This is a genomic window from Photobacterium kishitanii (assembly GCF_003026355.1).
In the GTDB taxonomy this organism is placed as follows: Bacteria; Pseudomonadota; Gammaproteobacteria; order Enterobacterales; family Vibrionaceae; genus Photobacterium; species Photobacterium kishitanii.
The window spans coordinates 346,030-461,372 of sequence record NZ_PYON01000001.1; the positions used below are offsets into that span (position 1 = coordinate 346,030).

Genomic DNA, 115,343 nt, shown 5'->3' on the forward strand with positions numbered 1-115,343 from the left:
GATGAATGCCACCGTGTTCCTGATGATGAAAATAGTGCTTATCGTAAAGTCATCAAACATGTACAAACGGTAAACCCCAACATCAAGGTGCTTGGACTTACAGCAACGCCTTATCGATTAGGTATGGGCTGGATTTACAAATACCACACCCGTGGCCAAGTCAAAACCGAGACAGAACGTTTCTTTCGTGATTGTATTTTTGAATTACCGATCCGTTATTTACTTGATGAAGGCTTTTTAACTGAGCCTAAGGTCATGGATATGGCAGTATTAGGCTATGATTTCTCATCACTGACACCATCAAATACTGGCCATTATAAAGAAGCAGATCTTGATAGCGTTATCGAACAATCAGGCCGCGCAACACCGATGATCATCGAACAAGTGATCGACTACGCTAAAGATCGTCGCGGCATCATGATCTTTGCTTCAACCGTTAATCATGCTCAAGAGATCATGGGCTATCTCGCACATGAAAATGCGGCCTTAGTCATCGGAGACACCCCTCTCGATGAACGCGATAGGATCATTAACGATTTCAAGCAACAAAAGATTAAATACTTAGTTAACGTTTCAGTATTAACGACCGGTTTTGATGCGCCCCACGTTGATCTTATTGCTGTATTACGACCCACAGAATCTATTAGCCTCTACCAACAAATTGTCGGCCGTGGCTTACGCTTATTTGAAGGTAAAAAAGACTGCCTTATTCTTGAATATGCTGGTAACTGTTACGATCTTTATCAACCTGAAGTCGGCGACCCTAAACCAAATAGTGACAGTGAAGTGGTTATGGTTCCCTGCCCTGCTTGTGGTTTCAATAATAGCTTTTGGGGCAAACTTGATCCTGCAGGTTTTCTCGTTGAGCATTATGGTCGTCGCTGCCAAGGCTACTTTGAAGATGATGATACCGGTGAGCGTGAAGAATGCGGCTACCGTTTCCGCGCTAAATATTGCGAAGAATGTGGTGCTGATAATGACATTGCTGCTCGTCGTTGCCATCAGTGTAATGCGGTAATGGTTGATCCTGATAAAAAGCTACGTGAAGCATTAAAACTCAAAGATGCAATGATCATGAAATGCCATGACATGCGTTTAGAACCTGGCAAAAATAAATTTGGTAAACCACAACTTAAAGTGGTTTATATTGGCGATGAAGATAATGAAATTAACGAAATTTGGCAGTTATCAACTAAGACCCAAAAAAATGACTTTCTCGCCAAGTTTATTAACCCGCACTTAGTGGATCGACATCGTCCTTTTACTGATACAGCACCGACAAAAGTGGCGAATAACGAACATCGATTACGGCCACCAGAGATCGTCATTGCTCGTAAAAATGGTCGCTTTTGGGCGATCCGCGATAAATTGTTCGATTTGGATCAGTATCAAAACAAATGATCGTCGCCAACATAAATGCCCTATTCTTGTAGGGCATTTATGCGCGTAATATGATTATAATTACGACTAATCATTACGCCATTTAATTTGAAACTCAATTTCTTCTTCCTTACCTTCCCGCTCATGTTCTACGCTGTATTCTGCACGAACAGGGACATAGATACGCTCCCCTGCAATTTGAATTTCAAACCGAGCACCACTTTCAACCGCATCAGCCAAGCGACGTAATTTAGCTGCAAACTCAGCATTGGAGTATTGCTTTTCAATGTCTCTTTGTTTTTTCTCTGTCATTTTCACTGCCTCCAAAAGGGATATAAAACTTATTTAAATGACACCACTACAACCTCACTCAATAAATCCATCTTATACAATAAATTGCCAAATCAATGATAAGTAAAAAACCACATGTAAACTGCGACTTATAATAGGTAAATCATAAAATAATGTCAGCCGACTATCGTTCAGTTGCTAATTTCTCACCTTAAATCCAGCTTATTTCACATAACGTTCAAATCATTGAAATATAATTACAATTTAACATTCTGCATTGAAAACTGTTCCCGAAAGTTTTAGGTTAATAAAGACTCTATTTCCATACCCCCCTGATGCGAATGCATACCTTACTTGCTCAATATTTTGAGCCACATCATCGGTCGTAAAAAGATTAAACCATCAACTAGGCCAAGATCATGAATACAAACAATACCTTAAACAATGCCCCTTTTGGTGCTTTGCTCGGCTATGCCCCTGGTGGCATCGCTATCTACTCTTCCGATTACAGCACTATAGATGAAAATAAATATGACGATGCCTGTGACATGCGTAGTTATGTTCATGGTGAATATATGGGCTATAAATGGCAATGCGTCGAGTTTGCGCGACGTTTTTTATATATCAACTATGGACTGGTATTTACCGATGTTGGTATGGCCTATGAGATATTCTCGTTACGTTTTTTACGCCAAGTAATTAACGATAAGATTTTACCTTTACATGCTTTTGAAAATGGATCGCGCCAAGCACCTGTTGCAGGCGCATTACTGATTTGGCAAAAAGGCGGCGAATTCCAAGATACTGGTCACGTTGCAATTATTACTCATATTGCAGACGATAAAGTGATGATTGCCGAGCAAAATGTTACCTTTGAGCCATTGCCATTAGGTCAACAATGGACCCGTGAACTAGCACTACATGTTAAAGATGGTCACTACATCATTGAAGATAGTTTTGATGATACCGAAATTTTAGGTTGGATGGCTTATAATACTGACTCGACCTATAGTTTGCCGCAGCCCTCACCTGACCCTAAATTACTTAATATTCAGTGCGCCCAACGTCTGAATAGTGGTCAATTTGCAGCTAACTGGTTAGATAATACAGATCAACTTGAGCAGACTTATTTACAGGCCAATGCCAATAAACTACTTAATGATGATATATATCGTTATTTTACTATTTCAGAAAGTGCCGAACACGAACTCGCGAAAGCAACCAATGAATTACATCTAATGTACTTACATGCCACGGATAAAGTACTGCAAGATGATAATTTATTAGCACTGTTTGATATTCCTAAAATTCTTTGGCCTCGTCTACGACTATCATGGCAAAAACACCGTCACAGTATGTTAACGGGTCGTCTTGATTTTTGTATGACTGATAATGGCTTAAAAGTTTACGAATATAATGCAGACTCAGCCTCTTGCCACACCGAAGCTTGTTTAATTATTCAAAAATGGGCAGAACAAGGCGGCGATATCACTGAAAATAGTCCTGCCGAAGACTTACTAAATGAACTCGCCAGTGTATGGAAATATAGCCAAGAATATTCATTTGTGCATATCATGCAAGATGATGATGCAGAAGAAGATTATCATGCTTTATTCATGCAAAAAGCGCTCTCTTTAGCCGGTATTGAAAGTAAAATACTCAAAGGTTTAGATTGTATTCACTGGAATCCAGCCGGCCAATTAATTGATGATAACGAGCGTTTGATTGAATGTGTGTGGAAAACATGGGCATGGGAAACCGCAATAGACCAAGTTCGTGAAGTCAGTAGTACCGAGTATGCCGCAGTACCTATTCATACCGGCTACCCTGATACTAAAGTACGCCTGATTGATGTGTTATTACGTCCAGAAATAAAAGTGTTTGAGCCGTTATGGACAGTGATCCCAAGCAATAAAGCTATTCTGCCAGTATTGTGGTCTTTATTCCCCAATCATCATTATTTATTAAATACTGATTTTAATATAACAGATGAATTACGCAGTACGGGTTATGCAATTAAACCCATTGCTGGCCGTTGTGGCAGTAATATTGATTTAGTAAGTCACAATGAATCAGTATTAGATAAAACTGACGGTAAATTTAACGATCAAAAGAATATTTATCAGCAATTATGGTGTTTACCTAAAGTTGCTAATAAGTATATTCAAGTGTGTACGTTTACGGTTGATGGTAATTACGGTGGTGTATGTTTACGCTCTGATAATTCACTCGTGATAAAAAAAGACAGTGATATAGAGCCATTAATTGTATTAGAAGATAATGCCTTTCTAAGAAATCTGTAATGATTAAAGCCGTGCCAATGATCGTTATAAAAGATCATGGCACGGCTTTGTTTTAACTCTTTTTTATCACGTTAATCGATTAAAAATCATAGTTAACATTTATGCCAAAGTTACGCCCAGGCTGACTACGACGCTCAATACCATTAGTGGTCTTGTTAGCGCCTGCCATATCTTGATACTGCCAATACTCTTTATCTAGCGCATTAAATAGGCCAGCTCGCACTGTCATGTCTTTTACTGGATGGTAATAAGTCGTTAAGTCAACAACCGTGTAGCCTGCTACGTTAAGGTTATTTTTATCTTGCCAATTATCTTTAGCCGCTACCATGGTCACATCTAATGCAGTACCCCATGTTTCATTCGGCGAATCATAACCAATACCAACCACAGACGTTAATGGTGCAATGGTATCAAGCGTTTTTCCTGTTTGCTTATCTTCACCATCTTGATAAGCAATTGTCGCTTTAGCATAGGTGCCCATTGGTGCATTGATGATTTCATCAAGCCATAAATTAGCTGATAACTCTGCACCATAAATACGTGCTTTTTCTACATTTTCATTGGTCGTTGTCTTAAAATTATTCACTTCAGTAGTAACTTCTTGAATAAAATTAGAATAATCATTATAGAAAACAGAACCTGTTACATTACCTACGTGGTTTTCAGCACGGAAACCTACTTCGTAAGAATTACTTTCTTCTGGTTTAAGGTTCGGATTAGAAACAATCTTATACCCATGTGCTTGATTATTTTTATTGTAATACATTTCATACAATGTCGGTGCTCTAAAGCCCTGACTGTATTGAGCGTAAGTGCTAAATTTATTGGTCCAATGATAAACAGCACCTAAACGACCGGTAAATGCATCACTGTCATGATCTTTTAAGCCAGAAGCCGCATCAGGCTTCGCTTTAAATTCGTCATAACGCGCGCCTGCCGTCACAACAACCTTATCATTCAACAAGAATATTTGATCTTGAATAAATACTCCGCGTTTTTCAGATTTTGCTGCTGGTACTTCCGTTGGACCGGGTTTTGACGTGCCTTTATCTAAGTTATAGTCGACATAGTTTAGATCAAACTTATCATTAACAACTGTCGCGCCATATGTCAGCTGGTGGCGTGACTGCGCCAACTCAACCGCTTTAGCAAACTGGATATCAAATTGCGTGCTGGTGTCTTTACCTTCACGATAACGGTTACGATTACCCAGCCTATCAGTATGATCATAGTTATCATGCTGACTACGCTGTTGCTGCCAATTCACTTGCCATTTTAGTGAATCAAACACCACATTTTCAGCTAACCATTCATGCTCAAAACCAAAGCGTTTACGAGTGTCTTGATCGTCACCACGGGTTTTAGTGTAAGTAAAGCCCGGCGCTATCGTATAACCATCACGCGATAAAATATCACCATTAGCATTACGCGTATAATACTCCCCCGTGAAACCAATACGGTTAGCATTGTTTATTTGATAGAAAGCTTTAGCTAACACGTTATGCGATTCAATATTTAATGGATCAGCCGACTTGCGCGTAACACCTTTGCTATCATCATGGGTATTATAAGCATCGGTTTCATGACCATTACGGTAGGTATAGATGAACATTGTTTCCAAGTCACCGATTTGTTTTGCTGCCTCTACACCTAACTTATATTGATCATCTGCACTGGCATAACCGCTTTTTAACCCTACATGTGATGTTTCACCTTGTAATAAATCTTCTGGGTTTTTGGTACGCATAATCACAGTGCCACCTAAAGCATCACTGCCATAAAGTGTCGATGTCGGCCCTTTGTTAACTTCAATCGCTGTTAGCGTATCAATTTCATAGTTATTACTATTTTTACGCATCGCATCTGCACCAGGATTATAAGATGCTGGTTGTTCAACCCCATCGACTAATACTTTAACGCGACTGCCTTTCATTCCTCGAATGGTAATATCTTCCATACCAAATCGGCCATGGCCATTAACAGACACACCTGGTTCGTATTTCAATGCTTGCTTAACGTCTGTAGCGAGGTTTTTATTCATTTGTTCAGACGTTATTTTAGCGACCGAAGCCGGTATGTTTTTTATCGCCTCCTCTGTTCGAGTACCTGAAACAACAATTTCATCAAATTGAGAAACGCTATCTTGCGCAAAAAGTGATGGTGAAGAAAATGCCATAACGAGTGAGCTGGCGATAAGTGTCAGTTGCTTATTCATAATTCCCTGCTTTAACAAAAATCCAACGATACGGTTCGATGATGATTATACATACCGAAATGATAATTACTATCATTATCATTCAATTTTTGTAAAGTAAGTTTACTTTAATAAGCAGCTGTTTAGCCACATAAAAACTAAGGAAAACGCCGATATATTCACCAATAATGTGCTGAGATAATAAAAATAACAATATCGCGTTTAATATGCTTGCATGTACTTATTGGGATTGTTAGTATGCGCGCTCGTTTTACGACGCTAAGTAAGGTCGCATTACTTAGTGAATTATTAAATTAAAGAGTATTATTATGAAATTTAATGCAATTGTACGTACAGACCTTGGTAAAGGTGCGAGCCGCCGCCTACGTCTTACTGAGCACTTCCCTGCAATCGTTTACGGTGGCGAAGCTGCACCAGTAGCTATCACTCTAAAGCACAGTGATATCATCAACCAAATGGATAAGCCTGAGTTCTACGAAGGTTTTGTTCTTGTAATCGATGGCCAGGAAGTTAAGGTTAAGCCTCAAGACATCCAACGTCACGTGTACAAGCCAAAGGTTGAGCACATGGACTTTAAACGCATCTAATTGCGTGTTCATAAAACTCTTCAAAAAAGCACTCTTCGGAGTGCTTTTTTTATGTCTTCGGTTTATCGATATCATCAAATATAAATTGCTGCTGCGGTGACTGAATACTACTTTCTTGATTATTCTTATGTTGTTTATGTCGCATCACTCGTAAATAACGTTGCCGACATAATTTTATGACCTTTATTTTTTGATCTGCTGTCATTTGTTGCCAATAAAATCGCTCATCACGGCTGCGATAACATCCCTTACAATAACCTCGATTGTTTACCTGACAACAGCCAACACAAGGGCTAGGCACATCAAAAAAATCAAGTTGCTCCATGTAGATTCACTCTTTAGTCATTCTAACTTAGCTGTATTAAAATCGTATAAATACGCACCAAATGTTATTAAAAATAATGACAATGTATTTATTGTAAATCTTATTTGTTATTTTGTCGTATTGATTTTTAGTCACTAATTCTGCTAAGGTTATTAGCATTATCACGGTAGATAATTAATTATTGATTATATACATCAATTATTCATAACATAATGAATGTATTAACTGGAGGGAACCATGGATTTTTTTGTACCATTGGCTAAAGATATTGATCAAGCTCAATCTGTTTATACATCGATTGCAGAGCATGTCTCAGCACCTACACCAACTAATGATAAACGTATTCAAAAATTAATTTGGACCCATGAAGGTGTTGAATGTATAGGCGAAGTAGGGAAATTACCGCCAGAGGTATTCCGTGCTGACGATGAAATTTTAGCTATTTTCGAATGCGATAATGTTTACAAAATTTGTACCCAAAACCGTGGTGTTATCAATTTTGATCCTATTTTAGCAACGACTGACACCGTAAAACGTGTGATTTACTTTGATTAAAATCATTCTTTCAAAAACGCGCTTATAACAGCGCGTTTTCTCTATTATTAAAATAGACCTAACTGCGACGCGGTTATATTATCAAAAGACTTTCCGATAAAAATAAGAATACCATCAGCGACAGGCTTTAATTGTTTTTCTAAATAATGATTATAATCGATAGCGCTTTGGCGATATTCTACAGGCTCAGCGCCTGAAGTCGTAAATACATATTCTATTGCACCTTTTTGTTGGTATTGTAATGGCCGTCCTAATTTAGCATTCATTTCATCAGCCAATCGCGCAGCACGTACCTGTGGTGGAATATTTTTCTGATAATCATCTAAATTACGCCGTAGACGCTTACGATAAACTAATTGATCATCAAACTCCCCAGCCAAAGTACGATTAGTATAGTTACGTACATAATCATCGACGTCCTGATCATGAAATACCATTGAATACAGCGTTTGCTGAAAATGTTGAGCTAACGGCGTCCAATCGGTACGTACCGTTTCTAAGCCTTTAAAAACCATTTTTTCAACATCACCACGCCATACTAATCCTGCATAGCGTTTTTTACTGCCTGTTTCTTGTCCACGAATCGTTGGCATTAAGAATTTGTGATAATGGGTTTCATATTCAATTTCAAGTGCTGATACTAACCCATATTGCTGCTGGAGATGCTGCCCCCACCATTGATTGATATGTTCAACTAACGCATCACCAATAGCATTTGCATCTTGTTGAGAATGGGATTTTTTAAGTGATACAAATGTTGAATCAGTATCACCGTAGATCACCTCATAACCTTGTGCTTCAATCAACTCTCGAGTTAACTTCATGATTTCATGACCACGCATAGTAATGGATGAAGCTAAACGATGATCAAAGAAACGGCATCCTGATGAACCTAAAACACCATAAAATGAGTTCATGATGATCTTAATCGCTTGTGAAAAGGCTTTATCGCCATCACGCTTGGCACGATCTCGGGCAGCCCATAGCGATTCAATCATTTCAGGTAAAAAATGACGTGTTCGATGAAACTGCCCGCCACGAAAACCTGCAATAGCTTGATGCTCTGCTTTACCCTCTTCTAACAATAACCCTTCAACCAGTCCCATCGGATCTATCCTGAAGGAGCGAATAATTGATGGATACAAAGATTTGAAATCCAACACCAAGACTGAATCATATAGACCCGGTTTAGAGTCCATGACGTAACCACCTGGACTTGCTATCCAATTTTCACTTTCAAGATTAGGAGCAATATAACCAGCTCGGTGCAACTGTGGCATATAAAGATTAGTAAATGCTGCCACTGAGCCACCAATACGATCAAGCTCAACGCCAGTAAGACGACTGCGCTCTATGGCAAATTCTAATAAATGCGTATGTTTAAAAATTCGAGTAACGAGTTTACAATCTTGAAGATTATATTTAGCTAATGATAATTTATCATGCTTAAACATATGGTTAATTTCCGCCATACGATCATGCACATTATGAATAGCTTTTCCTTCTCCTAACAATTCTTGCGCTACCGCTTCTAATGACCAAGAACGGAAATTATAAGTGGCTGTTTTTAGGGTATCGATACCATCCATCACCACCCTGCCAGGGATACTAATAAAGCCTTGATTAGCATTTTGTGTTGAACGGCGGTAATGAGGCGTTTGCTTACCACGACCAATACGAAGATTAATCTTGTTCCATTCTGCGCGATGTAATAATAATCGGAAGTCAAAATCAATCACGTTCCAGCCAATAATGATGTCAGGATCATAACGAATAAACCACGCTTCTAGCGCGAGTAATAATGCTTTCTCATCTGCAACCCACTCGATATTCAATTCAACATCATCGTTAGAATTAGCCGAAGGTTCACCGACCATGATGACTCGACTATCGAGATCACTGTGCATACCGACTGAATATAAAACCCCTTTTTCTGAACACTCAATATCTAACGATACTAAGGTTAAATCTGGAATATAATCAGCGGCTTTAGCTTTCGCAAATAGCACATCATGGTATCCATTACGCAGTTTAGTATCCCCAGTGAACACTAAACCACCACGAATAAAACGCTCCATCAAAAAACGGTCAGCAAGTCGAATATCGGCTTCAAACGGCTTAACGCCTTCAACCTGTAAACATTTACTAATGGTGAAGTTATCTCGAATCGTTTCGCTATAGCACCCAACAACATTCTGATGCTGAAATGTTTTAAGCGGCAAAGGTTTCCATTGCACTTGAATATTAGCAGCCTTAATAATTTTCATGGCTTGCTGCTGCTGGCTTGCGCAGATAAAGAGTACGGGTTTATCGCCTATAATAGACAAGCGACAAGGACCTGTGGCGGTTTTCACCCACAGAACAATTTCCGTTTGTCCTTTAATATCTCGACTTTGACGAGTTAATACAAACCCAGTTGAATTTGACTGCAAAGAAACCTCAATCTGATCTTGATACGACAATAACGGCGTTAACCAATTTTTCGTTCGATATTATTAAACTCATTTACAATCCAGTCACCAAATTGCGATAGCATAAACAACGATGCTTTCTTAGGTACTTGTGGACCATTAATTAGCACAAATAGTCGTTCAATCTCAGTGGCTTTATCTGGATAGAACGCTAGAAAGAAATCAGCACATTGTTGATCTGTATATGCCCAGCCATCAATACGGCACGCGACTAACATAAAACAACTTCTGAGCATTTTTTTACCAGCACTGCGACAATAACCTTGATACTCAATCATGCTTTTAGTGCGCTTAATTTGTTGCTGCATATCTATTAAAAAAGAGGCTATATCATCATTAAATAGTTTAGCAATTTCCCAACAGGGTTCAAAATCACCAAATTGTTCACCAAGATTAGTCCCGTACAGACACACACTACAATGTTTGAGCCAAAAGCCCCACTTAAAAATAGTGGCAATAGAAAGTACGTCATCAAGTAATAACCACGTAATATCAACACTTGAAATCACAGGATACCGACGTTTTAAATCTTGGCATATAACGGCCATTCGGTGCTGTTCTTCAACTGTCAACGGGGCTGTTATCACCACTGTAAGATTCAGATCAGAAATACCATTCGTTGCCTGTCTATAGGCAACACTGCCATTAAGATAAATACTATGTAATACCGTTAATTGGGATTGTAAATCCATAACAGTAGCCATAATCAATGGCATGAAATCTAATTGAAAAGATGTTTGATTATCCAAACGAGGTAAAAATTTAGCCACAAACCATACTCATTACATCAACCAACAAATATTAATGACACTTTATTGCTAACCATGGTCATTAATTTACCGAATAAATACTAATATCACCCAAACCATATCGACTTTAAGCGTCAATTCCATCAGCAAAGCTAACGATTATTGCTAAACATCGCATATTTGAAGTGTTTCGGTATAATAACACTACTAAACATAGATAGAGATCAATCAGTATCATGGAAACAGAAAACCTTATTTCATACGATGATGTTATTGACGTCGCATACGATATTTTTCTAGAAATGGCAGCAGATAACTTAGAACCTGCTGATGTACTTCTTTTCACCATGCAATTTGACGATCGCGGCGCAGCAGAAGTTGTTGAAACTCGCGATGATTGGGAAGAGCATCTAGCTTGTGAGATTGATAAAGATCTTTACGCGGAAGTGTGTGTTGGTCTTGTGAATGAAGAAAATGACGAACTTGATGATGTTTTCGCTCGTTTACTAATCAGCCGTGATCCTGAAAACAAAGGCTGCCATATCTTATGGAAGCGTGACTAAGTCCATACGCTACCTATAAAAAAGGCGCTAGATATAACTCTCAACGAAAAAAAGAGTCGTATCCTGCGCCTTTTATTTAATCTTATAATGAACAGTGACTACTATTAACGAGCAAGAATGGTTGTATCTTGCTTACTATAACGGATCCACCATAAACTCATCACCACGATAATTGCCATCACCGTCATAACGACGCCTAGGCTAAATTGGCTTTGTGCGCTCATAAATGATGCTGCTAATGTTGCACCTCCAGCACCGACATTTTGCAAACCGCCAAGTACAGCCCCTGCCGTTCCGGCATGATTAGGAAATGGTTGCACTGCTGCTGTCGTTGCAACTGGACACAGCATACCTGTACCAATAAAGTACAAAAATGCACCGCCAATCAAACTCTTAATTGTAACTAAGCCAGAAAAACCCGGTATAATAATCGTCACGGCACCAAGTACCAGTGCAATCATGCCGATAATCAGCACTCGATCAACACCTAAACGACGAACTAAACGCCCAGATAGCCATGCCCCACCTAAATAGCCCGGTAAGGGTAAAATAAACAGCCAACTAACCGTAATCGGATCGAGTTTAAGCACACTACCTAATAACACCCCTGCCGATGCTTCAAACACCGCAATACCAGCAAATGTTGCGATAAGGCAAATAACATAGCCTTGGAAACGGCGATTACCTAATACATAACGGTAACTCACGAATACACGTTCAGCATGGCGTTTTTCTGGTGGCAATGTTTCGCTAAAGTATTTCATCATCGCAACAGTTACCGCGGCACCAAACACTAATAGAAATCCGTAAACCGATTCCCAACCCAAATGTTTAGAAAGGTAACCACCCAAAACAGGTGCAATAAGTGGAGATAAAATCACACCCATACTAATTAAACTATTAGCTTGGTGTAAATCATCACCGTCATAACTATCACGAGGTACAGTACGACACATTGCGCCACTACAACCAGTACCACAACCTTGAATAAACGTCGCGAACAGGAACCAATGGAAATTTGATGAAATTAAGGTACCAACAGTACCAATAAGAAAGATCACCATCCCAGAAATAATCACTGGGCGACGCCCAATACGATCAGATAATGGACCATAAATAAACTGTGATAACCCATAAGGAATAAGGTATACAGCCATTACTGCTTGTAAATACGCGGATTTAACAGAGAAAAATGTTGCCATATCAGGAATCGCTGGCACATACATTGTCTGTGTCATCTGCCCAACAGCAACCAAAATAATGAGTAATAATAATAACTTACCCATGTTACTAGCCGAAGATTGCTTAATCACAACCATCACCCTCAAAAAAGATTAATATTGTCAGTTAATTATTAATAATCAACATATTAAAGAAGAAGAAAAAATAGAATAGAGTATCTCTGCTATCGAAGACGAAGCTTGTTCGTTTAAATAGTATCTATGCCTGTAAATCAGCGCGAATAGTAATATTCTGGTTAATAACTAACAAGTGAATCTTGTACATACAGCACGATAGTTTATTATGAATTACATTAGAAAAACTAATGCTAACAAAATGCGAGAATTTAGCCTCCTTTTTTGTATAAAAAAGCCCCGTAATACTTTCAATTTACAAGAAAATACTATGGGGCTGTTTGATTTTATAAAGATTAATCAAACTTTAGGCGATGTTTACCGTGTGAAGCCTTTATTTTCAAATAACTTTCATTGCCATCTTTAACATGTGCTTTAGTACCAACAACTTCAACAATATTGATGCCATGCTCTTCTAAATCACAAATCTTTTTAGGATTATTTGTTACTAAACGTATTTCATTAACCCCTAATGCATCTAACATTTGGGCTGCTTCAGAGAACTCGCGCAAATCATCACCAAAGCCAAGATGATTATTCGCTTCATAGGTATTCATACCTTGGCTCTGCAATTCATAGGCATCGATTTTGTTATACAAGCCAATGCCACGCCCTTCTTGGCGTAAATAAAGAATAATACCGCCGACATTGCCCATTTTTTCAATTGTTTCATCAAGCTGCTCACCGCAATCACAACGCGAAGAATGAAACACATCACCCGTTAAACATTCAGAATGCATACGGACTAAAGGTGCTAGCGTTTTGTCTGCACCTTGAAAAATAATAGCAACGTGCTCTTTACCTGATTCAAGACCATTGAATGAAAGCAATTCAGCTGGGATATTGCTGTTAAGACCTACTTTAAAAGGCACTCTTGCCCTAACATTTACCATATTCTTCCTAAGCACTTCTTCATGTCCCTGCCGTAGAGGGGCATTTGATTATGACTAAATAATACCGAAATTAGGGTACCAACAACAACTATATCAAAAATCAATCAGGATCATTGATCCACATCTATTTTGAATGCGTTACATTACCACTTAGTACCACAAATATAAATGTTATATTATAACATTTTGTAACGATAAACCGTATTATTGGTATAAATGATAAAATAAATACATCTTTATCTATTCGCTTTAAATCAATGTCTAGATATTATCGGCTAACGCAATAAGCTGCTCTAGAATATGTTCACCATCAACACGTAAACCATTATGTTCATATTGATTGGTTTGCCATGACTTAGCATTCGTCAATAAGGCCAGTGTTTCGCAACTATAACGATACTCAACATACATATCTTCAACATACACTGCCGCAGCAACGGGTACGGTATTATTGGCTAACTGTTGTGCACAATATAATTGCGGCCAATCATTTTTTTGCGCCAATAAATGTGCGGCTTCTCGTAATGGTTGTAGACATGTCATTTGATCAAACATCCACGGATAAACCATTTCACCCGTAAAACTCAAGTCTTTACCTGTTTGATATTGGTACTGAGGATATTGATGACGCACTCGTTCAGCTGACCAATCTGATGCCTGCTGCTGGCAATAAATAGCTTCATGCAAAATGGCATAAATAGGATTGGTCTGATAGCTTTGCTGATTCAGCATCGTGTTAAGAAAAGTATAGCCCCGAGTTTCCCATTTTATATGGTTATCAAAATATATCTAACTACATATTTTTAATATAAAAACTATATTAACAACATATTGACAACTATCAGCATGAGAACTAGATTTTATATATGGCTTGTTTTTGGACTTTGATATATGGAAATATCACCGCTTAAGCACTACCCAAAACTTAACTCGGTATTACCACCACGATATCGAAACCGCATTATTGATTTAATACATCGCGTCAATAATCTTGTAGATTTTGGATATATTATAAATGCCTATTCTTTGTATGTAGTGGTCACGCAGGACGCAAACAGACCTTTCAGTCCGATTAAAATACTAAATTGCGAAAAATCATTTCAAGGACACCTTGAGGGTTTTGTTGGCTTTGTCTATGTCGAATTTCAATCACAAAAACTTGCCTCTCAATATAGTCTGTCGAAAACTATTCTTAAAACACTAGCACAATTGGCTTCTGATTATGGGTTGACTATCCAATTACCAGCATTATCAACTTATTCAATCAGTGCGGATGTACAACGATGCATTGACCTATACAACTCTCTGCAAAAAAATGAATCAGAACGGACTTATTACAACGGGTGGTCATATCGACTTAGGGATACAGAGAATGGCGTAACCGAAACCATGCCTCTCCATCTTGCGACCATCCACGATACCTACGGGGAAAACTTCTGCAATCTGATAGCCAAACGGATGTCGGATTACCTTTTTACGTTACCAAACAGCTCGACACCAGCCACTACCACATATCTCATTTCAGTATTAAATGCCCTCACAAGGCTCTTCAAAACTGAGGCAGAGCTTAGAGAGGCACTCTCCCCCAAGTGCTCAATTCGAACCATGATGGATATTTTTGATCTACTGCTTGAACAACGGGTTGATGGATTAGATGAGCGCAATAAAAACAAAAAAAAGAAGCGAACAAAACCAGAAATTATAAAACGTCTCACGATAGACTGGGTTAAAATAGTGACAGCATTTACGGAGTGCTTCATTAAAACAGGTGAGTTCGAGAAACCAAATTTCCCATTTATTCTACCTAAATTTAAGGAGCCAACTAAACAAAAAACCATCTCTGTAGGTGGCGATTTACCCGTCGAAATTGAAGAAAGTATCTTTGGCGACATTCCTATGGAAATCAAAGATGAGCAGGCGATAAATATTATCCACGATAGAATTAATCGTGAAATATTGCATGTTCGCACAATAGCTGAGCAATGGCTGACAGATATTAATGCACGTTTAGATAGAGTTGACGAATACAGGAAGGTTGGTCAAGTGAAGCCCTACCTAGGAGCGAAAAGTGTATCACGCTTTAATATTGGTGAATCTTATCCAGAAAACGTAGTCGCAACTTTTCATCATTATGGATACAACCCACCATTTCATACATCTTCTTACCCTCCATTCCTCAAAATGAAGACAGATAATATAATTAATTTATGCGCTCTACCGACATTCGCTGATCTTTATACATTATGTGCGCTACTCGTTATAGAACACCCTAAAATTACCCCCGCTTGGCTGGACGATTGGCGGTTATACGACAAGTCAGACACGCTTGATGGAGTCAGGAAAACAGGTGACCTGTGGGTTGCTGTTAGTTTGAAAAACCGTAGAGGAGTACATCTGGCTCAACAGGAGGTTATTCTAAACGACTTCTCTAAAAAAGTTGTGGACACAATAATTCGCCTTACATCTTTTGCGCGAGAATCCCTCAATAAAAGTGGCAATAGCAGGTATCGCTCGATGTTACTAATCAGCTCGCTTGGATCCGTTCGTAAACCTACAAAAATAGGAAATTCCATCTGTGACTTAGTAGGTCGTGGAACGAACGCATTTAACAATGCTTTATATACCGATTCCACCGATGAAAACGGATCACCGATACTCACCAAAGAGCAATCTGAAAAGTTGGCAAAATCACTGCACCTTCGCCCACTGCGTAGTTTGCGAGGATTACAGGTATATCTAGAAACAAAGAGCGTTAAAGCTGTTGCTGATGCACTTGGTCACAAGAATCCTGATATGAGTTTGCTGGAGTCCTACCTACCAAAACAAATCATGAATTTCTTTAATGATCGATGGGTTCGAATTTTCCAGAATGCTCTTATATTTGAGGCGATGAAAGACAATTCGCTACTACCTAAAGCGTTAGATTTTGATGAAAAAAAATTAGAGGAATTTCTGGCAAATCATCGGTTAAAAGATTTGCCAGAACACCTAAAGGTCATCAACTCTGACGAGGCAGAAAAAGAAGAAAAAGAGCAATTGATGCAATCAGATAAGATTGTTTTCATGATTTCTACAGGTTTGTTGCAAATGCTAATTGCTATATCCGATATAGTAGAAAATGCGATGCCTGATGAATCCATTCCAGAGGTTGTTGAACGATGGTATAAGTCAGCAAAATTTATTCTGTCGTGGCTTGATGCTGATAGCGGTAAAGAAAAAAGTAAAAAAGGCTCACTAAACCCAGAGCTTTACGATTTATACGCGCAGGCAAAAGAAAACCCTCTGTGCATAACCTCACTCAAGGAGCAGTTATGTTAAAGCTTGCCCTTACCCCACGACAGGAACTCACAAACGAATATACAGGAATTTACAACTACAGTTCTGAATCTCCCTATTGGTTAATTTCCAACTTTGATGCACCAGAGTGGACTCTGGAATTCCCCCTTAGAGGGAAAGAGCCGTACCAAAAAGTTATCGATTGGGGTAACGTGATTTTACCCGATAGGGAAAGGCTAACCAGTGACAAACACGCTCCACTACTAAACGCATTCAAATACTGGATAACGGCAGTTGATGACCCATTCACGAATGGCGGCAAACAATTAAAGCCAAAAACAGTGCTAGTTGCTATTCGTAGCGTTATTTCGCTGATTAATGCTATTTTGCTACACGCTGACGAAATTGACTTAGCTAATAGGCACTTATCAGCAATTAATGACGACTTTGTTATGGCACTATTGGTGGATTATGCTGAGGATGGAGGTGTTGAAAATGGTTTTTACCACTACCATGATAAAGCAGAGTCGTTATTGCGAGATGCAATCACCAATATTAGCGATGATGAAGCTAAAAATTTCGCAGAAAAACACCCATTCTTACTAAGAGATCTCCCTCTTGAGTTAACACCACTAAATTTAAGTGTTGATGATCGTGTTAAAGCATGTTGTTGGTTGGAACAACAGGAGTTCTACCGTTCCACCTCCAATACTAATCGGGGAGTTACTCGTCCTCAAGGAAACTCTACGATATTAAAATATCTAGTTTATCGAGAAAAAATCCTTTGTTGTAACGATTTACAATTATCTATGATAGAGGAACTACCCCTTATAGACAGCGGCACAAAACGTGAATACGCACCTGTTCAGCAAATAACAGAAGGCACCACATTAACAGAATTCTCAATAGTCCCTTTTATCGCTGCATTCAAGTACTTACTTGTCGCAAATGACCATGATAAATGTAGCCATATAGCTGACGACAACGCCCTTAAAAACATTACCGTTAGTCGTATTCAAGGTCATGTAAAACTAAAGAAATCAGGCCGTACACAAACCCTGCCTTACCCCGTTGTATTTAAGTTATATTCGGATGCCTTTACTTTTTGTGATAGCCACACAGACGCAATACTGGATTCCGTATTAGCAGTCCTTAAAGCCGCAAAAGGTCTATCTCGTACAAAAGTAAATACGATAAAAAAGGCTACTAAAAGGTCGATATTCGGTCAGTGGAAAGTGAGTGATGATTGGCATCACTTAGTTAACAATCATCTTCTTACTCTTGGTGTTAATAACCTATTCATTGATCCAATGCGGGAAGATTGGTTTGATGCCCTACGAGCTAATAACGGACTTTTTAATCTGTTCTCTGTGCTCATCGGCTCAGCGCAACTTCATCTAGGGGCGATGTGTGCGAGAAGACAAGACGAATTAACTTCTTTAATGCCTTTTGGCAACCTATCTCCTAATCTCGATCCATCAAGCCCTATTGGTAAAAAATCCAATTACAACCTGATTTTTAGGGTTAAAAAAACAGGTAGTGGTGGGAAAAATGCGATTAATGATGAGATTCAGCGCCCTATCCCTCGGAGTGTTGCACTTCTTATTTGGAAAATTGAGCAATTTAACCAAGACCTCATTGATAACGGATTGGCGAAGAAAGGTAATTTGGCATTATTTAATAACATTAATAATAAAAGCCTGACTGTTTTCAAGTCTGCTAAAAAGCAATTTAATGCCAACTTCGATGTGATGTGTGATTACCTTGAATCTCAAACAGTGATAGATAAAAAAGGTATTACTCGCCGCTACTATATTCGACAACACCCGTTACGCCGCTTTTTTGCCATGATTTTCTTCTGGTCATCAGGTTATGACGGGCTTGAAACCATCCGCTGGATGCTAGGGCATTCGGATGTAGAACACCTATATAACTACATCACGGAATCACAAACAGGTGGAGCCATTAAGGGCGTTAAAGCCGCATACCTTGTAGAGGCACTGCAATCAGGGGTTAAGCTGGAGGGCATTGACAGCCTCAGAGAGGTAATTGCTAATCGCTATGGAGTCTCAGGTAGTGCTATAAGACTTTATCCTTCCTCTGTCGCTGTAGAGACCTTTGAGGACGAGGATGACTACAAGACCACTCCCCCAATTGATGATCTGGATACACAGGCAGAATTGGAAAGCCAAGTGTTGGAGTTGCTAGAGGAAGATATTATCACGCTAGAGCCTAACTTTTTCAAAGTTGAGGGCAGTGAGCAGCAGTTTTATAACCTTGTATTGCAGGTGAAAGAAATAGGCTAAGGAGGGCAAAATGAAGGTCTTAGAGCGAAACCACCAAAAAATTTTAGAAACAAAAAAACTGTTAGAGAGCATCATTAGCGACCCTGAGCCATTTAAAGAGGATGAGATTATTAAAAAATCTCTTATTTCTCAAGGTGCTATAGCAAAATATGAAAACCGTGAATTAGGTATTTTTAGCTGCTCCGTTAATACCTATAAAAGCGTTTCTAATGATTTATTGCTACGTGGATTTACGGAAATAGATAAGCTGCGCCTACACGCCCAAGACGCAATACTAGGTAAAAAAAATAAAGCTAAAAAGCCACCTAAAGGTCGAATTGCAGCACTCGAAGACGAACTTAAAGAATTAAAAAAATCGGCAGAGATCGACAAAAAAACAATCGAGTTATTGATTCTTAGCCATCAAGAAATTCTTGCTTCATCTAAGCAGATAGCCTTTAGCAATAAGAGCATCGAAGAACGCTGTAAGCTCTATAACGAAATGGTAGAGCGAGATGAAGCAAAGCGAAACTTTTTCTTGTATGGGGTGACGTCATGCCAATAACGTACCTAAAAGACTTTCAGATTTGGGATTTTTATCGTGCCGCAACTAAAAAATTACAGTTGGTTGATAAATCGAACATGCCCTATGTGACATATGATAACGGCTTCCCTTGCTATGAAGCTAATGCATACCTATTAGGGCAAGCCAAAAAAGGTAGGTCTTTACGTATTAATGGCGGAACCGTTAAAACCTATGCCAAAGATATCCACCATCTAGTTAGATGGTGCTACAACAACCGCTTGCCTCTAACAAAAATGACCGATGAAAAATTTCGGAATTTTATCGATTATTTGCAGGAAGGCAACGTTAGAAAAAATAATCATGTTCTAAAAATAGGCAAGCAATGTCTGCACTTTTTAGAGTTTATAGGGGAGTCCAAAAGTCACCTAACTAACTTTATAGGTGAAGGGAGCGAAAATGCCATTTGCATTGAGTACAAAACCAGCAAAATAGGACTCGGTGGAAAAAAATCTAAGGAAGTCAAATCGATACATCACCCAGCACTACCAAAAAAATCAGCAGAAAGGAGGCGCTTACCTGTATCCAATGACGTGTGTGTAAAGCTATGGGCTTATATATCAACACAAAAGGATATCCTTCGCAGATTCCGAGATGCTGCTGTTTATCAGTGTCTTGAGGAGCTTGGTGGCAGGGTAAGTGAGATCCACCTGATAACTGTCGATTCGGTAAAGGCTGCAAAAAAAATGGACAAAAACCCATACTTGCGACTTCCCGTACTAAAGCGACAGGACGACGTTGAGGATAGAGTCATCCCAGTTACACATGATTTTCTTAGCGTTTTGGACGACTATCTCATCCGCAGCCGTAAAAAAATTATTAAGAAGACGCTCGGTAAAGAAAATGATCACGGCTTTTTGTTAGTTTCCACAACCACAGGCAAACAGCTACAAAGCGGCTCCATTACAGACATGATGAATAAGTGGAAAAAGAAGCTTGGCATCACGGAGCCACTGCACCCTCACCTATTTCGCCATGCATTCATCACAAACAATTTAATAAATTTGATGCGCCAGCATGAAATTAATAACGCTGATGAATTTCGAAACACCTTGCTGCATACCGAAATGTTCAAGATGCAACTTCAGGAATGGACAGGACACAAAAACATAGCCTCGCTAGATCGCTACATACATCTAGCGGTAGCGCACATAAACGGCTATGACAAGGCATTTAACGTAGTGCAGTTAAATAATGCGGTCAAAACAATGAAGCGCACTTTAGCCTCTATTAAGCTGCAATCTACAAGAAAGGAAATTACGGCAACAGAAATGCTAATGCTGCTAGAAAATGCCACGGATGCTTTTGAAATGACAGTAGCAAAAGCACTAAGCGAAGAAACCAATGATGATACTTAATGGATGCTTTTTTTTGGGGGGTAACAGCTAAATTGTGTTGAGTTAAAATCACAATAACGTGGGTTAAACTGAAACAAACTTACAACGGCTACACCTCACCATTACTGTATATATATACAGTATTTTATTGCTTATTAATACTCTCACCACTAAAATTATTTAGGGTAGCCTCTCCTATAGTCGGTAGTAGGATGCGAAACACCCTAAACTGACGCTGCTTTAAGTAGCGTCAGTTTTCATTAATTTCAGACTTTTTGAGGATAAATAGATGGATGGTGAATTTTCTTATGTGACTAAGGCAAAAGCTGCATCTTTAGGGGTAGAGGTTGAAACAATATTTCAGGCGTTGGCTGCAAAACGAGTAAGTGGCGAGTTTTGTGATGATGATGATCCAACAGAGATTGTTCTGCAACTTACCGAAGCAGACATCGGCATCAAGTAGTACGAAGATAAAAAAGTTATCTATATAATCAAATAAAAGCATTTAAATGCACAGACTTTTATCCATTAGTATCTTATTATGCTTTGATTTTTAATATGTTATGGAAATTTTATGTCTATGGAAAATCTAGATCCCATTGAAAAAGTGGTTGATAAGGTGGCTGATGCATCAATAGATGGTATAAGTTCTTTTATCTCTGCTATTTGTATGCCTGCGGCTAAAGAATTTGGGCTTTTAATTAAAGATAAAATTACTGTTTATAGACTCGGTAACATTGAGAGCATAGCCTTAAAATCTCAAGAAATTATCAATAAAACAGGAATAAAAATATCAGGCAAAGCTAACTTAAGAGTATTAAAGGAAGTCTTTGAAGAAGCGTCTTGGGTTGAAGATCCTAAAATTCAGGATATGTGGGCTGGACTTTTAGCTACCGCATCATCACATACAAGTAAAACTGATGATAGTTTATTGTATATCGAAAAATTAAAAAGCTTAACAAGTTTCCAAGCTCGGTTATTGGAGTTTATATGTTCCTCACCAGATTGCTTTAAGGGTGAAATAATATATGAAAGTGAATTTAGACCCCATAAAAACTGGGGTGGAATTTTTGCATTTAATTACAAAGATATACTAAATTTATATCCAGAAGATTTATCAACTTTTGTTCCAATTTGTAATATTACCCATGAGGAAATTTTGAATGATTCTAAAAATCATGGAATTGCAATTGGAAGATTAATGCCCCAAATTAAATCAATGGTAGATTCTGGACTGTTTTTTGTGGCTGAAACTTTAAAGATAGAAGACGAATCCTATATTGAGATAATACCCACATATACAGGTATTGATTTATACATGCGTTGTTTAGGTTATCAACTCTACCCATTACAATCCTTCTTACTTACGATGAAGCACTGGGATAGTTTAAAGTTCTCAGAGAACAATAAAATTTGATTATTCAACTCCCCTACTATTTAGCAACCAATAAGCGCTGCCACCCCCTCAGATACAAAAAGACCGCCTCAATGGGCGGTCATTTAACATCACTGATTTTATGCGAAATTTATTACTTACAGTATCAATAGGTAACCTAGAGCGACAGGAACAACGCCGAAGGCCAGAAAGCCAACAACATAGATGCTCTGTTGCAATTGTTTTTGATACTCAGTCATATAATTAAAATCCCTTAATATTCGCAACCTACGTGAGCATGGCAGTACTCTAACGTATAGTCGTTGGCTTTTTTCGTAGATAATCCAATGAGATTGATATTATTACCGTGGGGATTTCTCTACCGCCACATAAACCATTGAGGTTGATATTATTAACGTGGGGATACCTCTACCGCCACATAAACCATTGAGGTTGATATTATTAACGTGGGGATACCTCTACCGCCACATAATCTACGTTATTAATCATACACCAGAGGCACACAGTTGTCTGTAAGGATATGTGATTAGTCCTCGCTCCGTGATCAATCTTTATAAGTTTATTTAAAATAGCGTAGGAAAATTGAAGAAGGTAAATGACGGTACATATCTCGATCTACATTGACAATATTGAACGGTAATTTAGTGCGAGGGAAATCAGTCGTTGCTGCCCTTCGACATCCACAAAAGCGCTCTCTAAGGCATAATACATCGCTAAATCACCGCCAGCGCCACCTAAGGTTATGCCCCATGTTTGAAATTGCTCAACCGTAAATAATTGTCCATTCGGCAAATAAGTTTGATTATTTGAAAGATACTCAGCAATGGCATTACATTGTTGTTGAGCGCCAGCAAAACGCTTAAAGAATGCCTTATTCTTATCTGCAACTCTTTTATAAGTTGCTTGATACACTTCATCTGCAGTTGCAGTTATTGATGGTATACCGCCAGTAATAAAGACACGAGATAAGCTTTGCGGATAAAAAGACAAGTAATGTAATGCGCAGAAACCACCAAAACTTTGTCCAAGTAACGCCCACTGCTTAATACCAAGATGTTGACGTAATTGCTCAGCATCCCGAACAATATTATCAGCGCGAAAATGGGTTAAATACTCAGCTTGCTGCTGGAGGGATTTAGTCGCTAAAGTTTGATGAGAAATAGCACTACTTGCTCCGGTACCACGTTGATCAAGTAATAACACACGATAATATTTTAATGCCGTTTTTAACCAGCCACTATTCGCTTCTGGTCGTGGTGCCGCAAAACCTGGACCTCCTTGTAAATAAACTAACCAAGGTAAATTTTTATCTATGTTTGATTTATGTACTACTTCTCGAGCATAAATTACTAATGAACCGTCGCTTATTTGTTCATAATTAACCGGGACATTAATATTTATATTTCGAAAACAAAGTTCATCACTATAAATAAAGTCTTGCAATGGTATTCTCCAATGACGTAATAAAAACAATTATCATTTAATGTTGGTTAAATAATAATACATTCAAACTAAATATTCTTATATGTATTTTAAAATATTTATCGTAAAAAATAAAAACATTAAATATCAACACTATAACTATTTTAACTTACACCTAAAATACATAAACACTAATAAGAATAATTATCAGTTAATGATTTCATATTTGAAATCTTTTTTCCAAAAATTAAATAACCTTGGATACAAAAAAAAGCGTATATTTATTCCATTAACAAAATAGACAATAAAATCAATTTTGTTGCTATAAATGATAGCTTTAATAATAAGCTTTATAGCGGGAGATGATGTTCCTCCTTTAACCGCCTTATCGAATTTCTTTAAGGATAATGACGTCTGACAACATTCGGCTTTTAATCGTCGAGGACCGTGTTAATTTCTATTGAATACCTAACGATATTCGTTTTCAAACACGTCACGTTGTTAACGTATAAAGTCCTCTTCTTATTATCTGCACGATAACGAATTATCAATTCTACACTGCTAACAGTAATACGCTAATGCATACATTTTGTATTATCTTATTGCTTATACTGCGGTGTCTATGAGGCAGAGCAATGCAATACTCAAGTGAAGTTCAAAACATGTGTCCTATCTCTCGTGGTCCACAACACGAGTCAGCGCCAATTCCAGTAGAAGGTCGCTGGGTTAGCCCTAAAGATGTTATTGCTATTTCTGGTGTAAGCCACGGTGTTGGTGCTTGTGCACCACAACAAGGCGCAGCAAAATTAACTCTTAACGTTAAAAACGGCATCATCGAAGAAGCACTAATCGAGACTATCGGTTGTTCTGGTATGACTCACTCTGCAGCAATGGCTTCAGAAATCATCACTGGTAAAACAATCCTTGAAGCACTAAACACTGACCTTGTGTGTGATGCTATCAACGTTGCAATGCGTGAAATCTTCCTTCAGTACGTTTACGGCCGTACTCAAACTGCATTCTCTTTAGACGGCTTACCAATCGGTGCTGGTCTTGAAGATCTAGGTAAAGGTTTACGTAGCCAAGTAGGTACACATTACGGTACACGTGAAAAAGGCCCTCGTTACATGGAGATGGCTGAAGGTTACGTAACTAAAATTGCACTAGATGACAACGAAGAAATCATCGGCTACCGTTTTGTAAACGTAGGTAAGATGATGGAATCTATCGGTAAAGGCGTTCCTGCTGCTGAAGCTATGGAACAAGCTACTGGTCAATACGGTCGCTTTGATGAAGCCGCTCGTACTATCGATCCTCGTCACGAGTAATCATAGACCTATATCACACAAGTAAATGACGCATTTGTTTTAACTTCTTTAGAGTTACAGCGTCACTGAAATTGATTTTACCGAATTAGAGGAAACTCCATCATGGCTGCATTATTTGAAAGTTTTGATCGTCGTATTGCAAAAATTACTCCAGTACTACAACAGTACGGTTTCGCTTCACTAGAAGAAGCACGTGATTTCTGTAACGAAAATGGTGTTGATGCATACAACATCGTTAAAGAAACACAACCTATCGCATTTGAAAACGCATCTTGGGCTTATGTTTTAGGTACAGCTATTGCACTTAAAGAAGGCGCAAAAACCGCTGCTGATGCTGCTGAATATCTAGGTCAAGGTCTACAAGCTTTCTGTATTCCTGGTTCTGTTGCTGATCAACGTCAAGTAGGTATTGGTCACGGTCGTCTAGGCGCTCGTCTACTAAGCAACGAAACACAATGTTTCGCATTCCTTGCTGGTCACGAATCATTTGCAGCAGCTGAAGGCGCAATCAAAATTGCCCTAAACGCTAACAAAGTACGTACTAACCCACTACGCGTTATTCTTAACGGTCTTGGTAAAGATGCTGCATACCTAATCGCTCGTATCAACGGCTTTAACTACGTTGAAACTAAATTCGATTACGTTACTGGTGAACTAAACGTTGTTTCTGAGCGTCGTTTCTCTAAAACACAACGTGGTGACATCAACTGTTACGGTTCTGATGATGTACGTGAAGGTGTTGCAATTATGCACCGTGAAAACGTAGATATCTCTATCACTGGTAACTCAACTAACCCAACACGTTTCCAACACCCTGTTGCTGGTACGTACAAGAAAGAACGTCTAGAAGCAGGCCAAGCTTACTTCTCAGTAGCATCAGGCGGCGGTACTGGTCGTACGCTTCACCCTGATAACGTTGCTGCAGGTCCAGCTTCTTACGGTCTTACTGATACTATGGGTCGTATGCACTCTGACGCTCAGTTTGCAGGTTCTTCATCTGTACCAGCTCACGTTGAAATGATGGGTCTTATTGGTATGGGTAACAACCCAATGGTTGGTGCAACTGTTGCTGTTGCTGTTGCTATTGAGCAAGCTGCTAAAGCTTAATAAGCTCAGTAGACTTAAAAAGTTTATCTTCAAATAACGAAAAAGGCGCGAGATTAGACACTCGCGCCTTTATTTTTTTGTCACAATTGTTATTTCTGCAAAATACTCTAGAATCATCCCCCATCCCAAGTTCTTGATCACGCTTATCCCTATAAAACACTCTGTCTTCAGGGTATAATCAATAAAGAATCAAGTTAGTCTTATATATGTTACACAGCACACGCTGTTACAGATAAAGTAAAGGAAATATCATGATCCAAGTTGTAGGGCACAAAAACCCAGATAGTGACAGCATTTGTTCTGCACTAGTGTGTACAGCTTTTCTTAAAGCTCGTGGTCTTGAAGCGACAGCAATTCGTCAAGGCGAAATGAACCGTGAAACTCTACACATCCTTGAGCTAGCAGGCGTTACAGCTCCAGAGCTACGCACAAGCGTTGCTGGTGAGAAAGTATGGTTAGTGGATTACTCAGATCTTGCTCAAGCACCTGATGATCTAGCTGAAGCAGAAGTTGTAGGTATTGTTGATCACCACCGTCTAGGTGATGTGATGACAATTAACCCAATGGAAGCTTGGATCTGGCCTGTAGGTTGTACTTGTACTGTGCTATTCAACTTATTTAAGATCGAAGGTCACGAAATCACACGTGAACTAGCGGTTCTTATGATGTCAGCGATCCTGTCTGATACAGTAGGTTTTGCATCTCCGACTTGTACACAAAAAGATAAAGACGCGGTACACGAGCTTGCTCAAATTGCTGATGTACAAGATCTAGAAGCATTCATCAAAGCACTACTCATCGCGAAGACTGATATCAAAGGTCTAACTGCAGCACAACTTGTTGAAAAAGACCTTAAAGGTTACCCTTTCAACAACCGTGATGTTGTTGTTGGTCAAATCGAACTTGCGACTCTTGAGCAAGTTGATAGCATGATTGAAGAGCTTCAAGCAGATCTTCAACGTCGTTGTGACGAAGATGGTCTAGGTATGGCAGCATTGATGCTAACAGATATTACAACAAGCACTACGCGCCTACTTTACACCGGTGATTGGAACCACATTCTTGATACACACGCTACTGACGGTGTATTAATGATGGAAAATACTCTAAGCCGTAAAAAGCAAGGCTGGCCTTGGCTACAAACAGTACTTGCTAAGTAAATAATCACCACGATTATTGATTATAAAAGGTCCTTTAAAGGGCCTTTTTTTTGAGCAAAATTTACGATCTATCTTAGCTAAAATACGGCTAACTCCGCCTAAAAAGTAAAATATCATGGCTTAAAATATCGATATTAGAGTAAATGCTTTAATTATTTTATCAATTAAAACCCATCTATTAAGCATCGATATGAACAAAGTTTAAGCAAACAAACTCTTTTATTGTGATATTTATCTATCTTTGCTTATTATTCTCTTGAGGTATAACTATACTCCCCTCTCTTAAAAATCCTGCCTTCTTTGAAGGGTGAAACAGCAAGAAGCTATTCGAAATTATAGAGAGACAGTATAATGTCCATTAATAAAAAATATATCGCCTTAGTTATTACAGCAGTACTTTCGAGCCAAGCTCAAGCTGCTGGATACCAAGTATCTGAACATTCTGCTGCTGGTCTTGGTCGAGCATATGCAGGTGATGCCGCTGTCGCAGATACGGCAGCAGTATTGGCTCGTAACCCCGCGGCAATGACGCGTTTTAAACATGCTGAAGTTTCAGGTGTTGCCAGTGTTATCAACCCATCAATTAATATTGATGATCATACTCATAATGAAACCGCAAAAGATATTTCACCAGTCAGCTTTGTACCAGCGGCTTACTATATCCAACCGCTTAATGATAAAACTGCGGTTGGTTTAGCGATTTTTAGTAATTATGGTGTGACAACTGATTACCCAAAAGCCATGCAAGCAGGCAGTTTAGCGGGTAAAACATCATTAGAAACGGTTAACTTCAACCCTAATATTGCTTATCGGTTATCACCGCAATTAAGCATTGGTGGTGGTGTTAGTCTTGTTTATGGTACCGCAGAGTTTAACCGCCGTTTAGGCTCTTTAGCTTACGCAGCACCAAGCCATAACCTTATCGATATGAAAGGCACAAGTTGGGGCTGGGGTTGGAATATTGGCGCGTTATATGAACTCGATAATAACAACCGTTTTGGATTAAGCTACCGCTCACAAGTAGACCTCAATTTTAATGGCCATTTTACTGACTACTTGGGCCAAGCGACATCCAAACCAAATGAAACTGTTGCAGCAAACCTTAAGCTACCACTGCCTGCTATTGCTGAATTTTCAGGTTTCCATCAGCTAAACCCACAATGGGCAATTAGCTATAGCCTGCAATGGACTCAATACAATAAATTCAAAGAAATTAGAGCAACTAGTTCTCAGTGTGCAACGGGGACTTGTTTTGTTAAAAAAGAAAACTTCAAAGATACTTATCGCTGGGCTGTAGGTACAACATATACTCTAAATCCGACGTGGACACTGCGCTATGGTTTCGCTATTGATCAAAATGCAGGACAGGCAACACTAAGCATTCCCGATACGAATCGTTATTGGTATTCAGCTGGTGCGACCTACCATTACAACTCAGCGCTATCCGTTGATGTGGGTGTATCTTATATTCATAGTAAGAAAACAGATTTTGTTGAGCAAACACCAGTGGGTGAAAATGATCACTTTACTTCATCAGGTAAAGCCTACCTTGCTGCCGCGCAAATTAATTACCGCTTTTAATGCGAAATAAACTATAAAATCATTAGGAAACACAATGAAAATACGTTCTATCGCATTATTAGTCACCTCTGCGCTAAGTTTAATTGCATGTAAAGGTAATAGCAGCTTAGACAATCAGTCGCCGATTGATCCCAATACAGCAGCAAGTTTAAAAGCAGAAACAAAAATTAACTTTGACCTACTATCAAAAAATAAAAAGCTAATATTACCGACATATTTAGCCATGGATCCACAAGATGGCACCCTTGCAACTGAAACAATGGCGCAAGATAAAACCAATACCTCAGATCCATTAGTTGCAATGGGACAAACTGATGGTTGGAGTACAACGCAGCCAATTACAATCAGCTTCACAGGTAAGAACCTCGATCCGGCTACGGCTGCAAATGGGTTTTACTTAATTAAATCAGGCGATCCAACTAATCCTGATGACACCACGCAACCAACACGCTTAACACAACAAGCGGGAGATTTTGTCGTAAAAGCCTCAGGTGATAGCTTAATTGTTATATTACTTAAGCCATTAGATCCTGCTAGTAACTATATGTTTGCGGTGACTGACGATCTAAAAGATGTCAATGGTCAAGCAGTAGGTATGAGTAACTCATACGCATTATTAAAGTCAGATAATCTGCCACCAGCACCGGCATTATTACCGGCACAAAAAATCACCCATGCGACTGAAGAAGCTTTCCACGGTATTGTGGAAAAACGCGATATCATCTTTTCATCATGGTTTACAACGTTATCGTCTGGTGATGTGCTATTTGCCGCCAAGATGGCAACCGAAGAAGCGATTAGTTTTGGGGCTAAAAACGTATGGCAAGGCTCTGCAATTGCAAACACAATTACTCAAGAGCAACTCGATAAACTATTTACCTTCTCTCAACCTATAGAAATTGAGGACACGAATAAAGTTAATGGTAAAAGTAATGTCCGTATCTACCACGGAACACTTTCTCTACCTTATTACTTAGATATTCGACCAAACAAGTTTATGAACACCCCTTGGCAAAGTGGTATGCCGAGCCTTGCAAAGATTAAATATGTGTTAAGTAATGGCAGTAATGCAGATAAAGCCACTATTTTAAATCAATTAGCAGCTGCTAATGTATCACTACAAGACATGGCGCAAGTGGCGACTAACCCACAAACACAAGTTGAAGTATTAACCAAGTTAATGGGTAAAACACTGTATTTAGCCAATGGTAACCAACTGGATCCTGAGCGTTTGATCACTCGTTACAGTGCTGTTCCTGAACTAAAATCAGTACAAACCATTGATTATACTTTAGTACTACCAAGTAATAAAAAATGCCAAACGCTAGGTGCTAACGATGTCACTATCTTCCAACACGGTATTACTTCGGATAAAAGCGTATTAACAGCACACAGTGATGGTTTACCGTCTTTAGCTGAAACGTTAATTGGTAATCAATGCCGTGCAATCTTTGCCATCAACCAACCATTACACGGTGAAGATCGTGGTATTCATACCATCGATAGTGAGGGTAATAGTCACTATAAAAATGCCGCAATCGATCCATCAATGTACTTAAATCTTGAAAACTTAACCGTTGCACGAGATAACTTACGCCAAAGTACTATTGATGTGGTTAACCTACGTGCTTCTATTGGCTCATTGTTTGCTCATATTCAACAACAACAAAATAACCAAGATCCACACACTGTTTCACCGTTAGAGATGTTAAATCCTAATAACGGCGTTAGTTTTGCAGGTCATTCCTTAGGTGCAATTGTTGGTACCAATGTCGGTAATATTGCTAACCGTCCGACAATGAACCCAGCATTTGATAAACAATACTTTGCAATTAACAAATTAGCATTAGCCAACCCAGGCGCAGAGATCCCTTACCTACTATTAAACTCAGGTAGTTTTGGTGGTCTTCTAAAAGCAGGGGTTTTACAAAGCACCGTATCTAATCCAACAGAAATTACACCTGAAGTAATTGAAACTGGTAAATTTTTACAAGCTTTGAATATTTGTTATATCGCTCAAGACGATAAACACAAAGATTTAAATAAATGCTACGTTGATAACATTCCAACGATTAAAGAAAATAATTCGAGTTTATTCGCTAAATGGACTGAGACTTACGTTAAATTTGCTTATGCCGCTCAAACAGTAATGGATCCAGTCGATCCAATTAACCTTGCTAAAGGCATTCCAGCATCAGTACCTGTATTGGTACAGATGGTTGAAGGTGACAGTACTATTCCAAATATTAGTGCTCCTAATAACTCACCTTATTCACCTTTCACTGGTACTGAGCCTCTAATTAAACAATTAGATTTAACCTCAAGTAATATAAATAAGGGTTGGAAGGTATATACACCAGGAAGCCATACATCATTATTAGATCCAACTATTTCACAAGCAACTACAACAAAAATGCAAAGTGATATGGCTGATTTTTTAAATAGATAATCTAATATTATAAATAGCCTTGATAATCTTATGAGTGTATCTATCATTCTGGTTATCAAGGCTTTTTTATTAAACACTGCTATCGCAAATGCTGCATTAAGCTGGTTTTTTGATTTAATATCTGAGAAAAAGACTGCACAAACTGTTCGCCAATCTGCTTTCCTTGACGATAATCAAGCTCTAAATCTTCATAACTACTTAATAAAGCACTACTGTTTAACGTTTTCTCTGGCGCAATTTGAATTACTTGTAACCCTAGCGGCGGATTAACTAAAAAATCATTTACGTCTCGATATGTACGATGATAACGCGCTAACATTTCTAATATTTCAGAATTCGTCCCCTGCCCTGTTAACTCTAATAGCCGTTCGACATTTAACTGCGAAAACCAACTCTTTCTAGTTAAGACTTTACTTTTAATAACAGCGTTTTCTTCATTACTGTCTTTATCTTCCCAATAGTGCTGTCGCCATTGATCAAATCGTTGGCTCAACTCTTGATGAATATTTTTAATTTTATCAACGGACTCATTCAGGCTTAACTTATCAATATAATAAGGCAATTGCGTTTCAACATTTTCGCGCCAATCATCAAAAATACCCCGTTCATCGCCGCGACTAGCCTCTAGTGGTTCAGTACGAATAACCACGACTAAATCAGCCCCTCGTCGCCATGCTTCTTTAACAGGGATTGCGGCGCTGACCCCACCATCAACCCATTGTAAATCATTCATATTCACCGGTTGATTATAAAGTAATGGGATAGCACAAGTTGCTAATAGCACCTCACGCCAATCTTGTTGGTACATCGGTAAATAATAGTCTTGTAAAGTATCTTTGCGGGTCGCACACGCGAGTGCAGTACGATGGATTAATGTTTTATGTGCAGTAATAACATCTAACGGATATAGCCCTGATGATGACACTTGTTGTAATGCCCACTCTAAGTTCATCGGCTGTTGTTTGCTAAGGTACTTATATAAATTGAAAAACTTATCGTCCATCGATACATCACGAATAAAATGATAACCAAATCGAGGTTGACGACTAATAAAAGAAGATAAATTAAGCGCCCCGGCAGAAGTGCCAATATACAATTCAAACGGATCAAACTGATGAGCGAGAAAACTATCAAGTACACCCGCAGAAAAAATGCCCCGCTGACCGCCACCTTGGACAATTAGCGCAATTTTTTTACGAGGTGCTGCGTGTATCAACGAGGAAAAATCAGCGACAGATTTATCCTTGATATCACGTAAACTAAATGGAAGATAATTCATTTCTCCTCCCTGTTAAATATGTAAACTGACATACATTAATATATCTAAGAGAGTCGAATATACATTTTGTAGATACTAATAGGAAATAATGTTAGAAAAATATAATTATCCAATATTACTTACTTTAATCGCTATGCATGTAGAGCAACCAATCCATAACTAGCTATAGTAAAAAGAGTCACCGTTACCACTACTAATGCAATTTTCAATTCGATATTCATAACAAACCCACCTTTAAATGTTATTATTATGTTACTTAAGTCTATGGTCAGATTGTTAAGAAAATCAATATCAATTACAATAATTACAAAGATGATCACACTGTTAGCTGTTTAAGTGCACTCTATATATCATCAATAAAAAACCGCATTACTCATATGATCTAAATACCTTATTTTATAGGAAAAATAATGAAACCATTACTCACTGTAGGGTTAATTGCTACCACTATGATTTCCACGACAGCAATAGCGAAACCTGTCGATTGGACACCTGGCATTGGTGGTGATATCTCTTTAATGGTTGGTTACAACAAATCAGACTCACAGTTTAATACTGACAATCACACCACACCTAACTTAAACAATAATGGTAATGAGCAAGATAAGATGTTCGTGGCTCCTATTGGTAGCCTCAGTTACACATTTAATAGTGGTAATAAACAACTCTACTTTGGTACTAGTCGTTCAGATATTGCACTCGGCCGCTTTCACATTGAAGCAGGCTATCGACAAAAGTTTGCTGATACATCAACGCTAACACTGAGTTATATTCCTGGCATTTTAAGCCAAAAAACATGGCAGGATCCTTACCTTCAGGGCGTAGAGCGCAGTAAAACAGAATCTAACATTAATGCCTTTAGTGTTAAGCTCGATAATATTCGTGGTTCCCGTTTTTCGGGTCAAATAGCTTACGGAAAATTCAGCGTCGATCATGAGCAAAGTGGCAACGATCCTTTACTTAAATTAACAGCCAATGAGCGCGCCTCTCTAAATCGTAATGCTAATGTCCTTTATACTGAAGGAACTTATGTCCAACCTTTTAGCCGTAGTTTAATGCTACGTACCGCCGTTAACTTCACAAATATTGATGCTAGTGGAAACGCCATGAATAATAATATTTATGGTGCCGCTGCGACTATTATTCAGTTATTACCACAATCTAGCCTCGCGTTTACATTAAGTTATAAAAAAGCACTGTTTGATTCAACCAACCCTGTGTTTAATAAAAAACAACAAGATAATAAGTTTGGCGCTTTCTTAGCGTATGAATATAGCCAACCATTTAATTGGAAAAACTGGGGCTTAGTTTCTCTTATTGGCTATAGCTCAACTCAATCAAATATAAACTTCTATGATAGTAACGATGTTTTAGTAAGTGCCGGCCTAAACTATAAATTCTAATACAATGTAATAAATATCTATTCGATTAGCTCATCATTAACAAATAGGTTGTATTTCGGGTGGTTAGATTTTAGCCACACCGAAATAATTCGAGACATCTACCAGAATATCGATTAGATTGACTACACTTTGCCAAAGTTATGGAAACGTTAAATAAATTATGGCGGCTAATAATCGTACTGCCGATGCATCTTTAGAATCCTTGCATCGCATTTTCACTGTACCAGAAGCACCGGATTCAACATTAGGTTTAATCGAAAAAGAACTTTCAGAAAACCTCAATGAATTTCTGCGAACCCATATTGCAGCAACAGAAAAGCCACTAGCTGAAATTGAAAAAGATTTCTCTGATGCAGGTATTCCTGAGGTTCCCTCTTTTGTTTCTGAGCACACTCAATTTTTACTCAATAAACTGGTTGCTCAGTCAGTGCATACCGCCGCACCGACATTTATTGGTCATATGACCTCAGCCCTACCTTATTTCATGATGCCTTTATCTAAAATCATGATTGCTTTGAACCAAAACCTGGTCAAGATAGAAACCTCAAAAGCTTTTACACCACTTGAGCGCCAAGTCTTAGGGATGCTGCATAAGTTAATCTTTAATCAAAATGAAAGTTTCTACCAACAATGGATGCACAGTGCGGACCATTCTTTAGGTGCTTTTTGTTCTGGCGGTACTATTGCTAACATCACCGCATTATGGGTTGCTCGTAACGCTGCATTACAACCTGATGGCGATTTTACTGGCGTAGGTCAACAAGGTTTACTGCGAGCGATGAAACACTATGGCTATGATGATCTAGCTATTTTAGTCTCAGAACGTGGCCACTATTCACTCAAGAAAGCCGCTGATGTTTTAGGCATAGGCCGAGATAGCCTTATTGCCATTAAAACTGATGATAACAACCGTATCGATCTTGATGAACTTCAAAGCACTCTTACAGATTTAAACCACAAAAATATCAAACCATTTGCCATTATTGGTATTGCAGGTACTACAGAAACGGGCAATATCGACCCTCTCGATCAACTTGCTGATATTGCCGCAGAACATCAATGTCATTTTCATGTTGATGCCGCTTGGGGCGGTGCAACATTAATGTCGAATAAATACCGTCATTTACTTAAAGGCATAGAACGCGCAGATTCAATTACCATTGATGCCCATAAACAGCTCTATATTCCTATGGGCGCTGGTATGGTGATATTTAAAAACCCAGAGTTAATGACAGCAATTGAACATCATGCCGAATATATTCTTCGCAAAGGTTCAAAAGATCTAGGTAGCCATACCCTTGAAGGTTCACGCAGTGGAATGGCAATGTTGCTCTATGCTAGCATGAATATTATTAGTCGCCCTGGCTATGAGTTGTTGATCAATAATAGTATTGAAAAAGCACACTACTTTGCACAATGTATTGAGCAACATCCTGATTTTGAATTAGTCACCTGCCCCGAATTATGTCTTCTTACCTATCGTTATGTGCCTGAAAATACGCAACAAGCATTACAGCAAGCGACGCCGGAGCAGCGTGATATTTTATTGGAGCTCTTAAATGATCTCACTCAATTTATCCAAAAACGCCAACGAGAATCAGGCAAATCATTTGTATCACGGACTCGTATTACACCTGAAAAATGGCAACGAAAACCGACCACAGTCTTTCGTGTCGTACTTGCAAACCCGCTCACAACCACTGAAATATTAGAAAATGTGCTTATTGAGCAGCAGCAACTTGCACAACAAAGCACAATTAGCCTGCCTGAAATAGTTAAATTAACTGAAGAAATCATAGAAAAAAGAGCGAAAAACGATAGATAAAGACTTTATATCTATACGTTATTTTTTGAATATTTAGGATATCTCGCACTTTTTCTCTTTTTTTAGTGTTTCACTGTATGGTAAACGGTATTCAATATATGACTATTTTATGAATAACTCGCGACTCAACTATGAACAGCGGATGATTACAGTATGAATAGCACCATGAAATAGTACCGTTTACCCTTCTCAATATTCACTCAATCACACACCGAAACCATGACTTTTGAGTAAAGTAAATTTTTCAAGGGAATATTTTCCAAAAGTCATGTTCATAAGATTTCATTTTTCGATGCCATTGTTATCATCAAGAACAGCATTCATTAATTAATATGTTGTTATACGTTTATGGGATGTTACAAAAACAACTTCTTATTAATATTGATTCTCAACAAGCCATTTTGTTCCATTTTGACCCAAAAAAATAACTTGATAAATCATGATCTAAATCAAAATAAGCCGTAAATGGAGCCCAAAAAAAATGCCCTATTTGCTTTAAATAGGGCATTTTTATGTCAATTTATGTCATAACTATTTCTTTACAACTGTCTTTTTCAAGCCACTTTAGGGCCTAAATTAGTCGCCAGCAAACATATAACCTTCACCGTGAACGGTGACAAAAATCTGTGGATTTTTCGGATCTAGTTCCATTTTAGAGCGCATTCTACGAATTAAAACATCAATAGTTCGATCGTTTGGAGCCTCTACACGATGGCTCAACATGTTCAAAATACGCTCACGGCTTAACACTACATTTGGATGCGATGAAAACGCAACTAATAGCTCGTATTCCGCTTTTGTTAGTTTCACAGGAAGACCATTATGTGTCAGTGCGCGCTTGTTAATATCAAACTGCCACTCACCAAAACGAATGATGTTATCTTCCTGCATTTCAACCATGGTTTCGTCACGCGCTTTTTCTACTAACGTCATGCGCCATAACAAGTTTTTCACCCTTACCAATAGCTCACGAAGTTCGAAAGGCTTAGTTACATAGTCGTCTGCGCCCATCTCTAAACCGACAATTCTATCAATACTGTCAGTACGCCCAGTTACCAAAATAATACCAACTTCAGAACGACTACGAAGTTCACGTGTTAGCATTAAACCGTCTTCGCCAGGCAGGTTAATATCAAGCATTACAAGGTCAATCTTTTCCGTTGCCATTACCTCGCGCATCTGTGCGCCACTGTCCGCTTGGCTGACCTTGTATCCTTCATTCTCAAAATACCCAACTAATTTTGTGCGGGTAACAATTTCATCTTCTACAACAAGTACGTGATGGGTCATGTCGTTCTCTTTTTTAGTTTTTGGCTTTCTAGCTGAACGGTAGCACAAACTAAGACCATTCACAATTTGTCATAACTATGCCTTTGCTATTCATTCGAAGCGTTAACCTTATTCATATCGTGACAATAAGATTACCCCATAAAATTTTAACCGTCACCGTAACCTACGGTGAGCATTCTTTTTAAATGGAATCTTTCAAAATGAAGAAAATTTGGCAGATGTTGACGAAACCAAGTAGCAAGTACTCAATTCTTGCTCTGGTGCTTGTTGGTATTGGTATCGCCGTTAGTGGTATTTTTGCTGTACACAAAGGTTTTGAATACGCATCCACTAATGAATTCTGTGTTGGTTGTCATACCATGAAGCAGAACTACGAAGAATATACGCAATCTGTACACTTCAAAAATGCTTCTGGTGTTCGTGCGGACTGTGTTGACTGTCACCAGCCGAAAGATTTAGTCGGTATGGTAGAAACAAAGTTAATGGCATCAAAAGATGTATATAACCAGTTTATTACCAAGAAAATCGACACGCCTGAAAAATTTGAAGAGCACCGTTTAGAATTGGCTCAGATGGTTTGGAAACGCATGGAAAAACAAAACTCAAGCACGTGTAAGAGTTGTCATAACTATTCAGCTATGGACCATGCTAAGCAATCACCTGAAGCAGCTGCTGCAATGACAGACGCTGCTGCGAAAGACATGAACTGTATTGAATGTCACAAAGGTATTGCACACGAACTACCTAACATGGCAGGCGGTTTCCAGAAAGATTTCCAAAACCTACAAGCTGAAGCAACCACTCAAGGTGCTACTGCTGAGAAACTTTACTCACTAGGTGAGAAAGACATTTTTGCAACTGATGATGCTAACGGTAAATCAGAAGGTAAATTACTACCCGCTTCTGAAGTAACGGTACTTGAACGTAAAGGCGATATGCTAAAAGTTGAAGTTAACGGCTGGTTAGAAAAAGCAGGTAAAGGTCGCGTAATGACTGAGTACATGGGTAAACGTGTCTTCAAGGCAACTATCCGTGGCGAAGTGAAAGCGAACGAGAAAATCATTAAAGAAGAAACTGATCCTGCAACTAACATTGTGTGGCAGAACATCAGTGTTCAAGGTTGGGTTACTAAATCAGACATGATTGATAGTATCAAACCAATCTGGAACTATGCAGAAGATATGTACGCGTCTACATGTAACGCTTGTCACGCGGCGCCAGACCCTGGCCATTTTACTGCAAATGGCTGGATCGCAAGTCTGAAAGCCATGAGCTCTTACTACCGTCTGACTAAGACTGAAGAACGTACACTACTTAAATATCTTCAGAACCACGGCAGCGATACAGGTGGTGCTGGCGCGCATTAATCCAGCGCTCCAATAAACGATTAAATGATAGGCGGGTGATAATTGTTATCCCCGCCCCATCGATAAAAATTAAAGTTTAAGGATTCTCCAACTATGGCGACTCAAAACAATCATAAAGGCATTACACGCCGCCGCTTTCTTTCTGGCCTTGCAGTAGCAAGTGCTGCGTCAGTTGTTGGCACTAGCCTGCTTGCTCCTCGCAAAGCAATGGCAGCAACTGAGGCCATAACTGGCTTTAACGGTGAAGTGCTATGTGGCTCTCACTGGGGTGCTTTCCGTGCCAAAGTTGTTAACGGCGTATGGACTGAAACTACACCATTTGAAAAAGACAAAAACCCAACGGATATGATTAAAGCGGTACGTGAAGTGGTTTATAACCCTGCACGTGTTAAGTACCCAATGATTCGTATCGATTGGCTAAAGCAAGGCTACAAGTCAGATACAACCCAACGTGGTAATAACCGCTTCGTACGTGTGCCATGGTCTCAAGCATTAGACTTCCTATACCATGAGATGGAGCGCGTACAGAACAACTTTGGTCCAAGTGCACTCTACGCTGGCCACACAGGTTGGCAGTCAGTAGGTAAACTGCATAACGCAGGTACCATGATGAAGCGTGGTGTTAGCCTTCACGGTACAACACTAGGTAAGATGGGTGACTACTCTACTGGTGCTGCACAAGTCATTCTTCCTTACGTTGCTGGTGCAATGGAAGTTTACGAACAGCAAACATCATGGCCGCTAGTGCTTGAGCACACTGACACTATCGTGATGTGGGCATCTGATCCAATTAAAAACCTGCAAGTGGGTTGGCTAGTACCAGACCACAGCCCATACCAATACTATGAGCAACTTGCAGAGAAAGTGAAGAACAAAGAAATCAAAGTGATCTACGTCGATCCAGTGGTTTCTTGCACTCAAAAAGCCGTTGGTGGTGAGCAGATCCGTGTTAACCCACAGACTGACGTTCCACTAATGTTGGCGATTGCGCACACGCTATACACTGAAAACTTATACAACAAAGAATTCGTTGCAGATTACACAACGGGTCTTGATAAGTTTATGCCTTACGTATTGGGCGAAACTGACGGCATTACTAAAAACCCTGAGTGGGCAGAAAAGATCTGTGGTATCAAAGCTGATGATATTCGCGCTCTTGCTCGCACGATGGCTAAAGGCCGTACCCAAATTATCGGTGGCTGGTGTCTACAGCGTATGCAACACGGCGAGCAGTATGCTTGGATGTTGGTTGTTCTTGCTGCGATGCTGGGCCAAATCGGTTTACCTGGTGGTGGTTTTGGTTTTGGCTGGCACTACAATGATGCAGGTTCAATTACTTCTAACGGTCCACTAATGTCTGGCTTTAGTGGTGTAACAGGTGTTGACCCAATTCATAGCGGTTCATACGACGGTTACTCTACTTTCATTCCAGTTGCACGTTTTGTTGACTGTATTGATAACCCAGGTAAGACCATCGACTACAATGGTCAGAAGATCAAATATCCATTTATGAAGATGGCTATTTTCAGTGGTAATAACCCGTTTGGTCACCACCAAGATCGCAACAAAATGATCAAGGCGTGGACTAAGCTACAAACTGTTGTATCGATTGATCACCAGTGGACAGCAACGTGTCGTTTTGCAGATATCGTATTACCTGCAACAACCACTTACGAGCGTAATGATATCGAACAATACGGTAACCACTCTAACGCTGGTATTATTGCTCTGCGTAAAGTTGTTGAACCAATGTACGAATCTAAAGATGACTACGAGATCTTCAGTGAGTTATGTTCTCGCTATGACCGCGAAGAAGCATTCACTGGTGGTAAAACACAAATGGAATGGATCGAAGAAATCTACAACGGCGCTCGTCTACAAGGTCGTGGTCTAGGTGTTCGTATGCCTAACTTCAAGAAATTCTGGGATGGTGAAGGCTTTATTGAATTCCCTGCTGGTAAAGAATGGGTTCGTCATGAATCATTCCGTACCGAACCCGATCTTGAGCCATTAGGTACAGCATCTGGTCTGATTGAGATTTACTGTAAGACAATTGCAGATATGGGTTACAACGACTGTCAAGGTCACCCAATGTGGTTCGAGAAAACAGAACGTAGCCACGGTGGTCCTCGTTCTGATCGCTTCCCGATTAACATGCAAAGTACGCACCCGAAAGATCGTCTGCACTCACAGCTATGTTCATCAACGGACTTCCGTGCAACGTATGCTGTAGCTGACCGTGAGCCTATCTTCATCAACACTGAAGATGCAAAAGCACGTGGCATTCAATCTGGTGATATCGTGCGTGTTTACAACGACCGTGGTCAAGTAATGGCAGGCGCTGTTGTGACTGACGATTACCTACCAGGTGTTTGTCGTCTACAAGAAGGTGCATGGTACAGCCCATTAGAAGGCGGTAAAGTAGGCACTATCTGTACTTACGGCGATCCAAACGTACTAACTGAAGACATCGGTAGTTCGAGCCTAGCACAAGCAACATCTGCGGCAGCTGCATTGGTTCAAATTGAAAAATACACCGGTCCAGTTCATGCAGTAACAGGCTTTAACGGTCCAACGTATGAAACAGGGATTGACCCACTATTCCCAGCAATGGATAAGTAATTAATCCGTTGCTAACATAGTGAATTAACTTATAAAGGCGATGAATAATAATTTCATCGCCTTTATTTCATTTTTTAGAACCTATTCTAATAACCCTTAGGTATACTCTGCCTAATTGCTTTATTTGAATATGTTTTATGTCTGGAGTGACCATGCAAGAATTTATCGCATTCAACGAACAACGTGCTGAAATCTACTGGTGGATGTCTTCACTTTTCGCCCGTGAATTAAGTGATGCCGACCTACATGAATACCATGGCGGTGAGATGTATACATTTCTGTCTGGTCTAGGTATGACAGAAGAATTAAAAGCACCTGTTGATGCCTTCCGCGCAGCAATTAAAAAATCTCATGCTCGCAGTGACGAACAACTAGAACTGGCTGCTGACTTTTGTGGCTTATTTCTAAGTACTCCCAAATCAGGGGCACTACCTTACGCGTCAATGTATGTCGGAAAAACAGGACTATTAAACGACAAGCCAGCCCAAGAAATGCATGAGCTTATGGCCTCTTTTGATATCGCACAGCGTAAAGAATTTAATGAGCCAGCGGATCACCTCGCGATTGAATTAGATTTCATGGGTAATCTAATTATCATGGCTAATCAGCAACAAACCGAAGAACAACGTGAAGCACTAATGCAATCACAACTGTCATTCATCGATACTATGTTGCTAAACTGGTTACCGTTATTTGCTAAAGAATGTCAACGTCATGACCACTTTGGCTTCTATGCTGCTGCTGCAAACCTGCTACTTGCATTCTGTATGCTAGATAAAAAATTCCTCGCGGGTGAATAAGTTTTTTAAGCACTAACAGTACATTTTAAACGCCCTTTTTTAACCAAATAAGGGCGTTTTTTATGTCTCATTTCTAAAAATTGCTAATTTTAGAATTTAGCAAGTTATTCTTCCAAAATATTTATATTTTAAGCTGGTTTTATATTGCATAACCACGCACTAAATTAAAAATAGCCATTATTCCCCCAAATAATAAAACCATTATTTATCATATGGTTAATCTGCACAAAAAACGCATAACACATTGAAATAATAGTAGTTCTCATTACCGAGCGTTATTTTATGCATAAGCTCATTTTTGATTTTTTATATTGTCATACAAAAAATTAAAATCTGATTCAGATCAACTAATTGTATTGATTTAAGTCATAAAATCATGAGGTAATACTTATAAAGTATATTTATTCATAGCTAACAAGGTTGATAGATGGACTCGCATGCAGCCCTTTTTGAACTCGGCCAGAAACGTCTTGCCGAACTTCGAAAAACGAAACCTCTTCGTGAGGGATCTTTCCAAAAAAAATTAGAAAAAAATGGCATTACTCGTCGTGACTTCATGATTTGGAGTGCGACCATCACTTCATTGCTGGCACTACCCTTACCTTTTAGTACCATGGTTGCGGAAGCTGCTGAGCTTTCTGACCGTGTACCACTTATCTGGTTGAGCCTTGCTGAATGTACCGGTTGTTCTGAGTCATTAGTGCGTAGCACTACACCGGATATTAGTACGTTATTGTTTGAGCATGTTTCGCTTGAATATCAAGAAGTACTAATGGCAGCAGCTGGCGATCAAGCGGAAGAAAACCTTGATAACGCCATGAAAGCTTATAAAGGTAAATATCTACTTGCAGCTGAAGGTGCAGTACCAACAGCCAACAATGGTACTTTCCTAACATTAGGTAGCCAAGCTGAAACAGGCCTATCACTAATTAAGCGTGTTGCAGCAGATGCAGCAGCTGTTATTTGTGTTGGTACATGTTCATCTTACGGTGGTGTCCAAGCAGCACGTCCTAACCCTACAGGCGCTAAAAGCGTGGGCGCAGTCATTGATCGCCCAGTGATCAATGTTGCTGGCTGTCCACCAAATCCAGCCAACATTACGGGTACATTAATGTACTACATCATGTTTGGTCGCTTACCTGCATTGGATATGTTTAACCGTCCTAAATGGGCTTATGGTGCACGTGTTCATGATAACTGTGAGCGTCGTGGTCACTTTGATGCTGGTGAGTTTGTGACAGAGTTTGGTGATGATAATGCCAAACAAGGTTACTGCTTATTCAAAATGGGTTGTAAAGGCCCTTACACTTACAATAACTGCCCTACTGAGCGTTTCAATGCTCATACTAGTTGGCCAGTACTTGCAGGTCATGGTTGCATTGGTTGTTCAGAACCTGATTTCTGGGATGACATGGCAGATTTCGAAAAACCATTAAGTCGCCAACCAATTCATGGTTTAGATGCCACTGCCGACACGATTGGTGCGGTTATTTTAGGTGTCACAGCTGTTGGTATTGGTGCACACGCAGTCAGTAGTATTTTTGCTAAAAAAGTCGAGGAATAATTCATGAGCAAGCGCGTCGTTATCGATCCTATTACTCGTATCGAAGGCCACTTACGCATCGAAGTTGAACTTGATGCAAATAACGTAATCAACAAGGCATGGGCATCTTCTACCCTGTTCCGTGGTCTTGAAATTATCATGAAAGGCCGTACACCGTACGATGTTGGTCTACTAATGCAACGTATTTGTGGTGTATGTACATCATCACACTACCTATGTGGTACGTTAGCAGTTGAAGATGCAATTAATGCACAAGTGCCTTTAAATGCGAAATACATTCGTAGCTTAATCTTAACTACACTACAAATGCATGACCATATTGTTCACTTCTACATCCTACATGGACTAGATTGGATAGATGTTGTTTCAGCACTAAGTGCAGATCCAGCCAAAGCCGCGAAAGAAGCAATGAAGTACTCAGCCACGCCAATTGCGGCTGGTGAGGGTGATCTACGCGCCGCACAAGAGAAAGTACAAGGCTTAGTAAATACTGGTAAGTTAGGTCCATTTGCAAACGCTTATTGGGGTAACAAAACTTACAAGTTCACTCCAGAGCAAAACCTTATTGGTCTAAGCCACTACCTTAAAGCACTTGAAATTCAGCGTATTGCGGCAGAGTCAATGGCTGTTTGGGGTGGTAAAAACCCACATCCACAATCCATTGTTGTTGGTGGTGTAACATGTGTACGTGACATGTTAGATCCCGCTCGCTTACAAGAGTTTAAGCAAAAGTATGTGCATGTTGCCGAGTTCATCGAACGTGCGTACCAAGCTGATATTCTAATGGCAGCAGCAGCTTACGGCAAAGAACCAAGTGTATTGGGCGGCTGTAATGTTGATACTTTCATGTGTAGCGAATCAATTTTGCTTAGCCCTGATGACCACCTTTTTGTCAGTGGCGTGATCCGTAACAAAGATTTAGCTAAAGCTGAAAATATCGATCTTAACCTGATTGCTGAAGATGTGACTCACTCATGGTATGACGCTAATAAGCCTCAACACCCATACGATGGCACTACAATCCCAGAACATACGCCATTTATTGAGCGCGATACCATCGTAGGTAAACGCCCTACTATCAATGAAGCTGGCAAATACTCTTGGGTTAAATCACCACGTTACAATGGCGAGCCAGTTGAAGTTGGTCCACTAGCAACTATGGTGGTTAACTATGCCAAAGGTAATCCTCGTGTTACCACGATTGTAAACGAGTTCTTGCAACAAACAGGCCTACCCGCTGGTGCATTATTTACCACCCTTGGTCGTACTGCTGCACGTATGTTACATACCCTAACGATCTCTCGTCATGGTTTAGAAACATTTGAATCTATGGTAACTAACCTAAACTCAGACCAAACAACTTACATTGAGCCAACCATTGATCCTAAAAAGGAATACAAAGGTGTTGGTATCATTGAAGCACCACGTGGTTTCTTGAGTCACTGGTTACGTATTAAAGATGCCAAAGTTGAAAACTACCAAGCGGTTGTACCAACGACATGGAATGCGGGTCCTATTGATGGTAACGGTAAAATTGGGCCATACGAAGCTTCATTAGTTGGTTTACAACTTGAAGATCCGAAAAAACCATTAGAAGTATTACGTGTTATTCACTCTTTTGACCCTTGCATGGCGTGTTCAGTACACGTAATGGATTACAAAGGCCAATCACTTAGTGAGTTCCGTATTCCAGCTCAGGCAATGTAACTAAGGATTCATCATGTCAACAGATACCGTGTTGTATAAACGATCCTATGTATTTTCATTCGTTATCCGTTTATGTCACTGGTTACGCGCCTTTGCAATCTTTGGTCTAGTGATCACAGGCTTTTATATTGCTTGGCCATTTTTGGTTGCTCCAAATAGTACCAATGTCCTTGAACAAGGCTGGATTCGATTAGCACATGAGGTGTTAGGCTTCATTTTGATAGCTGTTACACTGATTCGTGTTTATTTATTCTTTTTCAGTCGCAGTAACGTTGAACGACGCTCGGTTAAAGATGTTGTTAGCCCGAAAAGCTGGATTCAACAGATTAAAGCCTATTTTTGGATGGGTAATGCACCACACCATGGCGCTTATGGACCATTGCAACTTATGGTTTATGCAGGTATTTCTGTCGCTGCAATCTTCATGTGTGTGACTGGCTTAACGCTATATGCTAATGTATACCACTTAGGTATTGGTGGCATGATGTGGGAACCTGCTCAATGGGTCGCATACGCGATGGGCGGGTTAGATGAAGTGCGTAAATGGCACCATTATATTACTTGGGCATTCATTATTTTTGTGTTGATCCACGTATATATGGTTATTTGGACAGGGATCCGCTTCCGTAACGGTTCTGCTGATGCCATTATGTCTGGCTACGATTACCATCCAGTAAACGTAAAAAAAGCAGATAACGGCAATCATCCAGTCCAGCATCATGCTCACCACAATAGTCATTCAAAAAATAAAGGCCACTAGCGCAAATGAAGATATTGCTGCTTGGTATTGGCAATGTCTTGTACGCCGACGAAGGAGTCGGCGTACATTTCGTCAATTATCTCACAGAAAACTACCGCTTTACGCATCCCGACCATCAGATTGATCTTATTGATGGCGGGACGCTAGCGCATTGTCTTATTCCTACGTTAACGCAATATGATCATTTAATTGTGGTTGATACGGTTAACGCCGCAGATGTGGATGCTGGCGAAGTGTATTTCTTTGACTTCGACAAAGCCCCTGCCGAAATTGATTGGCAAGGTAGTGCTCACGAGGTTGAGATGCTACAAACACTTATCATGATGGAGTTGGTTGGTGATCGTCCAAAAACGTATGTTTTAGGCGTAACGCCAACAGTGTTAGAGCCGATGCATATGGGTCTAACCTCTAAAATTCATGCAGCAATACCGGTAATGGAATCTGCATTACTCAATCACCTTTCCGCATTAGATATCCACTGCGAAAAAGTGAATAACATCGATATAAATAGCTTAATTCCAACAGCTTATAAGCGAGGCGTTGAACAATGAAATTAATTCAATTTTCTTTTACCTGTTCACGCCCTGTGCCTTTTTATGCCCAATTATGTAACGATTATTTGGCTAACCAAACGTTAGAAATTACCATTGGTTATGATAAAAACCGTTACTTAATTGAAGCCGTTGGTACTCAACCACAGCTTGAAGCATTAGCAGATCAAATAGCAAAAGACTTCTTATTGTCTATTTGGTTGGTTGATTCAACGGTTAAAGAAATTCGCCACCGTGAAGGTCGTGTCGTTCCTTTACTCACCTCACCGCATCATTTGCCATTTTGCAGTTACTGCGAGCCAGCATTAGGTGATAATCAATCAGAGCTGTTTGGCGAAATTTCTATCGCCTGCTCACATTGTCATGGTGAAACATCGGTTGAGGCATCAGTCGACTATAAACAGATCCAGCAATGGGCTGAAGCGGTAATAAAAACCGGTCATGTGACTTTTAACTTACCGTTGGCGAATAATCACCAGCATGAGTTTCATTTAAGTCGTGGCCCAATTGCGACTACTCGTAACCAGCGTCAACAAGTGATTATTTGTAATCCTAATAATGTACCGATGCATTTTATTGTACCGTCACTGCATGTGTTAGCATTATCAAGTTTAGAAAAGCCACGGGTTACAGTACGTGCGAAACAACATCATGCCCAGCTTGATCAACCACTGTATGATCTCTGTTTCAGCTATAATCGTATCTTAACGGTATTAACAGAAATACTGCGAGTACGCGGTATTGATTATCTACACATTGAAACTAATCACCAACAACCTTTAATTGCCCGTATTAATAAAGGTTGGAGTCAGGTTTGCAGTGATCCTGTCACCCACCCATTAGTGCCTTTTAAATCGGTTGAGCCTTTACATGATCAAGCCTGTATCAATGGTTTAAACGCCTATTGGAGCAAGCGTCGAATTCGGTTTGATTACCAACCTAATCACTCCAATGATGCTCCTGCGCATACACTGCCTATTTGTGCTCTACATGGCGGTATGCTGGAATCAGGTGTCGGTCGTCACAGTGCGGCGATTTATTTTGGTCGCTATTGCGCAGGTGAAATTGTTAGCCAAGATAAATTCACTCGTACTGATACTTTCTTAGTAATGCCAAACCTACCACGTTCTGGCTCTGAGATGATCGCTACATTAGCGGCGGGTGAACAAGCTGAAGTATTAGCTAAATTTAAGCATCAAATTCCCGTTAGTTATAACGCACTCAACAAGTTAGTGTTGAATGAGTGCAATGATCAGCTATCAGGTTTATTTGCACTTGCTGCGATAATATTAGGCCTATCAAAATCAAGCCAAGATAATGTCCAATATCTTAATGATGCGCTGATCGCTAAATCACTGCAGAATGCCGATAATAAAGGCCACCGTGTCGATTTCTCATTAGATATGGTTGATAGTCAGCGCACTATTGATTGGGCAAAAATGGTCGGCAGTTTAATGAGTTTCTGCTTAGTGGTTGATGAAGTCGATTATGACAAACTCGCTTTTGGCATTATGGATTCTCTAGCTGACTATATTGCTAATTGGATTGAGCGTATGGACGAAACCACTGGCATTAAAGCTGTTACCCTTGCTGGTAGTGATTTTGCCAATGAAGTGCTGGCTGATCGCATCTGCTTACGAGTGGGTAAAAACTTCCCTATCGTGGTTAATCGAAAACTAGAACTTGATGGTAGCAACCTCAGCGCTGGTGCATTGTTCTTAAAAATGCGCCGCCGTTAATCCGTTATCACCACCATTATTTAAAGCCCAGTATGAGTTAAAAATGTATAACAAATTACTGGGCTTTATTATTTACGGCGATTGTAGATACGTCAGTGCTTTACAGGCTTTATTACCATTACTTAGCATCAACAAGTTTCTATACTGACAAGCTTCAAACCAATCCGTACCATGTAGATCTAATGCCTCCGCTTCAAATATATCTAAATTAATATTATCCGCACTCGCATATTGATAAAGTTCTATCTTTTCGTCATGCCATTTTCCTTCCCAGCCATCAGTCGCACCAATAGCGAGATAATTCAGATGGCGATGCTTTTCAAAACCGGCCTGTACAGCTTGATCAATTTCTAATTGGATAGGCTCTTTATTAACCCCCATTGCAGGGCCAGTTAGCATAACCAATGCTGCTGCCATTAATATATTTTTCAAAGTGATTCCTCGTATTAAAATATGACTAACTGCTAAACAAGATTGAACTAACCTTTTTTATGCTGATAATGCTGAAACAATTCTTGCCATACTTTACCAGGCACTCCCGATCCAATAATTTGGCCATCAATGCTGATCACAGGCTTTAACTCTTCAATGGAATTTGACACCCAGACCTCATCAGCATTTTTCAACATTGCTGGGCTTGGAGCCAACTCATAGACCTGATAGTTAAGTTTTTCCGCAATCTGAAGGATAATATGACGCGTAATTCCAGATAAAATGTTATCAACTGGAGGCGTATAGATCAGGTTATCTTTCACCATAAATAAATTGCTGCTTGCGGCTTCAACAACCACCCCATCTCGTACAAATAAAGCCTCATTTTCAGCTAAATCATTACAATATAACTGCTGATATGCCAATACATTAGCCAGTAAACTGGTCGCTTTAATATGGCAATTTTGCCAACGTTTATCGGGCTGTAATGTAGCAGCACAACCTTGATATTCCATCGTTACGGTTGGTGTAAAAGGAGTAGCGAAAATCAATACTGTTGGCTCTGATACAACAGGGAATCGATGCTTTCGAGAAGCTTCAACGCCTCGCGTTACCTGAATATAGAGCATCTGTGCCGCTTCACGTGTCGTCAATACTGTACGAGATATGGCGCGCCAATCACTCAGCGTATAAGGCGATGTAATCCCAATCGCCGTTAAGCCATTCAGTAATCGTTGTAAATGAAGATCCCCTCCCAGCATTTTGCCGTTATATACCGGTATCACTTCATAAAGACTATCCCCAAATAAAAAGCCGCGATCAAACGGTGATATTGCGACCTCAGTGATTGGCATATACTTTCCATTAAAGAACGCCAACTGGTTATTATTCTGTTTTGTCATAGCCCTACTCGTTTCAACTATCTAATTAGTGCAGGTTATGGGAAAATTATAGGATCAACAAACGACTTCTGGTTACCCAATCATGATAAACAGTCATACTAAGCTGCGATATCAACGCCTTCCTGCTCAACAATCTATTCGCGTTTTTGAAGCAGCAGCACGACACTTAAACTTTACGCTTGCGGCTGAAGAGCTGGCGATGACTCAAAGTGGGATCAGCAAACAGATAAAAGCACTGGAAAGCTTTCTCAATACATCGTTGTTTATTCGTAAAGGGCAAAAAATTTATTTAACTGATATGGGACGGTTATTTTACGACCGCTGTGTCGAAGCATTGGATTGCCTACAACACGCTGTTGATGAGATCCAAGGTCAAACAGGACAATTGCGATTACAGGCTCCACCAACATTCGCATGTCGCTGGCTGATCCCTCGCATGGAGCAACTACACAATAGTTTGCCTAAACTATCATTGCATATCGAAACAACGTGGCTACGCTCTATCCATGATCATATTCAAGCTGAGACAAATCAATTAGTTATTCATGCTTGTATCAACTATCCCTTTAATAACTTACATGCTGAACTACTTCGAAAAGAATCACTGTTTGTCATGGTCTCCCCTCGTTATATGGCTCGTCATGGTGACATTGATTGCGCTAAAGATTTAGTTGGAAAAACGCTCATTCACACTCGCATTGATGGACATATTCATTGGGAAGCTTGGGCTAAAGCAATGGGAGAAGAGGCTTTAGATACCAGTAAGGGCTATGAATTCGAAACATTAGATATGGCACTTTCCGCGGCAGAAAACGGTTTAGGCGTATTAGTTTGCGACTTATTATTTGCGCTTAATGCATTACGTAATGGTCGCCTTGTCATTCCGTTTAAGATGCCAATAGTAACTGGATTACGTTATTTATTACTGCGCCACCTAAATAGCAGCTATCAGCCATTACAGCAGAATTATCGCCAGTGGTTACAACAACAAATTCATCAAGATAACCAAGACATGGCCGCATACCTCACGGAGCTAGGTTTTGATAATCAAGATCAGCGTAAAGGTATTTGATGTTTATATTTAAACCATCACCGATATAAATAAATAAGTAATAACTTATCATTCTACCTTTAGTATATAACGTCATAAACACTATATATAACACATCCTCAACAAAAATAATTCTTATTAATTCAATAATCTAACTGGATTAGTAAGAATTATTTCATTTCTTTACTTTTGATTAAAAATAAATCGTGTAACATTTTATGTGCCATTTGTTATACAAATAAATTATTAATATCATTTTAAAGGATATCTTCATATGAAAATAAAACCTCTATTATTATCAATAATTACTGCGCTATCATTTAATGCTTATGCATATAATGACACCCAATCATACCCAATAGAACATAACGCAAATTCTATATCCAGCTCACAATCAACTATTAATTATATTGCTCATCATTTGTTAATTAACGTGAATGTTAAACAAAACTTTAATGAAAAAACAAAAGAAAAAAAACAGCTCGTTGATATAATATTAAAAAATAATGGGGATAAACCTATCCCGATTAGTGACTGGTCTATTTATTTTGGAATAAGACGAGATATTCAAGATACCGTCAATGATGGATTCATTATAAAACAACAGCTTGGTGACATGAAAACCTTAACCCCGATAGCAAACAGTAAACCTATTAAAGCGGGTGAATCTCGTGTAATTACACTGAGTAGTAATTATTTTATTATTTCTAATTCAGCTATTTTACCTAACTGGTATGTTAGCTCAAGTAAAACAAAACCCATTATTATTGATAGCACCAAATTTGACGACCCAATTTTTGTTAAACCGTTCACATCAAACATTCAATTAAAACGTTCACCACAAGATATTATTCCTTTAGCTACTCCTAAGACTCGATTTGAGCAATATAAAACAAATTCAGATCAAAACTTAAATGACTTTGCAATCACACCAACACCTAAATCTATTATCCCCCAGCAAGGAAAGACAACTATTGATAATAGTTGGTCTATTGTATATACAGAAAAAAATAAACCTCAAGCACTTGCATTGTATAATGCGTTACGTCATGAACTATCAACCACTAATACTCCAACGTTAACTAATGCAGCAATAGCACCTCAAACTAAAGTAATTCGATTAATTGATCATGACGTTGGAAAAGAAGCCTACACACTTAATATCAATAATAATCATATCGATTTAACAGGCAAAGATGCTGGCTTATTTTATGCCCAAAAAAGTTTGCTTAGTCTAATAAAACAACATGGTAAAACATTACCCAATGTTGTAATTAATGATAAACCCAGAAAGCCATACCGTGGTTTTCTATTAGAAGTTGCACGTAATTTCTATACTAAAGACACCATTTTTCGATTACTTGATCAAATGTCGACATACAAAATGAATGTCCTCCATTTACATTTTTCTGATGACGAAAGTTGGCGTCTTGAAATACCCACTCTTCCAGAGCTCACAGAGTTTGGTGCAACGCAATGTCATGATATATCAGAAACTAAATGTTTAATGCCCGTACTAGGCGCTGGCCCTGATAAAAAAACGCAATATTATAGCGTGGAAGATTATAAAGACATATTGAGATACGCTAATGAGCGTCATATTACAGTCATTCCTGAATTTGACATGCCAGGCCATGCACGTGCTGCTATTTATGCAATGGAGTCACGTTATCGAAAATTGAAAGCAGAGGGTAAAATAAACCAAGCACAACAATATCGCCTTTTAGATCCGTTAGATACCACTCAATATAAGTCTGTTCAACTATATTCAAATAACGCCATTAATGTTTGTTTAGATTCAACGTACAATTTTGTTGATACTTTGCTTACCCAAATGCAAAAAATTCATGCTGATATTCAGCCGCTCAAAACTATTCATTTAGGCGGCGATGAAATAGCTGGTGCTTGGGTTAACTCCCCTGCATGTAAGAAACTCATATCAGACAACAAACACCTTAACTCAACCGAACAACTTGGCGAGTATTTTTTCAATAAGGTTACTCAAATATCAACCCAGCATAAACTTGAATTACATGCCTACGGTGATGCTTTCGATCATAAAAACCAGACGATAAAAATCAAAGGCAACCTTGTAGCGCAAGTCTGGAATAGTATATGGGAATGGCAATCAGGTGGGCGAGCAAATCGGCTTGTTAATGCCGGATACGATGTCATATTAAGTAACGCACCTTATTTATATTTAGATCAGCCACAAGAAGCCTCACCACAAGAACGGGGCAACCCTTGGGCGACTCGGTTTATTAATACCGAAAAAGTATTTAGTTTCACGCCAACAGATGTTTATAAGAATATTGATATATTCCAAAATGGTACAAAAATCACCAATGAAGACATTACTAATGGCTCTCTTGGCTCGTTACCACCAATAAAGCCAGCAGCAGCAAAACATATTTTAGGTATTGAAGCGGCAGTCTTTGGTGAAACTATCCGCACAGATGAGCAATTAGAATATATGATTTACCCTCGCCTGATTGCGGTAGCTGAACGTGCTTGGCATGAAGATAATTGGGAAAAAATTGAAAATAAGGCGCAACGCAATAAAGCAAAGCACACCGCTTGGGAGGAGTTTGCTAATCGCTTAGGTAAAAAAGAACTGTTACTAATGGATAACTATCATAACCATGGAAATAGCATTCACTACCGATTGCCCATGGTCGGCGCTAAAGTGGTTAACGGTAAACTCATTGCAAATACTGAATATCCGGCGGTAAAAATCCAGTATTCAATGGACAACGGCAGCCACTGGCTTGACTATTCAACCCCCGTAAAAATCTCCCATGATAAAAAAGTCTTACTGCGTACATCTTCAAGCAACAATCGTTATAGTCGAGTCACACAACTCGATATAGGCCAAGAATAACAATCATTAAATGATAATAGCTCCATACATTTAAGGTAATGGAGCTATTTTATATATAAGCCTTACTATTGTTATTACTGCTGGAAGCAATACCTCATAACTTGTAGCTGTAACAAAACATTCAATAATTACCACACATACATTCCTATTAGGTTGATAGCCTGCGGTTTCCATCATCCGCAATCAACCTAGAGAAGCCCGTTTGCATGACCCATTTCGCGATTCTACTCGTTATATTTTCATCACTTCTGCATGCTGGCTGGAATATTTTAGGTAAGAAAAATACGGGCTCAAGCTTGGCATTTGCTCTTGCCGCCAGCAGTACAATCTCACTGCTGCTGTTGCCCTATCTCATTTGGTTTTTATCGACTATCGGCATCAATAGCCTTCCCGCTAATTTCTGGTATCTCGCTATATTAACGGGTATCGCTCAAACGGTTTATATCATGGCATTGGTCACTGCCTATCAATATGCAGATATCGGGGTTATTTACCCGATAATAAGAGCACTCCCGGTATTGATGGTCGCGATTGCAACAACCCTACTCGGTCAACCATCAACGTGGTTACAATGGCTTGGGTTTGGATTAATCACTATTGGCTGTGTTGTTATTCCATTGCAGCGCTTTAATCAATTCAATATCAGGGCTTATTTCAATAAAGGGATGTTTTGGTCACTGATCGCTGCCCTTGGAACAACGGCTTATTCGGTTATTGATAAATCAGCCCTGACGATTATTACTCACATCGCCGATCCTATTTTAGCCAATCAATACAGCGCGCTATTTTATTTAGGGATCCAATTTATGATGATGCTGCCGCCACTACTGGTTTGCTGCTGTTATAACCGCAATCTTGAACCCATTATTCAAGCATGGCAGATTAAATACAGTGCCGGCCTCGCTGGAATTATTATGGGTATTACCTATTGCTTAGTGCTACTCGCGATGACAACCACCGCCAATGTCAGCATGGTAGTCGCCTTACGCCAGATCAGTATTGTTTTTGGGCTGATTATGGGGGTGCTGTTTTTAGGTGAGAAATGGTATTTAACCCGCACAATTGGCGTAAGTCTTATCCTTTTAGGGCTTATAGCGTCATTGGGGTTAAGGGCTTAAAAATGGAAAAATGAATACTTTTTAATGTGAAACCCCATTGCAGTATAGCTATGGGGCTTTTTATTATTAAGATCTAGCCGAAATGCATTTTACGATGACAATTGGGGCATATTGCTTGCACATTATCAAGTGAGTCCTGATCACCTTGAGACAATTTGATTTGTCTTAAATAGAAAAAAATAAGGCACTCGCCATGTGAAATTTTATTTCATCTATTTTTTTAATACAATATACTGCATATCGATTTTTTGCTACCATCCAGGCCATAATCGGAGTAGTATAAAATGACGAAAAAGTTATATTTAGTTTTAGGGAATGGTTTTTCTATAGATTTACTTTCTCATATTGGTAAAAAAGATATTATCGATGTTGTTAATTTATTTCGTTATGGTGCAGATGTAACGTGGCCATGTAATGATATGGCTGGATTTTTATCTTATCGTCATTGTCCTAATTTATGGAATTTAGGTGCTAGGCCTAATATGTCTCCAGAAGAAGCAATGGACTTGGTCGAAAGGGTTATTACTTGTGCTAATGTTTTTGCACTTAGAAAAAAAAATGTGCCACACGGACTAGAAAATAACACAAATAAAATTTATGTTGATGCTTATCATGAGTTAGCTCTTTATCTACGCTCTCTTTTTACATTTTATAATTCTAAAGTTGAACGTATTCTTAGTGATAATTTCGATTGGCCTTGGGCTAAGTTTATAGAATTTGCAAATAAAAGTGATGAATATTCTGAAATTAACATTGTCACATATAATTATGATATTTGGTTAGAAAGGATCCTTCTAGAATTAGAAATACCATTTAGTGTTCCAGGATTAAAAGGTGGTGACGTCGACGGGGCAAAAATAAATATATATAAACCACATGGCTCTATTAGTTTTTATCATAAAACACAACAGGAATCTGATTATAATATACCTTATGGTCGCGATATATTTCCTGATGCTAGCACTAATCATTTTAACCTAAATCATAATATTGTACTTAGTCGTTGCTTAGTTAATGCGATGATTCCTCCTGCTGGTGATTCTACTAGAATGGCAAATACATGGTCAGGCCAAACTAGTCAAAATGTTATTCTTGAAGCTGGAGAACTTACTGCTAATGACGAGTTAATGATATGTGGTATATCTTATTGGCATGTAGATCGTGCTGAGTTAGATAATATATTAGTTAATGTTGATCCTCTTGTTAATGTTTATATGTTTAATCCAAATCCAAATAAATCGTTAAATGCCGTTCTTACTAGTATGTTTAGTAACTATGTATACCATACTAGTTCTTTTTCTCTTAAAGGAAGATATGAATAATGTTTATATTAAGCAGAGAATCAAATACTATCTCATTAGCTAATTTTTGGGAAAATGAACAATTAAACAAATATAACTATAGCCCTGGTTATCAACGCGATAGTGTATGGTCAGAAGAGAAACAGTCATTTCTTATTGATAGCATACTTAAAAATATACCAATCCCCCCTATTTTCTTGCATCAGATAATTGATGATAAGACAGGGAAAACAAAATATGCAGTTATAGATGGTAAACAACGTTTAACATCTATTATAAGGTTTATTAAAGGTGAGATTGGAAGTGTTTCTGAAGATGAAAATTCACCACTTTATGATGAAAGAATCTCAGGTATTAAATTTTCAGATTTAAAAAAAGAAGAGAATGAAGATTTAAGGAGATTTTTTTGGCGTTATTCTATTCCTATTGAATATGTTGATTCCTCAGATAAAGCTATAATTGATGCTATTTTTGACCGTTTAAATAGAAATGGAGAACCTCTTACCGGACAAGAACTGCGTAGAGCTGGTTTTTATGGAACAGACTTACTTAACACTATTGAATCTATAGCAAGTAATTCAATTTTTTGGAAGAAAAGGCTTAAAAATGTTGACATAAAACGAATGGAAGATAGAGAGTTTATATCAGAAATTTTATTCTATATGTTAGAGGATAATTATTTAAACTCAGATCAAAGCGTTCTTGAGCTATTATATTCTAAGTATTCAAAGAGTAATTTAATTATTGATTGGCATGAAGTTCGTTATAACTTTGATAAATATACCCAAGTAATGTCTGATCTTGATTTAAATTATTCAGGATTTAAAATATCAGGAGTATCTCATCTTTATGCTATTTGGTGTTTATCTATTTATCTCTATGAGAATGAAATTGATCCTGTGTTGGTTAGAATTAAATTAAATGAGTTTTATTCATTATTACGAACAGAACCAGACTCTTTAGATGATGTGAGCCAATATAAAAATAGCATGTCATCAGGAACTAAAGGTAGAGCTCAACGTCGAAGAAGAGTGCAATCTCTTATTAATTATATCAGCCAATAAAAATACAATCTTCATATTTAGCTATCATCTATAATATAAAACAGATGATAGCTGTTTCAACGAGAGGCTTCTATCCTTTGTATTGTATGTACATACAGTGTAAAATCCGCCCTCTTCTGATTTTAAACAAGGTTTTCCATGGCTAGCATTTTTTCATTTTTCACCGGTTCTGGTTTTCTTGATCTCGGGTTTGAAAAGGCCGGATTTCATATTGCTGCTGTTAATGAGTTTCATGGGCCATTTTTAAATGCCTATAAACATTCAAGAAAAGTCATGGAGCTACCAGAGCCAAAGTTTGGTCATTATCACTGTAGTGTAGAGGAATTTGTTGGCGATGGTTCAAATGTGACCATAATTGCAGACCAAATAAACTCATTACAATCTAACGGTGAATTAGTCGGATTTATTGGTGGTCCGCCATGTCCTGATTTTTCAGTAGGTGGAAAAAACAAAGGTCAAGAAGGTGAAAATGGCCGATTATCAAGTACTTATGTTGATGCAATTATTCAACACCAACCAGATTTCTTCTTATTTGAAAATGTAAAAGGGTTATGGCGAACTAAACGTCACCGTGAGTTCTATGAAACACTTAAAGCAGATCTACGTACTGCTGGCTATGTAATTACAGATCACCTAATCAATTGTATTCAATATGGAGCTCCCCAAGATCGAGATCGTATTTTAATGTTTGGGATAAAGGTTAACCATATTTCACAACATATCGATCAAGAATCCTTAGATGCAATGTTAATTCCTGAAGAATTATTTAATTGGGAATCTCATATGAAGTTTTCACGAGATGAGTCATTAAAGCAACCATCATGGCCTACTACTGCTGTTTTTGCTGAAGATATGACAACTCTCGCACCTGAAAATATTATAAAAGAATTAACTATTCAGCATTGGTTTGATAAGAATAATGTTTTAAATCATCCAAACGCTAACGCATTTTTTACACCTAAGTCGGATAAATTTAAGATTGTTGCTGAAGGCGATACAAGCAAGAAATCATTTAAAAGATTGCATCGTTGGCGTTATTCACCTACTGCTGCTTATGGTAATAATGAGGTTCATTTACACCCTTATAAGGCTCGACGATTGAGTGCAGCAGAGGCACTTGCGATTCAATCATTACCAGCAAAATTTGAATTACCACCAACAATGACATTGAGCGATAAATTTAAAACTATCGGTAATGGTGTTCCATTTGTCGCTGCTTTAGGTATTGCTAATACAATTAATGATTTTATATACAAAATCAAATAACTAACAGATCAATTAAGATACAATGTAGGCTCTTGTTTTTATTGAGTCCACATTGTGTCTGATATTATTACTTATGACTGTAACAATAAACCAGTCATCAAAGTTGTTGAAAGCTTCAATCATGTCATTAATTCTGTTCCTGAAAATGAATGGAATTATAAAGATTCACTGAACCTATTACAAAATACTCTTCTTGCAGAAAACAACTCTATCAAGAGCGGTGCTTTTTCAAATGTTCGAGGAACTTGGTTTGAGTGGATGGTATCAATTGACAGCTATAACCACTGGGCTGAAAATAATCATAATTTATTACTATTAAATTTACCAAATATTAGTCGATTTGATTCAGCATCTCTTTATTTACCAGAAATACATGGTTTTGTTTTAGATTTACGAAGTAAACTTGAAAGCGCTCTTGATATTCAAATGATCTCTTCTAACCCAGATTATGTGATCATTGATACAACTCGTTTAGGTCAGTATTTTAAACGAGAAAAAATCACTTCTGTAACAAGAGAGTCTCTTGAATCTCTAGATAATCTATATAAAAACATCATAAACAAATGTGAACTAGATGATATTGTAGGCTATTTTTCACTAAAAACATCACTCCGCCCTGATCGTCGACTTCAAATAGCTCACGAAGGTAGCTTAACAAAAGCAATCTATGTCCATCTTCAAACACGAAGTTGGTTAATGGATCCTCGTGGCATAAAATATTTTGGTGGCGCACTAGAGATGTCAGCAGCAGATATTCGAGGTCTAAAAACTGTAGCGACTCACTCAATTACAACAGTTATGTCTAAACCAGAGCGAGCCGTTGATGAAGTATTTACGATAAGTAACCGTACTCAGCTTAGTAATGCTATTGCTTTGATGCAATCCAATATAAACATATAATATATTAAATAAACAATTTAATATCCTTACTGACCACATGTCCTGATTATTATCCGTCATCTAGGAAGTCAAGGAACGAAGGCCATCCGTGATCTATTTACAGCGTGTTGAGCATTACATACACCAGCTAAAATACTAACTCCACAACGCGCGGACAGTAGATTCCCTATCTCGTTCGTAACCTCACTGTAGGGAATGACGGGTTAAAAAAAGGCCATACCTGCGTTAACAGGTATGGCCTTTTTTAGCGGTAGTCGCTGTCTATACGTCTTGGCTTTGCTCAACTTCTAACTGCATTAGCATTAAGTCTTCGCCATCCAATACATGGGTGCGATTACTATGGCAGTGCTGACAGATAATACTGCGCTCGTTATGAATGGTTTCCTGCCCACATTCAAGGCAGGATAATACCAGCGGCTGAATGTGCATCTCAAACTCAGCATCATGACAAATACCTTCAAGCTTAAAAGTCTGAAAAGCGGTTTCAAGTAACGCAGGTTCTACCCCACTTAAAATGCCGACTTTAATGGCCACCCGAGTGACTTTATTAGCATCGTTATCACGAGCATGTTGTTCGCATTGTTCAATCAGTGCGCCAACAATGGAATACTCGTGCATTAACAGATCCTCGGTAACAATTCGCCTTGTGGAAGATCTAAATAACGACGACTGCCCCAACCGCTAGTTAAAATAACGCGGCCAGCATGATCACTATTCACTGAACCAATCACAGCCGCATTTTCACAGGCAGCAAAAGCCTCAAGTACCTCTAACGCCTTTTGTGCTTGCGCTTGTGGCAGTGCAATAATAAAGGTGCCTTCGTTAGCTAAATCAAACGGTTCAAAACCGTATAATTCACATAAGCCGCGCACTTCTTCACTCACCGGCACATCATCTTCAACAAGGTTAATGCCAACATCAGACGCTTGTGCCCATTCGTTTAATACTGCTGATAAACCACCACGGGTTGCATCACGCATCGCATGAATATCAAGCCCCGCTGCAATCAATGCCTCAACCGCTGGCCACAAAGTATTACAATCACTGATAAGTTCAGACTCAAGAGTTAAGCCTTCACGTGCCATTAAAATTGCCGCGCCATGACGACCGACATCACGCGAGACAATAATCGCATCACCATCAGCAAGGTTACGCACTGAAATACCAGTTTGGATGATTTTGCCAACACCAGTGGTATTAATGAAAATACCGTCAGCACACCCTTTTGGCACGACTTTGGTATCGCCACAAACGATTTTAGCCCCAGAGATACTTAATTCGTTAGCCATGCTATCAACGATGGTTTTAAGCTTACCGATCTCAAACCCTTCTTCGATAATTACGCTACAACTTAAATATTGTGGTTGCGCGCCCATCATTGCTAAGTCATTAACCGTGCCTGCAATGGCTAATTTACCAATATTACCACCCGCAAAAAATAATGGTGATACTGTAAATGAGTCAGTGGTAAAGGCAGTTTTACCTTCAAGGGTTAATACTGCGGCATCTTCTTCACTACGTAGGATGGCATTATCAAAAGCTTTAAAGAATAAGCCTTTAATCAGCTTACTCATTTCCTGACCACCGCCACCGTGGCTTAGTTGAATCGATTTTGTAGTCGATAATGCAGAAAAATCTTGTTCACTCATTTCACACCTCGGTAACGGAAATACGCATTACACGCACCTTCTGAACTCACCATGCAGCTGCCAAGTGGCGTTTGTGGCGTACAACCACGACCAAAGACTTTACAATCTTTTGGTTTTGCTAAACCACGAAGAATATCACCACATTGACAGGCTTTATGATCATCAATAGGTGTCATTGGCAAACAATCAGCAAATTTAATTTCAGCATCACGATGACGATATTTTTCATTCAGTTGCAATGCTGAATTCGCTATAGGGCCTAAACCACGCCAGCGGAAACTATCACGGATATCAAAACAGCGCTTTACTGCCGCTTGTGCAACTGTATTGCCTTCTTCAGTTACAGCACGAGTATATTGCACATCAAGTTCAGCAATACCAGCGACTCTTTGCTTGGTTAAGCGCAGAATAGATTCCATCACATCAACGGGTTCAAAACCGGCAACAACCACGGGGGTCTGGTACTTTTCAACTACCGAGCGATAAATTTTAGCGCCTTCAATAACACTCACGTGCGAAGGACCAATAAACGCATTTACCTTAACCGCAGGATCAGCCATAACCACATCAATCGCTGGTGGCACCAGCACATGGTTGATATGAAAATAAAGGTTATTAACCTGACGCTGTTCCGCCAATTCAATCAAAATAGCCGTCATTGGGGTTGATGTTTCAAAACCAATCGCAAAGAAAACCACGTCTTTATTCGGGTTATCAAGCGCAATGGTTAAACAATCAAGCGGATCATAGATTGGTCGAATATCACAACCTTGAGCACGATATTGTGCCAAGCTACCTTTTGAGCCTGGTACACGGATCATATCGCCCAATGTCACTAAAATGACATTCGGTTGACTGGCTAACGCCGCAGCATGATCGATTCGCTCTTTCGGCATTACACATACAGGACAGCCAGGTCCGTGAATAAAATCTATATTATCTGGCAATAACTGCTTTAAACCATACTTCATAATGGTATGTGTATGGCCGCCACACACTTCCATTACCTGCATTGGCTCAGGTAAATCAACCGCAAGTTGCTTAATTTGTTCTGCTAAATTTAGGACTGTATCGGCATCACGAAAGCCCTCATACAGTTTTTTTAAATCAAAACTCATATTGGTAGTGGTCCTGATTCATCCATAATAAACTGATACATTTCAAGACTTTCTTGTGCATCTTTATCATTGATTCGGCTCATTACGAAACCAATATGAATCAATACATACTCACCCACCACCAGCTCATCCATTAATAAATGGCAACTTACGCGGCGTTTAACACCCATGGTATCAACAGTGACAGTATTATCTTCGTGAACTTCAACAACCTGAGATGGAATAGATAAACACATAATTACGCTTCCTGTGGACGCAGATTAGCCGTTAGCCAATTAACCAAAGGCGCAAAGGTTGCTTCATCTTTAGTAGATAATGTAATCACTTCTACCTCAGGATTCAGTTTTTTAAGTTGTGCTTTAGCTTCATCAATACTGAAATCAAAATATGGCAGTAAATCGCATTTGGTAATCAAGACCAAATCTGCACGACGGAACATTACTGGATATTTTTCAATTTTATCATCGCCTTCAGGCACAGAAACTAAGACGATATTTTTATGAGTACCAACATCATAACTAGCAGGACAAACTAAATTACCGACGTTTTCAACAAAGCAAATATCAAGTTTTGCAAGTTCAACGTGATGTAATGCGCCATGAACCATAAAGGCATCAAGGTGACAAGCAGAGCCTGTTTGAATTTGGTAAGCATCGATACCGTGCGCTTTTAGACGATCAGCATCACGCGATGTTTCTAAGTCACCTTCAATGACTGCATATTTTAAATCAGTATGCTGGTGCAAATGCTCAAGTAATGTCGTTTTACCGCTACCAGGGCTGCTCATCAAATTAAATGCCGTCACACCTTGTGCTTCAAAATGGGCACGATTGTGTGCAGCTTCCACATCATTCTTATCAAGAATTTTATGAATAACTGATAATGTTTTTTTATCATTTAATTGTGGATTAGCTTGTAATTGATGATGGTGATGATGATCACCTCTCGGTAATGAACAACCGCAATCTTGGCACATATGAACTCCAACAGAAGGGACTTTTACCTATATTTATGGCTCAACCATGAGCATAAAATACCAGGTAAAATTATAGAGGACTCAGTTCAGGTTATTAAACACTCAAATTCTGAGAATTATGAGCATTGATTATCTATGCTTTGAGGGGATAATGCAATTTGTGTGATAATTTATTTTACGGATCATTAGATTGATATTATATATATACCGTCCTTCCCTACTAACTGGTAAAATAGAAACTTCTATAATTCAGTTTAGCTTCAGGCTTAATGACACTGATCTGACATAACAGTAGATCAGTGCGCGTATGTTATGTCGTAAGCACTTCAAGATTATCATGCTGAGACTCGCTAACGATGCTCTCTCAAGCTTTCTTGAATAGTAACGTTATTCATTGAACAAAAGAGAAACCATAATGCATACAAAAACATCTAGTTTAAAAACCAAGCTTCTTAAAGTCGCAGCTCCTGTAGCTTTAGCTTGTGCATTTGCAGCAGCACCAACAGTGGCAATGGCTAAAGATGCTCCAACTACTGTGCCTATGGTGTCGTCTCATCAAATCACTGCAGAACAACAACATGTTGCTAGTGAAATTGGTAAAATCCAACAAGAGCTTGCTGCTATTCGTGTTAAAACACTAAAAGCAAATCCTCAACTAATCACTGAGATGAAAGCTTACGAAACTGCATTTAACAATAAAGTTAAAGCATTGGGTTACCAACCTGAGAAGTTAATCAAACGTGCTCAAGAAATTCAAGTTGAAGCAACGAAGAAAGAACTCTCAAATGACAAGCGTACCGAGTTAGTAAAAGAATTTACAACTATCCGTACTACGCTTGAGAAGCAGCAACGCACTATCTTGAACGATCCTGCAATTAGCAAGCAAGACAAGCAAGTACAAGATGATGTTATTAATGCAATGAAGAAGCAAGATTCAAAAACTGCTGATCTACTTAAGCAACTAGATCAACTTGTAATGCAGTTCAAAAAATAATTGCCATTGAGAATATTCTCTTTGTAGCCAATAAAAAAGGATAATCAATTGATTATCCTTTTTTATATCTGATAAATTAAGCAATGGCTATTACAACTTAACCGCTTGATTTTTATTTAGTAATCGCATGCCATTAATGATTTTTGCAAACCACACGACGATCGCAACAATAGCAATAGCACCACCAATGAAAGGTAATACATTCAATATCTTATCAAGAATATCACTATGAACCCAGTACTCTGCCCCTGCAATCATGCCCGTTGTTGTTGCAGCAGATACGCCTAACACTACAAAAAAAGTTAAAAACAAAAAGAAGCTACGAATAATAGTGTAATAATGGCTATAAGCTATTTCATCAGTGCCTTTATCCAGTTTATAACCGGCATAAATAATGGCGATAATCCCTGATAATAATAAAGTAAACGGGGTTAGAAAGCTGGCAATATAAGCAAACCAAATACCCTTTTTATGTTCTTCCGTCATCGTATTGATCCGAATAATTAAGCAATTAATATGCTAATTATCACAGGTATTTGTGCGAGTTCAAGTTTCGCTCTAAATTACGATGATCGGGATCAACTTATCTATAATAGCCGTCGCTAAAGTCTGCTATAACGCCCTAAACAAACACATGCCTGCGATTAATCAACAGGCATGAGAGGGGGTAATTATTTCGTCGCTACAATCTATAAGCTATTTATAATTTATCTTCTGGTGTTTCAATTTCAGAACCATCTTTAATTCGGCGGTGACCTTGTTCTAAGTGAACAAAATCAACTAAGTCATCACCACTGACTTGAAACGCTTTACCAAACCCTTTCACAAATAATCCTTGGGTTGGGGCTAAACGGAATAAGACAAAATCCTCTAAGCCACTGAGCCCATCAATAATCTCACCAAAACGGCTACGCAAAGCCTCAACCGCTAACGGCCAACATTCACTATTACGATCAACAACACTAACATCTGCTTCAAAGGTTAACCGCTTACGGGCATAAAGGGTTTTAGCAGTCGTTTCGTCCTCAATCATCATCAATGAGACCTGAGGGTTTTCAAGTAAATTACGTGCATGTTTAGCAATTTGACTAATTAACACGTAATAACCATCCTCAAGTAATGCAAACGGCGCATAACTCACATTGGGTTTACCATTAATATCGACCGTGGCGAGTTGCAGTGTTAAGCATCCCTCACGAAATTCCTTAATCTCTGGTCCTAAACGGTTTTGTAATCGCTCTTGTTTTACTTCACTCATTTTATTTCCCTTAAATGCTGACTAACATTCTACTTTCATATGTTGTTATTATATTTTTAGCTGACTACTGTTATTAACTCACTAAGAGTTTTAACTGCTGGAACTTTTCAATTTGCGCAGGATATAAATTACGTTGTTTATCTCGTCCTAAATAAACTTTAAATACACACTCACCTTGCGCTGCAAAAAAACCGATAAAATAGCTTTCTTGGCCCATAAAAGGCTTACTCACTAACGCAATATGCTCGACAAGATCTAACCGTAAATGGCCATGTAATTCACCCTCTTTACCCATTAAATTATAGTAACCGCGTGCTAACTTGCCTTTGGGAAAAGGCGCTTTAACCTCAAAAATAGATCCCATTGAATGCACAATCGTTGTTACTGGCCCCCAGCTTGGTAGTGCCTCAGCAATAGTTTGTGCTAAGTTACCAGCCATCGGGAAAACCAATTCTGATGGTAGTGATAACACCACCTCACCTTCTGTTACCTGCAATTGTTCAGCAATCGCTCCGGCATGAAGTTGCTCATTTTGTTGCAATATTTCTGCAACCCTAGTTTTTAATTCATCGTGGGTATAACGAGTAAACACAGTTATCATCCTTTTGGTTACAATTAGCACATCTATTTAGTTTACACACGGCTGCGGTTGAGCTTTTACAACCGCGGTAGTTATTACTTGAATCAATGCTTGCGCAAGCGTTACAGACCAAAATTGTCCCGCTAACGTTAAATTCAAATAGCGGTGGCTTCCTTGTTGTTCTAATACTACAAAACCATTTTTTTGCCATTGCTGAAATAACGGTAAGCAATAACGAAACAATGACCATCCTGCTTGTTTATCTAACTCTTTCGCGATGATGACTCCCCGATCAAACCCTGCTTTAATAGCGGTATTAATCGCAGCATTTGGCGCCGATTTGACCATCATTGCAAATGGAACACGCTGATTACTCACATCATCCATATAGCGTTCAAGTTTACGATGCTGCATAAAGCCATAACCACCGACATTACCGCCAGCTCCAGCACCAAGCGGTAAAACCTCTGCGGTTGTTTTCGCCAAGCTGTTATAACAACTCCGTTCACGATTATCCCGCGCCCAGTGATTAACACTTAAGCGGCGTAAATGATGCTTTGCCATATAATCAACGCCAATCTCAAACATTGAAGCTTTGGTCATAGTATCAGCAGGTTCTGGTAAACGACCTTGTTCGACCATTTTCCCCATTGGGGTATTACCCATTTCAATAAGCTGATATAAATCAACGCCATGAGCACCTGAATCAAGAAAATCGTCTAGATCCTGCTGCCACACATCAATACTTTGATAAGGCAGGCCGTAAAGTAAATCAATCACAATCGGAGCTTGATCAGTCGCGGCTAATTCACTAATACGTTTAAGTACCACATCTCTATCATCTAACCGTTTGGCTTGGCGGCGCACTTGAGTATCAAAACTCTGAACCCCAAACGAAAAACGATTAAATCCACCTTCAAGTGCCGATTCAAACATTTCATCGCTAAACCGATTAATACGCCCTTCTAGCGTCAGCTCACAATCAGTTGCCAACGGAAAGTATTGGCGAATCATGGTACCAAGTTGCTTAATTTGCGCTGCAGTTAAGTCTGTCGGTGTACCACCACCAATATACACAGCTTGAAAAGGGGCTGCTTGGGTCCAGGGTTGAGCCGCTTTATATTTAAGCTCAACCATTAATGCCGCAAAATAATCATCAATTAGACGCTGGCTCGATGCATATTCAAAAAAACTGCAATAGGTGCAACGTACTCGACAAAATGGAATATGAACATATAAACACCGCTTATTTAAAGGTGGCGTCGTAAGTTGCAATACTTGCTCCGCTAATGGCTGTATTTGCTCACTCGCAATTGGAGCATGACCACAGCCACCAGCATGTGCTGATAATTTACGTCGAAAACCAAACCGCAATGGATCTGGCGTATTTTCACCAAGAATATCGCTTTCAAAAACAGACGTATCCAATATAGCGGGTACATTAACGGGCAATATTAATTGTTCGGCATTTATCATCTTAAATGGCTATGTTCACTAGCCCCTCTTAAGTAACTTGTAATTAAGCATTTCGATCAGGTTGGCGGCAAATCGATACTAACCACATTATTTATGATTGTTTGCTGTCACTTTCTAAACTTTTTATCACAAAACATCAGCGTAAAAGTGATACATCGCCACTTCTATCAATGATTATAAATGTCATTTAACAGCATGATATTTTGCATTGAATAATATTGCAAATGATAATTGATATTATTCGCATTTCGTGGATAATGAGTAAAAAAAGCTATCGTGACAAAAACAAAGTCATTAACCACATGAAATTATTAATAAAACAAACAACAAGCAACGGGAGCGTTATTTTGCATCGACTTTCAATCACTACTGACAACGTTCTTTGCTGCTTAGTTTTAGGTAAGCATAGTGAATACTAAACGTTACGTAGCCGCTGGAGCGGTATCACTATTGGTGCACAGTATGTTTCTTGCTGCTATGCCAACAAAAGATCCAATAACACTCACTATGGGGACTGATACCCCACGGGTTAGTTTAACATTTGCAGCCATACCACCAGCGGTAGTTGATACCCCTCCGCCAGTAGCCACACCCACGATGCCTACAGTGTCAACACCGGTAAAGACCCCTGTCGTGTCTACAATGAAACGCTTAGCAAAAACCAATACCACCCATAAAGTCGTCACTAAAAAAGCACCAACACCACCGAAAAAAATAACGAAAACCGCGAAATCAACAGCAACAGTCACCAAGAAAAAACACGTTACACCTAAGAAAACGAAAACCCAACAATCACAACCTATAGCTAACAAAATAACGCATAAAGAAAAAAAACCATTAAAAGCGACAAAAACCATTACTAATCAATTAAATAAAAAAACATTAGCAACGACTTCTACTGCCGGAGCGCAAACGTTGCAATTAGTATCAAAACCGACTTTTGCCACTCGCCCTGGCGCGGTTAATTACCCTAAATTAGCCAAGCGCCGAGGTATAGAAGGCCAAGTACTGATTGAAGTTTGGATTGGTACTGAAGGACAACAGTTAAAACAAAAACTGATCAAATCATCTGGTGCCCATATTCTGGATAAAGCAGCTCTCACCGCGATCAAGAAATGGCACTTTTCTGCTCATATTGTTAACGGTAAGGCGATTGCCCACCGAGTACAAATCCCTGTACGTTTTAAATTGGATTAAACATGACTGTTATTGACAACCTCACTCAACAATTTGGCCTTATGACATGGCCACTGCTCGCCTGCTCTGCACTAACGGTCATGATTTTAGTCGAGCGTTTAATACAGGTACTGTTATGTACTGGCGTTGGAAAAACCAAGGTCACGGCATTACTTGAACAACAGAATAGGCATGATGATCGTGCGCTTGATCAATTAGCTGAACAGCTCAAGCACCAACGACCATTATTATGTAAAGGCATTGCCATGCTGATCTCTCATCGCCATTTCACAAAACCTTTACGAGAAGATGCCGCAGGTATTTGGTTGCTTCAGAAACGTCAGCAATTACGTTCAGGATTACGATTACTCAGTTTAATTGGTGTCATTAGTCCTTTACTTGGCCTACTTGGAACCGTACTTGGTTTAATTGAAATGTTTAAAGGCATTGCGCTGTCTACTGGCTCAGTTACACCCAGTGATCTTGCTGATGGCCTAGGTTTAGCGATGCGCACTACTGCTGCTGGACTGATTATTGCGCTACCAGCCATTACTGGCTCACAATTATTAGGGCTATGGGCAGATAGCATCATGGCAAAACTTGAACACAGTTTAAATCGCTGCAATTTATGGCTGGAAGGAATGAATCTTGATGCGGGTAATGGGCCTGTAAAACCGTGTGATACCTGCGAGGAAAATCCCGCTTACAACGGTACCTCAGCATGATAAGCATTAATGATAGTCATCAAAATAGTGATGAATTAACCCCAGATTTAACGCCGTTATTAGACATTATTTTTATTGTGATGGTGTTTTTATTACTTACCGCGACCGTAAAAATTAAAGCGTTAGATGTGGAGTTGCCACAAACCGCCACCAAGATATTACAAACAACCAAAGCCGATCCGATTACGATAAATCTCGTTGCGAATGAACCTTATTGGGCATTACAAGGCCAATCAATCAGCTCTTGGGATAGCTTTAATCAACAGTTGTTAACAGAAGTAAAAACGCACCCAAATAAACCCGTTGTTATTGGTGCTGATAAAAAAGCCTCAGTAGAACAAATGCTCAAACTATTAGCTTTCCTACAAAAAAATGACATTAAAGCCACTCAACTATTAATGGAAGATCAACAATAATGGACCGTCAAAACTCTTTTTTAATCACACCTTCTTGGCGTCAAATTTCTCGAAAAGTACTCTTTACAGCAACCCTCTTAATGGCAGCTGCAAGCGTATTGTCACCAATGGCACATGCTCAAGCTACTCCAGACTCGTCTCGCATCATTAGTGCTGGCGCGGCAATTACTGAGATTATTAATGCCTTAGGTGCTAAGCAACAATTGATAGCAGTGGATGTCACCAGTAAAACAATGGTTGCTGATGCGCTCCCTAAAGTGGGCTATCACCGTCAACTTTCAGCGGAGAGTTTGATTGCGTTAGCACCAACTAGAATCATTGGCTCAGATGAAATGGGTCCACCAAAGACATTAACCTTGCTAAAACAATCAGGGATTGAGGTTGATATTGTTAATGGTGGTGAGACCGTCAATGATTTATTCCATCGCATCGATCAAGTAGCAGCCTTAACTCAGCATCAACAACAAGCGCAGCAGCTTAAGCAACAAATCACAACCACCGTCGACAATATTAAGCAACACAACTTACACCAAACACAACCCAAGAAAGTGTTGTTCTTAATGATTCACGATGGTCGCCCAATCAGTGTCGCAGGTAAAAACACCACCGCAGACAGTATTATTACTTTAGCGGGTGCGATTAACCCAGCAGCAACTGTAGTGTCAAATTACAAACCCGTATCGACTGAAGCTATTCTACAGATGCAACCCGACATTATCTTATTGAGTAGTCGCACTACAGCATCGATTAAAAACATGGCACAGCTAGTGAAAAAGATGCCGGTGTTAGCGGCAACCCCTGCTGCAAAAAATAATGCTATTGCTGTCATTGATGGTACCGCATTAATCGGTGGTTTAGGTATTCACAGTATTAATGAAGCCATGCGCCTCAATCGCGTTTTTTACCCACAGTCGTAATCTGAGATAAATGTCATCATGAATGTCACTCGTATTTCCCCGCCAGTCATTTACGCGATCAGTATGGGATCGCTGTTATTTGCACTACTAAGCTCAATTGCGATTGGTCCAATGGACATTAGCTATAAAGACAGCTTTATTGCCCTATTACCTGGCGAGCACCAACTCGCCGCCCACGTTGATTTAGTGATTCACCAGATACGCTTACCACGGACACTATTATGCATTGCTATTGGTGCAATATTGGCTATTTGTGGTGCGGTCCTACAAGGACTATTTCGTAACCCTCTTGCCGATCCAGGTATTATTGGTATTTCTGGTGGCGCAGGACTGGGGGCTGCTTTTGCGATCATTTTATTTGCACCATTGATGGCTCAATACCCATTATTAATGAATATTGGCGCAGTACCCTTTTTTGCCTTTTTAGGCGGAGCCATCAGTACCTATTTGGTCTATCACCTTGGCACTGATAAAAACGGAACCTCTGTGGTCGTTATGTTACTGGCTGGTGTTGCGATTGGGGCAATTTCAGGTGCAGGATTAGGATTACTGAATTATATTGCGGATGACCAAGCCCTACGTGATTTTTCTTTATGGTCAATGGGATCTCTCGCAGGCGCAACTTGGCCTAATATTGGCTTAGCTTTTATGAGTCTGGTCGTGATTTATTATTATTGTTACCGCCAAGCCAATGCACTCAATGCGTTTTTATTGGGCGAAGCCGAAGCTCGTCATATGGGCGTTAATGTTCAACACCTCAAGCGCAGTTTAATTATTGTGTGTGCCGCTGGTGTGGGGATCACGGTAGCGATTACAGGCCCGATTGGCTTTATTGGGCTAGTGATCCCTCATTTAGGTCGTATGATTTCAGGGCCAAACCATAGAACATTATTACCAATTTCCGCTATTTTAGGCGCTTTAATACTGCTCGTCGCAGATATGATCGCTCGTAGTGCCTTTGCACCACAAGAACTCCCAGTGGGTATTATTACTGCTATTTTAGGCGCACCATTTTTCATCTATCTACTTAATAAGCAAAAAGGCAGAATCGCATGACGGCGACATTCTCACACTCGACGGCGATTACAGCACGCAACTTACAGCTCACATTAGCCGATAAAGTATTATTAGATAACTTCAGTATTGATATTAAAGCGGGTGAAGTCACTGCGCTTTTAGGCCCTAATGGAGCGGGTAAAAGTACCCTTCTCAAAATATTATGTGGTGAAATGACACCTGAAAGCGGTGACGTGGCATTTTTCGATCGTGATATTAATGAGTGGCAACGTGCAGAACTGGCACGCCATTTAGGCATATTACCGCAACATAGCTCACTCTCTTTTGCTTTTACATGTAAAGAAGTAGTCGAGCTTGGCACTATGCCTCTTTGCTTATCACGTCAGGAAATAGATCATATAACCACCCAAACCATGCACAACACTGATGTTATTCATCTCGCTCAACGCTTATATCCAACCTTATCCGGCGGAGAAAAACAGCGGATCCATTTCGCGAGAGTATTAACGCAACTAAGCCAAGCTAATGAGAAGTGTATCTTAATGTTAGATGAACCGACTTCGGCACTGGATTTAGCCCATCAACATAAAACGCTGCAAGCCGCACAGGCAATGGCTGCACAAGGTGCTGCGGTGATCGTGGTATTACATGATCTCAATTTAGCGGCGCAGTACGCTCAAAGAATGGTAATTATTCAACATGGAAAAATTCAAGCGGATGGCTCACCGTGGCAAGCATTAGATCCAGCAGTGATTAATGCCGTCTATGGCTGGCAAGTTTCCGTTCACTCCCACCCCATTCATGGTTACCCTTACCTATTATCATCGTGTTAAAAAACAGCATCATTAATGAATCCATCAAGTAAATTTCAGTAACACGACGATAAATTTGCTGAAATTTACGTTTTTTTGTTGATAGCATCAAATAATTTAATCCAAAACAATAGAATCGTTGCACTACGCTCAACACTCAGTAAAATGTGAACGCAAGCGATTACACTTGAAAAATATGCAATAATTATAAAGCCGCAAAATAAATGCGGATTTTGGCGTTGAATACAATTAAAGTCTGTAATAGGCACTGAATCGGTGTCAAATTGAATAATTAACGAGATGCTTTACATAAGTAAGATGGATTTTATTAATCTCAGTGATTACTCAATTTGATACCACACTATTAGCTAGAAACGCCTCTAGCACTCATTATTAGAAGAATAAATATGGCAACCATTAAAGATGTTGCACGTATGGCTGGGGTTTCAACCACAACAGTTTCACACGTGATCAATAAAACGCGCTTTGTAGCAGAAGCAACACAGAAAAAAGTACTTGCGGCAGTTGAAGACCTTAACTATGCACCAAGTGCTGTTGCGCGTAGTCTAAAATGTAATACCACCCGTACTATTGGCATGCTAGTAACAAAGTCAACCAACCCTTTTTTTGCTGAAGTTGTACATGGTGTTGAAGAATATTGCTATCGTGAAGGCTACACCCTAATTTTATGTAATACCGAAGGCAACCTTTCGAAGCAACGCGATTACTTACGCATGCTTGCAGAAAAACGTGTCGATGGTTTATTAGTGATGTGTTCTGATCTTGACCAAAAATTATTGGATCTTCTTGAGCGCCAAAAAGACTTGCCAATGGTGATTATGGATTGGGGTCCAGAGAGTCCACATACCGATAAAATTCAAGATAATGCAGAACAAGGTGGCTATATAGCGACCAAATACTTTATCGATCATGGTCATACTCTCATTGGTTGCTTATCTGGCCACAATGACAAGTCTACTTGTCGTGAGCGCCTAAAAGGCTTTAATAAAGCAATGGCAGAAGCAAACTTAGCGGTTAACGAAGACTGGATCCTTGAAGGTGACTTTGAGTGTGATTCAGCAGTAAAAGCCGCTGAGAAATATATTGCAATGACCGAACGCCCAACGGCTATTTTTTGCTTTAATGACATTATGGCAATGGCACTTATTAGTACGTTTGAACAAGCAGGATTACGTGTACCTGGTGATATTTCAATCATCGGTTATGACAACATTGATCTAGCACCTTACTTTGCGCCACCACTAACGACTATCCATCAACCAAAACGTCGTTTAGGTAAAACAGCCATTAAGATTTTAATGGAGCGCATGAAAGATAAAGATCACGAACGTCAAATTTTTGAAATGGCGCCGGCTATCGTCGAACGAAAATCTGTAAAAGATTTACGCTAATACCGTCAATTATTGATCAAGCCAATATTTATATTGGCTTTTTCACTCTATATAATAACTACTATTCTCACCGCTTTTAAAACGACCATTCCAACCAAAAAATACGAGCAATGTCACATATTCACCAGCTTTCGTTAATATTCAAACTTACCTTGTTCAAAGATCGAATATAATGATTCGTGTAAATACATATAATAGTAAGCAAAAGACTTACAGGCTATAAATAAACTTTCGATACTGATTATTTTATTTATAGAGGAATGCATGGATGATTTAAAGTAGTTAAATTTTCATGTAAATAGCTTTAATAATAAAGTAAATTTACTACTACTTTAATGTTAGCTGACACTCATTTATTCATCGAGTAGAAGTATGGACAAAGCAATATTAAAAAACTCATTAAAACTATTAGATCATTTAGGTAATGTAAAATCACGCTCAATGTTTGGTGGCTTTGGTATTTTCGCAGGCGAAGCAATGTTCGCACTCGTGGTTAATAATAAACTCCATCTACGAGCAAATTCAAAAACAGAAGAGGAATTTAAACAAGCAGGTTTAGAACCTTATATATATAAAAAACGCGGTTTCCCTGTAACAACGAAACACTACGCCATTCTTGATGAATGGTGGGAACACCCTGAAAAAATAGTAGAACAAGCTAAATATTCACTTAAAGCAGCACAAGAAGACAAAAAAGCCAAAGAATGTTGTACTCCAGATAGAATTAAAGATTTACCTAATTTACGACTTTCAAATGAAAGAATGCTCAAGAAAATAGGTATTAAAACTATTGAACAGTTACATAATATTGGTGCACTCGAAGCTTATAAAGCGTTACAAAAAACACAAGAAACGACTTTAAGTATAGAGTTATTATGGGCACTAGAAGGTGCCATACATGGCCAACATTGGTCAGTAATACCTGAAAGCAGACGCAATGAACTGCTAGCAAAACTATAATAAATATATCCGTCAACTGGCTAAGTGACGCTTAAGAATAAAGAGGCCTTGTGCCTCTTTAATTTATTCTATAACTGCATTTGTATTCGACCGCAAGCATTAGCACCTAAAATAAATATTAATAAATTTGCACAATACTATTTATTTAAATACGTAAACTAATAAACGATCTAAATGTAATAATAAAACGTGATTTTTTATTTTTTTAAATGTCAGTTCTATATTACTTACTTCAAACGTATATTTAACGTTCAACAACGATTATTTATCATTCATCAACTCTCTCATATCATTCGTACTATTTACGGCCATAACTACACGGTAAAGACTCTTTTTGCTGTTGTTATTTCAAGCAATTTCTCGAATAATCAAAATTTTTCTTATTAAATGAAATACAATGTCACTTCTCTCGGTCTTGCTACTCAAGAGTTTGTGTAACTTTCATTTGATAAGGATATACCTTGCGTATACTAACCAAAAATACATTTTCATTATGGGTAAAACCTTTACTGTGGTTACAAGCACGCCATTTTGGCAAAGTACTCAACCCCGCCAAACTGTGGGGACGTAAGCCTGTTCTTTTCTGGTTAGTTGCTTTGTTCTTTGGTTATCTTGACCGAAAAAAATCACCGATTGATGCCGTTATACGATCATTAGTGTGTGTACGTGTATCACAGCTTAATAATTGCGCATTTTGTGTCGATGCTAACGGTATGAAACTCGCAGAACGCTGTCACTCAGTAGAAAAAATAAAAGCATTGGCAAATTGGCAATCTTCTGAGTACTTTTCAGAACAAGAACAAGCCGTATTAGCCTATACAGAAGCAATGACAATTACTGGACAACATGTCAGTGACGAAATGCTTACGGCGCTCGCTGCTTGGTATAGTAGTGATGATATTGTAGAGCTTACAGCATTAGTGAGTTTTCAAAATTTATCAGCTAAATTTAATACTGCGCTTGATGTACCTGCGCAAGGGTTTTGCTCATTACCAATTCAGCCACAAACAAGCAGCAATGCTCAAAAAAACACAACCCAAGCTTCTTCTGACTCAAATAAAAAACCGCTAGGGAGCTCAGATGAAAAATAACAAAATTTTATTATTGGCTGTCATCGCAACGATTATTAGTGCTTGGTTCTATTTTGACCTGAGTCATTTTCTTACCCTTGAATATGCCAAGCGTGAGCAATTAGCCTTACAGCACCATATTACCGAAAATCCAGTGATTGCCTACGTCAGCTTTTTCAGTTTATACGTATTGGTGACGGCTCTTTCTATTCCTGGTGCATCTATATTAACCTTATTAGGGGCTGCATTATTTGGTTTTTGGACCAGCCTGATTATAGTGTCGTTTGCCAGTACCATTGGTGCAACGTTAGCATTTCTATCAAGCCGTTTTATATTACGTGATTGGGTACAATCAAAATTTGGTCATCGCTTAGCGACACTGAATAAAGGCATAGAAAAAGAAGGGGCTTTCTATTTATTAAGCTTGCGTTTAATACCTGTTTTTCCTTTTTTCCTCATCAATCTCTTAATGGGATTAACTTCAATTAAAACCCGTACGTTTTTCTGGGTTAGCCAATTAGGTATGTTAGCAGGTACAGCCGTTTATATTAATGCAGGCACCCAATTAGGTAAAATAGAGTCGCTGAGTGGCATTATCTCTGCCCCCGTTTTAACGTCTTTATTTTTACTCGGACTTTTCCCATTAATTGTAAAATGGGTAATGAAAACCATGAAAAATAAAAAACGCTATCAACAATGGCAACAACCCACCCACTTTGATCAAAACTTAGTGGTTATCGGTGCCGGTGCTGGTGGTTTAGTCAGTGCTTATATTGCCGCAGCAGTAAAAGCTGAAGTAACACTGATTGAACGTCACAAAATGGGTGGTGATTGTTTAAATACCGGTTGCGTGCCGTCTAAAGCACTTATTCGTGCGGCGCATACCGCTGCTGATATTAATCATGCAGCACGACTTGGGATTGATGCTCAAATTAACAGTATTGATTTTTCTAAAGTCATGGCGCGCATTCAACATGTTATTCAAAAAATTGAACCCCATGATTCTATCGAGCGTTACAGCAAACTTGGCGTCAATTGCATAACTGGTGATGCAAAAATCTTGTCTCCGTGGGAGGTTGAAGTGAATGGCAGCCGTATTACTACACGTAATATCGTTATTGCTACTGGCGCACGGCCACTTGTTCCTGCTATTGCTGGTTTAGACGACGTCGACTATTTAACCTCTGATACCATCTGGCAGCTTAAAGCACTTCCTAAACGATTATTGATTCTTGGTGGTGGTCCGATTGGATGTGAATTAGCCCAAAGTTTTTGTCGCTTAGGTGCCGCGGTCACTATGGTTGAAATGGCACCACAATTATTGATTCGTGAAGATACTGACGCCGCAATGCTAATTGAACAATCTCTCACCCACGATGGCGTAACACTATTATTACAGCATAAAGCAATACGCTTTGAGTCGACTATTGATGTACACGGACAACGCACACAATCTGCGGTGTTAGAACATAATAACCAACTGATTACGGTTGAGTTTGATGCAGTAATGCTCGCGTTAGGACGAGTAGCCAATGTACAAGGGTTTGGCTTAGAACAACTTGGTATTACAACAACTGAACGTGGTACTGTTGCCGTTAATCAGTATTTACAAACTCAATACCCTAATATTTATGCTGTAGGTGATGTTGCTGGCCCTTATCAACTAACACACGTTGCAGCTCATCAAGCATGGTATGCGGCTGTAAATAGTCTCTTTGGCGCGCTAAAGAAATTCAAAGTCGATTATTCAGTGATCCCTGCGGTAACTTACACTGCACCAGAATTAGCCCGTGTCGGTATTAACGAAAAAGAAGCACAAGCGCAAGGAATTGATTATGAAGTCACTCGTTATGGACTTGATGATTTAGATCGTGCTATCGCTGATGGCTATGACGAAGGTTTTATTAAAGTCTTAACCCCTAAAGGCAGTGATAAAATTCTAGGTGTTACTATTGTTGGTCATCATGGTGGTGATTTACTGGCCGAATTTACCTTAGCAATGCGCCACAATTTAGGTCTAAATAAGATTTTAGGTACCATCCATCCATATCCCACTATGAGCGAAGGGGCAAAGTACACCGCTGGTGTATGGAAACAAGCACATGCACCTCAAAAACTGCTTGCTTGGGTTAAAAAATATCACCACTGGATGCGTAATTAATACGACCGCAAATAAGGATATCAATCGTGATAACACCATTTCCAGCTTTAAAAAAACTCACACTAACGGCTGCTTTGTTAATCAGTAGCCTCAGTGCGAATGCAAACGAAACCCCTACAAACGCCACTATTACGCCAACATGGCAGCAAACTCTCACCCAAGCCAAAGGTGAAACAGTTTACTTTAATGCTTGGGGTGGCAGCCAAGAAATTAATGATTATCTACTATGGGCTAACACGCAATTACAACAGCGTTATGGCGTCACTCTAAAACAAGTAAAAGTAACGGATATTGCCGAAACGACTCAACGCTTATTAGCAGAAAAAACAGCGGGGAAAAATAGTGGCGGCAGTGTTGATATGGTCTGGATCAATGGTGAAAACTTTCGTTCAATGAAACGCAATAGATTACTGTACGGCCCTTTTACTCACCAATTACCTAATTGGAAATATGTTGATAAATCACTGCCTATAGATAAAGATTTTTCAGAACCAACCCAAGGACTAGAAGCACCGTGGGGCGTGGGACAACTGGTGTTTATTTATGATCCTGAAACATTATCCAACCCACCTAAAAGTTTTAAGGCATTATTAGCCTTAGCGCAACAACACCCAGGGAAAATCAGTTATCCGAAACCACCAGAGTTTCATGGCACAAGCTTTTTAAAAGCGGCGCTGTTAGAACTTACAACGGATAAACAAGCCTTGTATCAGCCATTGCAACTTCCTCAAGATCAAGCACTGTTTAATCGTGTTACAGCACCGTTGTGGCATTACCTTGATCAACTCCACAAAGTTGCATGGCACCAAGGGAAGCAATTCCCAGCAGGTACTGCAGAAACGATACAACTACTTGATGATCAACAATTATTGTTGGCAATTACGTTCAACCCTAACGCTGCAGCGGCTGCCATTGCCAACGGTAATTTAACCGAAAAAGCAAAAACCTATGCATTCAGTGCTGGTGCGTTAACCAATATCCATTTCCTTGCTATTCCATGGAACGCCAATGCTAAAGCTGGTGCATTAGTGGCGATTAATTTCCTGTTAAGTCCAGAGGCTCAAGCCCGTAAAGCGGATACCAGTTTGTGGGGCGATCCAACCATTTTAAGCCCACAAGCCTTTACCAAATTACCAGCACCTTATAACCAGCAAAACTTTAAACCCTACCCTTCCATTGCAGAGCCTAATCCAACTTGGCTAGCCGCAATTGAACAGCAGTGGCAACAAAGATACGGTAACTAGCTGTTATAATTATTATAAATTAAGCTAACTTGCATTATGATAGCAAGTTAGCTTCCCTGTCTGATATTTATTTGAGCCTATGTTAGTCATTATCTTTGTTGCTACTTTATTGCTATTCGCGAGCCCATTGATAATTGGCTTTATCGGTATGTTGGCACCTGCTTTTGCATGGATACCAGCATTAAACATGCACCAACCATCATTTTTAGGCTGGCAACAATTATCCACATGGCCTGATCTTAGCCATTCTATTGGCTTAACACTACTATCCGGGCTTGGTAGCACTACGCTTGCTTTGTGGTGGTGCTATTTAATTTTACGTCGTTATTGGCTAAGTACCCAATGGCAACAAATCGAACGTTTGCTTGCGCCTTTATTAGCCTTTCCTCATGTTGCCTTTGTGCTTGGCTTTGGGTTAATGTTTTCGTCTACTGGTTGGCTGGCACGTATTTGGCACCATCTAGGGTTAGCGGATTCCTTTTACCCAACGCTGATCCATGACCGTTATGGTTTAGGACTACTGCTTGTATTAGCGATTAAAGAAACACCTTTTTTATTATTAATGAGCATGAGCATTCTTAAACAGCTCAATATAAAACAGTTCTATAATGCTTCAGTCAGCCTTGGCTACGACCACCAGCAAACATGGCGTATGGTGATTGTACCGTTATGGTTACCGAAGTTACGGTTAGCGATTTTTGCTGTTGCTGGTTATGGCCTTGCGGTGGTCGATATCGCTTTAATTATTGGCCCAACCCACCCAAGCACGTTATCAATGTTAATTTGGCAATGGTTCACCGACGCAGACTTAACCCAATTACCACGCGCTGCGGCTGGCGCATTACTATTATTGATTATTGTTCTGCTCTGTTTTGGATTATTACGCTGCATTGAATGGTGGTTGTTATCACACTCAACAGCATGGCAATACAGCGGCGCAATTAAAACGCTAACATTACGCTCACGAAATACTAGCAAAGCCTCAGCGATAGCAACATTATTTAGCTATGGCTTATTACTGCTGCCATTAATAATGCTGCCTATTTTAGCGTTGTGGTCATTTGCCTTACGGTGGCGTTTTCCTGATTTATTGCCCAGCCGCTATAGTGTGCGTTTTTGGTATCAACAACTTGAGCCACTACAGCAACTCATCAGCAACAGTATTACTTTAGCGCTAATCAGTAGCCTTGGTGCATTAATTATGACGATCATTTGTCTTGAATATCGCCAAAAATACCACCGTGGTATTCCAACTATTCTGATTGCAATACCCATGGTTGCGCCACAGTTATCATTATTATTTGGAATGCAAATAGCCGTCTCTTTTATTGCGGGGCAATCTTTTTGGCTATGGGTAAGCTGGAGCCATTGGTTGTATGTTTTCCCTTATATTTATCTAACCTTAGATGGACCATGGCGCAGCTATGATCAGCGATTGGATCAGACAGCCCGCAGTTTAGGCTTAAGTGGTTGGCAGACATGGTGGCGGGTGAAATTTCCACAACTAAAACCAGTATTGCTACTCGCGTTTGCCGTTGGATGCAGTGTAAGTTTGGCACAATACCTACCAACACAAATGCTTGGCGCTGGGCGTGTACCGACACTAACAACGGAAGCCGTTACACTCGCCAGTGGTCAAGATCGCCGCGTTAGTGCAATTTATGGGCTATTACAAGGTTTATTACCCTTGGTATTTTTTACACTTGCAATGGTGTTCGCTCGACGCAAAACATCACATACTCAAACGACAAAGGTGATCTTATGACGTTGTCTATTTCACAACTGACCTTACGCCATCACAGCAATAATATCCTAATTGGCCCCCTCAGTTTTGATGTTAAAAATGGACAAATAATGACGCTAATGGGTCCAAGTGGTAGTGGTAAATCAACCATTCTCAGTGCAATTGCTGGCCATTTGGCTACTGACTTCACAGTAACAGGTGATATTCAACTAAATCAACAACCTATCATGTCACTTGCGCCTAATATGCGCCATATTGGAATCGTTTTTCAAGATGATTTATTGTTTCCTCACTTGAATATTTGGCAGAATTTAGCCTTTGGTTTACCACCACAGATAAAAGGCGCGCAACGCAAGAAGATGGCATTACAAACATTAGACGAGCTAGGCTTACTTAATTTACAACACCAACAAGCACACCAAATATCCGGTGGACAACGAGCAAGAATTAGCATGATGCGATTATTATTATCACAACCGCAAGCAGTATTACTTGATGAACCATTTAGTAAATTGGATAAAACCTTGCGGGCTGAGTTTCGTCAGTTTGTATTTGACCAAATTAAACAACGCAATATCGCGGCATTAATGGTGACTCATGACGACGATGACATTCCAACAAATGGCAATGTCTTACACTGGCCTTGGCAATAAAAATAATAATACGGAAAATATCATGCTCGACCGTTACAGTATTACTCTGATACGTCAACCTTTAGCGAAACTAGCGGCATTACCTGATCACTATGGTATTAGTGCCAATCAAATCACCCTTAGTGGTTTTGTTATTGGTCTGTTTGCACTACCTGCCTTAGCATTTGAACATTATGGATTAGCCCTATTTTTTATTGTTCTTAACCGATTATTTGATGGTTTAGATGGCGCTGTAGCGCGTCGTCAAGGAATCACTGACTGTGGTGGGTTTCTTGATATAACGTTGGATTTTTTGTTTTATTCTTTAATTCCATTTGGGTTTGTACTCGCTGACCCGAGTCAAAATGCTATTGCCGGCGCTTTTTTAATTTTCTCTTTTATCGGTACTGGTTCAAGCTTCCTAGCATTTGCAATAATGGCAGGTAAACGCAATATAGAAAGCCCAGTATATAAACAAAAATCGTTGTACTACATTGGCGGTCTAACTGAAGGTACTGAAACTATTGCCTGTTTTGTGCTGTTTTGTCTCTTACCACAATACTTTGCCATTATCGCTTGGGTTTTTGGTTCTCTGTGTTGGATAACCACCACTACGCGTATTTGGGCGGGTTACCACACTTTAAAAAATTAATTCAAAGATGCTGGATGTAAAATAAGCTCATACATCCAGCAACCACTCTTCTGATAACAACTCAATCAATCAACGCACCCATTGGCGATGTAATTGTTCGCTATCACCTAAATAATCAAGTAACCAACTCACTGCAGGATTCATGGTTTCAGTATTCCATGCCAAACAACAGGGACTCACTGACGGCTTAATCGCTAACTCTTTTTCAATGAGTTTCCCAGTTTCAATTAAAGGAATAGCCATATGGCTCGGTACCACACTCACGCCTAATCCTGCTTTTAAACACTGCATTGCACTGTGCCAATTAGGTACTAATATTCGGCGCTGATTATCCATCAACCATGTAATCCGTTTGGGTAGTGTTCGTGAGGTATCTTCTAAACAAATCGCTGGATATTGAGCTAATTCATGCGGCTCTAATGGATGATCGGATTGAGCCAATGGATGCTGTGGGTCAATTACAAATTTCCAAGTTAACGTTCCCATATCGCGATAATCAAAACTGCCACCAACAGGAACCGCAGCTGTCGCACCTATCGCAATATCTGCCCGCCCATCAGCCAATGCATCCCACACTCCATTAAACACTTCCATGGTTAAATGTAATTCCACATCAGGAAAATGCTGATAAAAGTCGCGTACTAATGTATTAACGCGACTTTGACGTACAACAGTATCTAATGCGACAGATACATTTTGTGACCAACCATTTGCAACTCGCTGAGTTTGGTATTTCATTAACTGCATTTGCTTAATTAATTTGCGGGATTCTTCGACAAAATACTCCCCTGCTGGTGTTAGTTTAACCTGCCGATGCAATCGAACAAATAATTCGACAGCTAAACGCTCTTCTATCAATCTTACGGTATAACTAATCGCACTTGGCACTTTGTGTAATTCTTCTGCAGCCCCTGAAAAGCTGCCACGACGGGCGACAACGTCAATAACTTGTAGATCATTATAAGAAAACATATCAAATCAAATTTTTTGAAAGCATGGTTGAAATTTTAGCGTTTCACAGCCATTAAAACCAGTATTACACTAGCGGCAATTGTAATATGGACCAAAATCATAAAATGAAAAATCAACCATCTAAAATTACCCTGTTCTGGTTTGCATGTTTAAGTATGCTAGGTTTTCTAGCCACTGATATGTATTTACCTTCTTTTGAGACGATTCGTGCCGACTTTGCAACAACCCAATCTCTTATCGGCCTTTCACTCAGTGTGTTTTTACTCGGTATGGCATTAGGCCAAGTCGTGTATGGTCCGCTATCTGATCGCATTGGACGTATTAAAGTGCTTGTTGGCGGCATGGTGCTATTTAGCCTTGCTTCTATCGCTTGTTCGTTTGCACCTAATATCGAAATATTCCTTGCTGCTCGTTTTATGCAAGCATTAGGCGCATGTAGTGCGACAGTTATCTGGCAAGCCGTTGTGGTTGACCGTTATGACGGTAAAGTTTCTGAACGTGTATTTGCAACCATAATGCCTTTAGTTGCACTGTCTCCAGCCTTAGCGCCTTTATTAGGTGCGATGCTTGAGCATCAATTAGGCTGGCGTAGTATCTTTATCGCGTTGGTAGGTTTTGGTGCAGTATTAGCTATCATGACGTTAAGAGAGCCAGAAAGCGCTAATCTGCATCAGCAACAACAAAAATTAACCGTAAAACTGCGCAGTGATTATGGTCAGATCCTAAGTTCAAAGAAATTCTGGGGTAACATGCTTATCTTTGCAGCATGTTCAGCAGCATTCTTTGCTTATTTAACGGGTTCACCATTTGTAATGTCAGCAATGGGCTATTCAGGTACTGATATTGGCTTGAGTTATGCGCCGCAAACTGTTGCCTTTATTGTTGGTGGTTATGGCTGTCGTTCATTATTGAATCATTTCGATAGTAAAAAATTACTGCCGTGGATTTTGGCATTGTTCTTTAGCAGTGTATTAATCATGTTTGTTATCTCAATCTCAATGACAGTAACAACCATCTGGCCAATTTTAATTCCATTTTGCTTTCTTGCTGTTGCTAATGGTGCCGTTTACCCACTGGTTATCAGCTCTGCGTTATCTGATTTTAAAAATTGTAGTGCGACCGCTGCTGGCTTATTGAACTTTATGCAAACCATGGTCTGTTTTGCCGCAAGTGGTTTAGTATCAGCCTTTGCAGGATATGGTTTATTAACAGTAACGGTAGCAATGTTTATTACCGGTTTTATCGCTATCATCGGCTTCATTTTAGTAACACAGGCACGCCATCAACAATCAGTGACGGCAACCGCTTAATTTTTACTAAAAACCCCTTCTTAAGCAGCCTTAATGGCTGCTTTTTTTATTCCACAATACCTCTTATCAACCACCCCCGATTGTTCTTTTGTATAAATACACCATTACGTGAACTTATTCCTCTCTCGCATCTTTAACTATCCCTTATCATAAAATAAATCCTCACTTCAAAAGCAATAACATCACCACTATCCAATGATAAATCAGCTTACATACCAAATTACGACATAGTGACTAAATAATCATTTTATAAAAACAGTTAAATATGTAATTTAAGCTAGTTTTATACCATCTAAGACCAATGGGTATTTAAAGTTCAATTATTGTTAAATAAAAACGTTGCAACCAAGTAAAATAACCTGCCAAACCACTAAAAAATAAACAAATATATAACATATTGCTTTTTTTATACATTTTTCTTGCATAAGATATCGTGGTGAGTAGTATATAAATTAAGTGATGATTAATGCAGTATTAGAGCATGAGTATTCAAGTAAGTAATATCAATAAATTTTATGGCCAAAACCAAGTACTGCATGATGTCAGCTTTACTTGTAACACTGGCGAAACCCTCGTTTTACTAGGTCCTAGTGGTGCAGGTAAAAGCTCACTATTACGAGTATTAAACCTGCTTGAAAATGCGACCGATGGCAAATTAACGATTGCCGATAATGTGTTTGATTTTTCCAAGCCTATTTCAGAACAGAAAGGCTTAGCATTAAGGCGTAAAGTCGGGATGGTATTTCAGCAATATAATCTTTGGCCACACAAAACCGTGATCGAAAATTTAACTGAGGCACCAATAAAAGTATTAGGGATTGATAAAACATTAGCCAAGCAACAAGCCGTCGCTATTCTGACCCAATTACACCTTGCAGATAAAGCTGATGCATGGCCGTTACAACTTTCAGGAGGCCAACAACAGCGGGTTGCGATTGCTCGAGCACTAATGATGAAACCTGACGTACTACTATTTGACGAACCAACCGCGGCGCTTGATCCTGAAATAACCAGCCAAATAGTTAAGATCATCAAAGATCTTAGTGGTACAGGAATAACCCAAGTTGTCGTTACCCATGAAGTCGATTTTGCAAAAAAAATTGCAAGCCACATTTTATACATGGAAAACGGTCGCGTCATTGAGCATGGCAGTCATGCTTCTTTCGCAACCCCAAAAACAGCCCAATTTGCAGAATACCTCACTCATTAATAGGTATCTTTTTAAACCACGTAAATAGAACTACGTAATAAACCGCATGGAGTATAGCGATGAAGAAAATTTTATTAGCCGCAATGATCGGTCTAGCATCAAGTCACGCAATTGCACAAGATCTTAAATTTGCCACAGAAGCGACTTACGCACCGTTTGAATACATGGATGCTAACAATCAAATTCAAGGCTTTGATATTGATATCGCTAAAGCATTGTGTTCTGAAATGAAAGCAACATGTACTTTCCATAACCAAGCCTTTGATAGCTTAATTCCTGCTCTTAAATTTAAGCGTTATGACGCTGCAATTTCAGCAATGGACATCACCGAGGCACGTCAACAACAAGTCAGTTTTAGTAACACCTATTATGACAATGCCGCAGCATTCGTATCTCTAAAAGACCATGTGGCAGATCAAGCTGCACTCAAGGGTAAACGCGTTGGCGTACAAAATGGCTCAACCCACCAGAGCTATATTACCGATCAAATGCCAGCAGTAACCGCAGTACCTTATACCAGTTACCAAGATGCATTTATTGATATGCAAAACGGCCGAATTGATGCTGTTTTTGGTGATACTGCGGTTGTCGCTGAATGGTTTAAGAAAGGTAATGGTGACAAACTTTCTTATGTCGGTAAGCCTGTTACGAATGCTAAATATTTTGGTAATGGTTTCGGTATTGCTGTAAATAAAGACAACCAAGCATTAGTAGAACAATTAAATAAAGCGCTGGCAGCTATTAAAGCGAATGGTCAGTACCAAGCAATTTTTGAACAGTATTTTGGTAAGTAAGTTATGATATTAACGGGATATTCACAATCCCTGCTAGAGGCCAGCTGGATGACAATCCAGCTTGCTTTTGTCAGTTTAGCGGTAGGGTTAGTTTTAGCGATGTTATTTGCAGGCGGCGAAATGTCACGTTATCGTGTTATCGCTTGGCCAACAACATTTGTCGTGACTATCCTCCGTGGTCTGCCTGAGCTATTAGTCGTACTTTTTATCTTTTTTGGTTCGGGCCAAATTATTTTTTATATTACTGGCGAATTCATTGAGATTAGCCCCTTCTTATCGGGCGTAATTGCGTTATCGCTTATTTTTGCATCCTATGCTGCTCAAACTATCCGGGGCGCATTAAAAGCGGTACCCAAAGGTCAACAAGAAGCAGCAAGTGCACTCGGTATTAGTCAACAACGCACGTTTTTCAGTATTATTTTGCCTCAAGCTGTGCGTCATGCCTTACCCGGATTAACCAACCAATGGCTAGTATTATTAAAAGATACTGCTCTGGTTTCCTTAATTGGTGTTACGGACTTATTAAAACAAGCCCAATTAGCGTCTGCGGCGACTCATGAAAGTTTTACTTGGTATGCCACTGCAGCAGCAGTGTATTTAGTCATTACTTTAATTACCCAGCGCATAATTAAAATAATTGAAAAAAAATTCAGCGAGCAAGATGGCTCTAACGTGCAAACAAATAAAAGCCAAGGAGTAACCGCATGAATGAACAAAATTTTTGGCTTATGGTACAAGGACTCATTACGAGTCTTGAATTAACCGCAGCGTCTTTATTCGTCGGCTGTAGCTTAGCTTTATTAATGACGGCAAGTCTCATATTACGCACCCCAATTATTCATTGGCTCAGCCGTGGTATTATTACCCTGTTTACAGGCACACCATTATTAGTACAAATCTTTTTGGTATACTACGGCCCAGGACAATTTGAGAGTATTCGTCATAGTTTTTTATGGGATTGGTTAAGCCAACCATGGTTTTGCGCAATGCTGGCATTAGCTTTAAATACAGCAGCTTATAGTACTCAACTATTTAAAGGTGCGTTTGATGCAATACCTAAAGGTCAATGGCATGCTTGTCGTGCATTAGGAATGAATACGAAAGCAACTCTGAGCGTATTATTACCATTTGCTATTCGTCGTGCTATTCCAGCTTATTCTAATGAGGTGATTTTAGTATTTAAAGGGACATCTCTAGCAAGTACGATCACTATTATGGACATCATGGGTTATGCACAGCGCATTAATGCACAAACTTATGATACATTGACTGTCTTTGCGGTTGCTGGTGCATTCTATTTAGCCGTTAATGGCTTACTCACTTTAGTTTTTCGCGTCTTTGAGAAAAAAGCCCTCGCTTTTGAAACTGCACGATAAACCTAGTTGATCCCGTTATTAAAAAGCCGACATAAATGTCGGCTTTTTAATAACGGGATATATATATAAACATCATAACTTAATGACTTAGTTTAGCATTAATTTTCAATACCATTTGTGATTTAGTATTTTGCACCACATCAATTCTATTCTCTTTAATATGAGAAAACTGCGATAGTAATAACGCAAGCTCATCTTTCATCAGTTGTAGATGGCGAGTATTTCGATGGCGGGTAATTTCACTCACAAGCCTTTCCTTTGCTTGTAACGCCGTGGTTCCTTTTACAGCTTTCTTTGAACGAAAGAAGAAATTCATAGTAAACATCCTTATTATTTATAACTCCTTTTAAAATATTAGATAATGATTATAAATACCATCAAATAGTTGAATATTTGTTAACTAGTTATAATAAAGCATACATTATATAACCATTTCCCATAAATATTATGCTACTTAATTAGTATTAAAAATAAAAAGCCTCTTATTATTCTATAAGAGGCTATAATTTATCAATATTCAATCATCTATTGTTAGGTTCACGAATACCTTTAACTATTATATTGAATTTTGCTCTTCTGGACTAAAACGCACCGTCGGATTATGAGTTTCAGATTTGTCTTCATCACTAATAACGCTCAAAAATAGACACGGTACGCCCATCGCTGCCATGAACCAAAATACATTAATATCACTATGGTGATAAATCCAACCACAAGCAGCTGACACTAATGCTAACGCAAATCCGGCTGGTATTGCATGATAAAGTGCCTGTAGTCCCATGTAGTTATGTTTTTTGTTTTCTTCAACATAACGTACCGATGACAAAATCGTTCCAGAAAAAGTAATACCATGTAGAATCTGACAAATAATAAGTACTGGCAGCTCTGTTGAATACGCCATTAATGCCCAACGAATAACAACAGAAATAGCCGCTAATTTAAATAATGATTTTACCTGCCAATTAGAAAAAGCTTTACGACTAATAAAGTAGAATACAATTACCGAGATTGTCGATAGGCTCCATAAGTAACCAATAGTTTCAGTGCTATATCCTGCATCTTTCCAATAGATAGCGCTAAAGAAATAATAACCACCATGGCTACCTTCAAGTAATGATGCGACCAAAATAAAAATTAACGTTTTTTTATCGCGTAGCACTTTAAGAATATTAATTTTTCCTGTTTTTTTATGGTTACATTTCATTGGCACAGTAGGTTTAATCATTGTGCCTAAAAAGGTAATAAATAACCCTAATGCACCTAAAATAGGCACTGCAGCTATACCCCAATGTTTAGTAATTAACCCCATCGAAGCAGAAGCAACAGTCAAAGCAATAGCGCCCCACAACCGCGTATAACCATAATCCAACTGTTTATCGGCTGCATAGTGATTTGATATCGCATCAGAGATTGCAACAGCTGGCCCAATCGCTAAATTAAACAAAACAATCAGAATAGCAAGTACCCAAAAATTTGCTTCTAATTCACCAATATAAATAAAAGAAATAAATCCTAAAACACCCAGAAACATTGACCATCGAAGTGCTGGAATTAAGTGTTCGACCTTATGAAAAAGAGGTGTGAGGGTAAAATTGATAATACAACGAGAAGCTAACCCAAACCCAACTAGCATGCCAATATCAGCATCACTGATCCCTAACTTTTCTAGCCACAACCCTCTAAAAGGTAGGTAAACACCATAAGCAAAAAAAAACGCAAATTGATAAATAGACATCCATGTGGCAGGTCGACATTGAAACATAAAATAAGCAACTCTTATTAAGAACACTAAACAATTAAGCCAACAATAACGAAAATTATTATCATTTACACGCGATCATTTTCAGTAACATTGTATTCATTATTGAAAATAACCTAGTCACAAAACCGTCTATGTTTAGTTTTTTTATTTAAAAACATTCAAATACAGTCTTTACATTCCTACTTTTAAGAATCAACAGCTGACTATTTAATCAACCTAATTTTACAAAAAATCATCATCTCTTCTATCTTTAAAGAGCGTTTTTTAACCACACCACACTTTTAATAACGACCATAACGATAAAAGTGAGTATTGCTAATGACAAAAAACTTACTCGTTAGATTAATATTTCTACTCTATACACTACTATTTTCGATAGCAGTAACTGCAACAGAATCAGTTACTGAAACACAATTTACTCAAGGAAAAGAAAAGTCTGTCGTGTGCATGACTTGCCACGGGGTTGATGGTATTTCTACTATCGATACCTACCCAAATCTACAAGGGCAAAAGCAAGCCTACTTTGTGGCAGCACTCAAAGCCTATAAGTTACGCCAACGAAATGACGGTTTAGCCATTCTCATGCACGCCCAAGCTGATGTACTCAGTGATAAAGACATGCATGATATTGCATTTTATTTTAACCAAGTGAAATCAGCACCGCCAAAAAGTGATGATTAATACCAGCCCTATTGGTTGATAAAAATATGCACGTTTAATTTCGCGATATAGCTTTTTCGACGAATACGATAGTCACAGGTTTTTGGAATGGATATTCAATACAATTATAAAGTTATTAAATACTTCATGGTCACCAGTGTTATTTGGGGGCTAATTGCAATGACAATTGGAGTAATATTAGCGGGGCAACTTTATTGGCCAGCGCTTAATTTAAACTCGGAATATTTTCAATTTGGACGCTTACGACCATTACACACTAATGGTGTTATATTTGGCTTTGTCGTTAATATTTTAATGGGCACCTCACTTTATATCGTTCAACGAACCTGTAAAGTACCCTTATTTAACCGCAGCTTATCTTGGTTTGTTTACTATGGTTGGCAACTCGTCTTAATATTGGCAGTGATCACCCTTCCGCTTGGTTTTACGACGTCAAAAGAATATGCAGAGCTTGAATGGCCGATTGATATTTTAATCGCTATCGTTTGGGTACTGTATGCAATTTTATTTTTTGGCACTATCGCTAAAAGAACTGTCGCTCATATATTTGTCGCTAACTGGTTTTATGGCGCTTTTATTCTCGTTATTGCCATGATTTTTATTGTCAATAATCTTGAATTGCCCGTAACTTTTTGGAAATCATACTCTATTTACTCTGGCGCAGAAGATGCGATAGTACAATGGTGGTGGGGACATAATGCTGTCGGCTTTCTCCTTACGGCGGGTATTATCGGCATGAACTACTATTTCATCCCTAAAATATCTGAACGCCCTATTTATTCTTACCGTTTATCTGTCATTCATTTTTGGGGGCTCGTCGGTTTTTATACTTGGGCAGGTACCCACCATCTAATTTATTCTTCTGTGCCAGACTGGTTACAAAATCTTGGGATCGTCATGTCACTAATTTTATGGCTACCATCATGGGGTGGCGCATTTAATAGCATCATGACTTTGCTCAATAATAAACCCAAACTTAAACATGATTACATTATGTGGTTCTTTTTCTCTGCCATTGTTTACTACGCTTTAGCGACGTTTGAAGGCCCATTACTGGCGATTCGATGGTTTAATATGATCGCCCACAACACAGACTGGATCATTGGTCATGTACATTCAGCTGCTCTAGGTTGGGTAGGCATGTCGGCCATTGCGGTATTTTATTACTTTATTCCACGACTGTGGGGCCACCAGCAATTATGGTCTAACCGCCTCGTTAAATGGCATTTTTGGTTAGCCCATATTGGTATTCTTATTTACGCGGTTGCGCTATGGATTGCTGGTATTGGTCAAGGTTATATGTGGTTACAACAACAACCTAATGGCAGCTTAACCTATAGTTTTGTCGATGCAATGAACTTTTCTTCACCATGGATGCTGGCACGTTTCATTGGTGGGGTCAGTTTTGTGCTGGGTTTAGTATTAATGATATACAACCTTTACCGCACCCTTAGACAGCCTTTAACAACAACGTCCTCAACCGAGGAGGTCAATGATCATGCTTAATAAAGATTTCACGCAATCGGTGCTTATCTTAATTATTTCCACCGTCATTGTGGCCAGTTTTTCTTTTCTAGTTTGGGTACTGCCTGCTTTTTTTTATCAAGATAAATTAATTGCAGAATCAAGTGCCAAACCACTCACTGCACTCGAAGTTGAAGGGCGCGATATCTATATTAGTGAAGGCTGCCACACTTGCCATACCATGATGGTACGGCCTTTAGATGCCGAAGTGAAACGCTATGGTCGTTATAGCCGTGAAAGCGATGATATTTATGAATTTCCTAACTTATGGGGTTCTAAACGTACTGGCCCAGATCTTACGAACCTTGGCCGTAAATATTCCGATCAATGGCATGCAATTCACCTTAATAATCCTCGCCATGTCGTACCGACGTCAATTATGCCAGCTTATCCATGGTTATTTGAGCAAGTACTGGATGGCGAAGATGCAGAAGCCAAGCTCAAAGCATTACGTACACTTGGTGTGCCTTATAACGACCGCGAAATACAACAAGCGCGTTTGGCGGTTAAAGGCAGTACCAAAGCCGAAGCACTGATAGCCTACTTACAAAGTTTGGGACAAGATCAGGGAGTACAGCAATGAACACTTTCTGGAGCAACTGGGTTATTATATTAACCTTACTCTTTCTGATTTTTATGATCATAGTCGTGGCGTATTACTGGCGTAAAAACCATACAGCAGATAAAGAAAATACCGTTGATAGCTTTGATAATATTAAAGAAAATGATGCAGCTGTACCTAAGTTGTTATTGTTTTCTTATTTTATCGCTTTTGTGTTAGCGGCTGGATTTTTAGTGCTTTATCCCGGTTTAGGTAATTGGCAAGGATTAATGGATTGGAAATCAACCAGTGAAGCTACTCAACCTCACCCTACCAATTTACAAAAACAAATCACACAAGCAAAGCTCAATGGCAGTTCATACCAACAGCTCAGCCAAGATGCCACAATAGTAAATGCTGGTAACGCACTGTTCCAAACACACTGCGCAGCCTGTCATTTAAGTGAAGCTGAAGGCCAAACACACTTCCCTAACCTTTCTGATAATGTGTGGCTTTATGGCGGTACAGATAAAGACATTCATCACTCAATAACGAAAGGCCGAAATGGTGTCATGGCAGGCTGGAAAACTATTTTATCCGCAGAAGACATTAATCATGTCGCAACCTATATTGCCTCTTTACAGGCTGATCGTATTATTTCTGCACCAGCCTTTGCCTTACAACAAGGTAAAACCGTATTTAATAAAAACTGCACCAGTTGTCACGGAAGTAATGCCCAGGGCAATCAATTACTCGGCGCCCCCAATTTAGCGGATAACATTTGGCTCCATGATGGCAGTATTGAAGGTATTATTCATACCATTAACAACGGCTTAAATAACGTTATGCCGGCTTTTGAAAATCAACTGTCAGAGGTAGAAATCCAAGCGCTTGGTGCTTATATTCGTCATCAACACACTCTTCGCGCGAATGAACTTGCGAATTTAAATAAAGAGTTAATCACTAAAGGTCAATATTTAGCTTATGCTGGTGATTGCGTTGCTTGTCATACTGGCGAAGGCGGTGAATTATTTGGCGGTGGGCTGGGGTTTGTCACGCCTTTTGGTACTATGTATTCAACCAATATATCATCACATCCCGATTTTGGAATTGGTGATTATACCTACTCTGAGTTTTATGATGCACTGCATAAAGGTAAAGGTAAACGTGGTTACCTCTACCCTGCGATGCCTTATTCTTCTTATCAATACGTAACAGATGACGACACCAAAGCATTATGGGCATATATGCAATCCCTCAATTACGTTAATACTCGTAATCGTAATAATCAAATGATGTTTCCCAGTAATATTCGATTAGGTTTGCTAGGTTGGAACATCGCCTTTCTTACCACTGATCCATTAGAATACCCAGCCAACAGCACTGAATCTTGGCGTCGAGGTAAATACCTCACTATGGGTTTAGGCCATTGTTCTGAATGTCATACTCCAAGAAATATAGCGCAAGCCTTAATTAGTGATAAGTTATTTCAAGGTAATTTAATTGATGGCTGGATGGCACCAGACATTACCGCCACAGAACTTTATCAAGATCGTTGGAGCATTACTTCACTCACTGATTTTCTAAAAACAGGCCATTCAGAAAAAGGCACTGCATTTGGTGGCATGGCTGAAGTAGTGAAAAACAGCACCCGTTACTTAACCCGTGATGATGTCAGTGCAATTGCTGAATATCTCATTACTGGTGATAAATACAACGTACTTGATAAATCCGTTGGTCAAATCACACCGCCTGGTTTTGGCGACTTAATTCCAGCACAAGTCAATGTTCAAGATCCTAATTTAGAAGGTTCAGCTACAGATCCACTCAAAAAGGAACAACAACTTTACGGGTTATATATTCAAACTTGCGGCGCTTGCCACGGCGCTGACGGCAAAGGTCGTGAGGGCATTGCACCCACGCTGCTAAATAATGGCATTATTATGCATAAAGACCCTTATGATACGATTGCAGTAACCATTCGAGGCCTTGTACCTAATTACTTAGAGCAAGAAATTGACTTTATGCCGATGAGCAGTTTTAACACCGTTCTAAATGATGCAGATTTGGCACAATTAATTACATTTGTACGTCAAAAATTAGGTGGTAGAGACATTCCAATCACAACAACCCAAGTCACCAAAATTCGCACCGATCTTATCAAGGCTGGATTTGCTGGAAATATTCATAACCTTACTCAACCAATGAATAATAATCCTGAATAACGAAACAATATGCAACGATAACGAAATAACATTCAGCTAACTGATTGAAACCACGATCAGTTAGCCGACTTGATGAAATTTAAACCTATTACACATTTATGCGTTTTTTTTTATTGCTTGTGAAAAATATATCGGTATAGTCAAGCCTTAATCCTTTGAGTAGAGGCGCGCTGCCTAAGAGTATTCGGTTGGAGGGAGATCCCCAATGAAAGCCGAGGAAAGGAGTCAGCGCCGAAGTGATTATTGAGTCATCAATGATCGCTGGTTCTGTATTTAAGAAGTGCAGAACTGCCATAGTTATTTTGTCTATGGAGCGCTACCCTAAGGGATAAGAAGTATTATTTCTCAAGAAATCTGTTTCTCTATCCTTTCGGTAGATCTCCACCTTATTATAGGTGTTTAAGAGATCCATGAATTTAATCCAATATTCTGATTCACTATTATCAGTGGTACCTGCACTACTGGCAGTTATTCTTGCAATTACTACCCGCCGCGTATTGTTATCTTTAGGCGTGGGCATAATTGCAGGATCAATCCTTCTAAATAATTACAACCCACTCGTTGCACTACAATATCTTTTACATCAAATTCTTGGCTTAGTTTGGGCTGATGGTGCTGTCAATACCAGTAACGTTAACATGTTGTTATTTATGTTATTACTGGGCGGATTGATTAGCTTAATGACCGCAACAGGGGCAACTAAAGCCTTCGCTGAATGGGGTGTTCGTCGCTGTAAAGATCGTCGCAGTGCGAATATCTTAACGGGTATGATGGTATTTGCTTTTTTCATTGATGACTTTTTTCATAGCTTATCTGTTGGGCCCATTTGTCGTCCTGTGACTGATCGCTTTCAAATTTCACGTGCGAAATTGGCTTATCTGCTTGATTCAACTGCAGCGCCTGTATGTGTAATTACCCCTATCTCATCATGGGGCGCATATATCATCGCTATTCTAGGTGGTATTTTAGTCACTAATGATATTACCGAAACTAGTCCTATATCATTGTTCGTACAAATGATTCCAATGAACCTGTATGCTGTATTTACCTTATTAATGGTACTTGTAGTTATCACATTCCAGCTTGATATTGGCCCAATGCGCAAGCATGAAGAACGTGCTCGTGAAGGTCAACTTTGGGATGAGTCTAAAGGTCACCCTAAAGGGCTAGAAATCACCACCGAAGGTGAAGGTAATGGCACCATGGTTGATATGGTCTTACCTATTCTAACTCTAACAGTTACTAGCGTTATGTTTATGATCATAAGTGGTGCTGATGTATTAGCAGCTAAAGGTCAGGCATTTACTCTAATTGGATCGCTAGAACATACAGATGTTGGCTCATCATTAGTTTACGCTGCATTATGTAGTCTTGCGGTATCAATTGTATTGGCACTACGCTTAAAATTACCATTAAAAACATGGTTAACGGCTGCGCCTCAAGGCGTTCAAGCGATGATGCCTGCAATTATCATTCTGTTATTTGCATGGACAATTGGTACTGTTGTTAGTGATATGGAAACTGGACAATACTTAGCATCATTAACTAAGAATGGTTTACCCGTTGAGTTACTACCAGCACTAGTGTTCTTACTATCGTGTGGAATGTCTTTTGCAACCGGTACTAGCTGGGGCACATTTGGTATCATGCTACCACTAGCTGGTGATATGGCTATTGCGAGTGATGTTAACCTACTCATGCCTATGCTATCTGCAGTCTTAGCAGGCTCGGTATTTGGTGACCACAGTTCACCTATCTCAAGCACCAGTATTTTGTCAGCAACAGGTGCTGGTAGTCATCATATGGATCACGTAATGACGCAGTTACCTTATGCATTAATTGTCGCTTTTGGTGCTTTCCTTGGCTACCTTGCAATGGGGATTACTGGTTCAACGATTATGGGTATCGCTGTAAGTTCAGTATGGTTTATTGGCAGCTGTGTTTACCATGTACGTCGAGATAAGAAACAACAACTAGTAACGGCGACCAATTAAAAAGAACCGTTATTAGCTAAAATCCCCGTTCGTTTTTGCACTTATTTGATTTATTCTATAGTGCTAAACATCGGGGATTTTTTTGATCTGGAGATAAGCAATGGAATATTTGCACACTATGGTACGAGTCAGCGATTTAGACGCCTCACTGGACTTTTACTGCAACAAATTAGGACTAGTCGAAACTCAGCGTAAAGAAAGCGAGCGTGGACGTTTTACGCTGGTATTTTTAGCTGCACCAGCGCAAGTAGAAGCTGCAACTCAAACACAATCACCCTTATTAGAGTTAACTTATAATTGGGATCCAGAGGCCTATAGCGGCGGTCGTAATTTTGGCCACCTTGCCTTTCGTGTTGATGATATTTATCAGTTATGTCAACGGTTACAAGACCATGGCGTTATTATCAACCGTCCACCACGTGATGGTCATATGGCTTTTGTTCGTTCACCTGATGGCATCTCAATTGAGCTACTTCAAAAAGGTGAGCCATTATCCCCTGCTGAACCATGGATTTCATTACCAAATAGCGGCGAATGGTAAGCTTTAATTCATTGTGCGCCACAGGTCAATTTACTGTTCCTGTGGCAAACTGCACAACTTAGCCTAACTTATTTTAAAACAAGCAACTATAAAACAACGATCCCTAAATTACTCAACAGTTGCTCTTGCTGCCAGTCACTAATTTGAGCCCCTTCTAAAGAGACACGTCGTACATCAACGTTTTCTAAATCAACATGGCATAAATTAGTTTCTTTAAATATTGCCTGTTGCCATTGTTCACTTGAAAATTCACCACGACTTAAATCAGAACCTTTAAATGATACTCCGATTAAGTTTGCCCCACGCCAACGGTTTTCAAATAGCTCACACTTCTCTAACATCAGGCTTTCTAAATTGGCATAACTTAAATCACAGCCCGAAATAAATGCTGAACAAAAGAAAGTGCTTTGAGTAATATAATTAGCAAAAGAAGCATAATGAAAATCAGCCCCTTTAAGGTTACATTGACGCAATTCTATGCCAAAACATTGTGCATTTCTAAAATTTGCCATTGCGAGATTACAACCTTTAAAACTGGCATCTTTTAATTTTGCATAGGCAAAACTACAGCCTTCAGTTTCCCCTGCTTCAATAAAGCTACAATCAATAAAACAAGCATCAGTTAAATTGGTACGCGAAAAATCACAGCGGTAAAACTGACACTGTTCAAAGGTTGCTTCGCTTAAATCTTGATGAGAAAAAACCTCACCATCAAACTGTTTTTTTGCAACATGCATCAATAATTACTCTCTTCAAATTTAACCCTAATGGTTCTATCTTAATAAAAAAAAACCATTCATGACCAGTAGAAAAGACTATAAAATTATTATTTTTTTGCGCTCACCCAAACAGTCGTATATGGGCAATATAAGGCTATTCTTTGCCGTTATTTTTCAATATGAATACCGCCGCCTTGTTTTTCATCTTATGTTTAATTTTCGCAATATAAGCACGCCTAAAATCGACATAAAAAACAGCCGCTATTATTGATAGATTCTCAATAACAGCGGCTGTTTTTTTATTCAAACAAGCGGTCAAATAACAACCACTCAGTTATGCGTTAGTTTTTTACATCACAGTTTGAAACTGCGTTATTGGCCTTATCAACATGCTCAACAGTATAAACATTTTTTAAACTGCGGAAGACTTTTGCGGTATATACGTCATTATTTTCAAGTGAAAATGTCACGTTATAATTCATACCAGCGACAACTTGTTGAGTAACATGTAAGACATTTTTTAATTGATGATCACCAGCGATATCTTTTACCGCGGCTTGTGCCGCAGCTGTTACCTCAGGTGTAATTTCTCCCTGCTGCCAACCACCAGGAATTGCTTGAGTATAATCACACCCCGTTTGCATATTTGCCTCTTTAGTCGTTTTAATATCTTGCGCACTACACGCCACTAACGCTAATGAGCCCAAAGCAACAACCAGAAGTTTCTTATTCATAACTTTTCCTAATTTATACAAGACCTATTTATAACAACATAAAAACAGTGTTCATTGCAAATAAAATTGAATAGCTAATGAAATATGCAAATTTATACAACGTATTTTCGATAAGATTGCTGGTTGATATCTTCGATTTCAACACTGATTGCAATATCAGAATTAAACATCGCAGCAACATGGTGCAATAATACTTCTGATAGCAAATCTTTTTGCTCTTCAGTACGACCCGGCAAAATTCTTATCGTAATATGAATAAATGGTTTTTCAGTTGCACCCGTACGATAAAGCTCATAAGGAATAAGGCGAGTTTTAATGTCTTCTTCTTCAAAAATACCTGAACTAAAAATAGAAAAATGTGTAGTTGTCATTAACTCGGTAAGATCTATTTGGGTTTCTAAATCCTTCGCATACTCGACGATACAATGCGGCATGTTGTTGCTCCTAACTAAAGTACAAGCTAATATTTTTGACGTTACCACACAATAAATGTCATAACTGCTTAACATCGCTAATATTAGTTCACCAAATTAAGTTTTAATGGCCAATATATTAATCTGTGATCAATACCCTATTTTGATGGTAAATATTTGATACAAGACAATATATTCCACCAACGGATACCTGCACCTTCAGTGTCATTCCCGACAGCGAGGAACGAGCAAGATAGGGAATCTACTGTCCACGCGTTGCAGAGTCATTGTTTGTGTGAATATTAAAAAGCAAGGTAATACATCCACCACTACCCTGCTTTCATTATGTAGCCATTACCAATTAAACAATTTTAACGCCCGTCGCCATTAAACGCTCTGGAGTTAATAATACACTCTCGCTTTCATCATCAGTTTCAGCACATAACAACATGCACTCTGATGTTTCACCGCGCATCTTAGCCTTGGCTAAATTACACAGCACCACAACTTGCTTACCTAATAATTGCTCTTCAGTGTAATAAGGTACTAAGCTGGTTACGGTTTGTAGTGTCGTATCACCCACTTCAATTTGAACAATATAAAGTTTATCGGCATTTTCATGGCGGACGACATCAATGATCTTTCCGACACGAATATCTAATTTGGCAAAATCTGCGTATGAAATGGTATCCATGGGTTCTCCTTGAGGCTTAACTATTAATTAAGCGAACAAATAATCGCGTACAGTCACTCACGTACTGTTAACGTTTACACTACCAATTAAATATTGATTTACAAAGAATATCATTCCGAATTAGTTAGCTATATCACACTGTTAAATTGCGTTATTTACACAACCGTAGTTTAATAGCTTCAACAGTAAAGAGGTGATCATGGCAACAATCAAAGATGTGGCGAAACTCGCCGAAGTATCGGTAGCAACCGTATCAAGAGTGATAAACAAATCTCCTAAAGCAAGCCAAGCCGCTATTACGGCAGTGACGCAAGCAATGCAAGCGCTTGGTTATCGTCCTAATGCCAATGCTCGTGCATTAGTGAGCCAATCAACTAACACTATTGGTGTGTTAGTTGGTGACGTATCGGATCCTTTCTTTGGCGCAATGATCAAATCGATCGACAATATTGCTCGTCAACACAGTAAGCATCTATTAATTGGTAATGGTTATCATAACGCTGACACTGAACGCGAAGTGATCGAACTCTTAATCAATAACCGTTGTGATACGTTAATTATTCATAGCAAAAGTTTATCTAATGCCGAATTGATTGCTTTTGCGAAAGAAGTACCGGGAATGGTACTTATTAACCGTTTCATTACTGAAATAGCTGATCGTTGTATTGCCCTTGATAACCACCGTGGATCGTATTTAGCCACTGAGCTATTAATTAAACACGGCCACCAGCATATTGGTTATATTTGCTCAAATCATGATATTGAAGATACCACTCAGCGTAAGCAGGGTTATTTAGATGCATTACAAGCACACCAATTAACTGCACCACAAAGTTATATTGAATATGGCACGCCAGATGAAGATGGTGGAGAGATAGCGATGACAAACTTACTCGCTAAAAATCTTCCAATAACTGCAATTGCAGCTTACAACGATTATATGGCGGCTGGCTGTTTATCTGTAGTTGAAGGTAACGGTTTAACGATTCCCAATCAAATGTCATTAATTGGCTTTGATGATGGCTTAATTGCTAAATATCTGCATCCTAAGCTCACGACAGTTCGCTACCCGATTCAAATAATGGCAGAACAAGCAACCCAACTTGCTTTTCAGTTAGCAATAGCAGCCAAACAACCCACAACACACGTAATAGAAGCTGATTCGAGTATTACCCATATGTTTGTGCCAACAGTAGTGAAACGATTATCGGTTGCAGCTCACAGCTAATTGGCTATATCGTAGGAAAAGAAATACCGCAAAAGTGACAGCGTCACTCATGCGGTTTTTTTATTTAGAAGGTAAACACTTTATCAGCTGCAAGTGTCCATTCGGCTAAGTCATCCAGAGTGGCAATAGCAACATCTTCTATTAAAGGTAAGGCCGTTAACCCACGCGCAGAACAACAGGTTTTACATAGTTTAACTTCGCCACCTTGAGCTAAAATAATCTCAACCATTTGCTGAATATCATAACCTTCTGCTGGTGATTGTTTTGCTAAAGCACAAGTTACGGCATCTGACATTAAAAAGATTTTCATCGCAACAGGTTCAGCTTCTTGCTCATTAAGTTTGATAGCTAAACGAAGTGCATTAAACGGCCGTTCAGATCCATAAGGAGCATCATTAATTATCATCAATATGGTTTGCATTATTTTCTTACTCTCTATGATATTTCAGCTCCTGTTTTACCATAAAACTGATTTTCGATAGACATTAATGAATCTAAACTACACCTAATGTGCGTTTTTTATTCTCTAGCAGTATTTTTTGCAATTTTAAACTTTTAAGTACCGCAATAATTTGGCACATTAACGCCCTCAAAGAGCAATTGTATGTTAAATGCATTTGCCATAACCTAATCGTCATTTACAGTGAGCATTCAATGAGCCATCACCTTCAACTAACTTCTGCCCCATCTGTGCTGTTTTTGTTTGGCTTATCGGGTGCTGGAAAATCATTTGTTGGTGACGTAATTGGTGCACATAATGAGTGGTTTGTTTATCATGCTGATGATGATCTTACCGATGAAATGCGCCAAGTTATTGCAGCTAAGCAGCCATTTACTGAAGATATGCGAGATCAATTTTTCTGTCGCATTGTCGATAAAATTAATCATTACCGCACTATTTATCCTCGCATTGTAATCACTCAAGGTGCATATAAGAAAAAGCATCGCGATTATATTTGCCAGCAGATTGATAATATCGATATGATTTATGTTACGACCTCTGATAAATTAATCCATCAACGCTTAGAGTACCGCATTAATGGTATTTCTAACGCCAGTGCTGAAGCGATTAAACACATTTTTGAAGTGCCGGATGAGAGTGTTAAAAAACTGCATAATATCGATGGTAAAGAAGAAATTATCCAGCAGCTTAATGCGTTTTATAATAAGTAAGCGCCAATAAAAACGCCCACAGCTTTAACTAATCATAGTGTGAGGCTGCAGGCGAAATAGCTGTCAGTATTATGGTTACTAATGGCTAACGAAACCGATAACTGGTTAAGTAATAATAATGCTCATTGGGGCGTAATATCGGATTATTATCATGCCATTCAGGGTGATTCGGTGAATCTGGCAGGAACTGTGTTTCAAGCGCAAAACCGCTATAGTTGGTATATTCACCACCAAGACGATTCGGACACCCAGCCAAAAAGTTCCCCGTATACAATTGCATTGCAGGCTTAGTCGTTAATACATCCATTGTTAATGAATCATCTGCTGCCGTTACCGTCGCACAAGCTGTTGTTGCGTGACGTGCATCAGGGTGTAATACAAATGAGTGATCATATCCCTGTGCCTGTTGTTGATCATTATCGATTAACCAATCTTGGCTGATGCTCTTAAGCTGACGAAAATCAAAACTGGTTGCTTCAACCCTATTTAACCCTCCCAATGGGATCCCTTGTTGATCTGTCGGTAAATAGTGATCGGCATTGATCATTAACTTATGTGTTAAACAATCTTGCTCACCATCTGCGCCTAATAAATTAAAATAACCATGATTAGTTAAATTAACGATCGTCGGCTTATCTGTTTCTGCACTGTAGCGAATCGTTAATTCATTATTTTCGGTTAACGTATAAGTCACTATCACCTGCAAGTTACCAGGAAAACCCATATCGCCATCTGCTGATAACAAGCTAAATTGTACTTCGGTTGCATTCAGTTGCTGCATTTGCCAACGACGTTTATCAAATCCCGTCTCACCACCATGCAAACAGTTACCACTTTGATTGGTTGATATTTGGTAATGCTCATCATCTAAGATAAATTGACCAGCTGCAATACGGTTAGCATAACGACCAACCGTTGCCCCTAAATACGCTTGCTGCTGATAGAAATCATTAAGGGTACTTATCCCTAGCAACACTTCTCTAAGGACTGTTTGTTGATTAACCGTTACAGGTACACAACAGCTTAGCCACGTTGCGCCAATATCCATGAGAGTGACTGACATGCCACGTTGATTGACTAACGTAATCAACTTCGCTGGTAAGCCATCTATCGCCATATCGGTTGTCATAGATTGATGTAACGTCATTGCATGTTGGGGTAAGTTATTTAGCATACTCAATCGCCTTTAAATTACGCTACAGCTACAAAATTTTCACTGATAACACCAGCGCCAGCCATTGCTTTACATACATAAATTGTTGCTTGCAATCCCGTTGCTGATTGATATTTAGCGCTAATTTCAGCAGTAATTGCATCAACAAATGTTGGTGGTACTAATGCCACAATACAACCACCAAAACCACCACCAGTCATGCGTACGCCGCCTTGCTCGCCGATAACAGCTTTAACCATATCAACCAAGGTATCAATTTCAGGTACTGTAATTTCAAAATCATCCCGCATTGATGCATGAGATTCTGCCATTAACTGTGCCATCAACGCCATATTGCCATCACTCAAGGCAATCGCCGCTTGTTCAGTTCGCATATTTTCAGTAATTACATGGCGAGCGCGTTTCGCAACCATTGGGGCTAATTCAGCTTCACGTTCAGTAAACATTTCTAACGTCACGTCACGTAATGCTGGTACACCAAAGAAGGCTGCCGCTTGTTCGCACTGTGCGCGACGAGTGTTATATTCGCTATCAACTAAACCGCGTTTCTTATTTGAGTTAATAATGACGACTGCCATATCTTCAGGCATAGCAACAGCGGTTGTTTCTAGTGAACGGCAATCAATAAGCAATGCATGGTTTGTTTCACCTTCTGCAGAGATTAATTGATCCATGATGCCGCAGTTACAACCAACAAATTGGTTCTCAGCTTGCTGACCATTAAGTGCGATCTCTTGCTGGCTAATATCAAGTTCAAACAAGGCTTTAAATGTTTGGCCAATCACCACTTCTAACGCTGCAGATGAGCTTAAACCGGCGCCTTGAGGAACATTGCCACTAATAACAATATCTGCACCACCAAGCACATAACCTCGATCTAATAGACACTTGATCACACCACGAACATAGTTTACCCACATGCACTGTTGATCAAAGGCTAACGGCTGAGTGATATCGAATTCGTTAACTTCGTTGTCATAATCAACGGCAACTACACGCACAATATTATCGTCACGGCGAGCAGCAGCAACGATCGCTTGATAATCAATCGCACAAGGAAGCACAAAACCATCATTATAGTCAGTATGTTCACCAATCAGATTTACCCGCCCAGGTGCTTGTATAATATGGCTGGCAGCATAACCTAATACTGATGAGAAAACGGCTGATACATTATCAATAAGGTGTTGAGTACGATTTGTTGTCATTATTTATACCTACTATTACCAAGAGATCATTAAATACATTAAAGCAATAAAACCAATCCAGCGATTAATCTAAATAGTGCACATCGCTCACAGCACGTAATTTTTCGGCTGCTTGTTCTGCGGTTAAATCACGTTGACTTTCTGCCAACATTTCATATCCCACCATGAACTTTTTCACCGTTGCTGAACGTAATAATGGTGGATAAAATAAAGCATGCAGTTGCCAATGATCGGTTGAAGTCTCACTAAAATCACGATCAGATTCAAAGAAAGGTGCGTAATGCCATCCCATTGAATAAGGGAATGAACACTTAAATAAATTATCGTAACGGCTAGTAAGCTTTTTAATCGCCAATGCTAGGTCATCACGTTGTGCTTCCGTTAATTCGTCCATACGACGAATGTGTGTTTTAGGTAATAACATAGTTTCAAAAGGCCATGCAGCCCAATAAGGCACAACGGCTAACCAATGCTCAGTTTCCACAACCGTACGTGAACCATCAGCTAATTCACTATTAACATAATCAACCAATAAATTAGTGCCATGCTGCGCATAATATTCGCGTAACAAGGAATCTTTACGACTAATTTCATTCGGTAAAAAACTATTGGCCCAAATTTGACCATGAGGATGTGGCTGCGAGCACCCCATCACTGAGCCTTTATTCTCAAATGCTTGTACCCAAACGTAATCTTGGCCTAATTCTTCAATTTGTTCATTCCACGTATCAACCACATTACGAATAGCAGTGACAGAAAGTTGAGGTAGTGTTTTGCTGTGATCAGGCGAGAAGCATATAACACGACTTAAACCACGTGCACTTTGGCAACGGAATAGTGGATTAGTGTTTTCAGGCGCTGATGGCGTATTAGCTGTTAACGCCGCGTGATCATTATTAAATACGTATGTGCCAGTATAATCTGGGTTTACATCACCAGAAACACGGGTATTCGTTGGACATAAAAAACAAGACGCATCATATGGAACATTTGATTCTGGTTGTGGCTGCTCATCAGCACCTTGCCACGGACGCTTAGCGCGATGTGGAGAAACAAGTACCCACTGCCCTGTTAATGGATTATAACGACGGTGAGGATGGTCAATCGGATCAAAAAACTCAGACATAATAATTCAGCTCTTGTGATTCTGTAATGCTAAAAAGTCTAAAGTTATTTGCTATTAACTTCCGTGATCAAATGCACGTTATGTAAACGTTTCCACAAAAATAATAATCCATGCGAGATATCACAGGCTTAGATCATATTTATTGCTTATTTAAGCCATATAATTCAATAATTTTAGCAATCTTGGCTCACTATCATTAACAGCAATAATAAAATATTAACGAGCAAGCACTGAATTATTCGAGTTTTTTACTAAAAATAGATAATATCATTCTATAAAATATAACAACACATCCCTCAAACACACAGCAAACGTTACTTAGGTTGCAGGGATTGCCGGAGGAAAGATGGCAACATTAAAACAAATAGCAACCAAAGCAGGTGTATCATTAGCTACGGTTTCTCGTGTTTTAAACGACGATCCAAGCCTTAGCGTAAAAGATGAAACCAAACGCAAAATCTTTGAAATTGCAGAACAACTTGAATACACCACTAGTCAATCTCGAAAGACAGCTAAGAAACAAACACTTCATTTCCTTGCTTTGTATAATTACAAACAAGACGTTGAGGTTGATGATCCTTACTATCTTGCTATTCGACATGGCATTGACACTCAATGTGATAAACTTGGCATTCAATTAACCAATATCTATGAATGTAATATTGCCGCAGCGCCTAAAGCCGTTGATGGAATATTACTGATTGGTCAAGTAAGCGAAGACAACCTTACTGCGGTGCGTGCCCTATCAAGCAATACTGTTTATGTTGATTATACCGATCACCAAATTGATATTGATTGCATCGACATTGATTTAGAACGAATCAGTAAAGAAGTCATTAATCACTTTACCCAACAAGGCTATCAACGTATTGGTTTCATTGGGGGTCAAGATAATCCAGACAAATATGATATTCGTGAGTTAACTTTTACTGAATATGGGAAACTCAAAGGTGTGGTATCAGATAACGACATCTATCGTGGTGATTTTAGTAGCCAATCAGGCTATTCATTAGCAAAAGAAATGCTTAAAACGGATCATCCGAGCGCTTTATTTGTCGCATCAGACTCGATTGCAATTGGTGTCTTACGCGCTATACACGAAAGTGGACTTAATATTCCAAACGATATTTCATTAATCAGCGTTAATGATATTCCAACGGCAAAGTTTACTTATCCGCCATTATCAACCTTTCGTATCCATTCAGAACTAATGGGATCTCAAGGGGTTAATTTATTATTAGAACGTAGCCGTGATGGCCGAACCATTCCGTTACGTGTCTTTGTTCCAAGCCAATTAATTTTGCGAGACACAACAAAAAAAATAAAATAACACATTGATAATAAAAATAAAAACGACATTTCCTATGTCGTTTTTTTTTGCTTTAAAAATAGATATCTTAGTAAAACAAGAGCAAGATCACTCAAATAAACCGCTGTGATTGTTTTTTTGTCGGCGACCTCACAAAGCTCAAAACAGAATGTGACCAAGTTAATACAAAAATGTTTTACCTGTATTTTTTAGTAAAACTTTACTTAATAATAACTCCAGATAATTAAGACATGTCTTGGAGGCATTGTGAATAACTGGGAAAATATCAACTTACTTAGCGAAAATAGACTGGCACCTCGTGCGTATTTTTTCTCTTACAACGCATTAAATAAAGCGCAACGCTTTCAGCGTGATTTAAGTCAGCATTTCATGTTGCTAAGTGGCCAGTGGACATTTAATTTCTTTACTAATCCACTGCTCGTTCCTGAAGAATTCTATCATCAAGAAATGAATGACTGGACCAATATTCAAGTGCCAAACATGTGGCAAATGGAAGGTCACGGTAACTTACAATACACCGACGAAGGTTTCCCATTCCCGATTGATGTGCCTTTTGTTCCTTCAAATAATCCAACAGGCGCATACCAACGCACTTTCTTCTTGAGCGACAGCTGGAATGAAAAACAGACCATTATCAAATTCGACGGTGTTGAAACCTACTTTGAAGTATATGTTAATGGCCAATATGTAGGCTTTAGTAAAGGCAGCCGCTTAACAGCTGAATTTGATATTTCGGATTTTGTTAACGCAGGTAAAAACTTACTTTCTGTACGCGTTATGCAATGGGCAGACTCAACCTATATCGAAGATCAAGATATGTGGTGGATGGCTGGTATTTTCCGCGATGTTTACTTAGTCGGAAAAGAACCCGTTCATGTACGTGACTTTACTGTTCGCACTGATTTTGACGATGATTACCAAGCTGCAACACTTAACTGTAAAGTCGATCTAGAAAACTTAAGCGGTAGTGTTATCACTGATTACAGCCTTGATTATGCCCTTTATGATGGCCAAATTAAGGTTGCAAATGGAAACGTTTCCAACCTAGCAATTGCAAGTATGACTCATACTGATTTTGCAATCAAAATGGCAGCGCCTATTCATTGGACTGCCGAAAACCCACATTTATATCATTTATTTTTAACGCTAAAAGATGCTGATGGTACTGTGATTGAGGTTATCCCTCAACGTGTCGGCTTCCGTGATATTAAAGTGCGTAACGGTCTATTTGAAATTAATGGTAAATACGTAATGCTGCATGGCGTTAACCGTCATGATAACGATCACCTTAACAGCCGTGCTGTGGGCATGGATCGCGTAGAGAAAGACATTGTGCTCATGAAGCAGCACAATATTAACTCAGTACGTACTGCGCATTACCCTAATGATCCTCGCTTTTACGAACTGTGTGACCAATACGGTTTATTTGTTATGGCTGAAACTGACGTTGAAACTCACGGTTTCGCTAACGTTGGCAACCTAAGCATGATCACCGATGATCCAGCATGGGAGCACGTGTTTGTTGAGCGTATTGAACGCCATATTCACGCTCAAAAGAACCATCCTTCAATCATTATGTGGTCACTGGGTAACGAATCAGGCTACGGCTGCAATATTCGTTCAATGTATAAAGCAACAAAAGCAATTGATGATACTCGTCTTGTGCATTACGAAGAAGATCGTGACGCTGAAGTAGTTGATATTATTAGTACTATGTACTCTCGTGCCCAAATGATGAATGAGTTTGGTGAGTTCCCACACGCTAAACCACGCATTATTTGTGAATATGCTCATGCTATGGGTAATGGCCCTGGTGGCTTAACTGAATATCAAAACGTGTTCTACAAACATGATCATATTCAAGGTCACTTTGTTTGGGAATGGTGTGATCACGGCATCTATGAACAAGATGAGAATGGCCGTGATGTTTATAAATATGGTGGTGATTACAGCGACTACCCAAATAACTACAACTTCTGTATGGATGGCTTGATCTACCCAGATCAAACACCAGGTCCTGGCTTACGTGAATATAAGCAAGTTATTTGTCCTGTCAAAATTGCAGTTAAGGATCACACCAAAGGCATCATTACCATTACTAACAAATATTGGTTCTCAGACTTAAATGATGTTGTATTTGATATCGCAGTACGTGCAGAAGGCGATACGCTGACCTTTAATCAAATCACCGTTGCAGATCTTGCTGCGGGTGAATCACGCGATATTGAATTAGCGCTGCCGATCATGGATCAACGTGAAACCTTTGTTAATGTTTCGATTCGTAAAAAATCACGCACCGCTTACAGCGATGCAAACCATGAACTCGGTATTTTCCAATACCAAGCGAAACCAAATACCGCTCATGTTGAATTGTTTGAAAATAACAATGCGATGCCACTGGCTGTCATTGAAAATCGTCTTGATTGGGAAATTAGCGGCTATGACTTTACGCTTCGTTTCTCTAAAGTCGATGGCAAACTCACATCATGGCTGCGCCAAAATAATGAACTGATTGCGTCTTCTCCAGCAATGAGCTTCTTTAAGCCAATGATTGATAATCATAAGCAAGAATATGAAGGCTTATGGCACCCTGCTCACCTGCAAATTATGCAAGAGCATTTCCGTAGCATCAGCGTGGAGCAAATCGCAGGTAAAGTGATTGTTACCACCAACAGTATTATTGCACCGCCAGTATTAGATTTTGGCATGCGTTGCCAGTATCAATTTGAAATTTGTCCTCAAGGCCAAGTAAACATGACCTTAAGCGGCAATAAATACGGTGATTATCCGCATGTTATTCCTGCTATCGGTTTAGATTTAGGGATTAATAATCAATTTGATCAGGTTGAATATTACGGTCGAGGTCCTGAAGAAAGCTATCAAGACAGCCGTCAAAGCAACATTATTGATATTTACAACACTACCGTTAGCAATATGTTTGAGAACTATCCGTTCCCACAAAACAATGGCAACCGTCAACATGTACGCTGGGCAAGTTTAACCAACCGTCATGGTGTTGGCTTATTGGTTAAGCCTGAGCAAGAAATTAATTTCAGCGCATGGCACTACACCAACCAGCATATTCATCAAGCACAACACATTAATGAACTGGAGCCTAGTGGTTACATCACGGTCAATCTTGATCATCAAGTTATGGGCTTAGGTTCTAACTCTTGGGGTTCAGAAGTATTAGATTCATACCGTGTTTACTTTAATGACTTTAGCTATCAATTGAGTTTAGTGCCATTTAGCAAAGCTGACTGCGATAGTCGTTACTTAGCTAATCAAACATTTACAGCAACACGCATCGGTGGAGACAAATAATGATTATTTTAACATCACTGGATCAATTCAAGAGTCTGTACCGCGATGGCCGTAAATGGAATCGTTGTGTTGAAGCAATTGAAAATATCGGCAATATTCAACCAAATGTGTTTCATTCTGTCGGTGATTCATTGGCTTACCGCCTCCAACATGGGCCGTCAAAAGCGGATGAGCAATTTGTTGGCCATCGCCGTTACTTTGATGTGCATTATTACCTTAATGGTAGTGAAACCATCGAATGTGCAGATAAAAACACGCTTACTCAAACCGAAGCATACAGCGATGAAACTGACCGTGAATACTTTACTGGAACAGGCCAACCACAACGCATAGAAGCAGGACAAATGGTGATCTTTGAAAATCATCAAGCACACCGCTTTAGCGCTAGCGATAACCTTCAAAAAGTTGTTTTACGTGTCACCATTGAAGACGGTTACTTCCTCAATAAATAACCTAACACAACCGCCAGCTAGTAATAGCTGGCGGTTATGTAATAAAAAAATAAACATAAAAACAATAAGCTATGATTTGGTTTTTCGCTAAAAACATAGACATCCTACAATACTAAACGTGATCCATCGGAGATTCTCATGTCTGAATCCAAACGTAATACCATAGGGAAATTTGGTCTACTATCGATGACCTTTGCTGCGGTATACAGTTTCAATAATGTCATTAACAACAATATTGAAATTGGCCTATCATCAACCCCTATGTTCTTCATTGCTACCCTACTCTATTTTATTCCATTTTGTTTAATCATCGCTGAGTTCGTCTCCCTTAATAAAAATTCTGAAGCGGGTGTTTATGCTTGGGTAAAAAGCTCTCTCGGAGGACGCTGGGCTTTCCTTGCCGCGTATACTTACTGGTTTGTTAATCTCTTTTTCTTCACTTCATTACTACCACGGGTTATTGCTTATGCATCCTACGCGTTCTTAGGTTATGAATATATCTTTACGCCGACCACAACGACCCTGTTAAGTATTGCGTTATTTGCTCTCGCTACTTATGTGTCAACCAATGGCGCAAAAATGCTGGGGCCAATTACCTCTGTTACTTCGTCATTTATGCTAGTGCTCACTTTGTCATACATTATATTGGCGGGCGCTGCTGTTATGGGTGGTATTCAACCAGCCGATCCAATTACTGTGGAAGCATTAACCCCTCAAATAAATTGGGCTTTCTTTGGTGTAACAGCATGGATATTTATGGCTGCAGGTGGTGCAGAATCAGTATCTGTTTACGTTAACGATATTAAAGGCGGCCATAAAGCGTTTGTAAAAGTGATTATTTTTGCAGGTATCTTTATCGGTGGCTTGTACTGTGTTTCTTCTGTACTAATTAACGTTTTTGTTGAGCGTGAGGCATTAAAATTCACCGGTGGTTCTGTACAAGTATTTGAAGGATTAGCCCGTCATTACGGCCTACCTGAAATAATGATGAACCGTTTTGTTGGTGTGGTTTCATTCACGGCAATGCTTGGTTCACTACTGATGTGGACAGCAACTCCAGTTAAAATCTTTTTCTCTGAAATTCCTGCTGGTATTTTTGGAAAGAAAACCGTCAAGCTAAACAAAAATGGTGTTCCAGCACGCGCAGCATGGGCACAATTCTTTATTGTTATTCCACTACTTATCGTACCAATGTTAGGTTCTGATTCGGTACAAGATTTAATGAGTACAGTGATTAACATGACCGCAGCAGCTTCTATGCTACCGCCACTGTTTATTATGATTGCTTACTTAAACTTACGCCTAAAACTGGATCATCTACCACGCGACTTCAAAATGGGCTCACGTACCACAGGTATTGTGATGGTATCAATTTTGATTGCTATCTTCAGTATTGGCTTCTTAGCATCTACCTTCCCAACAGGCGCTGATATCATGACGATTATCTTCTATAACGTTGGTGGGATTGTAATATTCCTTGGCTATGCATGGTGGAAATATAACCGCTACGAAAGACAGTTAGCTGCGGCTAAAAAATCAGAACTGGAAGCAGTAACAGCCACAAATTAATTATTATAATTAAATCGTTATTTCATCAAGGCCTTGAGTTTCCTCCCTCAAGGCCTTTTTGTATTTAGCACTCTCTCATCAGTAACATTGTTATTACATCACCCTCACATATTTATACTTCCAACCTTAACTTTATGTGTTTAATAGCATATAGTTAGGCTAGTTATGTGACAGATCCCATATTACTTGAATAAGGATATTATGAGAAAAACGCTAGTAATAAGTTTACTCTTCACTTTCCCTTTACTAATACTAACTGTAATTAGCGCTATTACTTATAATCATCAAAGTAATGATGAAGTAATCAATAAAGTAAAAAACACTCAACGTCAGCAACAGTTACAACAGCAACGACATATTTCCCAGCAAATAAATCATACTATTAGCCGTTTTAAACAACTCAATACTTATTTACAGCAGCAATCATGGCAGCAAACGCTCACACTCGCACAGCGCAACGATTTCATTAAATTTTCCAATAACATGCTAGCTAACAATCATAATTTGAATAGCATTAATCTCATTGATTATAAAAATAGCTACCGTTTGCAGATTACAACTACCGCTGATACTAAAACCTCAGTACTAGACAATAAACCGATTCTTTCTGAGACAGAGTTAAATAATATTGATCATGCATTTTCTCTTCCGCCCAATAAAACCTATATAACGACGTTGCCCTTTCCCATTAACCATATTGCGTACTACCAACATATTACTGTCAATGATCATCAATGGATCGTGAAAATTGAACAACGAAACCTACCTCTCATTCTCACAACATTATTAGCTAGTGATTCACTACCAATAGAGTCATGGATAATTAATAATAAAGGCCAAACATTAATTAACATCAAGCAAAAAAACACCTCACACACTAACTCTGAAAAAGATTTCAAAAATAAGTATTTTTCATTATGGCAACAAATACAACGTTATAACCACCGACAAATAATTGAAGATAATATCCTCTACACATACTCACCTTTTTTTATTCCTAAGCCATTAAAAGCAAAAGTTGATTTTAAATATGGTAATTTATCACCATGGATATTAGTTTCAAAAGTAAATATAACTGATAACCACAATCATCTTTGGTTCATTCAAAAACCTTTAAATCCATATTTTTATCTTTGTATAGTAATTATGATCATTTGTATTGGTATCATATTAACCCTTTGCTATATAGAACGACAAAAAAAAGAAATAAACCGTATAGAAAGCAGTAGAAGTGCCGCTCTTTTACGTTATTATTCTCTAATTGAGAATACAGATTCAGGTATTATCGTCATCGATAAAAATAGAATAATCATTGCAATTAACTCAACAGCTCAGAAAATCTTAGAATTTAAAAAAGACCCAATAAATAAAAATATTATGTCATACTTATCCTCAGTAGATATTAAGAGCAATATTGCGACCCTATTAAATAGTATTGACAGTATGCCTTATAACAACAAAGAAAAAACACAGCTAAAGATCGATACCCCTAATAGTAAGCATTTAGAAATCATCGTTACAAAAATAGATGAAAACAATAATGATAACATCATATTACAAATAACTGATGTAACATCATGGATAAAACGTGAACAAAAACTTAAAGGATTATCTCGCGCAGTTGAACAAAGTAAAGAAGCCGTGATTATTACGGACAAATTTGGTTTCATTGAATATGTAAATAGCTCGTATGAAAAAAGCACAGGAGATAGTTATAATAATATTGTTGGGTTGAATAGTAAGACTATCTTTAAACGTTATATAAATGATAAAGAAAAAATAGATGATATTCAGTCTAAATTAAACCAAGGCAAGACTATTCAACGTATTATTTCACAACGAAATAATGATGATAGCATTCATTACCTTGATAATACTATCTCTCCTATTCGTGATGAGAATGGTCGAATTAGTAACTATATATCAACAAGCAAGGATATTACCGACCGTATAAACTATGAACATCGCTTACACCGTCTCGCACACTATGATCAATTAACTGCACTACCAAATAGAATTATGTTTATTAATGAATTAAATAAATCCTTAATAGTGTCAAGAAAAAACCAGTCGAAAATGTCAATTTTGATTATTGAAATCGATTTATTCAAGCAGCTACATAATTATTTGGATTATGAAAACATAGAAAAAATATTAATTATAGCGTCAAAACGTATTCGTTCTAATCTTAGAGATGTAAACATCCTCGCGAGATTAAATAACGACCAGTTTGGGGTGATAATTCAGTGTGTACAACAGAAAAAAGATGTCACACGCCTTGCTAAAAGATTACTAAATAATATTAGTGCTCCCATTAATTTTGACGGGAAATTAATTTCAATTACAGCTAGCATCGGAATTTCACTTCAAAAAGTATCGACACTAACAGCAGAACAGGTAATCAAAAATACCAATATTGCTTTAAGTTTTTCTAAAAATAAAACAAAAAATAAATATTGTTATTTTAGCCATGAGATGGGCACAAAAACAGCACATAAATTAGAACTAGAGTCCGAATTACGAAAGTCAATTAATACTGATCGCTATGAGTTTTACTACCAACCAAAAGTATTAGCAAATTCACACTCACTAACCGGGGTTGAAGCACTATTACGCTGGCGTGATAAAGATGGTCACTATCAAGCTCCCGTTGATATTATTCCTTTACTTGAGTCATCAGGATTAATCCTTGAGGTTGGTCCTTTCCTTATCGAAAAAGCGTGCCATCAATTAAAACAATGGCAACAGCAAGGACTCAATATAAATATGGCGATCAATATATCTGCACAACAGTTACTTGATTCTGATCTCATCGGGATTTTAAATAACGCAATCAAGAAAACAGAT

General features: G+C 39.0%; 99 protein-coding genes, 1 pseudogene and 2 riboswitches (2 of these 102 only partly in view). Of the genes and pseudogenes, 66 read left to right on the forward strand and 34 right to left on the reverse strand.

Translation table 11 applies throughout. The annotated features are described in order from the left end of the window. On the forward strand, positions 1 to 1,401 hold the 3' portion of the coding sequence (locus tag C0W29_RS01580; protein ID WP_045045021.1) for a DEAD/DEAH box helicase. 345 nt of this gene lie to the left of the window's left edge; the window shows 1,401 of its 1,746 coding nt (coding positions 346–1,746); its start codon lies off the left edge, out of view; its stop codon occupies positions 1,399 to 1,401. 66 nt (positions 1,402 to 1,467) lie between these two features. On the opposite strand, the gene C0W29_RS01585 is transcribed toward C0W29_RS01580, so the two are convergent. After that, entirely contained in the window at positions 1,468 to 1,692 is a 225-nt protein-coding gene (locus C0W29_RS01585) for an amphi-Trp domain-containing protein (protein WP_045041893.1), read from the reverse strand. 398 nt (positions 1,693 to 2,090) lie between these two features. On the opposite strand from C0W29_RS01585, the gene gss reads away from it, so the two are divergent. Then, on the forward strand, positions 2,091 to 3,974 hold the full coding sequence (gene gss, locus C0W29_RS01590) for a bifunctional glutathionylspermidine amidase/synthase (protein WP_045067018.1): 1,884 nt from the start codon (positions 2,091 to 2,093) through the stop codon (positions 3,972 to 3,974). 79 nt (positions 3,975 to 4,053) lie between these two features. Here gss and C0W29_RS01595 read toward each other — a convergent pair whose 3' ends face one another. Then, positions 4,054 to 6,189, reverse strand: a complete 2,136-nt coding sequence (locus C0W29_RS01595; RefSeq protein WP_045041892.1) for a TonB-dependent hemoglobin/transferrin/lactoferrin family receptor — start codon at positions 6,187 to 6,189, stop codon at positions 4,054 to 4,056. A gap of 308 nt (positions 6,190 to 6,497) precedes the next feature. Between C0W29_RS01595 and rplY the strand changes: the two genes are divergently transcribed. Then, positions 6,498 to 6,776 carry a 50S ribosomal protein L25 gene (gene rplY / locus C0W29_RS01600; RefSeq protein WP_036794333.1) on the forward strand — a complete coding sequence of 93 codons (279 nt, stop codon included), beginning with the start codon at positions 6,498 to 6,500 and terminating at the stop codon, positions 6,774 to 6,776. 49 nt (positions 6,777 to 6,825) lie between these two features. Here rplY and C0W29_RS01605 read toward each other — a convergent pair whose 3' ends face one another. Continuing rightward, positions 6,826 to 7,101: a DUF1289 domain-containing protein gene (locus tag C0W29_RS01605; protein ID WP_045041891.1), complete on the reverse strand. Its 276-nt coding sequence runs from the start codon at positions 7,099 to 7,101 to the stop codon at positions 6,826 to 6,828. Between the two features lie 237 nt (positions 7,102 to 7,338). On the opposite strand from C0W29_RS01605, the gene C0W29_RS01610 reads away from it, so the two are divergent. After that, entirely contained in the window at positions 7,339 to 7,656 is a 318-nt protein-coding gene (locus C0W29_RS01610) for a hypothetical protein (RefSeq protein ID WP_036794331.1), read from the forward strand. A gap of 47 nt (positions 7,657 to 7,703) precedes the next feature. Here C0W29_RS01610 and C0W29_RS01615 read toward each other — a convergent pair whose 3' ends face one another. Both C0W29_RS01615 and C0W29_RS01620 read right to left on the reverse strand, forming a co-directional pair. Then, the gene (locus tag C0W29_RS01615) at positions 7,704 to 10,088 is read right to left on the reverse strand and encodes a DNA polymerase II (protein WP_045045020.1); all 2,385 of its coding nucleotides are present in this window, start codon (positions 10,086 to 10,088) and stop codon (positions 7,704 to 7,706) included. A 38-nt stretch (positions 10,089 to 10,126) separates the two neighbouring features. Then, positions 10,127 to 10,897: a hypothetical protein gene (locus C0W29_RS01620; RefSeq protein WP_045045019.1), complete on the reverse strand. Its 771-nt coding sequence runs from the start codon at positions 10,895 to 10,897 to the stop codon at positions 10,127 to 10,129. A gap of 215 nt (positions 10,898 to 11,112) precedes the next feature. Between C0W29_RS01620 and C0W29_RS01625 the strand changes: the two genes are divergently transcribed. Further along, positions 11,113 to 11,439 carry an HI1450 family dsDNA-mimic protein gene (locus C0W29_RS01625; RefSeq protein ID WP_036794328.1) on the forward strand — a complete coding sequence of 109 codons (327 nt, stop codon included), beginning with the start codon at positions 11,113 to 11,115 and terminating at the stop codon, positions 11,437 to 11,439. Between the two features lie 104 nt (positions 11,440 to 11,543). Here the strand turns inward: C0W29_RS01625 and emrD are convergent, their stop codons facing one another. The 3 genes and pseudogenes from emrD to C0W29_RS01640 form a co-directional block, all read right to left on the reverse strand. Next, a complete protein-coding gene (emrD, locus tag C0W29_RS01630; protein WP_045041889.1) occupies positions 11,544 to 12,758 on the reverse strand; it encodes a multidrug efflux MFS transporter EmrD in 1,215 nt (404 codons plus the stop codon). 332 nt (positions 12,759 to 13,090) lie between these two features. After that, the gene (locus tag C0W29_RS01635; protein WP_045041888.1) at positions 13,091 to 13,687 is read right to left on the reverse strand and encodes a GTP cyclohydrolase II; all 597 of its coding nucleotides are present in this window, start codon (positions 13,685 to 13,687) and stop codon (positions 13,091 to 13,093) included. Positions 13,688 to 13,948: 261 nt separating this feature from the next. After that, a pseudogene (locus C0W29_RS01640) lies at positions 13,949 to 14,437 on the reverse strand (alpha/beta hydrolase); the annotation flags it as partial. A 141-nt stretch (positions 14,438 to 14,578) separates the two neighbouring features. Here C0W29_RS01640 and C0W29_RS01645 point away from each other — a divergent pair. The 6 genes from C0W29_RS01645 to C0W29_RS01665 all read left to right on the forward strand — a co-directional run bounded on the left by C0W29_RS01645 (position 14,579) and on the right by C0W29_RS01665 (position 22,585). Beyond that, a complete protein-coding gene (locus C0W29_RS01645; protein WP_045045018.1) occupies positions 14,579 to 17,005 on the forward strand; it encodes a hypothetical protein in 2,427 nt (808 codons plus the stop codon). Beyond that, positions 16,999 to 19,269, forward strand: a complete 2,271-nt coding sequence (locus tag C0W29_RS01650; protein ID WP_052671636.1) for a hypothetical protein — start codon at positions 16,999 to 17,001, stop codon at positions 19,267 to 19,269. Before C0W29_RS01645 ends, C0W29_RS01650 begins: the two co-directional genes overlap by 7 nt. Positions 19,270 to 19,279: 10 nt before the next feature. After that, a complete protein-coding gene (locus C0W29_RS01655) occupies positions 19,280 to 19,813 on the forward strand; it encodes a hypothetical protein (RefSeq protein ID WP_045045017.1) in 534 nt (177 codons plus the stop codon). Continuing rightward, positions 19,804 to 21,189: a tyrosine-type recombinase/integrase gene (locus C0W29_RS01660; protein ID WP_045045016.1), complete on the forward strand. Its 1,386-nt coding sequence runs from the start codon at positions 19,804 to 19,806 to the stop codon at positions 21,187 to 21,189. The genes C0W29_RS01655 and C0W29_RS01660 overlap by 10 nt, the downstream gene beginning before the upstream one ends. Before the next feature lie 268 nt (positions 21,190 to 21,457). Further along, positions 21,458 to 21,631: a hypothetical protein gene (locus C0W29_RS21600; RefSeq protein WP_155395122.1), complete on the forward strand. Its 174-nt coding sequence runs from the start codon at positions 21,458 to 21,460 to the stop codon at positions 21,629 to 21,631. A 111-nt stretch (positions 21,632 to 21,742) separates the two neighbouring features. Beyond that, a complete protein-coding gene (locus C0W29_RS01665) occupies positions 21,743 to 22,585 on the forward strand; it encodes an Abi-alpha family protein (protein ID WP_045045015.1) in 843 nt (280 codons plus the stop codon). A 594-nt stretch (positions 22,586 to 23,179) separates the two neighbouring features. Here C0W29_RS01665 and C0W29_RS01670 read toward each other — a convergent pair. Continuing rightward, complete coding sequence (locus C0W29_RS01670) at positions 23,180 to 24,007, reverse strand: alpha/beta fold hydrolase (protein ID WP_052671635.1); 828 nt, start codon at positions 24,005 to 24,007, stop codon at positions 23,180 to 23,182. Between the two features lie 328 nt (positions 24,008 to 24,335). After that, a riboswitch (Fluoride riboswitch) is annotated at positions 24,336 to 24,410 on the forward strand. Between the two features lie 211 nt (positions 24,411 to 24,621). Between C0W29_RS01670 and C0W29_RS01675 the strand changes: the two genes are divergently transcribed. The 5 genes from C0W29_RS01675 to C0W29_RS01695 all read left to right on the forward strand — a co-directional run bounded on the left by C0W29_RS01675 (position 24,622) and on the right by C0W29_RS01695 (position 31,611). After that, the gene (locus C0W29_RS01675; RefSeq protein ID WP_036794324.1) at positions 24,622 to 25,314 is read left to right on the forward strand and encodes an iron-sulfur cluster assembly scaffold protein; all 693 of its coding nucleotides are present in this window, start codon (positions 24,622 to 24,624) and stop codon (positions 25,312 to 25,314) included. Positions 25,315 to 25,416: 102 nt separating this feature from the next. Beyond that, positions 25,417 to 26,421 carry a GGGtGRT protein gene (locus tag C0W29_RS01680; protein ID WP_045041886.1) on the forward strand — a complete coding sequence of 335 codons (1,005 nt, stop codon included), beginning with the start codon at positions 25,417 to 25,419 and terminating at the stop codon, positions 26,419 to 26,421. 251 nt (positions 26,422 to 26,672) lie between these two features. Continuing rightward, positions 26,673 to 27,581, forward strand: a complete 909-nt coding sequence (locus C0W29_RS01685; protein WP_045041885.1) for a manganese-dependent inorganic pyrophosphatase — start codon at positions 26,673 to 26,675, stop codon at positions 27,579 to 27,581. Positions 27,582 to 27,932: 351 nt separating this feature from the next. Next, positions 27,933 to 29,162 (forward strand): outer membrane protein transport protein, encoded by a 1,230-nt coding sequence (locus tag C0W29_RS01690; protein ID WP_045041884.1) that lies wholly within the window; start codon positions 27,933 to 27,935, stop codon positions 29,160 to 29,162. 34 nt (positions 29,163 to 29,196) lie between these two features. Further along, a complete protein-coding gene (locus tag C0W29_RS01695; protein ID WP_107174102.1) occupies positions 29,197 to 31,611 on the forward strand; it encodes a VolA/Pla-1 family phospholipase in 2,415 nt (804 codons plus the stop codon). A 79-nt stretch (positions 31,612 to 31,690) separates the two neighbouring features. On the opposite strand, the gene C0W29_RS01700 is transcribed toward C0W29_RS01695, so the two are convergent. Next, complete coding sequence (locus C0W29_RS01700; protein WP_045045014.1) at positions 31,691 to 32,890, reverse strand: patatin-like phospholipase family protein; 1,200 nt, start codon at positions 32,888 to 32,890, stop codon at positions 31,691 to 31,693. Positions 32,891 to 33,300: 410 nt separating this feature from the next. On the opposite strand from C0W29_RS01700, the gene C0W29_RS01710 reads away from it, so the two are divergent. Both C0W29_RS01710 and panP read left to right on the forward strand, forming a co-directional pair. Then, positions 33,301 to 34,293, forward strand: coding sequence for a DUF2860 domain-containing protein (locus C0W29_RS01710; RefSeq protein ID WP_045041881.1), 993 nt, complete (start codon positions 33,301 to 33,303; stop codon positions 34,291 to 34,293). Positions 34,294 to 34,453: 160 nt separating this feature from the next. Next, on the forward strand, positions 34,454 to 36,118 hold the full coding sequence (gene panP / locus C0W29_RS01715) for a pyridoxal-dependent aspartate 1-decarboxylase PanP (RefSeq protein WP_045041880.1): 1,665 nt from the start codon (positions 34,454 to 34,456) through the stop codon (positions 36,116 to 36,118). 576 nt (positions 36,119 to 36,694) lie between these two features. Here panP and torR read toward each other — a convergent pair. Next, positions 36,695 to 37,408, reverse strand: a complete 714-nt coding sequence (gene torR / locus C0W29_RS01720; RefSeq protein ID WP_036794308.1) for a two-component system response regulator TorR — start codon at positions 37,406 to 37,408, stop codon at positions 36,695 to 36,697. A 200-nt stretch (positions 37,409 to 37,608) separates the two neighbouring features. Between torR and torC the strand changes: the two genes are divergently transcribed. The 8 genes from torC to C0W29_RS01760 all read left to right on the forward strand — a co-directional run bounded on the left by torC (position 37,609) and on the right by C0W29_RS01760 (position 48,518). After that, complete coding sequence (gene torC, locus C0W29_RS01725; RefSeq protein WP_080888833.1) at positions 37,609 to 38,775, forward strand: pentaheme c-type cytochrome TorC; 1,167 nt, start codon at positions 37,609 to 37,611, stop codon at positions 38,773 to 38,775. A 93-nt stretch (positions 38,776 to 38,868) separates the two neighbouring features. Next, positions 38,869 to 41,397 carry a trimethylamine-N-oxide reductase TorA gene (torA, locus tag C0W29_RS01730; RefSeq protein WP_045041879.1) on the forward strand — a complete coding sequence of 843 codons (2,529 nt, stop codon included), beginning with the start codon at positions 38,869 to 38,871 and terminating at the stop codon, positions 41,395 to 41,397. A gap of 152 nt (positions 41,398 to 41,549) precedes the next feature. Then, positions 41,550 to 42,197 carry a molecular chaperone TorD gene (gene torD, locus C0W29_RS01735; RefSeq protein ID WP_045045013.1) on the forward strand — a complete coding sequence of 216 codons (648 nt, stop codon included), beginning with the start codon at positions 41,550 to 41,552 and terminating at the stop codon, positions 42,195 to 42,197. A gap of 427 nt (positions 42,198 to 42,624) precedes the next feature. Next, complete coding sequence (locus C0W29_RS01740; protein WP_036794300.1) at positions 42,625 to 43,761, forward strand: hydrogenase small subunit; 1,137 nt, start codon at positions 42,625 to 42,627, stop codon at positions 43,759 to 43,761. Positions 43,762 to 43,764: 3 nt separating this feature from the next. Further along, the gene (locus C0W29_RS01745) at positions 43,765 to 45,468 is read left to right on the forward strand and encodes a nickel-dependent hydrogenase large subunit (protein ID WP_045045012.1); all 1,704 of its coding nucleotides are present in this window, start codon (positions 43,765 to 43,767) and stop codon (positions 45,466 to 45,468) included. 13 nt (positions 45,469 to 45,481) lie between these two features. Beyond that, positions 45,482 to 46,228 (forward strand): Ni/Fe-hydrogenase, b-type cytochrome subunit, encoded by a 747-nt coding sequence (gene cybH, locus C0W29_RS01750; RefSeq protein WP_045045011.1) that lies wholly within the window; start codon positions 45,482 to 45,484, stop codon positions 46,226 to 46,228. A 5-nt stretch (positions 46,229 to 46,233) separates the two neighbouring features. Beyond that, positions 46,234 to 46,779 carry a HyaD/HybD family hydrogenase maturation endopeptidase gene (locus C0W29_RS01755; RefSeq protein ID WP_036794296.1) on the forward strand — a complete coding sequence of 182 codons (546 nt, stop codon included), beginning with the start codon at positions 46,234 to 46,236 and terminating at the stop codon, positions 46,777 to 46,779. After that, positions 46,776 to 48,518, forward strand: a complete 1,743-nt coding sequence (locus C0W29_RS01760; RefSeq protein ID WP_107174101.1) for a Kae1-like domain-containing protein — start codon at positions 46,776 to 46,778, stop codon at positions 48,516 to 48,518. Before C0W29_RS01755 ends, C0W29_RS01760 begins: the two co-directional genes overlap by 4 nt. 72 nt (positions 48,519 to 48,590) lie before the next feature. On the opposite strand, the gene C0W29_RS01765 is transcribed toward C0W29_RS01760, so the two are convergent. After that, positions 48,591 to 48,950 (reverse strand): hypothetical protein, encoded by a 360-nt coding sequence (locus C0W29_RS01765; RefSeq protein WP_146145245.1) that lies wholly within the window; start codon positions 48,948 to 48,950, stop codon positions 48,591 to 48,593. A 47-nt stretch (positions 48,951 to 48,997) separates the two neighbouring features. Beyond that, positions 48,998 to 49,852, reverse strand: coding sequence for an aminotransferase class IV (locus C0W29_RS01770; protein WP_052671633.1), 855 nt, complete (start codon positions 49,850 to 49,852; stop codon positions 48,998 to 49,000). A gap of 82 nt (positions 49,853 to 49,934) precedes the next feature. On the opposite strand from C0W29_RS01770, the gene C0W29_RS01775 reads away from it, so the two are divergent. The 3 genes from C0W29_RS01775 (at position 49,935) to C0W29_RS01785 (ending at position 54,902) form a co-directional block, all read left to right on the forward strand. Further along, positions 49,935 to 50,924, forward strand: coding sequence for a LysR substrate-binding domain-containing protein (locus C0W29_RS01775; RefSeq protein WP_045045009.1), 990 nt, complete (start codon positions 49,935 to 49,937; stop codon positions 50,922 to 50,924). Positions 50,925 to 51,177: 253 nt separating this feature from the next. Continuing rightward, positions 51,178 to 53,784, forward strand: a complete 2,607-nt coding sequence (locus C0W29_RS01780; protein ID WP_107174100.1) for a family 20 glycosylhydrolase — start codon at positions 51,178 to 51,180, stop codon at positions 53,782 to 53,784. Between the two features lie 206 nt (positions 53,785 to 53,990). After that, complete coding sequence (locus C0W29_RS01785) at positions 53,991 to 54,902, forward strand: EamA family transporter (protein ID WP_045045008.1); 912 nt, start codon at positions 53,991 to 53,993, stop codon at positions 54,900 to 54,902. 73 nt (positions 54,903 to 54,975) lie between these two features. Here C0W29_RS01785 and C0W29_RS21975 read toward each other — a convergent pair whose 3' ends face one another. After that, entirely contained in the window at positions 54,976 to 55,056 is an 81-nt protein-coding gene (locus C0W29_RS21975) for an HNH endonuclease (protein ID WP_373455693.1), read from the reverse strand. A 130-nt stretch (positions 55,057 to 55,186) separates the two neighbouring features. Here C0W29_RS21975 and C0W29_RS01795 point away from each other — a divergent pair, with 130 nt between their 5' ends. The 4 genes from C0W29_RS01795 to C0W29_RS01810 all read left to right on the forward strand — a co-directional run bounded on the left by C0W29_RS01795 (position 55,187) and on the right by C0W29_RS01810 (position 59,433). Further along, a complete protein-coding gene (locus tag C0W29_RS01795) occupies positions 55,187 to 56,224 on the forward strand; it encodes a hypothetical protein (RefSeq protein ID WP_107174099.1) in 1,038 nt (345 codons plus the stop codon). After that, a complete protein-coding gene (locus C0W29_RS01800; RefSeq protein WP_045045007.1) occupies positions 56,224 to 57,267 on the forward strand; it encodes a DUF262 domain-containing protein in 1,044 nt (347 codons plus the stop codon). The genes C0W29_RS01795 and C0W29_RS01800 overlap by 1 nt, the downstream gene beginning before the upstream one ends. A gap of 138 nt (positions 57,268 to 57,405) precedes the next feature. After that, complete coding sequence (locus tag C0W29_RS01805) at positions 57,406 to 58,533, forward strand: DNA cytosine methyltransferase (RefSeq protein WP_045045006.1); 1,128 nt, start codon at positions 57,406 to 57,408, stop codon at positions 58,531 to 58,533. 54 nt (positions 58,534 to 58,587) lie between these two features. After that, positions 58,588 to 59,433, forward strand: a complete 846-nt coding sequence (locus C0W29_RS01810) for a Cfr10I/Bse634I family restriction endonuclease (protein WP_045045005.1) — start codon at positions 58,588 to 58,590, stop codon at positions 59,431 to 59,433. A 261-nt stretch (positions 59,434 to 59,694) separates the two neighbouring features. Here the strand turns inward: C0W29_RS01810 and hypA are convergent, their stop codons facing one another. The 5 genes from hypA to hypB are packed head-to-tail and all read right to left on the reverse strand — an operon-like array spanning position 59,695 to position 63,176. Next, positions 59,695 to 60,051 (reverse strand): hydrogenase maturation nickel metallochaperone HypA, encoded by a 357-nt coding sequence (gene hypA, locus C0W29_RS01815; protein WP_045045004.1) that lies wholly within the window; start codon positions 60,049 to 60,051, stop codon positions 59,695 to 59,697. Continuing rightward, positions 60,051 to 61,082, reverse strand: coding sequence for a hydrogenase expression/formation protein HypE (gene hypE, locus C0W29_RS01820; protein WP_045045003.1), 1,032 nt, complete (start codon positions 61,080 to 61,082; stop codon positions 60,051 to 60,053). The genes hypA and hypE overlap by 1 nt, the downstream gene beginning before the upstream one ends. Beyond that, a complete protein-coding gene (gene hypD / locus C0W29_RS01825) occupies positions 61,079 to 62,200 on the reverse strand; it encodes a hydrogenase formation protein HypD (protein WP_107174098.1) in 1,122 nt (373 codons plus the stop codon). The genes hypE and hypD overlap by 4 nt, the downstream gene beginning before the upstream one ends. Continuing rightward, the gene (locus C0W29_RS01830) at positions 62,197 to 62,436 is read right to left on the reverse strand and encodes a HypC/HybG/HupF family hydrogenase formation chaperone (RefSeq protein WP_036794286.1); all 240 of its coding nucleotides are present in this window, start codon (positions 62,434 to 62,436) and stop codon (positions 62,197 to 62,199) included. Before C0W29_RS01830 ends, hypD begins: the two co-directional genes overlap by 4 nt. A 2-nt stretch (positions 62,437 to 62,438) precedes the next feature. Further along, entirely contained in the window at positions 62,439 to 63,176 is a 738-nt protein-coding gene (hypB, locus tag C0W29_RS01835; RefSeq protein WP_045041868.1) for a hydrogenase nickel incorporation protein HypB, read from the reverse strand. Between the two features lie 415 nt (positions 63,177 to 63,591). Between hypB and C0W29_RS01840 the strand changes: the two genes are divergently transcribed. Next, complete coding sequence (locus C0W29_RS01840; RefSeq protein WP_045041867.1) at positions 63,592 to 64,170, forward strand: hypothetical protein; 579 nt, start codon at positions 63,592 to 63,594, stop codon at positions 64,168 to 64,170. A 90-nt stretch (positions 64,171 to 64,260) separates the two neighbouring features. On the opposite strand, the gene C0W29_RS01845 is transcribed toward C0W29_RS01840, so the two are convergent. The 4 genes from C0W29_RS01845 to hutW all read right to left on the reverse strand — a co-directional run bounded on the left by C0W29_RS01845 (position 64,261) and on the right by hutW (position 67,484). Beyond that, complete coding sequence (locus C0W29_RS01845; protein WP_036794283.1) at positions 64,261 to 64,656, reverse strand: hypothetical protein; 396 nt, start codon at positions 64,654 to 64,656, stop codon at positions 64,261 to 64,263. A gap of 214 nt (positions 64,657 to 64,870) precedes the next feature. Then, complete coding sequence (hutZ, locus tag C0W29_RS01850) at positions 64,871 to 65,428, reverse strand: heme utilization protein HutZ (RefSeq protein WP_045045002.1); 558 nt, start codon at positions 65,426 to 65,428, stop codon at positions 64,871 to 64,873. A gap of 73 nt (positions 65,429 to 65,501) precedes the next feature. Further along, positions 65,502 to 66,020, reverse strand: a complete 519-nt coding sequence (gene hutX / locus C0W29_RS01855) for a heme utilization cystosolic carrier protein HutX (protein ID WP_045045001.1) — start codon at positions 66,018 to 66,020, stop codon at positions 65,502 to 65,504. Positions 66,021 to 66,056: 36 nt separating this feature from the next. Then, positions 66,057 to 67,484, reverse strand: coding sequence for a heme anaerobic degradation radical SAM methyltransferase ChuW/HutW (hutW, locus tag C0W29_RS01860; protein WP_080895383.1), 1,428 nt, complete (start codon positions 67,482 to 67,484; stop codon positions 66,057 to 66,059). A gap of 408 nt (positions 67,485 to 67,892) precedes the next feature. Here hutW and C0W29_RS01865 point away from each other — a divergent pair, with 408 nt between their 5' ends. The 14 genes from C0W29_RS01865 to C0W29_RS01930 all read left to right on the forward strand — a co-directional run bounded on the left by C0W29_RS01865 (position 67,893) and on the right by C0W29_RS01930 (position 82,422). Beyond that, entirely contained in the window at positions 67,893 to 68,681 is a 789-nt protein-coding gene (locus tag C0W29_RS01865) for an energy transducer TonB (protein WP_045045000.1), read from the forward strand. Between the two features lie 2 nt (positions 68,682 to 68,683). Continuing rightward, positions 68,684 to 69,385, forward strand: a complete 702-nt coding sequence (locus C0W29_RS01870) for a MotA/TolQ/ExbB proton channel family protein (RefSeq protein ID WP_036794278.1) — start codon at positions 68,684 to 68,686, stop codon at positions 69,383 to 69,385. Further along, complete coding sequence (locus tag C0W29_RS01875) at positions 69,382 to 69,801, forward strand: ExbD/TolR family protein (protein WP_045044999.1); 420 nt, start codon at positions 69,382 to 69,384, stop codon at positions 69,799 to 69,801. Before C0W29_RS01870 ends, C0W29_RS01875 begins: the two co-directional genes overlap by 4 nt. After that, positions 69,801 to 70,718, forward strand: a complete 918-nt coding sequence (locus C0W29_RS01880) for a heme/hemin ABC transporter substrate-binding protein (RefSeq protein WP_373455692.1) — start codon at positions 69,801 to 69,803, stop codon at positions 70,716 to 70,718. Before C0W29_RS01875 ends, C0W29_RS01880 begins: the two co-directional genes overlap by 1 nt. Before the next feature lie 18 nt (positions 70,719 to 70,736). Further along, entirely contained in the window at positions 70,737 to 71,774 is a 1,038-nt protein-coding gene (locus tag C0W29_RS01885) for a FecCD family ABC transporter permease (RefSeq protein WP_045041861.1), read from the forward strand. Then, on the forward strand, positions 71,771 to 72,568 hold the full coding sequence (locus tag C0W29_RS01890; protein ID WP_045044998.1) for a heme ABC transporter ATP-binding protein: 798 nt from the start codon (positions 71,771 to 71,773) through the stop codon (positions 72,566 to 72,568). The genes C0W29_RS01885 and C0W29_RS01890 overlap by 4 nt, the downstream gene beginning before the upstream one ends. Positions 72,569 to 72,954: 386 nt before the next feature. After that, positions 72,955 to 73,959 (forward strand): HTH-type transcriptional repressor PurR, encoded by a 1,005-nt coding sequence (gene purR, locus C0W29_RS01895; RefSeq protein ID WP_036794269.1) that lies wholly within the window; start codon positions 72,955 to 72,957, stop codon positions 73,957 to 73,959. Between the two features lie 372 nt (positions 73,960 to 74,331). Then, positions 74,332 to 74,919, forward strand: a complete 588-nt coding sequence (locus C0W29_RS01900) for a TfoX/Sxy family DNA transformation protein (RefSeq protein WP_036794267.1) — start codon at positions 74,332 to 74,334, stop codon at positions 74,917 to 74,919. Between the two features lie 461 nt (positions 74,920 to 75,380). After that, positions 75,381 to 76,010 (forward strand): carboxymuconolactone decarboxylase family protein, encoded by a 630-nt coding sequence (locus C0W29_RS01905; RefSeq protein ID WP_045044997.1) that lies wholly within the window; start codon positions 75,381 to 75,383, stop codon positions 76,008 to 76,010. After that, positions 76,000 to 78,150: an FAD-dependent oxidoreductase gene (locus C0W29_RS01910; protein ID WP_045044996.1), complete on the forward strand. Its 2,151-nt coding sequence runs from the start codon at positions 76,000 to 76,002 to the stop codon at positions 78,148 to 78,150. The genes C0W29_RS01905 and C0W29_RS01910 overlap by 11 nt, the downstream gene beginning before the upstream one ends. A gap of 29 nt (positions 78,151 to 78,179) precedes the next feature. Further along, positions 78,180 to 79,394 (forward strand): ABC transporter substrate-binding protein, encoded by a 1,215-nt coding sequence (locus C0W29_RS01915; protein WP_052671640.1) that lies wholly within the window; start codon positions 78,180 to 78,182, stop codon positions 79,392 to 79,394. A gap of 79 nt (positions 79,395 to 79,473) precedes the next feature. Next, positions 79,474 to 81,159 (forward strand): ABC transporter permease, encoded by a 1,686-nt coding sequence (locus C0W29_RS01920; RefSeq protein WP_045044995.1) that lies wholly within the window; start codon positions 79,474 to 79,476, stop codon positions 81,157 to 81,159. Beyond that, positions 81,156 to 81,791, forward strand: coding sequence for an ATP-binding cassette domain-containing protein (locus C0W29_RS01925; RefSeq protein WP_045044994.1), 636 nt, complete (start codon positions 81,156 to 81,158; stop codon positions 81,789 to 81,791). Before C0W29_RS01920 ends, C0W29_RS01925 begins: the two co-directional genes overlap by 4 nt. 22 nt (positions 81,792 to 81,813) lie before the next feature. After that, the gene (locus tag C0W29_RS01930) at positions 81,814 to 82,422 is read left to right on the forward strand and encodes a CDP-alcohol phosphatidyltransferase family protein (protein ID WP_036794256.1); all 609 of its coding nucleotides are present in this window, start codon (positions 81,814 to 81,816) and stop codon (positions 82,420 to 82,422) included. A 69-nt stretch (positions 82,423 to 82,491) separates the two neighbouring features. On the opposite strand, the gene punR is transcribed toward C0W29_RS01930, so the two are convergent. Continuing rightward, a complete protein-coding gene (gene punR, locus C0W29_RS01935) occupies positions 82,492 to 83,394 on the reverse strand; it encodes a DNA-binding transcriptional activator PunR (RefSeq protein WP_045044993.1) in 903 nt (300 codons plus the stop codon). A gap of 104 nt (positions 83,395 to 83,498) precedes the next feature. Here punR and punC point away from each other — a divergent pair, with 104 nt between their 5' ends. The 5 genes from punC to artM all read left to right on the forward strand — a co-directional run bounded on the left by punC (position 83,499) and on the right by artM (position 88,084). After that, a complete protein-coding gene (punC, locus tag C0W29_RS01940) occupies positions 83,499 to 84,704 on the forward strand; it encodes a purine nucleoside transporter PunC (RefSeq protein WP_045041944.1) in 1,206 nt (401 codons plus the stop codon). Between the two features lie 481 nt (positions 84,705 to 85,185). Next, entirely contained in the window at positions 85,186 to 85,914 is a 729-nt protein-coding gene (gene artP / locus C0W29_RS01945; protein WP_045044992.1) for an arginine ABC transporter ATP-binding protein ArtP, read from the forward strand. A 59-nt stretch (positions 85,915 to 85,973) separates the two neighbouring features. After that, the gene (locus tag C0W29_RS01950) at positions 85,974 to 86,708 is read left to right on the forward strand and encodes an arginine ABC transporter substrate-binding protein (protein ID WP_045041853.1); all 735 of its coding nucleotides are present in this window, start codon (positions 85,974 to 85,976) and stop codon (positions 86,706 to 86,708) included. 3 nt (positions 86,709 to 86,711) lie between these two features. Further along, positions 86,712 to 87,416, forward strand: coding sequence for an arginine ABC transporter permease ArtQ (artQ, locus tag C0W29_RS01955; protein WP_036794249.1), 705 nt, complete (start codon positions 86,712 to 86,714; stop codon positions 87,414 to 87,416). Beyond that, positions 87,413 to 88,084 (forward strand): arginine ABC transporter permease ArtM, encoded by a 672-nt coding sequence (gene artM / locus C0W29_RS01960; RefSeq protein WP_036794247.1) that lies wholly within the window; start codon positions 87,413 to 87,415, stop codon positions 88,082 to 88,084. The genes artQ and artM overlap by 4 nt, the downstream gene beginning before the upstream one ends. A 79-nt stretch (positions 88,085 to 88,163) precedes the next feature. Here the strand turns inward: artM and C0W29_RS21605 are convergent, their stop codons facing one another. Both C0W29_RS21605 and C0W29_RS01970 read right to left on the reverse strand, forming a co-directional pair. Next, entirely contained in the window at positions 88,164 to 88,331 is a 168-nt protein-coding gene (locus C0W29_RS21605) for a hypothetical protein (RefSeq protein WP_155395120.1), read from the reverse strand. Positions 88,332 to 88,640: 309 nt separating this feature from the next. After that, positions 88,641 to 89,846, reverse strand: coding sequence for a 3-phenylpropionate MFS transporter (locus tag C0W29_RS01970; protein WP_045067016.1), 1,206 nt, complete (start codon positions 89,844 to 89,846; stop codon positions 88,641 to 88,643). 318 nt (positions 89,847 to 90,164) lie between these two features. Between C0W29_RS01970 and C0W29_RS01975 the strand changes: the two genes are divergently transcribed. The 6 genes from C0W29_RS01975 to C0W29_RS02000 all read left to right on the forward strand — a co-directional run bounded on the left by C0W29_RS01975 (position 90,165) and on the right by C0W29_RS02000 (position 97,352). Next, on the forward strand, positions 90,165 to 90,527 hold the full coding sequence (locus C0W29_RS01975; protein WP_052671630.1) for a c-type cytochrome: 363 nt from the start codon (positions 90,165 to 90,167) through the stop codon (positions 90,525 to 90,527). An 87-nt stretch (positions 90,528 to 90,614) separates the two neighbouring features. Then, positions 90,615 to 92,033, forward strand: coding sequence for a cytochrome-c oxidase, cbb3-type subunit I (ccoN, locus tag C0W29_RS01980; RefSeq protein WP_045044991.1), 1,419 nt, complete (start codon positions 90,615 to 90,617; stop codon positions 92,031 to 92,033). Next, positions 92,026 to 92,634 carry a cytochrome-c oxidase, cbb3-type subunit II gene (gene ccoO / locus C0W29_RS01985; RefSeq protein ID WP_036796331.1) on the forward strand — a complete coding sequence of 203 codons (609 nt, stop codon included), beginning with the start codon at positions 92,026 to 92,028 and terminating at the stop codon, positions 92,632 to 92,634. Before ccoN ends, ccoO begins: the two co-directional genes overlap by 8 nt. After that, positions 92,631 to 94,817, forward strand: a complete 2,187-nt coding sequence (ccoP, locus tag C0W29_RS01990; protein ID WP_045044990.1) for a cytochrome-c oxidase, cbb3-type subunit III — start codon at positions 92,631 to 92,633, stop codon at positions 94,815 to 94,817. Before ccoO ends, ccoP begins: the two co-directional genes overlap by 4 nt. 152 nt (positions 94,818 to 94,969) lie before the next feature. Beyond that, a riboswitch (Lysine riboswitch) is annotated at positions 94,970 to 95,144 on the forward strand. 83 nt (positions 95,145 to 95,227) lie between these two features. After that, a complete protein-coding gene (locus C0W29_RS01995) occupies positions 95,228 to 96,811 on the forward strand; it encodes a Na+/H+ antiporter NhaC family protein (protein ID WP_045041850.1) in 1,584 nt (527 codons plus the stop codon). A 100-nt stretch (positions 96,812 to 96,911) separates the two neighbouring features. After that, positions 96,912 to 97,352 carry a VOC family protein gene (locus C0W29_RS02000; RefSeq protein ID WP_036794240.1) on the forward strand — a complete coding sequence of 147 codons (441 nt, stop codon included), beginning with the start codon at positions 96,912 to 96,914 and terminating at the stop codon, positions 97,350 to 97,352. A gap of 86 nt (positions 97,353 to 97,438) precedes the next feature. Here C0W29_RS02000 and C0W29_RS02005 read toward each other — a convergent pair whose 3' ends face one another. The 4 genes from C0W29_RS02005 to C0W29_RS02020 form a co-directional block, all read right to left on the reverse strand. Next, entirely contained in the window at positions 97,439 to 98,089 is a 651-nt protein-coding gene (locus C0W29_RS02005; protein WP_036794238.1) for a Qnr family pentapeptide repeat protein, read from the reverse strand. A 323-nt stretch (positions 98,090 to 98,412) separates the two neighbouring features. Continuing rightward, on the reverse strand, positions 98,413 to 98,805 hold the full coding sequence (locus C0W29_RS02010; RefSeq protein ID WP_036794236.1) for a cystatin domain-containing protein: 393 nt from the start codon (positions 98,803 to 98,805) through the stop codon (positions 98,413 to 98,415). 92 nt (positions 98,806 to 98,897) lie between these two features. Beyond that, complete coding sequence (locus C0W29_RS02015; protein ID WP_036794234.1) at positions 98,898 to 99,239, reverse strand: 5-carboxymethyl-2-hydroxymuconate Delta-isomerase; 342 nt, start codon at positions 99,237 to 99,239, stop codon at positions 98,898 to 98,900. 340 nt (positions 99,240 to 99,579) lie between these two features. Further along, positions 99,580 to 99,912: a tRNA-binding protein gene (locus C0W29_RS02020; RefSeq protein WP_045044989.1), complete on the reverse strand. Its 333-nt coding sequence runs from the start codon at positions 99,910 to 99,912 to the stop codon at positions 99,580 to 99,582. A gap of 199 nt (positions 99,913 to 100,111) precedes the next feature. Between C0W29_RS02020 and C0W29_RS02025 the strand changes: the two genes are divergently transcribed. Further along, positions 100,112 to 101,140, forward strand: a complete 1,029-nt coding sequence (locus tag C0W29_RS02025; protein ID WP_045041846.1) for a substrate-binding domain-containing protein — start codon at positions 100,112 to 100,114, stop codon at positions 101,138 to 101,140. Between the two features lie 64 nt (positions 101,141 to 101,204). On the opposite strand, the gene C0W29_RS02030 is transcribed toward C0W29_RS02025, so the two are convergent. After that, on the reverse strand, positions 101,205 to 101,561 hold the full coding sequence (locus tag C0W29_RS02030; protein ID WP_045044988.1) for a DsrE/DsrF/TusD sulfur relay family protein: 357 nt from the start codon (positions 101,559 to 101,561) through the stop codon (positions 101,205 to 101,207). A gap of 233 nt (positions 101,562 to 101,794) precedes the next feature. Between C0W29_RS02030 and C0W29_RS02035 the strand changes: the two genes are divergently transcribed. Continuing rightward, positions 101,795 to 102,313: a hypothetical protein gene (locus tag C0W29_RS02035; protein ID WP_045041844.1), complete on the forward strand. Its 519-nt coding sequence runs from the start codon at positions 101,795 to 101,797 to the stop codon at positions 102,311 to 102,313. 85 nt (positions 102,314 to 102,398) lie between these two features. Here C0W29_RS02035 and galM read toward each other — a convergent pair whose 3' ends face one another. From galM to C0W29_RS02050, 3 genes are all read right to left on the reverse strand, one after another. Further along, positions 102,399 to 103,487: a galactose-1-epimerase gene (galM, locus tag C0W29_RS02040; protein ID WP_373455691.1), complete on the reverse strand. Its 1,089-nt coding sequence runs from the start codon at positions 103,485 to 103,487 to the stop codon at positions 102,399 to 102,401. 17 nt (positions 103,488 to 103,504) lie between these two features. Next, positions 103,505 to 104,695, reverse strand: a complete 1,191-nt coding sequence (gene galK, locus C0W29_RS02045; RefSeq protein ID WP_045044987.1) for a galactokinase — start codon at positions 104,693 to 104,695, stop codon at positions 103,505 to 103,507. 64 nt (positions 104,696 to 104,759) lie between these two features. Next, positions 104,760 to 105,821, reverse strand: a complete 1,062-nt coding sequence (locus C0W29_RS02050; RefSeq protein WP_045041842.1) for a UDP-glucose--hexose-1-phosphate uridylyltransferase — start codon at positions 105,819 to 105,821, stop codon at positions 104,760 to 104,762. Between the two features lie 346 nt (positions 105,822 to 106,167). On the opposite strand from C0W29_RS02050, the gene ebgR reads away from it, so the two are divergent. From ebgR to C0W29_RS02075, 5 genes are all read left to right on the forward strand, one after another. Then, positions 106,168 to 107,151 carry a transcriptional regulator EbgR gene (ebgR, locus tag C0W29_RS02055; RefSeq protein WP_045044986.1) on the forward strand — a complete coding sequence of 328 codons (984 nt, stop codon included), beginning with the start codon at positions 106,168 to 106,170 and terminating at the stop codon, positions 107,149 to 107,151. Between the two features lie 246 nt (positions 107,152 to 107,397). Continuing rightward, a complete protein-coding gene (ebgA, locus tag C0W29_RS02060; protein ID WP_107174096.1) occupies positions 107,398 to 110,475 on the forward strand; it encodes a beta-galactosidase subunit alpha in 3,078 nt (1,025 codons plus the stop codon). Then, entirely contained in the window at positions 110,475 to 110,927 is a 453-nt protein-coding gene (locus tag C0W29_RS02065) for a beta-galactosidase subunit beta (RefSeq protein WP_045041840.1), read from the forward strand. The genes ebgA and C0W29_RS02065 overlap by 1 nt, the downstream gene beginning before the upstream one ends. A gap of 138 nt (positions 110,928 to 111,065) precedes the next feature. Continuing rightward, complete coding sequence (locus tag C0W29_RS02070) at positions 111,066 to 112,496, forward strand: amino acid permease (RefSeq protein WP_045044985.1); 1,431 nt, start codon at positions 111,066 to 111,068, stop codon at positions 112,494 to 112,496. A 201-nt stretch (positions 112,497 to 112,697) separates the two neighbouring features. Further along, on the forward strand, positions 112,698 to 115,343 hold the 5' portion of the coding sequence (locus C0W29_RS02075) for an EAL domain-containing protein (protein ID WP_045044984.1). The gene runs 438 nt beyond the window's last position; the window shows 2,646 of its 3,084 coding nt (coding positions 1–2,646); it begins with the start codon at positions 112,698 to 112,700; its stop codon lies beyond the right edge, outside the window.

Coding starts and splice junctions, on each gene's coding strand:
- C0W29_RS01760 (WP_107174101.1), top strand. CDS start 46,776: ATGAAATTAATTCAATTTTCTTTTACCTGTTCACGCCCTGTGCCTTTT.
- C0W29_RS01695 (WP_107174102.1), top strand. CDS start 29,197: ATGAAAATACGTTCTATCGCATTATTAGTCACCTCTGCGCTAAGTTTA.
- C0W29_RS01610 (WP_036794331.1), top strand. CDS start 7,339: ATGGATTTTTTTGTACCATTGGCTAAAGATATTGATCAAGCTCAATCT.
- cybH (WP_045045011.1), top strand. CDS start 45,482: ATGTCAACAGATACCGTGTTGTATAAACGATCCTATGTATTTTCATTC.
- hypD (WP_107174098.1), bottom strand. CDS start 62,200: ATGAGTTTTGATTTAAAAAAACTGTATGAGGGCTTTCGTGATGCCGAT.
- C0W29_RS21600 (WP_155395122.1), top strand. CDS start 21,458: ATGGATGGTGAATTTTCTTATGTGACTAAGGCAAAAGCTGCATCTTTA.
- purR (WP_036794269.1), top strand. CDS start 72,955: ATGGCAACCATTAAAGATGTTGCACGTATGGCTGGGGTTTCAACCACA.
- artM (WP_036794247.1), top strand. CDS start 87,413: ATGAATGAACAAAATTTTTGGCTTATGGTACAAGGACTCATTACGAGT.
- C0W29_RS01830 (WP_036794286.1), bottom strand. CDS start 62,436: ATGTGTTTATCTATTCCATCTCAGGTTGTTGAAGTTCACGAAGATAAT.
- artQ (WP_036794249.1), top strand. CDS start 86,712: ATGATATTAACGGGATATTCACAATCCCTGCTAGAGGCCAGCTGGATG.
- C0W29_RS01635 (WP_045041888.1), bottom strand. CDS start 13,687: ATGGTAAATGTTAGGGCAAGAGTGCCTTTTAAAGTAGGTCTTAACAGC.
- C0W29_RS02020 (WP_045044989.1), bottom strand. CDS start 99,912: ATGGATACCATTTCATACGCAGATTTTGCCAAATTAGATATTCGTGTC.
- C0W29_RS01660 (WP_045045016.1), top strand. CDS start 19,804: ATGCCAATAACGTACCTAAAAGACTTTCAGATTTGGGATTTTTATCGT.
- C0W29_RS02000 (WP_036794240.1), top strand. CDS start 96,912: ATGGAATATTTGCACACTATGGTACGAGTCAGCGATTTAGACGCCTCA.
- C0W29_RS02030 (WP_045044988.1), bottom strand. CDS start 101,561: ATGCAAACCATATTGATGATAATTAATGATGCTCCTTATGGATCTGAA.
- C0W29_RS01875 (WP_045044999.1), top strand. CDS start 69,382: ATGATAAGCATTAATGATAGTCATCAAAATAGTGATGAATTAACCCCA.
- C0W29_RS01665 (WP_045045015.1), top strand. CDS start 21,743: ATGTCTATGGAAAATCTAGATCCCATTGAAAAAGTGGTTGATAAGGTG.
- C0W29_RS01700 (WP_045045014.1), bottom strand. CDS start 32,890: ATGAATTATCTTCCATTTAGTTTACGTGATATCAAGGATAAATCTGTC.
- C0W29_RS01675 (WP_036794324.1), top strand. CDS start 24,622: ATGCAATACTCAAGTGAAGTTCAAAACATGTGTCCTATCTCTCGTGGT.
- punC (WP_045041944.1), top strand. CDS start 83,499: ATGAAAAATCAACCATCTAAAATTACCCTGTTCTGGTTTGCATGTTTA.
- C0W29_RS01870 (WP_036794278.1), top strand. CDS start 68,684: ATGACTGTTATTGACAACCTCACTCAACAATTTGGCCTTATGACATGG.
- C0W29_RS01900 (WP_036794267.1), top strand. CDS start 74,332: ATGGACAAAGCAATATTAAAAAACTCATTAAAACTATTAGATCATTTA.
- C0W29_RS01800 (WP_045045007.1), top strand. CDS start 56,224: ATGTTTATATTAAGCAGAGAATCAAATACTATCTCATTAGCTAATTTT.
- ccoP (WP_045044990.1), top strand. CDS start 92,631: ATGAACACTTTCTGGAGCAACTGGGTTATTATATTAACCTTACTCTTT.
- hypE (WP_045045003.1), bottom strand. CDS start 61,082: ATGAGTGAACAAGATTTTTCTGCATTATCGACTACAAAATCGATTCAA.
- C0W29_RS01625 (WP_036794328.1), top strand. CDS start 11,113: ATGGAAACAGAAAACCTTATTTCATACGATGATGTTATTGACGTCGCA.
- C0W29_RS01795 (WP_107174099.1), top strand. CDS start 55,187: ATGACGAAAAAGTTATATTTAGTTTTAGGGAATGGTTTTTCTATAGAT.
- ebgR (WP_045044986.1), top strand. CDS start 106,168: ATGGCAACATTAAAACAAATAGCAACCAAAGCAGGTGTATCATTAGCT.
- C0W29_RS01925 (WP_045044994.1), top strand. CDS start 81,156: ATGACGTTGTCTATTTCACAACTGACCTTACGCCATCACAGCAATAAT.
- C0W29_RS01880 (WP_373455692.1), top strand. CDS start 69,801: ATGGACCGTCAAAACTCTTTTTTAATCACACCTTCTTGGCGTCAAATT.
- C0W29_RS02005 (WP_036794238.1), bottom strand. CDS start 98,089: ATGCATGTTGCAAAAAAACAGTTTGATGGTGAGGTTTTTTCTCATCAA.
- C0W29_RS02050 (WP_045041842.1), bottom strand. CDS start 105,821: ATGTCTGAGTTTTTTGATCCGATTGACCATCCTCACCGTCGTTATAAT.
- C0W29_RS01680 (WP_045041886.1), top strand. CDS start 25,417: ATGGCTGCATTATTTGAAAGTTTTGATCGTCGTATTGCAAAAATTACT.
- C0W29_RS01770 (WP_052671633.1), bottom strand. CDS start 49,852: ATGACAAAACAGAATAATAACCAGTTGGCGTTCTTTAATGGAAAGTAT.
- hypA (WP_045045004.1), bottom strand. CDS start 60,051: ATGCACGAGTATTCCATTGTTGGCGCACTGATTGAACAATGCGAACAA.
- C0W29_RS02070 (WP_045044985.1), top strand. CDS start 111,066: ATGTCTGAATCCAAACGTAATACCATAGGGAAATTTGGTCTACTATCG.
- C0W29_RS01645 (WP_045045018.1), top strand. CDS start 14,579: ATGGAAATATCACCGCTTAAGCACTACCCAAAACTTAACTCGGTATTA.
- C0W29_RS01910 (WP_045044996.1), top strand. CDS start 76,000: ATGAAAAATAACAAAATTTTATTATTGGCTGTCATCGCAACGATTATT.
- galM (WP_373455691.1), bottom strand. CDS start 103,487: ATGCTAAATAACTTACCCCAACATGCAATGACGTTACATCAATCTATG.
- hutW (WP_080895383.1), bottom strand. CDS start 67,484: ATGATAAATGCCGAACAATTAATATTGCCCGTTAATGTACCCGCTATA.
- C0W29_RS02015 (WP_036794234.1), bottom strand. CDS start 99,239: ATGCCGCATTGTATCGTCGAGTATGCGAAGGATTTAGAAACCCAAATA.
- C0W29_RS02065 (WP_045041840.1), top strand. CDS start 110,475: ATGATTATTTTAACATCACTGGATCAATTCAAGAGTCTGTACCGCGAT.
- ccoO (WP_036796331.1), top strand. CDS start 92,026: ATGCTTAATAAAGATTTCACGCAATCGGTGCTTATCTTAATTATTTCC.
- C0W29_RS01595 (WP_045041892.1), bottom strand. CDS start 6,189: ATGAATAAGCAACTGACACTTATCGCCAGCTCACTCGTTATGGCATTT.
- ccoN (WP_045044991.1), top strand. CDS start 90,615: ATGGATATTCAATACAATTATAAAGTTATTAAATACTTCATGGTCACC.
- C0W29_RS01745 (WP_045045012.1), top strand. CDS start 43,765: ATGAGCAAGCGCGTCGTTATCGATCCTATTACTCGTATCGAAGGCCAC.
- artP (WP_045044992.1), top strand. CDS start 85,186: ATGAGTATTCAAGTAAGTAATATCAATAAATTTTATGGCCAAAACCAA.
- C0W29_RS01995 (WP_045041850.1), top strand. CDS start 95,228: ATGAATTTAATCCAATATTCTGATTCACTATTATCAGTGGTACCTGCA.
- C0W29_RS01655 (WP_045045017.1), top strand. CDS start 19,280: ATGAAGGTCTTAGAGCGAAACCACCAAAAAATTTTAGAAACAAAAAAA.
- C0W29_RS01650 (WP_052671636.1), top strand. CDS start 16,999: ATGTTAAAGCTTGCCCTTACCCCACGACAGGAACTCACAAACGAATAT.
- C0W29_RS01890 (WP_045044998.1), top strand. CDS start 71,771: ATGACGGCGACATTCTCACACTCGACGGCGATTACAGCACGCAACTTA.
- C0W29_RS01585 (WP_045041893.1), bottom strand. CDS start 1,692: ATGACAGAGAAAAAACAAAGAGACATTGAAAAGCAATACTCCAATGCT.
- C0W29_RS01605 (WP_045041891.1), bottom strand. CDS start 7,101: ATGGAGCAACTTGATTTTTTTGATGTGCCTAGCCCTTGTGTTGGCTGT.
- C0W29_RS02035 (WP_045041844.1), top strand. CDS start 101,795: ATGAGCCATCACCTTCAACTAACTTCTGCCCCATCTGTGCTGTTTTTG.
- C0W29_RS01710 (WP_045041881.1), top strand. CDS start 33,301: ATGAAACCATTACTCACTGTAGGGTTAATTGCTACCACTATGATTTCC.
- hutZ (WP_045045002.1), bottom strand. CDS start 65,428: ATGAGTGAAGTAAAACAAGAGCGATTACAAAACCGTTTAGGACCAGAG.
- C0W29_RS01840 (WP_045041867.1), top strand. CDS start 63,592: ATGCATACAAAAACATCTAGTTTAAAAACCAAGCTTCTTAAAGTCGCA.
- C0W29_RS01690 (WP_045041884.1), top strand. CDS start 27,933: ATGTCCATTAATAAAAAATATATCGCCTTAGTTATTACAGCAGTACTT.
- C0W29_RS01920 (WP_045044995.1), top strand. CDS start 79,474: ATGTTAGTCATTATCTTTGTTGCTACTTTATTGCTATTCGCGAGCCCA.
- C0W29_RS01950 (WP_045041853.1), top strand. CDS start 85,974: ATGAAGAAAATTTTATTAGCCGCAATGATCGGTCTAGCATCAAGTCAC.
- C0W29_RS01740 (WP_036794300.1), top strand. CDS start 42,625: ATGGACTCGCATGCAGCCCTTTTTGAACTCGGCCAGAAACGTCTTGCC.
- C0W29_RS01930 (WP_036794256.1), top strand. CDS start 81,814: ATGCTCGACCGTTACAGTATTACTCTGATACGTCAACCTTTAGCGAAA.
- rplY (WP_036794333.1), top strand. CDS start 6,498: ATGAAATTTAATGCAATTGTACGTACAGACCTTGGTAAAGGTGCGAGC.
- C0W29_RS01970 (WP_045067016.1), bottom strand. CDS start 89,846: ATGTTTCAATGTCGACCTGCCACATGGATGTCTATTTATCAATTTGCG.
- torC (WP_080888833.1), top strand. CDS start 37,609: ATGAAGAAAATTTGGCAGATGTTGACGAAACCAAGTAGCAAGTACTCA.
- torD (WP_045045013.1), top strand. CDS start 41,550: ATGCAAGAATTTATCGCATTCAACGAACAACGTGCTGAAATCTACTGG.
- C0W29_RS01805 (WP_045045006.1), top strand. CDS start 57,406: ATGGCTAGCATTTTTTCATTTTTCACCGGTTCTGGTTTTCTTGATCTC.
- C0W29_RS01785 (WP_045045008.1), top strand. CDS start 53,991: ATGACCCATTTCGCGATTCTACTCGTTATATTTTCATCACTTCTGCAT.
- C0W29_RS01885 (WP_045041861.1), top strand. CDS start 70,737: ATGAATGTCACTCGTATTTCCCCGCCAGTCATTTACGCGATCAGTATG.
- galK (WP_045044987.1), bottom strand. CDS start 104,695: ATGACAACAAATCGTACTCAACACCTTATTGATAATGTATCAGCCGTT.
- C0W29_RS01755 (WP_036794296.1), top strand. CDS start 46,234: ATGAAGATATTGCTGCTTGGTATTGGCAATGTCTTGTACGCCGACGAA.
- gss (WP_045067018.1), top strand. CDS start 2,091: ATGAATACAAACAATACCTTAAACAATGCCCCTTTTGGTGCTTTGCTC.
- torA (WP_045041879.1), top strand. CDS start 38,869: ATGGCGACTCAAAACAATCATAAAGGCATTACACGCCGCCGCTTTCTT.
- C0W29_RS02010 (WP_036794236.1), bottom strand. CDS start 98,805: ATGAATAAGAAACTTCTGGTTGTTGCTTTGGGCTCATTAGCGTTAGTG.
- emrD (WP_045041889.1), bottom strand. CDS start 12,758: ATGGTTGTGATTAAGCAATCTTCGGCTAGTAACATGGGTAAGTTATTA.
- C0W29_RS01975 (WP_052671630.1), top strand. CDS start 90,165: ATGACAAAAAACTTACTCGTTAGATTAATATTTCTACTCTATACACTA.
- punR (WP_045044993.1), bottom strand. CDS start 83,394: ATGTTTTCTTATAATGATCTACAAGTTATTGACGTTGTCGCCCGTCGT.
- C0W29_RS01775 (WP_045045009.1), top strand. CDS start 49,935: ATGATAAACAGTCATACTAAGCTGCGATATCAACGCCTTCCTGCTCAA.
- C0W29_RS01685 (WP_045041885.1), top strand. CDS start 26,673: ATGATCCAAGTTGTAGGGCACAAAAACCCAGATAGTGACAGCATTTGT.
- C0W29_RS02025 (WP_045041846.1), top strand. CDS start 100,112: ATGGCAACAATCAAAGATGTGGCGAAACTCGCCGAAGTATCGGTAGCA.
- C0W29_RS01780 (WP_107174100.1), top strand. CDS start 51,178: ATGAAAATAAAACCTCTATTATTATCAATAATTACTGCGCTATCATTT.
- hypB (WP_045041868.1), bottom strand. CDS start 63,176: ATGTGCCAAGATTGCGGTTGTTCATTACCGAGAGGTGATCATCATCAC.
- torR (WP_036794308.1), bottom strand. CDS start 37,408: ATGACCCATCACGTACTTGTTGTAGAAGATGAAATTGTTACCCGCACA.
- C0W29_RS01845 (WP_036794283.1), bottom strand. CDS start 64,656: ATGACGGAAGAACATAAAAAGGGTATTTGGTTTGCTTATATTGCCAGC.
- panP (WP_045041880.1), top strand. CDS start 34,454: ATGGCGGCTAATAATCGTACTGCCGATGCATCTTTAGAATCCTTGCAT.